The 97,487-nt window shown below is 71.7% G+C and carries 76 protein-coding genes, 2 tRNA genes and 4 pseudogenes (1 of these 82 running past the window's edge); 52 read left to right on the forward strand and 30 right to left on the reverse strand.

Going from position 1 to position 97,487, the window contains the following annotated elements; genetic code table 11:
* From AC3CH1_RS08765 to AC3CH1_RS08800, 8 genes are all read left to right on the forward strand, one after another.
* On the forward strand, nucleotides 1-128 hold the final stretch of the coding sequence (locus AC3CH1_RS08765) for an AfsR/SARP family transcriptional regulator (RefSeq protein WP_488462388.1). 481 nt of this gene lie to the left of the window's left edge; only the last 128 of its 609 coding nucleotides appear in the window; its start codon lies beyond the left edge, outside the window; the stop codon is at nucleotides 126-128.
* Nucleotides 129-308: 180 nt separating this feature from the next.
* Nucleotides 309-1,682 (forward strand): FAD-binding oxidoreductase, encoded by a 1,374-nt coding sequence (locus tag AC3CH1_RS08770; protein ID WP_488462389.1) that lies wholly within the window; start codon nucleotides 309-311, stop codon nucleotides 1,680-1,682.
* Between the two features lie 109 nt (nucleotides 1,683-1,791).
* Nucleotides 1,792-3,144: an MFS transporter gene (locus tag AC3CH1_RS08775; protein ID WP_488462390.1), complete on the forward strand. Its 1,353-nt coding sequence runs from the start codon at nucleotides 1,792-1,794 to the stop codon at nucleotides 3,142-3,144.
* A 183-nt stretch (nucleotides 3,145-3,327) separates the two neighbouring features.
* Nucleotides 3,328-4,386, forward strand: a complete 1,059-nt coding sequence (locus AC3CH1_RS08780; protein WP_488462391.1) for a phenazine biosynthesis protein — start codon at nucleotides 3,328-3,330, stop codon at nucleotides 4,384-4,386.
* Nucleotides 4,386-5,756 (forward strand): aldehyde dehydrogenase family protein, encoded by a 1,371-nt coding sequence (locus AC3CH1_RS08785; RefSeq protein WP_488462392.1) that lies wholly within the window; start codon nucleotides 4,386-4,388, stop codon nucleotides 5,754-5,756. Before AC3CH1_RS08780 ends, AC3CH1_RS08785 begins: the two co-directional genes overlap by 1 nt.
* Before the next feature lie 126 nt (nucleotides 5,757-5,882).
* On the forward strand, nucleotides 5,883-6,239 hold the full coding sequence (locus AC3CH1_RS08790; protein ID WP_488462393.1) for a tyrosinase family oxidase copper chaperone: 357 nt from the start codon (nucleotides 5,883-5,885) through the stop codon (nucleotides 6,237-6,239).
* Nucleotides 6,240-6,279: 40 nt separating this feature from the next.
* Nucleotides 6,280-7,200, forward strand: coding sequence for a grixazone synthase (gene griF, locus AC3CH1_RS08795; RefSeq protein ID WP_488462394.1), 921 nt, complete (start codon nucleotides 6,280-6,282; stop codon nucleotides 7,198-7,200).
* 155 nt (nucleotides 7,201-7,355) lie between these two features.
* Nucleotides 7,356-8,714: an MFS transporter gene (locus AC3CH1_RS08800; protein ID WP_488462395.1), complete on the forward strand. Its 1,359-nt coding sequence runs from the start codon at nucleotides 7,356-7,358 to the stop codon at nucleotides 8,712-8,714.
* Here the strand turns inward: AC3CH1_RS08800 and griH are convergent.
* The 4 genes from griH to AC3CH1_RS08820 form a co-directional block, all read right to left on the reverse strand.
* Nucleotides 8,689-9,837, reverse strand: a complete 1,149-nt coding sequence (gene griH / locus AC3CH1_RS08805; protein WP_488462396.1) for a 3-amino-4-hydroxybenzoic acid synthase — start codon at nucleotides 9,835-9,837, stop codon at nucleotides 8,689-8,691. The genes AC3CH1_RS08800 and griH overlap by 26 nt on opposite strands.
* Nucleotides 9,838-9,916: 79 nt before the next feature.
* Entirely contained in the window at nucleotides 9,917-10,741 is an 825-nt protein-coding gene (griI, locus tag AC3CH1_RS08810) for a 2-amino-4,5-dihydroxy-6-oxo-7-(phosphonooxy)heptanoate synthase (protein ID WP_488462397.1), read from the reverse strand.
* A 56-nt stretch (nucleotides 10,742-10,797) separates the two neighbouring features.
* A complete protein-coding gene (locus AC3CH1_RS08815; RefSeq protein ID WP_488462398.1) occupies nucleotides 10,798-12,081 on the reverse strand; it encodes an aspartate kinase in 1,284 nt (427 codons plus the stop codon).
* A 214-nt stretch (nucleotides 12,082-12,295) separates the two neighbouring features.
* Nucleotides 12,296-12,670 (reverse strand): MerR family transcriptional regulator, encoded by a 375-nt coding sequence (locus AC3CH1_RS08820; protein ID WP_488462399.1) that lies wholly within the window; start codon nucleotides 12,668-12,670, stop codon nucleotides 12,296-12,298.
* A gap of 59 nt (nucleotides 12,671-12,729) precedes the next feature.
* Here AC3CH1_RS08820 and AC3CH1_RS08825 point away from each other — a divergent pair, with 59 nt between their 5' ends.
* The 9 genes from AC3CH1_RS08825 (at nucleotide 12,730) to AC3CH1_RS08865 (ending at nucleotide 23,712) form a co-directional block, all read left to right on the forward strand.
* Nucleotides 12,730-13,527, forward strand: a complete 798-nt coding sequence (locus tag AC3CH1_RS08825) for an SDR family NAD(P)-dependent oxidoreductase (protein WP_488462400.1) — start codon at nucleotides 12,730-12,732, stop codon at nucleotides 13,525-13,527.
* 714 nt (nucleotides 13,528-14,241) lie between these two features.
* Nucleotides 14,242-16,653 carry a tetratricopeptide repeat protein gene (locus AC3CH1_RS08830; protein WP_488462401.1) on the forward strand — a complete coding sequence of 804 codons (2,412 nt, stop codon included), beginning with the start codon at nucleotides 14,242-14,244 and terminating at the stop codon, nucleotides 16,651-16,653.
* 10 nt (nucleotides 16,654-16,663) lie between these two features.
* Complete coding sequence (locus AC3CH1_RS08835; protein ID WP_488462402.1) at nucleotides 16,664-17,281, forward strand: hypothetical protein; 618 nt, start codon at nucleotides 16,664-16,666, stop codon at nucleotides 17,279-17,281.
* A gap of 255 nt (nucleotides 17,282-17,536) precedes the next feature.
* The gene (locus AC3CH1_RS08840) at nucleotides 17,537-18,799 is read left to right on the forward strand and encodes a hypothetical protein (protein ID WP_488462403.1); all 1,263 of its coding nucleotides are present in this window, start codon (nucleotides 17,537-17,539) and stop codon (nucleotides 18,797-18,799) included.
* Nucleotides 18,800-18,869: 70 nt separating this feature from the next.
* Nucleotides 18,870-20,135, forward strand: a complete 1,266-nt coding sequence (locus AC3CH1_RS08845; protein WP_488462404.1) for a DUF4145 domain-containing protein — start codon at nucleotides 18,870-18,872, stop codon at nucleotides 20,133-20,135.
* Nucleotides 20,132-20,989 carry a carbohydrate kinase family protein gene (locus AC3CH1_RS08850; RefSeq protein WP_488462405.1) on the forward strand — a complete coding sequence of 286 codons (858 nt, stop codon included), beginning with the start codon at nucleotides 20,132-20,134 and terminating at the stop codon, nucleotides 20,987-20,989. The genes AC3CH1_RS08845 and AC3CH1_RS08850 overlap by 4 nt, the downstream gene beginning before the upstream one ends.
* Nucleotides 20,986-21,612, forward strand: a complete 627-nt coding sequence (locus AC3CH1_RS08855) for a 2'-5' RNA ligase family protein (protein ID WP_488462406.1) — start codon at nucleotides 20,986-20,988, stop codon at nucleotides 21,610-21,612. The genes AC3CH1_RS08850 and AC3CH1_RS08855 overlap by 4 nt, the downstream gene beginning before the upstream one ends.
* A complete protein-coding gene (locus AC3CH1_RS08860) occupies nucleotides 21,609-22,397 on the forward strand; it encodes an inositol monophosphatase family protein (RefSeq protein ID WP_488462407.1) in 789 nt (262 codons plus the stop codon). The genes AC3CH1_RS08855 and AC3CH1_RS08860 overlap by 4 nt, the downstream gene beginning before the upstream one ends.
* 199 nt (nucleotides 22,398-22,596) lie before the next feature.
* Nucleotides 22,597-23,712, forward strand: a complete 1,116-nt coding sequence (locus tag AC3CH1_RS08865; protein ID WP_488462408.1) for an ADP-ribosylglycohydrolase family protein — start codon at nucleotides 22,597-22,599, stop codon at nucleotides 23,710-23,712.
* 17 nt (nucleotides 23,713-23,729) lie between these two features.
* Here the strand turns inward: AC3CH1_RS08865 and AC3CH1_RS08870 are convergent, their stop codons facing one another.
* Nucleotides 23,730-25,310 (reverse strand): sodium:solute symporter family protein, encoded by a 1,581-nt coding sequence (locus tag AC3CH1_RS08870; protein ID WP_488462409.1) that lies wholly within the window; start codon nucleotides 25,308-25,310, stop codon nucleotides 23,730-23,732.
* Nucleotides 25,311-25,801: 491 nt separating this feature from the next.
* On the opposite strand from AC3CH1_RS08870, the pseudogene AC3CH1_RS08875 reads away from it, so the two are divergent.
* Nucleotides 25,802-26,129 (forward strand): annotated as a pseudogene (locus tag AC3CH1_RS08875) (hypothetical protein); the annotation flags it as partial.
* A 118-nt stretch (nucleotides 26,130-26,247) separates the two neighbouring features.
* On the opposite strand, the gene AC3CH1_RS08880 reads toward AC3CH1_RS08875, so the two are convergent.
* The 3 genes from AC3CH1_RS08880 to AC3CH1_RS08890 form a co-directional block, all read right to left on the reverse strand.
* Nucleotides 26,248-26,454, reverse strand: coding sequence for a DUF397 domain-containing protein (locus AC3CH1_RS08880; protein ID WP_488462410.1), 207 nt, complete (start codon nucleotides 26,452-26,454; stop codon nucleotides 26,248-26,250).
* A gap of 216 nt (nucleotides 26,455-26,670) precedes the next feature.
* Nucleotides 26,671-27,528, reverse strand: a complete 858-nt coding sequence (locus AC3CH1_RS08885) for a helix-turn-helix domain-containing protein (protein WP_026291139.1) — start codon at nucleotides 27,526-27,528, stop codon at nucleotides 26,671-26,673.
* 255 nt (nucleotides 27,529-27,783) lie between these two features.
* Nucleotides 27,784-28,503: a GOLPH3/VPS74 family protein gene (locus tag AC3CH1_RS08890; protein ID WP_018961516.1), complete on the reverse strand. Its 720-nt coding sequence runs from the start codon at nucleotides 28,501-28,503 to the stop codon at nucleotides 27,784-27,786.
* Between the two features lie 192 nt (nucleotides 28,504-28,695).
* Here AC3CH1_RS08890 and AC3CH1_RS08895 point away from each other — a divergent pair.
* Together AC3CH1_RS08895 and AC3CH1_RS08900 are read left to right on the forward strand one after the other, a co-directional pair.
* Nucleotides 28,696-31,235: pseudogene (locus AC3CH1_RS08895) on the forward strand (serine hydrolase).
* 164 nt (nucleotides 31,236-31,399) lie between these two features.
* A complete protein-coding gene (locus AC3CH1_RS08900) occupies nucleotides 31,400-33,415 on the forward strand; it encodes an MFS transporter (protein WP_488462411.1) in 2,016 nt (671 codons plus the stop codon).
* A 104-nt stretch (nucleotides 33,416-33,519) separates the two neighbouring features.
* On the opposite strand, the gene AC3CH1_RS08905 is transcribed toward AC3CH1_RS08900, so the two are convergent.
* Nucleotides 33,520-34,407: an ATP-grasp domain-containing protein gene (locus AC3CH1_RS08905; protein ID WP_488462412.1), complete on the reverse strand. Its 888-nt coding sequence runs from the start codon at nucleotides 34,405-34,407 to the stop codon at nucleotides 33,520-33,522.
* Nucleotides 34,408-34,621: 214 nt separating this feature from the next.
* On the reverse strand, nucleotides 34,622-36,880 hold the full coding sequence (locus AC3CH1_RS08910) for an MMPL family transporter (protein ID WP_488462413.1): 2,259 nt from the start codon (nucleotides 36,878-36,880) through the stop codon (nucleotides 34,622-34,624).
* 314 nt (nucleotides 36,881-37,194) lie between these two features.
* On the opposite strand from AC3CH1_RS08910, the gene AC3CH1_RS08915 reads away from it, so the two are divergent.
* Entirely contained in the window at nucleotides 37,195-37,944 is a 750-nt protein-coding gene (locus tag AC3CH1_RS08915; protein WP_488462414.1) for a TetR/AcrR family transcriptional regulator, read from the forward strand.
* Between the two features lie 219 nt (nucleotides 37,945-38,163).
* Here the strand turns inward: AC3CH1_RS08915 and AC3CH1_RS08920 are convergent.
* Nucleotides 38,164-38,236 (reverse strand) — tRNA-Arg (locus AC3CH1_RS08920).
* A 166-nt stretch (nucleotides 38,237-38,402) separates the two neighbouring features.
* On the opposite strand from AC3CH1_RS08920, the gene AC3CH1_RS08925 reads away from it, so the two are divergent.
* Together AC3CH1_RS08925 and AC3CH1_RS08930 are read left to right on the forward strand one after the other, a co-directional pair.
* Nucleotides 38,403-39,482 (forward strand): CU044_5270 family protein, encoded by a 1,080-nt coding sequence (locus tag AC3CH1_RS08925; protein WP_488462415.1) that lies wholly within the window; start codon nucleotides 38,403-38,405, stop codon nucleotides 39,480-39,482.
* A 176-nt stretch (nucleotides 39,483-39,658) separates the two neighbouring features.
* Nucleotides 39,659-41,566: a class I adenylate-forming enzyme family protein gene (locus tag AC3CH1_RS08930; RefSeq protein WP_488462416.1), complete on the forward strand. Its 1,908-nt coding sequence runs from the start codon at nucleotides 39,659-39,661 to the stop codon at nucleotides 41,564-41,566.
* Here the strand turns inward: AC3CH1_RS08930 and AC3CH1_RS08935 are convergent.
* Entirely contained in the window at nucleotides 41,553-42,830 is a 1,278-nt protein-coding gene (locus AC3CH1_RS08935; protein WP_488462417.1) for a M6 family metalloprotease domain-containing protein, read from the reverse strand. The two genes, AC3CH1_RS08930 and AC3CH1_RS08935, sit on opposite strands and share 14 nt — an antisense overlap.
* A 303-nt stretch (nucleotides 42,831-43,133) precedes the next feature.
* Between AC3CH1_RS08935 and AC3CH1_RS08940 the strand changes: the two genes are divergently transcribed.
* Both AC3CH1_RS08940 and AC3CH1_RS08945 read left to right on the forward strand, forming a co-directional pair.
* Nucleotides 43,134-43,838 carry a TetR/AcrR family transcriptional regulator gene (locus AC3CH1_RS08940; RefSeq protein WP_488462418.1) on the forward strand — a complete coding sequence of 235 codons (705 nt, stop codon included), beginning with the start codon at nucleotides 43,134-43,136 and terminating at the stop codon, nucleotides 43,836-43,838.
* 231 nt (nucleotides 43,839-44,069) lie between these two features.
* On the forward strand, nucleotides 44,070-45,593 hold the full coding sequence (locus AC3CH1_RS08945) for an MFS transporter (protein WP_488462419.1): 1,524 nt from the start codon (nucleotides 44,070-44,072) through the stop codon (nucleotides 45,591-45,593).
* Nucleotides 45,594-45,713: 120 nt separating this feature from the next.
* Here the strand turns inward: AC3CH1_RS08945 and AC3CH1_RS08950 are convergent, their stop codons facing one another.
* Complete coding sequence (locus AC3CH1_RS08950; RefSeq protein WP_488462420.1) at nucleotides 45,714-46,226, reverse strand: MarR family winged helix-turn-helix transcriptional regulator; 513 nt, start codon at nucleotides 46,224-46,226, stop codon at nucleotides 45,714-45,716.
* 276 nt (nucleotides 46,227-46,502) lie between these two features.
* Between AC3CH1_RS08950 and AC3CH1_RS08955 the strand changes: the two are divergent.
* A pseudogene (locus AC3CH1_RS08955) lies at nucleotides 46,503-47,284 on the forward strand (dioxygenase family protein).
* A gap of 139 nt (nucleotides 47,285-47,423) precedes the next feature.
* Here the strand turns inward: AC3CH1_RS08955 and AC3CH1_RS08960 are convergent.
* Complete coding sequence (locus AC3CH1_RS08960) at nucleotides 47,424-48,686, reverse strand: questin oxidase family protein (protein WP_488462421.1); 1,263 nt, start codon at nucleotides 48,684-48,686, stop codon at nucleotides 47,424-47,426.
* 621 nt (nucleotides 48,687-49,307) lie between these two features.
* On the opposite strand from AC3CH1_RS08960, the gene AC3CH1_RS08965 reads away from it, so the two are divergent.
* Entirely contained in the window at nucleotides 49,308-50,309 is a 1,002-nt protein-coding gene (locus AC3CH1_RS08965; RefSeq protein WP_488462422.1) for a sigma-70 family RNA polymerase sigma factor, read from the forward strand.
* A 23-nt stretch (nucleotides 50,310-50,332) separates the two neighbouring features.
* Here the strand turns inward: AC3CH1_RS08965 and AC3CH1_RS08970 are convergent, their stop codons facing one another.
* Nucleotides 50,333-51,511 (reverse strand): helix-turn-helix transcriptional regulator, encoded by a 1,179-nt coding sequence (locus AC3CH1_RS08970; protein WP_488462423.1) that lies wholly within the window; start codon nucleotides 51,509-51,511, stop codon nucleotides 50,333-50,335.
* Between the two features lie 61 nt (nucleotides 51,512-51,572).
* On the opposite strand from AC3CH1_RS08970, the gene AC3CH1_RS08975 reads away from it, so the two are divergent.
* Nucleotides 51,573-53,186 carry an MFS transporter gene (locus AC3CH1_RS08975; protein ID WP_488462424.1) on the forward strand — a complete coding sequence of 538 codons (1,614 nt, stop codon included), beginning with the start codon at nucleotides 51,573-51,575 and terminating at the stop codon, nucleotides 53,184-53,186.
* Nucleotides 53,187-53,320: 134 nt separating this feature from the next.
* Here AC3CH1_RS08975 and AC3CH1_RS08980 read toward each other — a convergent pair whose 3' ends face one another.
* Both AC3CH1_RS08980 and AC3CH1_RS08985 read right to left on the reverse strand, forming a co-directional pair.
* Complete coding sequence (locus AC3CH1_RS08980) at nucleotides 53,321-54,076, reverse strand: DUF6227 family protein (RefSeq protein ID WP_488462425.1); 756 nt, start codon at nucleotides 54,074-54,076, stop codon at nucleotides 53,321-53,323.
* Between the two features lie 347 nt (nucleotides 54,077-54,423).
* Entirely contained in the window at nucleotides 54,424-55,533 is a 1,110-nt protein-coding gene (locus AC3CH1_RS08985; RefSeq protein WP_488462426.1) for a P1 family peptidase, read from the reverse strand.
* Nucleotides 55,534-55,730: 197 nt separating this feature from the next.
* On the opposite strand from AC3CH1_RS08985, the gene AC3CH1_RS08990 reads away from it, so the two are divergent.
* The 6 genes from AC3CH1_RS08990 (at nucleotide 55,731) to AC3CH1_RS09015 (ending at nucleotide 61,155) form a co-directional block, all read left to right on the forward strand.
* Nucleotides 55,731-56,840 carry an MFS transporter gene (locus tag AC3CH1_RS08990; RefSeq protein ID WP_488462427.1) on the forward strand — a complete coding sequence of 370 codons (1,110 nt, stop codon included), beginning with the start codon at nucleotides 55,731-55,733 and terminating at the stop codon, nucleotides 56,838-56,840.
* Nucleotides 56,837-59,164 (forward strand): molybdopterin oxidoreductase family protein, encoded by a 2,328-nt coding sequence (locus AC3CH1_RS08995; protein WP_488462428.1) that lies wholly within the window; start codon nucleotides 56,837-56,839, stop codon nucleotides 59,162-59,164. The genes AC3CH1_RS08990 and AC3CH1_RS08995 overlap by 4 nt, the downstream gene beginning before the upstream one ends.
* A 6-nt stretch (nucleotides 59,165-59,170) precedes the next feature.
* A complete protein-coding gene (locus AC3CH1_RS09000) occupies nucleotides 59,171-59,773 on the forward strand; it encodes a 4Fe-4S dicluster domain-containing protein (RefSeq protein WP_003968479.1) in 603 nt (200 codons plus the stop codon).
* Nucleotides 59,770-60,477, forward strand: a complete 708-nt coding sequence (locus AC3CH1_RS09005) for a QcrA and Rieske domain-containing protein (protein ID WP_488462429.1) — start codon at nucleotides 59,770-59,772, stop codon at nucleotides 60,475-60,477. Before AC3CH1_RS09000 ends, AC3CH1_RS09005 begins: the two co-directional genes overlap by 4 nt.
* Nucleotides 60,474-60,869, forward strand: a complete 396-nt coding sequence (locus AC3CH1_RS09010; protein WP_050358817.1) for a hypothetical protein — start codon at nucleotides 60,474-60,476, stop codon at nucleotides 60,867-60,869. The genes AC3CH1_RS09005 and AC3CH1_RS09010 overlap by 4 nt, the downstream gene beginning before the upstream one ends.
* Nucleotides 60,870-60,930: 61 nt before the next feature.
* Complete coding sequence (locus tag AC3CH1_RS09015) at nucleotides 60,931-61,155, forward strand: hypothetical protein (RefSeq protein ID WP_488462430.1); 225 nt, start codon at nucleotides 60,931-60,933, stop codon at nucleotides 61,153-61,155.
* 16 nt (nucleotides 61,156-61,171) lie between these two features.
* Here the strand turns inward: AC3CH1_RS09015 and AC3CH1_RS09020 are convergent, their stop codons facing one another.
* The 6 genes from AC3CH1_RS09020 to AC3CH1_RS09045 form a co-directional block, all read right to left on the reverse strand.
* Nucleotides 61,172-61,714, reverse strand: a complete 543-nt coding sequence (locus AC3CH1_RS09020) for an MscL family protein (protein WP_488462431.1) — start codon at nucleotides 61,712-61,714, stop codon at nucleotides 61,172-61,174.
* Between the two features lie 113 nt (nucleotides 61,715-61,827).
* Nucleotides 61,828-62,424: a hypothetical protein gene (locus AC3CH1_RS09025; protein WP_488462432.1), complete on the reverse strand. Its 597-nt coding sequence runs from the start codon at nucleotides 62,422-62,424 to the stop codon at nucleotides 61,828-61,830.
* A 381-nt stretch (nucleotides 62,425-62,805) separates the two neighbouring features.
* Nucleotides 62,806-63,690: an S-methyl-5'-thioadenosine phosphorylase gene (locus AC3CH1_RS09030; protein ID WP_488462433.1), complete on the reverse strand. Its 885-nt coding sequence runs from the start codon at nucleotides 63,688-63,690 to the stop codon at nucleotides 62,806-62,808.
* A 102-nt stretch (nucleotides 63,691-63,792) separates the two neighbouring features.
* The gene (locus tag AC3CH1_RS09035; protein ID WP_488462434.1) at nucleotides 63,793-64,146 is read right to left on the reverse strand and encodes an FmdB family zinc ribbon protein; all 354 of its coding nucleotides are present in this window, start codon (nucleotides 64,144-64,146) and stop codon (nucleotides 63,793-63,795) included.
* Nucleotides 64,147-64,212: 66 nt separating this feature from the next.
* Nucleotides 64,213-65,493 carry an MFS transporter gene (locus AC3CH1_RS09040; protein WP_488462435.1) on the reverse strand — a complete coding sequence of 427 codons (1,281 nt, stop codon included), beginning with the start codon at nucleotides 65,491-65,493 and terminating at the stop codon, nucleotides 64,213-64,215.
* A 377-nt stretch (nucleotides 65,494-65,870) separates the two neighbouring features.
* Nucleotides 65,871-67,478, reverse strand: coding sequence for a potassium/proton antiporter (locus AC3CH1_RS09045; RefSeq protein ID WP_488462436.1), 1,608 nt, complete (start codon nucleotides 67,476-67,478; stop codon nucleotides 65,871-65,873).
* A 277-nt stretch (nucleotides 67,479-67,755) separates the two neighbouring features.
* On the opposite strand from AC3CH1_RS09045, the gene AC3CH1_RS09050 reads away from it, so the two are divergent.
* Nucleotides 67,756-70,500 (forward strand): penicillin acylase family protein, encoded by a 2,745-nt coding sequence (locus tag AC3CH1_RS09050; protein ID WP_488462437.1) that lies wholly within the window; start codon nucleotides 67,756-67,758, stop codon nucleotides 70,498-70,500.
* 2 nt (nucleotides 70,501-70,502) lie between these two features.
* On the opposite strand, the gene AC3CH1_RS09055 is transcribed toward AC3CH1_RS09050, so the two are convergent.
* The gene (locus tag AC3CH1_RS09055) at nucleotides 70,503-71,114 is read right to left on the reverse strand and encodes a 5-formyltetrahydrofolate cyclo-ligase (RefSeq protein ID WP_488462438.1); all 612 of its coding nucleotides are present in this window, start codon (nucleotides 71,112-71,114) and stop codon (nucleotides 70,503-70,505) included.
* Nucleotides 71,115-71,207: 93 nt separating this feature from the next.
* Between AC3CH1_RS09055 and galU the strand changes: the two genes are divergently transcribed.
* The 7 genes from galU (at nucleotide 71,208) to AC3CH1_RS09090 (ending at nucleotide 76,885) form a co-directional block, all read left to right on the forward strand.
* On the forward strand, nucleotides 71,208-72,110 hold the full coding sequence (gene galU, locus AC3CH1_RS09060; protein ID WP_018961109.1) for a UTP--glucose-1-phosphate uridylyltransferase GalU: 903 nt from the start codon (nucleotides 71,208-71,210) through the stop codon (nucleotides 72,108-72,110).
* 4 nt (nucleotides 72,111-72,114) lie between these two features.
* Entirely contained in the window at nucleotides 72,115-73,425 is a 1,311-nt protein-coding gene (gene glp, locus AC3CH1_RS09065; RefSeq protein ID WP_488462439.1) for a molybdotransferase-like divisome protein Glp, read from the forward strand.
* Nucleotides 73,426-73,527: 102 nt separating this feature from the next.
* The gene (gene moaC, locus AC3CH1_RS09070; RefSeq protein WP_361879765.1) at nucleotides 73,528-74,028 is read left to right on the forward strand and encodes a cyclic pyranopterin monophosphate synthase MoaC; all 501 of its coding nucleotides are present in this window, start codon (nucleotides 73,528-73,530) and stop codon (nucleotides 74,026-74,028) included.
* 227 nt (nucleotides 74,029-74,255) lie between these two features.
* A complete protein-coding gene (locus AC3CH1_RS09075; RefSeq protein ID WP_488462470.1) occupies nucleotides 74,256-74,699 on the forward strand; it encodes a MogA/MoaB family molybdenum cofactor biosynthesis protein in 444 nt (147 codons plus the stop codon).
* A 17-nt stretch (nucleotides 74,700-74,716) separates the two neighbouring features.
* Nucleotides 74,717-75,307, forward strand: coding sequence for a GNAT family N-acetyltransferase (locus tag AC3CH1_RS09080; RefSeq protein ID WP_488462440.1), 591 nt, complete (start codon nucleotides 74,717-74,719; stop codon nucleotides 75,305-75,307).
* A 194-nt stretch (nucleotides 75,308-75,501) separates the two neighbouring features.
* A complete protein-coding gene (gene sepX / locus AC3CH1_RS09085; RefSeq protein ID WP_488462441.1) occupies nucleotides 75,502-76,713 on the forward strand; it encodes a divisome protein SepX/GlpR in 1,212 nt (403 codons plus the stop codon).
* Nucleotides 76,714-76,811: 98 nt separating this feature from the next.
* Nucleotides 76,812-76,885, forward strand: a tRNA-Ala gene (locus AC3CH1_RS09090).
* A gap of 961 nt (nucleotides 76,886-77,846) precedes the next feature.
* Here AC3CH1_RS09090 and AC3CH1_RS09095 read toward each other — a convergent pair.
* Complete coding sequence (locus AC3CH1_RS09095; RefSeq protein WP_488462442.1) at nucleotides 77,847-78,512, reverse strand: ChbG/HpnK family deacetylase; 666 nt, start codon at nucleotides 78,510-78,512, stop codon at nucleotides 77,847-77,849.
* Between the two features lie 564 nt (nucleotides 78,513-79,076).
* Here AC3CH1_RS09095 and AC3CH1_RS09100 point away from each other — a divergent pair.
* Complete coding sequence (locus tag AC3CH1_RS09100) at nucleotides 79,077-80,297, forward strand: S1 family peptidase (protein ID WP_488462443.1); 1,221 nt, start codon at nucleotides 79,077-79,079, stop codon at nucleotides 80,295-80,297.
* Between the two features lie 57 nt (nucleotides 80,298-80,354).
* Here AC3CH1_RS09100 and AC3CH1_RS09105 read toward each other — a convergent pair whose 3' ends face one another.
* A complete protein-coding gene (locus tag AC3CH1_RS09105; protein WP_488462444.1) occupies nucleotides 80,355-81,548 on the reverse strand; it encodes a helix-turn-helix domain-containing protein in 1,194 nt (397 codons plus the stop codon).
* Nucleotides 81,549-81,687: 139 nt separating this feature from the next.
* Here AC3CH1_RS09105 and AC3CH1_RS09110 point away from each other — a divergent pair.
* A pseudogene (locus tag AC3CH1_RS09110) lies at nucleotides 81,688-83,234 on the forward strand (sigma-70 family RNA polymerase sigma factor).
* A gap of 46 nt (nucleotides 83,235-83,280) precedes the next feature.
* Nucleotides 83,281-83,742, forward strand: coding sequence for a GNAT family N-acetyltransferase (locus tag AC3CH1_RS09115; protein WP_488462445.1), 462 nt, complete (start codon nucleotides 83,281-83,283; stop codon nucleotides 83,740-83,742).
* Nucleotides 83,743-83,792: 50 nt separating this feature from the next.
* On the opposite strand, the gene AC3CH1_RS09120 is transcribed toward AC3CH1_RS09115, so the two are convergent.
* Entirely contained in the window at nucleotides 83,793-84,284 is a 492-nt protein-coding gene (locus AC3CH1_RS09120; RefSeq protein ID WP_488462446.1) for a GNAT family N-acetyltransferase, read from the reverse strand.
* Nucleotides 84,285-84,334: 50 nt separating this feature from the next.
* Between AC3CH1_RS09120 and AC3CH1_RS09125 the strand changes: the two genes are divergently transcribed.
* Complete coding sequence (locus AC3CH1_RS09125; RefSeq protein ID WP_488462447.1) at nucleotides 84,335-85,150, forward strand: exodeoxyribonuclease III; 816 nt, start codon at nucleotides 84,335-84,337, stop codon at nucleotides 85,148-85,150.
* Between the two features lie 190 nt (nucleotides 85,151-85,340).
* Here AC3CH1_RS09125 and AC3CH1_RS09130 read toward each other — a convergent pair whose 3' ends face one another.
* Nucleotides 85,341-85,985, reverse strand: coding sequence for a MerR family transcriptional regulator (locus AC3CH1_RS09130; RefSeq protein ID WP_488462471.1), 645 nt, complete (start codon nucleotides 85,983-85,985; stop codon nucleotides 85,341-85,343).
* Nucleotides 85,986-86,153: 168 nt separating this feature from the next.
* On the opposite strand from AC3CH1_RS09130, the gene AC3CH1_RS09135 reads away from it, so the two are divergent.
* The 4 genes from AC3CH1_RS09135 to AC3CH1_RS09150 all read left to right on the forward strand — a co-directional run bounded on the left by AC3CH1_RS09135 (nucleotide 86,154) and on the right by AC3CH1_RS09150 (nucleotide 89,917).
* Nucleotides 86,154-87,782, forward strand: coding sequence for a flavin-containing monooxygenase (locus tag AC3CH1_RS09135; protein ID WP_488462448.1), 1,629 nt, complete (start codon nucleotides 86,154-86,156; stop codon nucleotides 87,780-87,782).
* The gene (locus AC3CH1_RS09140) at nucleotides 87,779-88,732 is read left to right on the forward strand and encodes an alpha/beta fold hydrolase (protein ID WP_488462449.1); all 954 of its coding nucleotides are present in this window, start codon (nucleotides 87,779-87,781) and stop codon (nucleotides 88,730-88,732) included. The genes AC3CH1_RS09135 and AC3CH1_RS09140 overlap by 4 nt, the downstream gene beginning before the upstream one ends.
* Nucleotides 88,729-89,622: an SDR family oxidoreductase gene (locus AC3CH1_RS09145; protein ID WP_488462450.1), complete on the forward strand. Its 894-nt coding sequence runs from the start codon at nucleotides 88,729-88,731 to the stop codon at nucleotides 89,620-89,622. Before AC3CH1_RS09140 ends, AC3CH1_RS09145 begins: the two co-directional genes overlap by 4 nt.
* Nucleotides 89,623-89,722: 100 nt before the next feature.
* Entirely contained in the window at nucleotides 89,723-89,917 is a 195-nt protein-coding gene (locus AC3CH1_RS09150; RefSeq protein ID WP_488462451.1) for a hypothetical protein, read from the forward strand.
* Nucleotides 89,918-90,433: 516 nt separating this feature from the next.
* Here the strand turns inward: AC3CH1_RS09150 and AC3CH1_RS09155 are convergent.
* Complete coding sequence (locus AC3CH1_RS09155) at nucleotides 90,434-93,847, reverse strand: S41 family peptidase (protein WP_488462452.1); 3,414 nt, start codon at nucleotides 93,845-93,847, stop codon at nucleotides 90,434-90,436.
* 183 nt (nucleotides 93,848-94,030) lie between these two features.
* Here AC3CH1_RS09155 and AC3CH1_RS09160 point away from each other — a divergent pair, with 183 nt between their 5' ends.
* Both AC3CH1_RS09160 and AC3CH1_RS09165 read left to right on the forward strand, forming a co-directional pair.
* Entirely contained in the window at nucleotides 94,031-94,603 is a 573-nt protein-coding gene (locus tag AC3CH1_RS09160) for a TetR/AcrR family transcriptional regulator (protein ID WP_488462453.1), read from the forward strand.
* Nucleotides 94,604-94,723: 120 nt separating this feature from the next.
* Nucleotides 94,724-96,958, forward strand: coding sequence for an MMPL family transporter (locus AC3CH1_RS09165; protein ID WP_488462454.1), 2,235 nt, complete (start codon nucleotides 94,724-94,726; stop codon nucleotides 96,956-96,958).
* Between the two features lie 241 nt (nucleotides 96,959-97,199).
* Here the strand turns inward: AC3CH1_RS09165 and AC3CH1_RS09170 are convergent.
* Nucleotides 97,200-97,487: ABC transporter permease (locus tag AC3CH1_RS09170; RefSeq protein WP_488462455.1), on the reverse strand; the 288-nt coding region annotated here is incomplete at its 5' end.

Genomic DNA, 97,487 nt, shown 5'->3' on the forward strand with positions numbered 1-97,487 from the left:
CGATGCCGCCGGTCCCCGTGCGCGCCGTCGCCACGGGGCCGCAGGACCGGATCGCCCTGCTGGAGCGGGAGATCGCGGACCTGCGCGACGCGAGCATGCTGCGTGACGCGAGCATGCGTCCCGGCTGATCGCCGTCCGCCACCGCGTGCTTCCCGTGTTCCCGGGGCCGGGGCCCCGATGAAGGGGCGGGCCCTCTCCCATCCCCCCTAAGCAGGGGATGGGAGAGGGCCCGCCCGACGAGAACACTGCTCCTCATCGCCGCCGCGCCATGCGGGACCGCCGCGCGGCACGGGAGGAAGGACACGATCGTGGCAGGACAGGCCGGACACGCCGATATCGCCGAGAGCGCCCTGGACGGGCTCGTCGCACGACTCAAGGGTGAGGTCTTCACTCCGCGGGACGCGGGGTACGAGAGGGAGCTCTCGGGGTTCAACCGGATCGGGCGCCACCGGCCCGACGTGATCGTCGCCGCCCAGTCGGCCGGGGACGTGTCCGCCGCGGTGTCCTTCGCCGCCCGGGAGGCGCTCCCGGTCGCCGTCCAGGCGACCGGCCACGGCATCGCGGCGTCCGCGCGCGGCGGTGTCCTCGTCTCCACCCGCCGGATGAACGCGGTCGCCGTCGACCCGCTGACCCGTACGGCGCACGTGGAGGCCGGAGCCCAGTGGCACCAGGTGATCGCCGCCGGCGCGCCGCACGGCCTGGCGCCGCTCAACGGGTCGTCGCCGCTGGTCGGCGTCGTGGGCTACACGCTGGGCGGCGGACTCGGTCCGCTGGGCCGCCAGTACGGGTACGCGGCGGACCACGTGACCTGTATCGAGGTCGTCATCGCCGACGGAAGCGTCCGGCGGGTCACCCGCGACCAGCACCCGGACCTGTTCTGGGCGCTGCGCGGCGGCAAGGGGAACTTCGGCATCGTCACCGGGCTGTGGTTCGGCCTGCTGCCGGTGCGCCGGCTCTACGGCGGCGGGCTCCACTTCCCCGGGGAGCAGGCGGCGCAGGCCCTGCACACCTGGCGGCAGTGGACCGCGACCGTCCCCGACGAGATGACCTCCTCCGTGTCCCTGCTGCGGCTGCCGGACGTGCCGGACGTGCCGGAGTTCCTCCGCGGGACGTTCGCCGCGCACGTGCGGATCGCGTTCACCGGCCGGGCCGAGGAGGGGGAGCGGCTCGTCCGTCCGCTGCGCGAGTGCGGTACGCCGCTGTCGGACACGGTCGCCGAGATGCCGTACACCGCCGTGGCCGACATCCATCAGGACCCGGTGCACCCCCTGGCGTACCACGAACGCAACATCGTGCTGCGGGAGTTGGGCTCCGAGGCCATGGAGGCGCTGCTGCGGGCGGCCGGAGCCGGTTCGTCGTGCGCCGATCTGATGGTCGAGGTGCGGCACCTCGGCGGCGCGCTCTCCCGGCCCGCCGAGGTGCCCAACGCGGTCGGCGTCCGCGAGGGCGCGTTCACGCTCGCGACGCTCTCTCCCCCGGACTCGCCGGACGTGGTCCTCGGGGCGATGGAGCCCTGGAGCACGGGCCGCCGCTATCTGAACTTCCTCGCGGGCGCGGACACGGCCGGCTCGGCGGCGGAGTGCTTCGACCCGGAGACCCTGGGCCGGCTGGCGCGCGTGAAGGCAGCGGTCGACCCCGACAACCTCTTCCGGCTCAACCACAACATCGCGCCTCTCCCGTAGGGCGGCAGTCGCACGCCCGCATCGCCGAGCGGGCCGCCCCGCTCCGGTGGAGCGGGGCGGCCGAGCCGTCGGCGATGCGGCAGGTTCTCGTCAATCCTTGGAGCCCATCATGACCACGCACGAGGCCGCGTCGACCGCGGCCGCAGGCACCGTCTCCTCCCCGGGAGCCCGCTCGGACGGGCTGCGCTACGGCGCCCTCTTCGGCCCGGTCGTCTTCGGCGTCACCGCCGCCGGCGTCGCCCTGCCCGACGTGGCGTCCTCGCTCGACGCCTCGTCCACCGCCACGGCCTGGGTCCTGACGGCCCACGCGCTCGCCCTCGGCGTCGGCACCGCGCTCTTCGGCCGCCTCGCCGACACCCGGGGCGTGCGCGCCGCCCTGCTGCTCGGCTCGCTGGCCCTCGTGGCCGGCGCCGTCATCTGCCTCGTCGCGCCCAACCTCGGCGTCCTGGTGGCCGGGCGCTTCGTCCAGGCCGCCGGCTCCGGCGCCATGGCGGCCTGTGCCATGGCGCTCACCGCCTCGGTGCCGCCGGACCGGCGGCCCCAGGTCTTCGCCGGATTCGGGGCGACGATGGCGATCTTCTCCGCCAGCGCCACCCTGGCGGGCGGTGTCTTCACCGAGTGGGTGACCTGGCGCATCGCCCTGGTCCTGCCCGCGCTCTCCCTGCTCATCGTTCCGCTCTGCCTGGCCGGGGCGCCGGCGCGCAAGAACTCCGGCCGCTCGATGGACCTGCCGGGCGCCGCTCTGCTGACGCTCACCGCCATGTCGTTCCTCGTGCTGATCCAGTCCTCCGCGCTCGCGCTGAGCACCCCGCTGGTGATCGCCACCGCCGCCGTGCTGGTCCTGTCGGCCGCCGGACTCACCTGGCGTACCCGCGGCAGCGACACCTCCTTCGTGCCGCGCGCGCTCGTCACCGACCGCGTCTTCCTGAAGGCCGCCGCCATCGGCATCGGCGTGTACGGGGGCCTGTTCGCCGCGATGTACGCCGTACCGCAGCTCCTCGTCCGCGACCACGGCTGGAGCGTCCTGTCCGTCGGCGTCTGGCTGCTGCCCGGCGCGGTCGTCGGCGCGGTGCTCTCCAGGCTGGCCGGCCGGCTCACCGCGGGCGACCACGGCAACCGGCTCCTCGCCGCGGTCTCGCTCGCCTTCGCCGCGGCCCTCGCCGGCGCGCTGACCGGCTCCGGCGTGCTGCTGCTGATCCTCGGCGCCTCGCTCGGCTTCTCCGCGTTCTCCGTCACCCAGGTCTTCACCACGGCGCTGATGTCGGGGCACATCGAACCGGCCCGGCGCGGCGGTGCGATGGGGCTGCTCAACCTCACGTTCTTCGTCGGCGGCGGCGTCGGCAGCGCCACGGCGGGCGCGCTGGCGAAGTCGATGTCGCTCTCCACGGCCCTCGGCGTGGTGGCGCTCTTCCCGCTGGTCGCGGCCCTGGTCGCCTTCACCCTGGGGCGCCGCACGGAGTAGCGCGCGCACGGCCCGCACAGCACAGCTCCGCCCGCACAGCACCGCCCGCACGGCACCGTCCCCACGGCGCCGTGCGGGCGGACGCGTTCCACGACACACAGGCGATACGTGGCCGATAGGCCTCGCCAGCACGATGGATGCCGTACCGCCCTTGCCCCGTGATCAGGAGAGCGGAAGACCGACATGAGCCTCATCGATGATCCCGAATTCGACAGTCACGTAGTGAAGTTGATGGAATGGCACTTCGGTGCGGAGACCGGCTCGCCGTTCTGGCTGGGCAAGCTGGACGGGCTCGGGTTCGATCCCGTCGCCGACGTCCAGGGCCTGGCCGACCTGACCCGCTTCCCCGACGTCAGCGCCGAACTCCGCTCCGTACCGGCCCAGGACCTGATCCCGCGAGGACTGTCCGAACGGCCCTTCAGGGTCTACGACTCGGGCGGCACCACCGGATCGCCCAAGCGCATCGTGGACAGCGCCTACCGGTCGCGGGTGACCGAGTGGGCGCGGGAACGCCTGATCGCGAACGGCGTCCCCGCGGACGGCAACTGGCTGCACCTGGGGCCCGGCGGCCCGCACGTCATCGGATTCGACACGGCCCGCTACGCCGCGCTCGGCGGGGGCGTCTTCTACACCGTCGACCTCGACCCGCGCTGGGTGAAGCGGCTCCTGGCCCAGGGGCGCGGCGAGGAGGCCGACGCGTACATCCAGCACCTCCTGGACCAGACGGAGACCATCCTGGAGAGCCAGGAGGTCGCGGTGCTCAACACCACCCCGCCGCTCCTGGAGGCGATCTGCGCCCGGCCGCGCCTGTACGAGCTGGTGCACGCCAAGGTCCGCGCGATCATCTGGGCCGGAACGTCCATCAGCCGGGAGAGCCTGAACCAGCTCGACGACGTCTTCTTCCCGGCGGCGAGCGTGGTCGGCGTCTACGGCAACAGCCTGATGGGCGTGGCCCCGCAGCGGCCGGCCCGGCCCGGCGACGCCCACCCGTGCGTCTTCGAGCCGTTCCCCGAGACCACGCGCCTCCACCTCGTCGACGAGGACGGCGAGCTGGTGGCCCACGGCGAACGCGGCCGGGTCCGCCTCCACCTGGTCTCGGAGGAGATGTTCCTGCCGAACGTCCTGGAACGGGACACCGCGATACGCGTCGAGCCGGCGGCCGGCTCCACCGTGGACGGCCTCGCCGATGTGCAGACCTACCGCAGCCTCGACGACGTGGCCATCATCGAAGGGGTCTACTGATGAGCACGGTCGCACCCCCCGCCGTCGTCCTCGATCCGCGCGTCTGCGGTCGCCGCGTCGCCAGCTCCGACCGCACCCGCCTGCCGAGCGTCCTCGGCGGCGACCTCGCCGACATCGGGACCGCGCCCCGGCTGCTCGCGGTCGCCGCGCTGAACGAGGTCCGCGCACACGCGGACGGCAGACCGCCCGCCTTCGCGGTGTTCACCGAAGCGGCCCGGCTCTTCGGCACCGCGACCCTGGACGGCGAGAGCCCGCAGGAGTACGCGAGACGCGTCTGCCACGCCACCGGCCTCACCGTCACCGCCGTCGAACAGGCCGTCGCCGACCTGACCGGCGAACTGCGCGCCCTCCCGGCGACCACCGCCGCCGAACTGCCGGCCACCGGCTTCGGCGACGGCTTCGACACCCGCTGGGTGCCGCGCGGAAGGGTCTTCGCCGCGGTGATGGCGAGCAACCACCCCGTGCCGAACATCTCCTGGGCGCAGGCGCTGTTCCACGGCTACAGCGTGCTCGTCAAGCCCGGCAGCCGGGACCCGTTCACCCCGGCCCGGCTGCTCGCCGCGCTGACCGAGGCGGGCCTGCCGCCCGCCAGGGCCGCGTTCCTGCCGTGCTCGCGCGAGGTCGGCGAGTACCTGCTGCGGGAGGCCGACCGGGGCATCATCTACGGCGGTGACAGCGCCGTCGCCACCTGGCACCAGCGGGAATCGGTGGCGGTCCGGGGCCCCGGCCGGACCAAGGCGCTCCTGGACCGGGCTCCGGACGACGACGTCATCGATCACCTGGCGCTCTCGGCCTCCTTCGACGGCGGCACCCGCTGCACCAACCTCTCGGCGGTCCTGACCACCGGACCGGTCGAGGAGGTCGCCGACCGGCTCGCGGCGCGGCTCGCGCGGCTCCCCTCGCTGCCGGCGACCGACGAGGCGGCGACGCTCCTGGTGGTGAACCGGGCCCGCGCCGAGGCGCTGCGCGAACAGGTCGCCGCCCTCCGGGCCTCGCTCACGGACCACAGCGCCCGCGCCGGGGAGCCGGAGACCGTCGTGGAGCTGGCCGACGGTTCGTTCCTGCTGCGGCCGGTCGTGCTCTCCGCCGACCGTTCCGACCACCCGGCGGTCGGAACGGAACTGCCGTTCCCGTTCGTCGTGGTGGCCCCGTGGACGGAGGCCGACGGGGTGGAGCCGCTCCGCGACTCCCTCGTCCTCAACCTCCTCACCGACCGCGAGGACCTGGTGGAGAGGGCGGTCCGGGAGCCGAGCGTCCGCAAGGTGACGCGCGGGCGGGTCCTGCCATGGACCGCGACGCCCGGAATCCCGCACGACGACAACTACACGCAGTTCCTCCTGGAGCCCAAGGGCGTCGTCGCCCGGAGCTGACGCCTCCCGCCGGCCCGCCCCCGAAACGCACGAGAAACCGCGGGAAACCGCCGCGAGAAGCCGCGAACACCGCGAGAAACCGCGAGAAAGGCAGTCCGCATGCCCATGAACAGGCGAGAAATGGTCATGGCCACCACCGGAGCGGCGCTCGTCGCCGCCGCGGCCGCCGTCCCCCTGCTGAGCGGCGGCGACGGCGAGAAGGCCACCGAGGCCGCCGCACCGGCGCAGGCCACCGCCCAGGAGCACACCGAGCGCTACCTCGGGCGGTCCATACGCGTCGCCACCCCGGCCGAAGGCGGCGGCGTCTTCATCGACGACCGGCCGCTCCACATCATGAAGTTCGCCGACGACGCCTACCTCAGCTCCATGTGCCACTACGAGATGGCCCCCACCCCGCTGCACGCCGCCCGGCGTGCCGTCGAGGAACTGCGCGGCGCCGCACTCCAGCCCTCCACCCACGGCGCCCACGTCACGCACCTCTGACACCTCCGGAACCGGCCCCCGCAGCGAAGGAAGCCCAGCGATGGTCCACGTACGCAAGAACCACCTCAACATGACGGCCGAGGAGAAGCGCCGGTTCGTCAACGCGGTCCTGGAGATCAAGCGACGCGGCATCTACGACCGGTTCGTCAAGCTCCACATACGGATCAACTCCACCGACTACCTCGACAAGGAGACCGGCAAGCGCCTCGGCCACGTCAACCCGGGGTTCCTGCCGTGGCACCGGCAGTACCTGCTGAAGTTCGAACAGGCCCTCCAGAAGGTCGACCCGCGCGTCACCCTGCCGTACTGGGACTGGACCACCGACCACGGCGAGGACTCGCCGCTCTGGTCCGGGGAGTTCATGGGCGGCAACGGCCGGCCCGGCGACCGCCGCGTCATGACCGGGCCCTTCGCCCGCCGCAACGGCTGGAAGCTCAACGTCAGCGTCATCCCGGAGGGCCCGGAGGACCCGGCCCTGAACGGCAACTACACGCACGACGACCGTGACTACCTCGTACGGGACTTCGGCACGCTCACCCCGGACCTGCCGACCCCGCAGGAGCTGGAGCAGACGCTCGACCTCACGGTCTACGACTGCCCGCCGTGGAACCACACCTCCGGCGGCACACCGCCGTACGAGAGCTTCCGCAACCACCTGGAGGGCTACACGAAGTTCGCCTGGGAGCCGAGGGTCGGCAAACTGCACGGCGCCGCGCACGTGTGGACCGGCGGCCACATGATGTACATCGGCTCGCCGAACGACCCGGTGTTCTTCCTCAACCACTGCATGATCGACCGCTGCTGGGCCCTGTGGCAGGCGCGCCACCCGGACGTGCCGCACTACCTGCCGACCGTGCCGACCCAGGACGTTCCGGACATCGACACTCCGCTCGGGCCCTGGCACACGAAGACCCCCGGGGACCTGCTCGACCACACGCGGTTCTACACCTACGACCAGTAGGGCACTCGCGCCCTGCACCCACACGCGGCGGCGCCGGACAGCGGATCACCGCTGCCCGGCGCCGCCGCGTTCTGCGTGCCTCCACCGAACGGCCCCTGTACCGCACACCCCTCCACCGCACCGCCCCTCCACCGCACCGAACCGGGAGAGACTCCGTGTACGTAGTACTCGCTCTGTGCTGGCTCGTCGTCTTCTTCGACGGACTGGACGTCACGGTCTACGGCGCCGTCATGCCGTACATGCTCGACGACACCGCCTTTGGGCTCGACACCGCGGCGGCCGGCCGGATCGGCAGCTGGACCACCTTCGGCATGCTCATCGGCGCGCTGACCGCCGGCAACCTCACCGACTGGATCGGCAGACGCTCCGTCCTGGTCTGGTGCGTGCTGCTGTTCTCCGCCGGATCGGGCGTCTGCGCGCTGGCCGGTGACCCGTTCCAGTTCGGCGCCGGCCGGTTCCTGGCCGGACTCGGCCTCGGCGGCCTGATGCCGATCTGCCTGACCGTGGTGGCGGAGTTCTCACCACCGCGGCGGATGGCCCTGGCCACCGGAGTGCTGATGACCGCCTACCACGCGGGCGGCATGGCGGCGACGGGCCTCGGCCTCGCGCTCGCTCCGGACCACGGCTGGCGGTGGCCCTTCGCGGCGGGCGTGCTGCCCGCGCTCGTCGCCGTACCGCTGCTGCTGCGCTATCTGCCCGAGTCGCCGGGCGTGCTGTACGCCCGCGGCCGGTTCGAGCAGGCGCGTGCGACCGCCGAACGGTACGGACTTCCCGAGCCCTCCGCCGCGGACGCGCCGGCCGCCGGAGCCTTGGGCCGGCTGCGCGCGGTCCGCGACCTCGTGGCGCCGGGCCGCGCCCTGGCGACGCTGCTGCTGTGGGCCGCCTCGTTCTGCGGGCTGCTGCTCGTGTACGGCATCTCCACCTGGCTGCCGCAGCTGATGCGCTCCGCCGGCTACGGCCTGTCCACCTCGGTCGGCCTGCTCATGGTCATCAACGCGGGCGGCATCGTCGGCATGCTGGTCGCCGGACGGGTGGCCGACCGGTTCGGCGCGGTCCCCGTCGCGACCTGCTGGTTCCTGCTGACGGCGGCCGGACTGGCCCTGCTGGCCACCGGCCCTTCGCTGGGCCTCACCTACGCGGTCGTCGCCTTCACCGGCGTCTGGCTCTTCAGCGCCAGCACCATGGTGTACGCGGTCGCCGGGCGCTTCTACCCCGCCGCCGACCGCGCCGCGGGCCTGGGCTGGGTCACCGGGGTGGGCCGGCTCGGCGCGGTCGTCAGCCCGATGCTCGGCGGAGCGCTGGTCGGCCGGGGGCTGGGGAGCGGCGGGTTCCTGGTCTTCGCCCTCGGCGGGGTCCTCGGAGCCGTCACCGTGTTCCTGGTGCCCGTCGTCGCGGCGGCCCGCACGCGCACGGACGCCGGCCGCGCCGCCGGGAGGGAACCGGGCGACGCGGCCGGGGCCGGGCGGGAGAAGGGCTCCCGGGTGGGGCCTACTTCTCCAGGCAGAACTCGTTGATCGGGTAGCCGACGTGACGGTCCTCGACGGGCAGGTAGCCGAGGACCGTGTCGCCGGGCTTCAACTCGGTGCTGTTGAGGACCGTGCCACCGGGGCCGAGGACCCGGACGTGCCAGTCGTCCTGGAGGATCAGGTTGACGCGCCGGCCGTCCGGGGCCTCGGCGTCGATGGAGATCAGCGGGCGGGTCTCGATCTTCACGCGGCCCACGGTCACCAGCCGCGTGTTGCCCTTGATGTCGACGGCGGTGAGCTTGCTGCCCGTCTTCAGCTCGCTGAGGTAGTTGGTGCGCTCGTCCTTGCCCAGCGTGTACGAGTGGATGGCGCCGGCGTTGACGCGGAAGGGCCGGGTCGGCATGTACGGCAGCGGGTGGGTCTCGCTGACGCAGAGGATCATGCCCTTGGAGTGCGAGCCGACCAGGATGCCCTCGTCCTCGCCGAAGTGCGTGGTGGTGTCCACGCAGGCCCGCTCGCCCATGCCGATGTGGCTGGTCTCCACGACGCGCAGCTCGGTGAGGTTGAGGTTGGGAATGCCGGCCTCGGCGATCCGCTTCAGCTCGGCTGCGTCGCCGACCGTCTTCGGGGCCATCATCACGCCGTCCGAGCCGTGCTCCAGCACTCCGAAGAGGATCTCCGCCTCCTCCAGGTCCTGCGCGATGGTCACCATCGAACCGGTGGCGCGCGCGGCGGCGGCGATCACGATCTCCAGCGGGATCTTGGTCGGGTCGCGGAACAACAGGACGGACCACTTCTCGGTCCGCGAGGACTCGCAGGCGTCCTCCAGCGTCGGAGCGTCGACGATCTCCACGAACCGCCCGAACTCGATCTCCGGGTGCTTGATGGCCAGTTCGGCGGGGGTCACGCCGTGCTTCGACGGGTCGACGACGACGACCGTCGCCTCGCCGAACTCCTCCGGGACCTGCTTCCCCAGGACGAGCAGGACCTTGGCCACGGTGGGCGGCAGGTCCGCGAGGTGGGCGGGGTCGTCGGCGACCAGCGCCTCCACCCGGTGGTGCAGAGCTTCCTGGACGATGGCGGCACGGGCCTCGCCCACGGAACGGATGTCGAGCCAGGTGAGTTTCGAGGACGTAGCCGAGGACGAGGCCGAAGCCGGAGACGAAGACATGAAAGAACTCCTCAGTAGCGGTGGGACGTGAACGGGGCGGGGACTAGTGGTGCGGAACCGGGTGCGGACGCCGGCCGGATCAAGCGGCTCCGGGCGCCGCGCCGGCCGGAGCCCGGGCCGCGTCCCTGTTGCCGCTGTTGTGGATGAGGTCGGAGAGCTTGTCCGCCATCGCGCCGGGATCCTGCGCCTGGAAGACGTTGCGGCCCATGGCGACACCGGCTGCGCCGCCGCGCAGCGCGTCGTCGACGTAGGCGAGGATCCGGCTCTCGTCGCTGTCGCGCGGTCCGCCGACCACGACGACCGGAACCGGCGAGGACGCGGTGATCTCGGCCATCGCCGCGACCGATCCGACGTACAGGGTCTTGACCAGGTCGGCGCCGAGATCGACGGCCACCTGGACGGCGTGGGCGACGAGCGCCGGATCGCGCGGATTGTCGATCTTGGGGCCGCGCGGATACATCATCGCCAGCAGCGGTACGTTCCAGCGGTCACAGGCCTCCGCGACCGCCGCCATGTCCGCGATCTGGTGGCGTTCCTCGTCGGAGCCGAGATTGACGTGGACGCTCACCGCGTCCGCGCCCATGCGCAGGCTCTCCTCGACGCTCGACACCAGGTACTTGGCGTTCGGGTCGGGTGCGTGCACGGTGCTGGCGCTGAGGTGCACGATCAGCGAGGTCCGCGTGAACCACTCCGGGTCCACATGGCGCAGCGAGCCCTTGTGCAGGACGATCCCGTCGACGTGGTGCGACGCCAGCTCGCCGACGAGCGCGTCGAGGCGGTGGGCGCGGGTCAGCGGGCCGTCGGTGATCGAGTGGTCGAGCGGGACGATGAACAGCCGCTCGGGGTCGTGGTGATGGAGCCGTTGGAGTCGCAGACTCCTGGCGAAGGGCGCGTTCGAGGCCATCGGTGCTCCTGTCGGGTGTCGCCGGAGAGCGTCGGCGGAGGGTTGTCCGGCCGGGATCAGGGCCGGGGGGTGAGGCTCGCGGGGACCGCGCCCGCTTCGGCGCCGAGACCGAACTCGCTGTGCAGCAGGCCCACCGCGCGGACCGCCTCGGAGCGGGGCACCGTCACCGAGACCCGCAGCTGGGACGCGGACAGCGATCGGGCGCTGATGCCGGAGCCGACGAGTGAGGCCAGCATCCGGGACGCGTACTCGGGTCGGCTGAGCAGTCCCTGGCCGACGATGGAGACCTTGGCGACCTGGTCCTCGACCTCGACTCCGTGCCGGTGCGGGGCCATGAGATCGCCGAACGACCGGCTGACGTCCGCCGCGTGCGAGCGGTGCACCGTGAGGCCGAGGGAGAAGCCGCCGCCGGGCGCGGAGGCGACCGTGGTCATGTCGGCGGGAATGGACTCCTGCGCCAGGAACCGGAAGACGGCGGCGGAGGGGTCGGGGGTGTCGTGCGTGCGCAGGGTGATCCTGGCGACGTCGGCGTCGTGGACGACGGCCATCACCGCGGTCCTGTCCTCAAGCATGTCGTTTCCGTCTCGTCGATGGATACGGGTGCCGGTCCGCGTGGCCGTCGATCGGCCCACGAGGATGTCGACGTCGTAGAGGGCGGCCAGTTCGACGGCCCGCGCGTGCATGACCCGGGCTCCGGCGAAGGCCATCTCGGTCATCACGTCGATGTCGACGTCGGGCATGAGCCGGGCGTCGGCGACGACCCGCGGGTCCGCGGTGAACACGCCGGGCACGTCGCTGTAGATCTCGCAGTGGCCGGACCGCAGTTCGGCCGCGACCGCGACGGCCGTGGTGTCCGATCCGCCGCGGCCGAGCGTGATGATGTCGCCGTCGGCGGTGACGCCCTGGAAGCCGGCGAGCACCACGGTCCGCCCGGCGTCCAGGAGCGTGCGCAGGTGGTCGGTGTCGACCGCGACGATGACTCCCGCGCCGTGCGGCCCGGTGGCGAGGACGCCGCTCCGGGAGCCGGACAGCGCCGTCGCTGCCAGGCCGTCCCGCTGGAGGGCCATCGCCATGAGCGCCGCCGAGGCGGTCTCGCCGGTGGCGAGCAACTGGTCGAGTTCGTGGCCCGCCGGGTGCGGGTTGACCGCGTCGGCCCGGCCGACCAGCTCGTCGGTGGTGTCGCCCTGTGCGGAGACCACGACGACGACGCGCCGTCCGGAGCGGGCGAGCGCGCCGACCCGGTCGGCGACCTGACGTACCTGGGACACGGTGGCGAGCGAACTGCCGCCGTACTTCTGGACCACCACGTCCCCCGTGGGACGGCTGCCTTGCGTAGTCACGCGCTGCTTCCCCCCGCCTTGTCGGGCCCGGCTTCCCGAGCACTGCGACGAGCTTCCAGGAGGGGGATATCGACGCCGTGTCTCCGTCGCACCGGCGGGCTATTGCGCGCGTATCAGGACAGTGCGGACGGGGCGGGCGGCTCAGGCGCGTCCACACTGTGCGGACGGAGCGGACGGAGCCGACGCAGCGGACGGGGCGGGCGGTGCGGGCGGCTCAGGCGCGTCGGCCGCCGGTGATCGCTTCGCCCGCGTGGATGATCGAGCCGAGCATGGAGTGGGCGGCCTGGAGCTGCTCGATGGAGCGGCCCATGCGCTCGCGTTCGTGTTTGAGGTCCTGGGCCATCTCCTCGCAGGTCGGAGCCAGGATGGCGCCCTCGTCGGCCATGCAGGGCAGCACCTCCCGGATCAGGTCGGTGTTCAGCCCGGCCGCGAGCAGGATCCGGATCCGGCGTACGGCGGCGACGTCGGGCTCGCTGAACTCGCGGTAGCCACTGGTCCGTCGCAGCGGGCGCAGCAACCCCTGCTGCTCGTAGTACCGAAGGCTCCGGGTGCTGACGCCGGTGCGCTTCGACAGCTCGCCGATGAACATGTGACTCCCGGCACAGAAGATTGACTCTGACGTCAATGTCAAGGTCTAGCTTCACCGGCATGACAACGAACCGCAAGACCCAGCACCGTCCCACCATCGACCCGCAGGCCCTGGCCGGCCGGAAGGCGGTCGTCACCGGCGGCACCATCGGCATGGGCCGGGCCATCGTCCGGGCGCTGACCGACCGCGGCGCCGAAGTGATGTACACCGGGCGCAGCGACCGGCGGCTCGCCGAGGCGCAGGCGGCGCTCGGCACCCCGCTGGCGCACCCGGTGCGCTCCGACGTCACCGACGCCGGGGCCATCGACGCACTCCGCGACCAGGTCGCCGACCGCCTCGGAGGCATCGACCTGCTGTTCGTGAATCAGGGCGTCGCCGAGTTCCAGACGCTCGAAGAGGTCACGGAGGAGTCGTGGGACCGCATCTTCGACGTGAACGCCAAGGGGGCCTTCTTCACCGTCCAGCGGCTGGCGCCGTTGATGGCCGAGGGCGGTTCGATCGTGTTCACCACCGTCTCCAACGACCAGATATTCCCCGGCCTCAGCGCCTACTCCGCGGCGAAGGAAGCCGTCGCCGCCTTCTCGAAGGTGCTCGCGGCCGAACTGCTCCCCCGGGGCATCCGCGTCAACGCGATCGCCCCCGGCTTCATCCTCACCCCCACCATGGGCGTCGCCGAACTGACCGAGGAGCAGCGCGCCGAGTTCGTCGAACAGGGCAACGCCTCCACGCCGATGGGCCGGGGAGGCACCGTGGAAGAGGTCGCCGCCGCCGCGCTGTACCTGGCGGTCGAGGCCACCTTCACCACCGGAGTGGAACTGACCGTGGACGGCGGGTTCGGCCAGGGCCTCGGCGTCTGACGGACCCGGGCTGACAGGCGCCCGGGTCCCGGGCGGCGGGTCCACGGCCGACAGAATTCCGGGCGGGGTTCATGGCCGACAGGGTTCCGGGCGGCGGGTCCATGGCCGCCCGGCTCCCGGCCGCCTGGACCCCGGACCCCGGACACCGGCTCAAGGTCGCCCGGCCCCCGGACCGCCGGCCCCCGCACGCCTGGCCCCCCCACACCTGGCCCCCGCACGGCAGGCCCCCCGCACGGCAGGCCCCCCGCACGGCAGGCCCCTGCACGGCAGGCCTCCCGGGCAGGCGACCCCCGGCCGCCCGGCTCCCGGACCGCCAGCTCCCGGCCCCCGGCTCAAGGTCGCCCGGCCCCCGGACCGCCGGCTCTTGGCCGCCTGGCCCCCGCACGCCTGGCCCCCGCACGCCTGGCCCCCGCACGCCTGGCCCCCGCACGCCTGGCCCCCGCACGCCTGGCCCCCGCACGCCTGGCCCCCGCACGCCTGGCCCCCGCACGCCTGGCCCCCGCACGCCTGGCCCCCGCACGCCTGGCCCCCGCACGCCTGGCCCCCGCACGCCTGGCCCCCGCGCGGCAGGCCCCCCGCGCGGCAGGCCCCCCGCGCGGCAGGCCTCCCGGGCAGGCGGCTCCCAGGCGGCGGCTCCCGGCCCGCAGGCTCCCGGCCCGCAGGCTCCCAGACCGCAGGCTCCCGGTCCGCCGGGTCCGCTGACAGACTGGACCCATGCCTCCGCCCAGCAGCCGCCGCCTCTCCCTCCAGCAGATCGTCGAAGAACAGCGCCGCGCCGCCTTCGTCGGACGACAGGCCGAACTAGACCTGTTCCGCGCCAATTTGGCGCTGCCGCCCGAGGACCCCCGGCACCGGTTCGTCTTCCATGTGCGGGGCAACGCCGGGGTCGGCAAGACCTCGCTCGTACGGGAATGGCGAGAGGTGGCAGGGGAGTTCGGGGCGGTCACCGCATCGGTCGACGAGAGCGCCGACTCCGTGCCCGACGTACTCGCCGACTTCGCCGCGCAGTTCGCCGAGCAGGGACACCCGCTCAAGGCGCTGGACCGGCTGCTGGCCACCTACCGTCGCGCGCGCCACGAGGCGGCCGGCCGGCTCGCGGCGGACAGCGGGACGCCGGGCGGGGCCCCATCCCCCGGGGCGCTCGCCGCCGCACAGGCCGGGCTGATCGCGGCCGGGACGATACCCGTCGTCGGGGCGCTCGCCGGAGGCATCGACCCGGCGGTCGTGGCGCGGGGCGCGGGCGGACTGCGGGCGGTCTTCGGGGGCCGGGGCCGGCAGCAGGAGGAGGCGCTGCTGCTCGCGGAACCGGTACGGGTCCTCACCCCGGTCTTCGTCGCCGAGCTGGACCGGGTGGCGGACACCGTGCCCTGGATCGCCCTCTTCCTGGACACCTACGAGTGCACCGCACCCCAACTGGACCGGTGGCTGGCGGACCTGCTGACCCCCGGCCGGTACGGCGACCTGCCGGCCAACCTCGTGCTCACCCTGGCCGGCCAGCGCCGCCTCGACCCCGTCCACTGGGGCGACCGGAGCCGGCTGATCGCCGACGTACCGCTCGGGCCGTTCACGCAGGCCGAGTCGCGCCGACTCCTGCACGAGCGCGGGGTGGTGACGGAGTCCGTCGTACGGGAGGTGCTGCGGCTCTCCGGCGGCCTGCCCGTCCTGGTCTCCACGCTCGCCGCCAACCCCGGGGCGGCCGGGGAGGCGAACGCCACCGCCGTCGAACGCTTCCTGGCGGGGGAGAGGGACCCGGCCCGCCGGGCGGCGGCGCTCGCCTGCGCGCTGCCGCGCCGGTTCGACGAGGACCTGGTCGCCGTCGCCGTGGCCGCACCCCGGAACGGGCCGCACGCCGTGCCCGATCTCTACGACTGGCTGCACGAGCTGCCGTTCGTCGCCGAGCGGCACTCCGGCCACTCCCGGTACCACGCCGTCGTCCGGGCCCCGATGCTCCGCCTCCAGCGCACCGGGTCGCCGCGACGGTGGAAGGCGGCGCACGACCGGCTGGCCGACGCCTTCGTCGCCCGGCGGGACGCGGCGGCCGAGGGCATCGACCCGGAGCGCCTCTGGGCCGAGCAGCCCTGGCGCCGGGCGGCCCTGGACGTGCTCTACCACCGGCTCTGCGCCCGCCCCCGCACCGCGCTGCCCGAGGCCCTGCGCGCCGGGATCGAGCTGTGCGGGCAGGCCCCGTCCCGCGCCCGCCACTGGGCCCGGACCCTCGCGGAGGCGGGCGAGGACGCCGACAGTGCCGTACTGCGCGACTGGGGCCGGGACCTGCTGGCCGCCATAACGGACCACGGGCCCCGGCCCACCGCCGCCCTCGGCCTCCTGCTGACCCGGGCCGAGCTGACCGACACGGACCGGGCCGCCGCCCTCGTGGTGCGCGCCTGGCACCGCTTCCGCGCCGGGGAGCTGGACGCCGCGCTGTCCGACCACGGGCGGGCGATCGCCGTGAACCCGCGCAGCGAACGCGCCCACCAGGGCCGGGCGGTGATCCTGCGCTCGCTCGGCCGCTACGAGGAGGCCCTCGCCGATCTGGACCGGGCCGAGGAGATCGCGCCCGCCTGGGCCTGGGCGGTGCGCGAGCGGGGGGAGACCTACCGGCGGATGGGCCGCCTGGAGGAGGCCCTGACCGTCCTGGACCGGGCGCACGCCCTCGACCCGTCCGACGCCGTGCCGCTGGGCAGCCGGGGCCTGGTCCGCCATGCGCTGGGCCGGCACGAGGAGGCGCTCGACGACTTCGACCGGGCGATCGCGCTGTGGCCGGAGTACGCCTGGGCGCTGGTGAGGCGGGCCCGGGTCCGCACCGCCCTCGGCGACCCGGTGGGCTCCCTCGCCGACCTGGACCGGGCCGAGGAGCTGTCCCCCGGTCTGGCCGGAACGGAGGGGGAGCGGGGCGAGGTGTACCGGGCGACGGGCCGGCCCGAGGAGGCCGTCGCCTGCTACGACCGGGCCTTGGCCCTGGACCCCGACTACGCCTGGGCGTACGGCAGCAGGGCCCTCGCGCTGGAGACCCTCGGCCGGACCCCGGAGGCGCTGGCGGACCTCGACCGGGCGCTGGAGCTGGACCCGGACTACGCGTGGGCGCGGGCGCAGCGGAAGCGGCTGGCGGCGGCGGCCGGGTCGTAGGGTCGGAGGCATGCGCGATGTGCGGGTGGTGCTGATCGGCGGGACCTCGAACACCGGGAAGTCGACCGTCGCCGAGGCGGTGGCGGACCGGCTCGGATTCGAGCACCGCTCCACGGACGGCCTGGCCCGGCACCCGGGACGGCCCTGGCGGACCCCGGAGCACGAGGTGCCGCCGCATGTCGCCGAGCACTACGGCACGCTGACCCCCGACGAACTCCTCGAATCCGTCCTCGACCACTACGAACGGCTCCGGCCGCGTATCGAGGAGCTGATCACCGACCGCGCGGGGACCGGGGCCCCCGGCCTGGTCCTGGAGGGCTCGGCGCTCTGGCCCCCGTGGGTAGCCCGGCTGACGGTTCCCCGTACGGCCGCCGTATGGCTCACCGCCGACGACACGGTCGTACGCGACCGGGTGCGGGCGGCGGGGCGCTACGAGGAGGCGACGGACGCCGAACGGCACCTCATGGACCGGTTCCTGGCCCGTACCGTCCGCTATCAGACGCGGATGCTGGACGCCGTGGAGGCACTGGGGCTGTCCCGGATCGACAGCGGCGACGGCCGGAAGGCGGCGCAACTGGCCGACGCCGTGCTCACCGCCGCGACGGCCCAGGCACGCCCCGGCCGCTGACCTCCGCACCGGGTCAAAAACGACCTGCAGGACGTCCGTCGTCATACCCGTACGTACCCGGGTCGCCCGGTCCGGGCGCCTCGTAGCTACCACGGCGAAGGGACGTGACGATGTCCGAGCGGCCACAGAATCCTCGGCACGGGCGGAGGGGAAACCGGTAACCTTTCCCTGCTTCGTACAGCGAACACTGAAGGCGGGGGCGTCGGTGCGCGAACACCGTAGGCACGGAGGTCGCACGTACCGGGCAGGGCACGGATGACCGCCGACATGGGTTCCGGCGTCGGCTTACGGCAGTCGGTCAGCCTCATCATTCCGGTCCGGCTGCACGCCGACCCCGACGTGTGGGCCGAGGGGCCCCTTCCCTTCGAGGCCGGCGGCCATCGGACGGATGTGGCCTCGCGCCAGACGTATTTCACCCCGGCCGCCGGACGCGCACTGTACGGGTCGCCGCAACGGCCGCGCCGCTGGCACCTGTTCGTCGACGTCGTCCACGGCCCACTCCATCTGCACGGCCTGGAGATCCTGCGCACCCCGACGGAGCTGCATCCCCACCACGCACAGGCCGTCCTGCACCTCAGCGTCCCCTCGGCGGGGTTGCTGGAAGTGCTCCGGGCGCTGGGAGGCCGGGCGGGCGCCGGGCCCGATCCGATGGACGGCCCGCTCGCTCCCGACGTCCTTCTCGCAGGCGTCGCCTCGCCGATGGCCCTGGGTGCCGCCACGCACCCGTACACCGTTGCCTTCCTGACCCCGGGGCCCGCCGAGACCGCCGCACTGCGCTCCGACGGTGTGCTTCCGGAGACGGCCGACCGCTGGCTCTGGGCCCTGGCCTCCCGCTCCAACGAGGCGGACTTTCCCACCGCCCCGGAGCAGTTGCCCGGCCAGACCGAGCGTGCCGTGCGGATCTCGGCCGACTGGAGTGCTCTCGTGCTGCGCCACGGTGCCGCGTTCCTCGGCCACCGGCCCGACGAGGGTGACGGAGACTTCTACGATTTCGCGGCCCTGCACGTCCGTTCCGTCTACCTGGACGCCCTCCTTCTCGGTATCGCGCAGCGCGATCACATCGACGAGCTGACCGACGGGCTCTCCGGGGTCTTCGACGGCCCCGGGCTCGCCCGCCGCGTCACCGAACTCGAACGGGACATCGCAGGGTTCCGGAGTACCTACTGGCGTCAACACCTGACCGCCCACGGCCCGGCCAACGAACTGTTGCTCGCCTACCACGAGCAGTACCGGCTGCCCGCCCGCTTCGAGGAGATCCTCGCGGAGGCCGCCGACTACTCCCGGCTCGTCCAGACGCAGGACGGACAACAGATCGCCGGTGCCCTCGGTGTGCTGACGATCCTCGGCCTGCCGCTCGGCACCGCACTGAGCATCCTGCAGGTGCTCGGCGACGAGGACCCACGCCACCTCCTGCTTGCCCTGGCCGTCGCTTTCGTCGCCACGGCAGCGGCCTTCACCACTCGGTACGGACGCCTCGTCCTCGCCTCGCTGCGCGGGAGCCGCACCTCCGACGACTGAGATCAACCGATGTGCCCGAGAGCCCAGTTGTTAGCATCAGGTACAAACTGCCGAACAGGACGCGGTCGACGTGACGGTCAACGAGGGCGAGTCGCTCCGGCTCTACAAGAAGGCCCTGCGCTATGCCGAATCGGATCCAGAGGTGTTTCTCAGTACGGCACGGCGTGCGGCGGAGGCGATCCTTCTGGACCTTGCCATGAGGGAGGCCATCGGATCCAAGCCGACGCTCGAATCCCTGCTCACGGTCCTCACGGCCAAAGGGGTCGTACCGGCCAAGATGGTGCTCGCCATCCGCACGATCCAGAACTACGGCAACTTCGGAAGCCACGCCCTCGACGGTTCGGGCGACGAGATCTCCGCCGAGGACGTGCAGCCCTGTCTCAACGCCCCGACGCAGCTGGCGGCCTGGTACGGACGGACCAGTTCGTCGTTCGCCGAGAGCGAGGGGCATGAGGCGCTGTCCGCCGTGCAGAACACGCCCGGCACGAGCCGCCTGGCCGACTCCACACTGATCGTGGTGAAGGCGCTGCTTCTGGGCTGTGGCTTCGACGAGGTGCTGGCCCGACGCAACCACCGCCTGGTGTGTGTACAGCTCCCGTGGTCGGACCAGTTGGTCAGGGAGGTCGCGGAGGGGCGACTGGACCTGGCGATCTACAACGAGCAACGGCTCCGGAGCATGATCGAGGAGGATGGGGAGCTGGCACACCGGGTGGCCTCCGTGGGCCGCCTCGGCCACTCGATGGGGGGACGGAACTTCTATCTTCTCGCTGCGCGAGGTGGACGCTGGGGCGGCGCGACGGCCGAGGAATTCCTTGCCGATCCGGCAGGCGCGGAGATCGCCGTACCCAGGTACAGCGACATGTTCGCCAATGTCCTCACCGCCCTCGCCACGGACGAGGCCGGGCTGCGGGAGAGGGGCGTACGGATTCTCGACGTGCCGCATCACCTCGGTCTCGAACTCTTCCATCTGAACCGGGACGTCCTGGCTGTCGGCGGACAGAACCTTCGGATGCACGCCCGGGACGAGGACGACTACTTCGAGCTGCTGAACTCCGACATGCTTCCGGCCCCGGCCCAGGCACGGTTACGGTCGGCGGCGGCCAACGTCCTCATCGCGAACCGCGCCTGGCTGTCGTCGATCGGTTTCCGGCCGAACGACCTCTTCCGTGAACTGATGCGCCGTTTCCACGACATGGGTACCGACGTGGACCGCTTGGAGGCCACCGTCGACGAGCTGATCGCCCATGCCTCGTTCCCTCTCCAGAGCACCCGGGACAGCCGGGAGCGACTGGTGCGCCACGTCCTGTTCGAGAGCTACCGCCTGGGGGACCCGTGACCGGCGAGAAACGCGTCCTGGTACTGGGCGGAACCAATTTCGACATCATCGTGCAGGCGGAGGACTTCCCTCAGGAGCACGAGAAGGTCCGGGGCGAGGCCTGTGCGGCGCGTCCCGGTGGGTCGGCGGCGAACACGGCCCTGGGTCTGGCCCGTCAGGGCTGCGAGGTCAGGCTCGTGTCGGCGGTGGGGGACGACGCGCTGGGCCGCCTGTGCCTGGACGATCTGCGGGACGGAGGAGTGGACACGGCGCTGATACGCGTGGACGCCTCCTTGCGGACAAGCATGGCCATCGTGATCTCGTCCGGGACCGGCAAACGGATGATGACGTTTGCCGGTGCCGACCGTGATCAGGCGTTCCGGGCAGTGACGGAGTCGGACGTGGTGGCCGTGGACCATGTCCACGTCGTCGGAGTGCCCACGCCGGAGCTCGGCCGTGTGGTGGGTCTCGCACGCCGGACCGGCCGTACCGTCTCGGTCGAATGGAACGGCCGGGACATGAGCGAACTGGCCAAGGGACCGGGGCTGAACCTGATGAATGCCGACGAGGCGGGTCGGCTCCCCCACGCCCTGCCGGGGGACGCCGCCGCTACCGCCCTGCGCTACGCGGAGCGGCTGTCGGGAGAGGTGATTCTGACGCAGGGCGCCGAGGGCGCCCTCTGGGCCGCACCGTCCGGTGCGCTGGTGCGCGAACCGACGACAGCCGTGGAGCCCGTGGACCGTACCGGGGGCGGTGACGCCTTCAACGCCGGGGTCATCGCCGGCTGGCTGTTCGACGAGCCGCCGTCCGGATGCATGCGCAGAGGGCTTGATGCCGCATTGCACGTGATCACGAAGATAGGAGCTCATCCATGACCAGGTGGCTCGGCGTCGCCCTGCTTCCCCGTGCGGACCACACACGCGCGGCCATCCAGCTGCAAGAGAGTCTGGGCGGTGACCGCCCGCTGCAACCGCCACTGAGCGAGGACGGCAACCTGCCCCATCTGACCGTTTTCCAGGGACCTTTCGAGGACGACCTGGACCCCGAGCGGGAACTGGCGAGGATCGGAGCGTCCGTGAGCCTGCCGGGGCAGCTGTCGCTCGCGTCCGTCGGCATCGTGTACCAACCGACCGGCTGGCTCTTCATGTCCGTCGAACGGCCCGCGCTGCTGGAGAAGGTCCAGGAAGTCGTCCTCGACGGCCTTGCGCCCCGCCTCGACCGGCAGGCGTTCGACACCTCGAAGGACACCTCCAGGTTCACGGAGGCCGAACGTGCCAGCTTCGCCCGGTACGGCTACCGCTACACCGGCGACGCCTACGCACCCCACATCACACTCGGGCGCACCGACGAGGCCACCGCACTCGAACTCGTACGGACCGCACCCGAGCGCACCCGCGTTCCAGACCAGTGGACCTTCGACCGGCTCAGCTTCTACGCGATGGGAGAGCACGGCGCCCACGCGGAGAAATTGGCAGAGCGACCGGTCGCCGCCGTATGAGTCCCCGGCACGCACTGTATGACGCGGCCTCCCTGCACCGCTTCGCCCGGGAGGCCGTGGACGCCGGGGTGGAGTGGCTGGCCGGGGAGGGGTCGGGGCCGCTCTGGACGCACAGGCGGTTCAAGCCTTCGGGGGAGGAGGTCACCGATGCCGACGTCGAGGTGGAGCGGCGGATGACCCGCGTTCTCGTGGATCGCACTCCGGAGATCCCCGTCGTCGGTGAGGAGGCGGCAGGCCCGGGTCCGGTTCCCGATACGTGTTGGCTGCTGGACCCCATCGACGGCACGATGAACTTCACCCGTGGAGCCCCCGGGTACGCCGTTTCGCTCGCCTGCGTGGTGGACGGGACGCCGGTGCTCGGTGTGGTGCACGCCCCCGCTCTCGGGCGGCGCTGGACTACGGGAGCCGGGGGAGCGAAGGCTGCGGGCGTGCAGGGCAGCCGCGGTCTCTCCGGGGCGGTGGTCGGCCTGACGGGAACGGGCTCCGGCCGTCCACGTTCCGCCCGGCTCATCGGCCGGCTGTACGACGTGGCCCACCGGATCAGACTGCAAGGTGCGATGAGCTTGGATCTGGTGGGAGTGGCGGAGGGATGGCTGGACGCCTGCGTCTGCCTCGGCCCAGCCCCCTGGGACGTGGCCGCGGGCGTCGCCCTGGTGCGGGAGAGCGGCGGGGCGGTGCTGGGAGCGGGCGGGGGCGCCTACACCTCGCAGTCCCCGATCCTGGCCGCGGGCGCCGATCCGGTCGCCCGTGAGCTCATCGCGCTCTGGGAGTCGCTCGACAACTGACGGCCCTTCCGCGGGCTGTGGAAGAGGTGAAGCGCGCGGTACCCGACCGGGTCAAAAACGACCTGCGGGACGTCCGTCGTCATACCCGTACGTACCCGGGTCGCCCCCTCTACCGCCCGTTCCCGTTCGATTACAGTGCTTGCGCGGTCGCCCGCAGGGGCCCGCGCGGGCGTGTACGTGGTGACGGGGAGGGTGCGGGGTGAGCACAGGGACCACGGCGGTCTGGGGCCGGGCCGAGCAGCAGGACTTCCGCAGCCGGGTCCGCGGGGCGCTGCTCGGCGGGGCCGTCGGGGACGCGCTCGGGGCCGGGGTCAGCGGGCTGGTGCTGGAGGAGATCCGCGCCGCCCACGGCGTCGAGGGGGTCGTCGACTACGTCCCCGCGCACGGCAGACGCGGCGCGGTCACCGCCCTCACCCAGCTCACCCTGTTCACCGTCGACGGGCTGATCCGCGCCCAGGTCCGCCGCGACACCGGGGCCTGGCACCCGCCCACGGATGTGCACCGGGCCCATCTGCGCTGGGCCGCCACCCAGCACGACTGGGGGCCCGACGAGCGGCGCGAGGACAACGGCTGGCTGGCCGCCGAGGAGTGGCTCTACGTCCGCCGCGCGCCGGCCCGGGAATGTCTGGGCGGCTTCGGCGACTCCGTCATGGGCACCCTCGACCGGCCGAAGAACCCCACCGCCCGGGACGCGGGCGCCCTCACCCGGTCCGCGCCGTTCGGGCTCCTCGTGGGCTGGGAGCCGGGGCTCGTGCTCCAGCTGGCCGTCGAGTGCGCGGCCCAGTCCCACGGCCACCCCGCCGCCCAGCTGTCCGCCGGAGCCTTCGCCCTCCTGGTGCACGGTCTCGCGCGCGGCGAGAGCCTGGACGGGTCCGTGCAGAACGTGCTGGCGCTGCTCGCCGAGCGCCCCGGCCACGAGCCGGTGACCGAGGCCCTGAGGCAGGCCCTCGGCTCCGTGCGGCAGGGCATTCCCGGCCCGGCCCTGATCGAGGCGCTGGGCGCGAGCGACGCCGCCGAGGAGGTCCTCGCCGTCGCCGTGTACTGCGCGCTGGTCAGCGAGGACGTCCGGCACGGGCTGCGGCTCGCGGTGAACCACAGCGGCCCCTCCCGTGCCACCGGGTCGGTCTGCGGGGCACTGCTCGGGACGCTGCACGGCGAGACCGCGCTGCCGCCGGCCTGGCTCGCGGAGCTGGAGGGGCGGGCCACGCTCCTCGAACTGGCCGACGACTTCGCGATGGAGATGACCCAGGGCCCCGCCCTGCACAGTCCGGCCGCCGTCGCCCCGGGCTGGCTGGCCCGCTACCCGCGCGGCTGAGGGGCGGGGCCTGCCGACTACCCGCGCGGCCGAGGGGCGGGGGCCGGGCCTCCGTCCTGGGCGGGGATCACGGCGGCCGTCGCCGTACCGTCCCCGTCGCCGTCCCCGTCCCCCTCGTTGATCCGGGTCAGCAGCGCGTCGCGCTCCGGGGTGTCCTCCGGCTTCAGGTAGCCGATCAGGATGTAGAGCACGAGCGAGACGGCGAGCGGCACGGACACCTGGTACTGGAGCGGCACCCCGCCCTCGACGGCCCAGTGGATCGGGTAGTTGACCAGCCAGAAGGCGAACAGGCCCGAGGCCCAGCTGACCAGCGCCGCCGTCGGCCCGGACTTCCGGAACGGGCGCAGCAGACCCAGCATGAACGGGATCGCGATCGGGCCCATCAGCCCGGCGACCCACTTGATCACGACGGTGATGATGTCCTTGAACGCGGGCGAGTTGATCTGCGTCGCGATGGCCATCGACAGCGCGAGGAAGGCCACGGTGGTCCAGCGGGCCGCGATCAGCCCGGCACGCTCGTTCCAGCCGCGTGCCGCCTTCGAGAGCGTCGGGGCGATGTCCCGGGTGAAGACGGCCGCGATGGCGTTGGCGTCGGACGAGCACATGGCCATCGTGTGGGAGAAGAAGCCGACGATGACCAGTCCCAACAGGCCGTGGGGCAGTAGCTGTTCGGTCATCAGGGCGTAGCTGTCGGAGGCGTCCGGCTTCTGTGCGTCGACCAGCAGCGGGGCGACCCACATCGGGAAGAACAGCACCAGCGGCCAGACGAACCACAGGATCGCCGACAGCCGGGCGGACCGGGTGGCGGAGGCGGCCGAGTCGGTCGCCATGTACCGCTGGGCCTGGTTCCACATCCCGCCGTTGTACTCGAACGTCTTGATGAACAGGAACGCCATCAGGAACGTCACCGTGTACGGGCCGGCGGTCGGGTCCGCGTGCCCTTCCGGAAGCTCGTCCCAGACCGTCCACAGGGTGGCGAAGCCGTCGAGCTCGCTCATCACGGCGAACAGCATCGCCAGCCCCGCGAACAACTGGATGATGAACTGGCCCAGTTCGGTGAGGGCGTCCGCCCACAACCCGCCGACGGTGCAGTAGATCCCGGTGACGACGCCGGTGATCAGGATGCCCTGGGTGATGGAGAGCCCGGTGAAGACGGACAGCAGGGTGGCGATGGCGGCCCACTTGGCGCCGACGTCCACGATCTTCAGCAGCAGCCCCGACCAGGCGAGCGCCTGCTGGGTCTGGATGTTGTAGCGGTTCTTGAGGTATTCCAGCGGCGAGGCGACGTGGAGGCGCGAACGCAGCCGGTTCAGCCGGGGCGCGAAGAGCTTCGCGCCGATGAAGATGCCGATGGCGATGGGCAGCGACCAGGTCACGAAGGACGTGATCCCGTACTGGTAGGCGATGCCGGCGTAACCGGTGAACATCACCGCGCTGTAGCCGGACATGTGGTGCGAGATCCCCGACAGCCACCACGGCATCTTGCCGCCTGCCGTGAAGAAGTCGCTGACGTTGTCCACGCGCTTGTGCGACCAGAGTCCGATCGCGACCATCACGCCGAAGTAGCCGATGAGTACAGCCCAGTCGAGACTGTTCATGTCCCCCTCCAGGGGTCCGCCTTGTGAACGGGAACGCACTTCGTCGGTACGGCCGTTCAGCGGCGTCCCCTCGCGGGAGCGGGGACTTCGGGGATTGAACCCCCTGTAAGGGCGCATGGTCAAGACTGCCAATGGTCATGTATGTGAATGTAGGTCAACAAGGCGAACGATTTTACTTGTTCTTGACCTCGCGGGGCGTTGTCGCGAACGTGACCGCAGCCACACGATGGGCGGGCACTTCGTCAGGCTGTGCAGAGAAGATCAGGGAGTACGCGGCAACGCGCGAAGGCCGCACGGGATGCGGGTCCCGTGCGGCCGAGAAGTCGAAAGGGAGAGTGCCTCGGGTGCGAGTGGTGCGAGTGGCGGGAGCGGCGCGAGGGGGGAGGTCGGGCGGCCGGGGGCGCCTGCGCGAGCCGGGTGGCGCGCGTCAGCGCATCAGCTCGCCCGCGTTGACCAGGAGTGACTGGCCGGTGATCGCCCGGGCCCGGTCGGTCTACCAGGACCGCACCCACGTGTTCACGGCCTTCCAGGACCACGAGGCCACCGTCTACCGCGACGGGGCCGCCGGCCCCCGGGACTTCCACGCGCTCGACCACCCGTACGCGGGTCTCGTCCTCCAGGTCGTCGACGCGGAGGGGCCCGAGCAGCGGGCGGAGCTGCGCGATCCGCAGGGCTGCAGGATCCGGGGGCTGCTGGGAGGAGCGCTTCACGGGCACGGACGCGGCGGTCGCGGAGACGGGTCTCGGGCGGGTCGAGCTGGTCGCGCCGTTCGTGCCGACCGTGCCGAGGGCGGACCGGTACGTCGACCGGCCGCGGTGACGCCGGGGAACAGCGCCGGATCGTGCCGAGCCCCCTCGGCCAGGACGGCGAACCGGTCGAGAGGGCTCCATCAGGTGGTGCGGTGTCGCGTGGTGCTGGGTGGTGCGGTCGTGCGAGGTCAGGCGTTGATCGTGCCCGTGGCTACGTCGCGCACGAACGCGTTCCACGCACCGGGGACGAAGGCGAGCGAGGGGCCCTCGGGGGCCTTCGAGTCACGTACGGCGATGGACAGCGCGACCGGGGACTTGACCTCGACGCACGCGCCGTTGCCCCCGGAGTACGACGACTTCGTCCACTTGTCCGTAGCACCCTGAAGAATTGCCATGTTCACTCCGGTTCAGAGAGTTGGGTGGGTCGCACCAACCTGATTCCGATTGGCGTGATCGACGCTACTCGCCAAGCCCCGTCCATGAGATGGCCGTTCACTCGACCGGATGGTCTTTCCCCGGTAGGCCTTCCGTGGCGAGCGGGCGGCGGTGTACCATCCCGCCGCCGACTCGCTTCTGGAAGGGCTCGTACCCGACGCGCCGGCTCCGGCGCGTCAACTCGTGTACGACTTGGCGATCTTGCTGATGAACTCCCGGGTCTGCTCCACGTTCAGCGCCTGCGCCCGCAGGTGTTCGTACATCACGCTGTAGCGCTGCACGTCGTTCGCCTTCTCCAGGTAGAGATCGCTCGTGACGCCCTCGATGTAGACGACGCTGGAGTCCGCGGCGTCCGGGAACTCCAGGATCGCGTACTGGCCGTTGATCCCCGGGTGCGCGCCCATGTCGAACGGCAGGACCTGCACGGTGACGTGCGGCAGGTGGGACTGCTCGACGAGGTGCTCCAGCTGCTCGATCATCACCTGCTTGTCGCCGACCACCCGGCGCAGAGCCGACTCGTCGATCACGGCCCACAGCCGCAGCGGGTTCTCCGGCGCGTTGACCCGGTCCTGCCGTCGCGACCGTACGTTGACCCGCTTCTCGATGTCCGACGGAGGGGCCTCGGGAAGCGCGCCGCTGATCAACGCCTCGGCGTACGCACGGGTCTGGAGCAGGCCCGGGACCATCTGGGGCTCGTAGACCCGCAGCGACTCCGCGTCGGTCTCCAGACCGATGTAGACGCTGTACGGGATGTCGCCGAAGGCGTGCCACCAGCCCTGCTGGCGGGAGTCCTTCGCCATCTGCATCAGCGAGTCCACGATGCGGTGGTCCTCGACCTCGTACACCCCGCAGAGGTCGCGTACGTCGCGCTGGCTGATGGACCGGCGGCCGTTCTCCAGGCGGCTGATCTTCGACTGCGAGACCAGCAGCCGCTCCGCCACTTCCTCGGCCGTCATGCCTTTGAGTTCGCGCAGGCGGCGCAATTCCTGGCCCAGCCTGCGTCGCCTGACAGTGGGATTGACGTTGGACGGCACGGAAACGGCACCTCCGGCTATGTAGCTGTGCGTATCTACTGCTCAGCAGATTGCCACCCCTTGCCCCGGCCGCGCTGGGAAACGGCCACACGCGGGGCGCGGGGGCGCACGCACCGGTGTGCGGGAGGGCGCGCAAGCGCACGGGGCAGCCGGTAGTGGTGACTACCGGCTGCCCCGTGCGTGGTGCGGCTCCCGGACCGGGTCCTGTGACGACGGACGACGGTACGGCGTTGTGCTGTTGTCAGGTCCGTGCGGTCAGCCGGCGGCGGTGTGCGCCATGCTGCCGCGACGGGCCTGTGCTTGCTGCTGCAACGGGAGACCCGCTGCCTGCTGCGTACGGCGTGGCTGGACGGCCACACCGTTCTGGACGTCCATCACGGCGTGCGCCACGAGTCCGCCCATCGGGTCGTGCCTGATCAGGTCCCGGAGCCGGGAGCGCGAAGAGCGCCCCTCGTTCCCGGGGTACAGATGCTTGCCGAGTCCGACCGCGTGGGCCAGTGCGGCGAGCGCCGCGGTCCGTGGGTCCGGCGGTACGCCGGTACGGATCGCGCTGTCCAGCCGGTTCCTTATGTCCCGGCTGATCGCCGTCTCCGTCGCTTGGTAGCGAGTCGTCGGCAGCACTCCGCACATCTGGCCCGCCACGGCATGAACCATGCCGCACCGCTCCAGATGAGCGAGATAGATCTGGCGCAGCCCCAGGCGGGGCCCGCCGATCCAGTGGACCGCCCGAACCGGGCTGCCACGACGGCGCAGCAGCTCCAGTGCGGAGTCCAGAGTCGGATCTCCTGTCGGCCGTGGCATCACCACGGCGATACGATCCCCGTCAGGGGCTATCCGTCCTGCCAGAGCCAGCTCCACTAGCTGTGCCCCGGCCAGGCCGAGGTCGAGCGACTGCGGCTGCGCTGTGGTACCCGTGGTCGGGTCCAGAGCGAGCAGCAAAAGCTCCTCCGGGATTGTTCTGCGGCTCCTGCCCATCCATGCCTCCCCGCGTGGATGTCTGACAGGGTGACCCCTCTCACATTGGTCTGTCGAGAGCGCCTGCCTGCTTTGCAAGGGAACCAGTAGGTATGTCGTTCTCGTCTAGCAGCTCGGCCAGGGGTTCACACAGGACACTGGTAGATGGTTCGGACAGCGCGGGGTGACCCCGCAGCGCACGAGGAGGCATCGGTGGCGGGCGAGTTCCCCGACAAAACGGAGCAGCAGAAGTCGTCGGGGACGGCTGCGGAGGAACGCGACCCGCGCTTCGCCGTGTTCCGTGACCCCGGCGCGGACCCGGACGCGGATGCGAGCGGGAACGCGGATACGGGCGTGGGTTCGGGCGCCACGTCCGACACGGCGACCGCTGTCTTCCGTCCCCGGCTTCCGGAGGACGCCGCCCGGCGCGAGCCCGGGGAGGAATCCCCTTCCGCGGCGCGTGAGCCGGAGGCCGAGCCCGAGGCCGCGTCCGAGCCGGACGTCGATTCCGAGGCCGGTTCCGGGGCCGAGGCCGACGCAGAGACCGCCGCCGAGCCGGAGAGCGCGCCTGTGGCGGCCTCCAGGGCCTCTGGGGAGGCCGACGCGCCTTCGGAGGGCACGGGAGCCGCTGAGGGCCACACGGGCCCGGACGCGGGCGCTGATACGCCCGACGTGGAGACGTCCGGCACGGAGGCGCCCGGCACGGAGACGGTGGCCGATGCCGATGCCGATGCCGATGCCGATGCCGGGGACGGTCGGCTGCGTGCCGCGGTGGCCGCCTGGGTTGATGCCGATGCGGAGGGTAAGCCGGCGGCGGACACCGAGGACGACGCGGACTCCGGTGCCGATTCCGCGTCCGACACCGAGGACGACACCGAGGCCGAACCCTCCGCGAAAGACGAGCCGGACGAGGAGCCCGAGGCGGGCGCGACGCAGAAGCCCGAGGCGGACGGGGACGCGGCGGACGCTGAGCCGGAGTCGAAGGGCGAGCCCGACGACAAGCCGAAGGCCGGCCCCACGCCCGAATCCACGCGCACCGACACGACCGACTCCACGCCCGAACCGAAGGCCGACGCCAAGGCGGACAGCGCGTCCAGCGCGTCCGACGCCTCCGACCTGCGAGGAGTCGATCAGCCCACGGCCATCTTCAAGGCGGTCAAGCCGGTCGGCGCGGCTGACCGGGTCGATCAGGCGACGACCGCGCTGAAGCTCCCGCCGGGCGAGGTCCCCCCCGGGGGCAAGAGCGAGACCAAGCCCGAGGACAAGCCCGGGAGCAAGCCCGAGAGCGAGGTGGAGCGCACGAGCACGTTCGTGCCGCTGCGCTCCGACGACGTACGGTCCGCCCCCGCGCCCCGCGACCAGGAGCCCGGGGCTGGACCAGAGGCACGTCCCGGGCGCCCGCCGCGCCGTCCGCCGCGCCGTCCTGGGCGGCGGCCGAGCGGACCCGGCAGCAGCCGCTGCCGCCGAGGCCGCCGCTCGACCTGCTCGCCGAGCTGACGAACACTCCGCCGCCCCGGGAGACCCCGGTCCGGACCGCCGTCCGGCGGGTCAAGATCTGGACCCCGCTGGTGCTCCTCCTGCTGATCGTCTTTGCGATCGTACAGGTGATGCGCCCGCTGCCGGAGCCCACGTTGGAGCTCACGGCGAAGCCGACGTACACCTTCGAGGGCGGCGAGACGAAGCTGTCCTGGCCGGGCCAGGGGCAGTCGGCCGTGATGGTCGACGGCGTCGGGGCGCTCGGTTCCGAGGGCGCGCAGAAGCCGGCCCCGATCGCCAGCGTCGCGAAGGTCATGACCGCCCACGTGATCCTCCAGGAGCACCCACTCAAGGGTGACGAGGAGGGCGAGGCGATCACCGTCGACCAGAAGGCCGAGGACGAGTCCAAGCGGCCCGACGAGTCGACGGCCCCGCTGACCAAGGGGCAGAAGCTCAGCCAGCGGCAGATGCTCCAACTGCTGATGATTCCCTCGGGGAACAACGCGGCGCGGCTGCTCGCCCGCTGGGACGCGGGTTCCGAGGACGCGTTCATCGACAAGATGAACGAGGCGGCCAAGGAGCTCGGCATGACCGGGTCGACGTACACGGACCCGAGCGGGCTGAAGAAGACCACGGTCTCCACCGCCACCGACCAGCTGAAACTGGCGCAGGCGGTCATGCGCAACGAGGTCTTCAGGAAGATCGTGGACATGCCTGAGATCGAGATCGAGGGCATAGACGGCAAGATCTACAACAACAACAACCTCCTGTTGCAGCCGGGCGTGAGCGGCATCAAGACGGGGTCCTCCACCCCGGCGGGCGGCAACCTGCTCTGGTCCGCGAACACCAAGGTCGACGGCAAGCTGCTGTGGATCTACGGAGCGGTCATGGGCCAGCAGGCCGGCACCGGCAGGGTCTACGACAGTCTGGAGCTGTCCCTCCAGAACAGCCTGAAGCTGATCAAGGACGCACAGGAGGCCCCGACCTCGGCGACGGTGGTGAAGAAGGGCGATGTCGTCGGGTACGTGGACAACGGATTCGGCGGACAGACCCCGGTGATCGCCACCAAGAACCTCAAGGCGGTCGGCTGGTCCGGCCTGGAGGTCGAGCTGGAGGTCACGGACAACGGCGAGGGCATCGACCACGCCGCGAAGGCCGGGAGCGAGGTCGGCATGGTGACCGTGGGGACCGGCCCCGGAAAGGTCACTGCCCCGGTGGTGCTGCAGAGCGATCTGACCGAGCCGGCCTTCGGCGACAAGCTGGCCAGGATCGGCTGAGACGCCGGAGCGGGGGAGGGGAGGGGCGACGCTGTGGGCCGCCCCTCCCCGTATATGACAGAGATACGTGCAGGGGGTACGTGTTAGCGTCCCCGGACAACTCAGGGACGCTGGGACGCGTCCTTGAACAGGTACGGGGCCGGCGGAGGACGGGGAGAGCCGTAATGACCACCGCGGAGCCGAAGCCCGGCCGCGAGGCGGACGAGACCACGGGGGCCGAGGGCGACGCCCTGCACGTTCGCGTGCCGTCCCCCCGTGTACCGGAGTCTCCGGAGTCGGAATCTCCGACTCCCCTTCAGTCCTCCGGTTCCTATGAGTCCTCTGGTTCCCTTGGTGCCTCTGGTTCCTCCGGTGCCTCTGGTTCTTCCGACCTCTCCACGGCTGCCGGTGACTCGTCCACGGCCGCCGTGGCTCCCGGGCCCGCGGGCCCCGCAGAGGGTCCCCCGGCCGCTGAGCCGTCGTCGGCCAGGGCCCGTCGCCTGCTGCGGCACCCCGTCACCATCGCGACGGCCGTCGCCGCCGTCGCCCACCTCCTCTGGTTCTTCTTCTTCGCCAACACGGGCGGCGACATCGCCGCGCAGGACGCCTGGGCCGAGTTCGTGGGCCGGCACCCCGGCACGGCGTACAACCTGGCCTGGTACGGGGGCATGCACCCCGTCTCGTACAGCGTGGTCTCGCCCTACCTGATGTCGCTGCTCGGCGTCCGTACGACGATGATGATCGTCGGCACGGTCTCCTCCGCGCTGACCGCGCTGATCCTCGTGCGGGTCCCGGCCGTCCGCAATCCGCTGGCCTGCTCGCTCGCCGGGGTCTTCGCGTTCCTGTGCAACGCGCTGTCGGGCCGGGTGACCTTCGGACTCGGGATGATGTTCGCCGTCGGCGCGGTGGCCGCGGTGTTCTGCTGGCCCCATCGCTGGCGGTACAAGCGGTGGGCCAAGGCCGGCGTCGCCGCCCCGCTCGCCGCGCTCGCCACCGCGTCCAGCCCCGTCGCCGGACTCTTCCTGGGCGTCGTCGCGGCAGCGCTGTTCCTCCACAAACGACGCCCCGGCGCGTACGCGATCGGGCTCGCCCCGGTGGCCGTGGTGGGGCTGTCCTCCTGGCTGTTCCCGTTCTCCGGTACGCAGCCGATGTCGCTCGGGACGCTGTCGCTGCCGTTCATCTTCGCGGTCCTCGTGTACGTCCTCGTACCGCGCGACTGGAGCACGGTCCGCACCGCCGCCGCCGTCTACGGGATCGGCACGCTGCTCACGTACGTCGTCGACTCGCAGATCGGGTCGAACGTCACGCGCATGGCGATGCTGTTCGCCGGGGTGGCGCTGCTCGCCGCCCTGCCGTACGCGGTGCCCCGCAGCCGCCGCTGGTACGCCCTGGTCCTGGCCTTCCTGGGCCTCAACTTCTGGATCGGGTTCAAGGGCGTCGACGACATCGTCCGGACCGCGCCCGCCGCGTCCTGGAACCGGGAACTGGCCCCGCTGCTCAACCAGCTCCAGCAGGTGGAGGCGGAGCGCGGCCGGGTCGAGGTGGTGCCCGCGAGCAGTCACCGCGAGTCATCGGCGCTCGCCCCGTACGTCAACCTGGCGCGCGGCTGGAACCGCCAGGCGGACATGAAGCGCAACCCGCTCTTCTACGACGACACGCTCGACCCGGTGAACTACCGGGAGTGGCTGGACCGCTGGGCCGTGCACTACGTGGTGCTGCCCAAGGACCGGCCGGACAACGGGGCGATCCAGGAGGCGGAGCTGGTCGAGCAGGGGCAGCCGTACCTGCGCCAGATCTGGGGCGACGCGAACTGGAAGCTCTTCCGGGTCCTGGACCCCGTGCCGCTCGCCGACCCGCCCGCGACGGTGGAGCGGGCGGGCGCGGACGAGCTGACGATCACCGTGAAGTCGGCGGGCCGGGTGCTGATCCGCATCCCGTACACGCGCTGGCTCGCCCTCGTCGACGAGGACGGCAAGAGCGTCGAGCGCCCGTTGGAGACCGAGGAGTCGAAGGCGCGGTCGGAGGCGGACGAGACCGCGCCGAAGACCTATCTCAACACCAACGGCTGCCTGAACAAGGTCGAGGAGGGCCCGTACGGCGACGAGTGGACCGAACTGCTCGCGCCGCGACCGGGCGTGTACCGGCTGGCGGCCCCGTACCAGCTCCAGCCGGGCACGCCCTGCCCCGAAGAACTGAGCTGACCCCCCTGGGTGTTCCGTTCGGTGTCCCGCCCGGTGTCCTGCCACGAACAGCCGACACCGCGGCGGCGGACGCCGGGACGCGCCGCACGGAAGGGGCTGCCCGGCTACCGCACGAAGCGGCGGTCGTGCGGCGACAGGCCCGTGGCGGGTCCGGCGGCGCGGAGGACCGTGTCGAGGGCGCGGTCCGGGTCGGCCGAATAACACCCGCTGGCCCAGGCGGCATTGGCTTCGATCACGGCCCATCGGCCCTCGTCGTCCCGGCCGACGTCGACGACGATCGCGGACGGCAGGGTCTCCCCGGCGCCCGCGAGGACCTCCCGCCCGAATGCGAGCGCGTCGCCGTCCGCCGGCCCGGGCCGGAGCCGGCCGGACTCGGCGTACTGGCCGGCCGCGTGGACGGCCCCGTCGAGCAAGTGGAGCCGGTACTCGACGGCGAACGTCATCACGTCGCTCACCAGCACGACGGTCGCCGGGTCCACGGCATCCGGTCCGGGCAGCCGGGACCCGTCCGCGTACACGAGCGCCGAAATGCTCTTGTCGTTGGGCGACTTGACGAAGGCGGGGCGTCGCAGCCGGTACGCCTCGCCGATCGGCATCGCCCGGATCTCCCGCCGGGTCAGCGCCCGGGGCAGCCGCGCGAGCCAGTCGGCGGGGGCCTCCAGGAGGGCGATCCCGAGCGCGGGGGCCACGACGTCGGCGAAGGAGGGCCCGGCGTGCAGATGGACGGCGTGCCCTTCGCCCCCATCGCGCCCAGCGCCGGCGGTGCCCCCAGTGCCGGCGCTGGGAGCGGTGGACGCGGGGGACGCGGCCGGCCCCGCACCCTCCGGCCCCTCAGGCCACTCCGCCCACCCGGGACCACCCAGCCCCTCCGGTACGGCGGAGGCCGTCGCCTCCACGATGCGCAGCCCGCGCCGCAGCGCGGCAGCACGCAGCGTCCGGGCGGAGGCGGTGAGCCGGGGCGGGAGGACGAGGGTGCGCGGCGGGCGGGTCATGGCCGCAGATCCTCCCGTACGGGGACGCCGCGCCGCACCGGCTTTTCTTCGGTACGGCGGGGGACCCGTGCCGCGCGCCGGGCGCTACTTGGTTCGATCGGCGCGTGATAGCCGAACCGTCGCTCGCTCGTACGCGGGCTGATCGCCGCCCGGTTCCCGCACCGGGCGGCGCTCGTGCTCGCCGAGATCCTCACCGAACACTCCCGGGCGCGGGTCAGGCCCCCGTCGAGTCCTTGACGCGCGGGACGCGCGGGGCGTTCACGGCCGGAGCCGGAGCCGAAGCCGGTGCCGGAGCCACCCCGGGCACGCCCTCACTGAGCCCGAACCGGTCGTGGAACCTCCGCAGGGGGCCGGGCGCGTACCAGGCCGATCGGCCGAGCAGACGCATCGCGGCGGGGACGAGCACACCGCGTACGGCCACGGCATCGATGAGGATGGCCAGCCCGCTGCCCAGGCCGAACATCTGCATGAAGCTGATCTCGGCCGTGCCGAAGGCGAAGAAGCTCACCGCGAGCAGGACCGCCGCCGCACTGACGATGCGCCCCGTGCGGCCGAGGCCGTGGGTGACGGCGGACTCGTTGTCCTCGCCGAGATCGTGGAGCTCCTTGATCCGGCTGGTGACGAACACCTCGTAGTCCATGGAGAGACCGAAGGCGATGCAGAACATCAGAACGGTCATCGACATCTCCATCGGCTGGGCCGTGAAGCCGAGCAGGGAGGAGAGGGCGCCGCCCTGGAAGATCCAGGTCATCACGCCGAGGGTCGCCGCGAGACTGACGACATTGAGGACCAGGGCCCGCAAAGGCTGCACGACGCTGCCGGTGAAGAGGAAGAGCAGGACGAAGGTGGTGACGACGATCAGGGCCACGGCGATGGGCAGCCGGTCGCCGATGGAGGTCCTGGAGTCGACCAGTTGGGCATCGGTACCGCCCACCAGCGGACTCGCCCCGGCGGGCGGATCGGTCGCACGCACCTCCATCACGAGGCTCTGGGCCGCGTCCGACTTCGCTTCCAGAGCGCTCACCACGGTGATCCGCTGCGCGTCGGGCCGGCCGAGGGCGGGGTTCCCGGGGCCGGTGGCGGTGGACTCTCCCCCGGCGTAGCTTCCCGAACCGGTCTCGACGCGTACGACGCCGTCGAGCCCGGACAGCCCGGCCGCGTACGACGCCAACGGGGCCTCGGCCACCGGCTGGTCGATGACGACGTGGAGGGCCGATTCCTCGCTGCCGTCGAAGTCCTCCCGCAGCGCCGTGGCCACCTGGCGGCTCTCGGCGCCCTCGGGCAGCACGCGCTCGTCCGGGGTGCCGAAGGCGATGCCGAGAAGCGGGCTCGCCGCGAGCAGCAGCACGGCGAGCACGGGCAGGGCGGTGATCGCGGGCCGACGCATGACGGTGCGGGCCAGCCGCCCCCACAGGGGGGTCCGGTCCTCGACGCGCCCCCGCTTCGCCCACGGCAGCCGGCCGCTGTTGACGCGGTGCCCCAGGACGACGAACAGGGCCGGTATCACGAACAGCGTGCTGACGGCGGCGACGGCGACGACACCGACTCCCGCGAAGCCGAACGAGCGGAGGAAGTACTGGGGGAACACCAGCAGTGACCCGAGGGCCGCCGCCACGGTCGCCGCCGAGAACGCGACGGTGCGGCCGGCGGTGCTCACCGTGGACCTGACGGCGTCGTCCACGCTCGCGCCGGCCGACAGCTGCTCGCGGAAGCGGCTGACCATCAACAGGGCGTAGTCGATGCCGAGTCCGAGGCCCAGGGCGGTGGTGAGGTTGGTCGCGGTGTTGGCGACATCGGTGACACTGCCGAGCAGGGAGAGCTGGGCGAACGAGCCGAGGATCGCGATGACGGCGATGACCAGCGGCAGCAGGGCCGCGACCACGCTGCCGAAGACGAACAGGAGCAGGACGAGGGTGAGCGGTATGGCGATGGCCTCGGCCAGGATCAGATCGTCGACCACCTGACTCGACAGATCGCTGCCCACGGCCGCACCGCCTCCGGCCCGGACCGTGAGGCCACCGTCCTGTTCGCCGGTGTAGACGTCGATGACCTGTTGGGCGTTCTCCTGCTGCCGCGTCTCGTCGCCCGTCACATGGGCGAGCATCATGGCTTCCCGGCCGTCCTCGGAACGGAGGTCCGCGCTGCCGGTGTCCCAGTACGAGACGACGTTGGTCAGCCCCTTCTCCTCCTTGAGGTCGGCGACCAGGCTCTGCCCGCTCCGTCGTACGGCGGGGGAGTCGACGGAGCCGTTGGCGGCACTGACCAGCAGCACCAGGTTCGTCTCTCCCCCGAACTTCTCGTCGATGACCACCGCGGCCCGGGAGGACGGGGACGACGGGTCGTCGAAGCCCCCGCCGAGCAACTTGCCGAACGCGCCCGCGCCGACCGCGCCCATGAGCACCAAGGCCACAGCGGCCACGACGAGTACCGACCGGGAACGGCGAATCGCCAGTTCGGCCAAGCGTTCAAACACGCCACATCTCCTTTGCCTCCAACGGTGAGGACGACGTGTGTCTGCCCGGTGCACAGGGGAGCCGGCGCAGTGCCCCGCAGAGCCCTTCTCCCCGTCGGGGAGGGGCGCGGTGTCGCACGCTTCGTCGCCGTGAACGACGTTAGTGAGCCGACGAGTTGTTGAGCAGTGCGAGATTTACCTGACACTGTCAGTTTTCTCGGGCGGTCGGCGGAATGCCCAGGCAGGCGGCAGGATTCTCGGGAAGGCACAGGTTTCCCGGGCAGGCGGTCGCCGAGGCCTCCCGGTGCGGCCGGGGCCGCCGTAGGCTCGGCCGCATGCCCGCAGACGAACACCCGTCGGCCCCGCCCTCCCTGCGCCAGCGACGCCGGGCCGTCGCCACCCAGGAAATCGTGAAAGCCGCCGAACTCCACATCACCGAACACGGCTCCGCCGCCCTGTCCCTGCGCGCGGTGGCCCGGAGCCTCGGCATGAGCGTGCAGGCGCTCTACCACTACTTCCCCGACCGGAACGCCCTGGTCACGGTGCTCATAGCCAAGGCGTACGAGGACCTGGCCACCGCCGTGCAGACCGCCGCCGACGCCACCCCGCCCGACCCGTCCGTACCGCGCTTCGTGATCGCGGCCGAGGGCTACCGCACGTGGGCCGTCTCCCACCCCGAACGGTTCCAACTCCTGTACGGGACACCCCTGCGGAGCTATGCGGCACCCGTCGGCGGCCCGACCACCCGGGCGATGCAGCAGATGAGCGCGGTCTTTCAACGCGTCCTGTTCGGCGACTTCACCCCGGAGCAACTGACCGCCGCGGACACGCCCACGCTGTCGCCCCCGTTCCGCGCCCATCTGGAACAGCTGTCACCGGACGGCCTGGCGGCGCTACCACCACAGGCGACCGCGCTCCTCCTCAGCGGATGGGGCCACATGCACGGCCTCGTCGTCCTGGAGGTGTTCGGGCACACCTCGTTCCTGGGCGACCACCAGGCCGAGATCTTCCACCTGGCGATGCGCGACCTGCTGACGGACATCCACCGCCGCATCCCGGCCGCGGACGCCAACGGCCCCGGCTGAGGGTGCCGGGAGGAGAGCCACTCACGGTGGCGGCCGGTGGAAGGGGCGGGCCGGAGTCACCCGCCGCAGCGGGGCGAGTACGTCGATCCACTCGGCCGGAGAGCCGCCGTCGCGGTGTGATCGGCGTCGCGTCGCGGGTCGTGGCGTGGTCCGAAGAGCTTGGACCGGGAGGGATGTCAAAGGCCACCTGGGAACGTTCCCAGGTGGCCTTCTCGCTTGTGCCCCCGGCAGGATTCGAACCTGCGACACCCGCTTTAGGAGAGCGGTGCTCTATCCCCTGAGCTACGAAGGCCGGGATGTGCTGGAGGCCCCGCCGTGAGGACTGGGCCACCGCCGACAGTGTAGCGGGTGGGGTGAGCTCCGTTCCTCGGGTTGGGCGGTCGGGACCCGTCGGCGACCCCGTGCTTTTTGTGGCTTCTCGCGATGCCTCGGGCGGGTCCCGCTGTGATGAGCACCTGATGACCGAGATCCGGAACCGGACGCCCGACACCGCGCCCGACCCCTTGCCCGGGGCTTCGGCCGGCGCCCCGCCTGCCGGTCCGTACGCGGGGGACCACGCCTCCCGGCCTGCCCGCCGCTCCGGCCGTCGCCCGGTCCTGGTCGGCGTTGCCGCCGCTCTGGCCCTGGCCGCTGCCGGGGTCGCCGGACTCGCGGGCAGCCCGGGCGGCTCCGGCGGTTCGGAGAGCCCCGGCCGTGCGGTCGCCCCGCCCGCCGGGGCCGTTCCCGCCCCGGTCGTCCAGGTGGCCCGGGGCAGTACCGCCGGGCTGGCGGGCGCGGTGGCCGACATCTCCGGGGCGGCGGCCAGGGTGGAGCTGCCCGAGCCGGGGCCGGGGCAGTTCCTGTACGTCCGGAGCGAGGTCTCCTGGCTGGTCTCCTGGGAGGGCGCCGACGGGAAGAACAGGAGCTACGTCGACAAGATCCATCCCCGCGAGGTCTGGATGTCGCCGGACGGCAACAAGGGCTGGCTGATGGAGCCCGACAAGGAGACCATCGGCCGCGACGGCGTCACGCTGGACGACCCCGAAGGCGGGAAGCGCACGCTCAACTCGCCCAGCTACCACTACCTGAGGACCCTGCCCACCGACCCTGGCCTCCTGCTGAACAAGATCTACGACGAGACCCGGGGCATGGGCAACGGTCCTGACCAGCAGGCCTTCAGCACCATCGGCCACCTGCTGGGGGAGCAGATGGTTCCGCCGAAGCTGGCCGCCGGCCTCTACCGTGCCGCGGCCCGGATTCCCGGGGTGGTCCTCGTCGGCGACTCCGTCGACGCGGCCGGCCGGCACGGGGTCGCCATCGCCCGTACCGACGAGGCGGACGGCTCGCGCACCGAGTGGATCTTCGACCGCGAGACGTACACGTATCTGGGCGAGCGGACCGTACAGACGCGCGATGTGGAGGGCATCAAGGCGGGCACGGTCAGGGGTCATACCGCGGTGACGGACCGGGCCGTCGTCGATGCCGTCAAGCAGCGCCCGGCCGGATCGGCTCCGGACGGGCGGTCCGCCGCCCCGGCCACCCCTTCCGCCGGCACCTGACCTCTCCTCCCGCGCCCCGGCCACCCGCTCCGCCGGGGCCGGGGCCGGGGCCGGGACCTGACCCTTCTCCCGTCCGCGTCCCTGCGCGCCGCTCGTCCGGCCTTGGCGCCGCGCCCCCTTCCGCATAGCGTCTCGCGTAGCAGTCAGCGTCAGCGTCAGCGCGAGAGAGGCCGTCCGTGCCGCACACTCACCCGTTCCTGTCCCCGCCCCCCGAAGACGCCGGGGCCCCCGCGGAACGCGCCCGGCGCGCCGCGCGTATCGAGGCCTCCCTCACCGCGCCCGGCGCGCCCTTCGCCGTGGTCAGAGGCGAACAGGGGACGCCGGAGTACGCGGACGGGCCCCGTACGCTCCGGGAGTTCGTGGAGACCACCTGGGCCTACCGGGACACGCCGTTCCTCGTCGCCGGCGAACAGCGGTACTCCTACGCCGAGTTCTTCGCCGCCGCCTCCGCCCTCGCCGTACGCCTGCGGGAGCGGTACGGGCTCCGTTCCGGCGACCGGGCCGTGATCGCGATGCGGAACCATCCCGAGTGGCAGATCGCCTTCTGGGCCGCCCAGTTGGCCGGTCTCGTCGCCGTACCGCTCAACGCCTGGTGGACCGAGGGCGAGTTCGTGTACGCCCTGGAGGACTGCGAACCCGGGGTGCTCCTCGTGGACGGGGAGCGGCTGGGGCGGGTCTCCGGCTGGGCCCGGCGGACCGGGACGCGCGTCGTCCTCTTCCACGGGGACCACGGAGAGGTGAACGAAAGCGGGCTGCGCGTCGAGCGGTACGAGGAGTTCCCCGCGCCCGACCCGCTGGCCGCGCCGCCCGACGTGGAGCCCCGGCCCGAGGACGACGCCACGATCCTGTACACCTCCGGCACCACCGGTCGCCCCAAGGGCGCGGTGGCCACCCATCTCGCCCAGGCCGGGGCCGCGCTCAACCCCCGCTACCACGCGGCGGCCTCCGCGCTGGCGCGCGGTGTCATCCCGGGGCAGGGGCCCGCCCCGGTCTCCCTGATGACGTTCCCGTTCTTCCACGTCGCCGCGTTCACCGGCTTCTACGGGGCGATGGCGGCCGGCGGCACCCTCGTCCTGATGCACAAGTGGGACGCGGACGAGGCGCTGCGGCTGATCCGGGCGCACCGCGTCACGCACTTCGCCGGGGTGCCCACCACCGGGCTCCAACTGCTGGAGGCCGCGGAGCGGACCGGGGACGGGCTGGAGAGCCTCACGCTGTTCAGCACCGGGGGAGCCCCCGCCCCGCCCGCCCTGGTCGCCCGCCTCACCGCCCGGTGCGGCGAACGCGTCGAGCCCCGCAACGGCTACGGCCTCACCGAGACCAGCGGCGGGGTCCTTGCGCACTTCGGGGACGCTTACCGGGCGGAGCCGGGCGGCGCGGGACGGCCCACCCCGGTCACGGAGGTGAGGGTCGCCGGGCCGGCGGGGGAGGAGCTGCTCGACGGGGAGACGGGGGAGCTGTGGCTGCGCGGCCAGTCGCTGTTCCGCGGCTACTGGCGCGACGCGGCGGCGACCGAGGAGGCCTTCGGCGAGGGCGGCTGGTTCCGTACGGGGGACCTCGCCGTACGCCGCGAGGGGCGGGTCTCCATCGTGGACCGGCTCAAGGACGTGGTGATCCGGGGCGGCGAGAACGTGTACTGCGTCGAGGTCGAGGGCGTCCTGCACGACCACCCCGACGTGGCCGACGCCGCCGTCCTCGGCATCCCGCACCCGGTGCTGGGGGAGGAAGTGGCGGCCGTCGTCCGGCCGCGCCCCGGGGCCGGGGTCACCGCCGGGGGCCTGCGCGAGCACGTCGGCGCCAGGCTCGCCGCCTTCAAGGTGCCCGCCCGGGTGCTGTTCACCGACGAGGAGCTTCCGCGCAACGCCACCGGGAAGCTCCTCAAGCACCGCCTCCGCGCGTTCGTGGAGGGCACAGCGGAGGGCGGCACCGAGGAGGGCTCAGTGGAGGGCGGCACCGAGGGGGGTGCCCCGGAGGGCACCCGGAGGAGCGCCGCGGAGGGCACCGAGAGGAGCGGCGAGAAGGACGCCCCAGCGTGTGGTCCGTCGTGCGCCGCGGAGGCCGAGCCCCCGCTCACGGGCGCGTGACCCGCACCCGGTAGTTGCCGTCGTCGTCCTCGTCCAGCACGGATATCCGTACGCCGTTGGCCCGGTCGACGAAGGTCTGGCCGGGGCGGAACGGAGCGTCGGACAGTTCCGCGTGCACGTTGGGGCGCCGGGTGCAGCCGCCGCTGTCCTCGGTGGCGTCGGCGACGGAGACCGGGCCCTGGCCGGTGTCCACGTCGGAGCTGACCTTGTAGATCAGGACCCCCGGCCGGCAGACCGCCTCGTCGTTGCCCGCCGCCGTACGGACCTCCACCGCGTAGCCGGACCGGTCGCTCAGCGGGACGAAGGCGAGCTTGGTGCCGCCCTCGGCGGCCAGCGGGCCGAGGGTGTGCTCGCTGACGCCGGTCCGCGACGCGCAGCTGATCTGCTCGTTGTCGAGCCAGCCGAGCTTCCACTTGTGCCAGGCCAGGAAGTCGTTGTTGGCGCCCCAGTCCTCGGACATGATGTCCCAGTGCCCGACCGAGCCGCCGCCCTCCATCGTGTAGAGGTCGGGCAGCCCGAAGACGTGGCCGTTCTCGTGCGGCAGGACGCGGTAGCCGGTCTCGGCGTACGACCCCGATCCGTCGTCCTGCCGGCTGTAGACGAACGACGTGTTGGAGAGCGGGACGCCGTCCGCCGTCGGGGCCTCGTCGTTGCCGGAGAAGGTCACCGAGAGCACGGTGTCCAGCGCGGAGGGGCCGGCGTTCGGGCTGACCAGGACGTTGACCAGGTCGTACGCGGAGAAGTCGACCCGGGGGTCGGCGGCGGCGACGATGTCCTTGACCAGCTGGCGGTAGCCCGGCTCGAAGGGGGAGCCGCGCTCTATCCCGTACTCCGTGAAGGGCATCGGCATCCGCAGCCAGTCCTTGACGGGGGCCTCGGGCCGGTAGACGAGCCGGCCGTAGGAGCTGGCCCTGAACCACTCGGAGGTCTGCGGGAAGAACTCCGCGTACCGGTCCGCCGCGGGTTCCGTTCCCTCCGCGTCCGGGAAGTCGATCATCAGGTTGAGCGCCTTGACCTCGCCGGTCGACCGCGCGTAGCCAGGCGGGGTCGGCAGCCCCTCGGACATCTGTACGCCCATGGTGGCGGAGATCCGGCACGGGGCGAGGGCGGAGTCCTGGCTGGTGGCCGACGGTCCCGCCGAGGCGCGGCCGGCGCTCGGCAGGGTGGTGCTGGCCGAGGCCACGGCCGCTATGACCAGCGCGGTCGCTCCGGCCAGGGCGGCCGGGCGGCGGTGTCTGCGTATCCGGTGGCGGGGCTGCTGCATAGAGGCGCCTTCGGGGTCCGCGGCAGTCGGCCGACCCCTGACTGCGCTCTGGCGATCAGCCTGTGCCGGGTGGTCCGGGGCCGCTCGCTGGGTGCGCCGATCGGAGGGTTTTCTCGCTGAAGTCATGTGACGCAGGTCACATGAGGGTGGGAAATAAGCGGGGATCCTCTCCCCGTTTGCATACGTGTCCCCGCTAAACGGGGAAGTGGTCCCCGGTTACCGAGGGGGGCCGACCGGCTACACAGAGACCGGCCGCACAGAGACCGGCCGCACAGAGGGAAGAAGAAGGGGAGGAGCGTCGTCGTGGAGACCACCGCCGGGGCCACCGGGACCGCCGCGAGGAGCACCGCACCGGCAGCCGCCGGCGGCACCGCACCCGCGGCACCGTGCCGGGCGCCGCGCCCGCGGGCCGACGCGCTGCGCAACCGCGAGCGGATCATCGCCGCCGCGCGCGAGCTGTTCGTCGAGTTCGGGCCGGACGTGGCACTGGACGACGTCGCACGGCGAGCGGCCGTGGGCAACGCCACGCTCTACCGGAACTTCCCCGACCGGGCCGCCCTCACCCATGAGGTCGTCCTCGCGGTCACCTCCCGTACCACGCTCCGGGCCGAAGAGGCCGCCGCGGCGGAGTCCGACCCCTTCGCCGCGCTCAGCCGCTTCGTGCACGCGGCCGCCGACGAGCGGATCGGCGCCCTGTGCCCGATGCTCTCCGGCGTCTTCGACAAGGACCACCCCGAACTGCTCGCCGAGCGCCGACGCCTGGAAGAGGCCGTCGAAGGGCTCGTGGCGCGCGCCATGTCCGCGGGGCGGCTGCGCACCGACATCGCCGTCGGTGACGTACTCGTCGCCCTCTCCCAGCTCACCCGGCCGCTCCCCGGCATCGCCTGCCAGCGCATCGACCGGTTCACCCACCGTCACCTGCAGTTGTTCCTGGACGGACTGGAGTCCCCGGCCCGCTCCGAACTGCCCGGATCGGCGGCGACCTTGGAGGACCTGCGGCGCCCCTAGGACCTGGTGTCGAACCGCCCTGGCCCCGCACCTACCTGAACCTTCCGGCCGTGCCCCGAGGGACCCGGCCCACCGCCCCACATCAGCAGACTCACCCGCCTCACATCAGCAGACTCGCCCGCCTCATCCCACTCGCCTCACCGCACCCTGTCGCGCGTACACGAGCACGTACCGCCGACGCCCACTGCGCGACGCCTCGGCGCCCTCGCACGTCCTTAGGTGGATACACCCATGCCAAAAACGGCTGACACAGCCCTTCCCGATCCGAGTCGCTGGAAGGCCCTGGCCTTCATCGCGCTCGCCCAGCTGATGGTCGTCCTCGACGCGACCATCGTGAACATCGCCCTGCCCTCCGCCCAGACCGACCTCGGCATATCCGACGGCAACAAGCAGTGGGTCATCACCGCCTACGCCCTCGCCTTCGGCGGGCTCCTCCTCTTCGGCGGCCGGATCGCCGACCTCTGGGGACGCAAGCGCACCTTCGTCGTCGGGCTGATCGGCTTCGCGCTGGCCTCCGCGCTCGGCGGGGCCGCGCAGAACGAGGCGATGATGTTCGGCTCCCGGGCCCTCCAGGGTGTCTTCGGCGCCCTGCTCGCCCCGGCCGCCCTCTCCCTGCTCGCCGTGATGTTCACCGACGCCAAGGAGCGCGCCAAGGCCTTCGGCATCTACGGGGCCATCGCCGGTGGCGGTGGCGCGGTCGGGCTGATCCTCGGCGGCTTGCTCACCGAGTACCTGAACTGGCGCTGGACGTTCTACGTCAACATCCCGTTCGCCATCGTCGCCGCCGCCGGCGCGTACTTCGTGATCCGCGAGCCCTCCGGCGCCCGCAACCGCGCACCGCTGGACATCCCCGGCGTCGTGCTCTCCACGCTCGGCCTGGTCGCCCTGGTGTACGGCTTCACCCGCGCCGAGTCGGCCGGCTGGTCGGACACGCTGACCGTCTCGATGTTCGTCGCCGCCGTCGTGCTGCTGGTGGCCTTCGTCGTGACCGAGGCGCGTGTGAAGTCGCCGTTGCTGCCGCTGCGCGTCCTCACCGAGCGCAACCGCGGCGGGGTCTACCTCTCGCTGGGGCTCGCCATCATCGCGATGTTCGGGCTGTTCCTCTTCCTGACCTACTACCTCCAGGTCGTGAAGGGCTACTCCCCGGTGAAGACCGGCTTCGCGTTCATGCCCATGATCGTCGGCATGATCACCGGCTCCACCCAGATCGGCACCCGGCTGATGACCCGGGTCCCGCCGCGCCTGCTGATGGGCCCCGGCTTCCTGGTCGCCGCGGTCGGCATGCTGTTCCTGACCCAGCTGGACCTGAACACCAGCTACGCGGCCGTCATCCTGCCCGGCATGCTGCTGCTCGGCCTCGGTATGGGTACGGCGTTCATGCCGGCGATGTCCCTGGCCACGCACGGCATCGAGCCGCGTGACGCGGGCGTCGCCTCCGCGATGGTCAACACCTCGCAGCAGGTCGGCGGCGCCATCGGCACCGCGCTGCTGAACACCATCGCCGCGAGCGCCACCACCGCGTACGTCGCCGATCACGCGGCCCGCGCCACGGACCCGCGGCTCCTGGAGCTCCAGGCCATGGTCAGCGGTTTCGCCGCCGCGATCTGGTGGGCCGTCGGCATCCTCGTCGCCGCCGCCGCCATCGCGATCGCCCTCATCAACACCGGCCGCCCCGGAACGGGGTCCGGTGGGACGGTCGGCGGGTCCGACGCGGACGCCGAGGAGGAGTTCAGGATTCCGGTCGTCGCCCACTGACGACGGGGGTTCCTGCCCCGCCCCGGTAGCGTCCCTGCCCGTGCCTCCCCTGCCCGCGGCTCTTCTGCCCGCGGCTTCCCCGCCCGTGGCTTCCCTGCCCTGGTTCCGCTCAGCGATCGCTCAGCGGAGCCAGGGCAGATCCGCGTCCGTGCCCTCCGGCTCCAGGCCGGTCGCGAGCACCCGCATGATCTCCCCGAGGCTGGTCACCTGCTCGGGCGTGAGCCGGTCGAACATTGCCTGCCGTACGGCCTCGACGTGACCCGGGGCGGAGCGCCGGAGCATCGCGTAACCGTCGTCCGTGAGCACCGCGTTCTGGCCGCGCTTGTCGGAGGGGCAGTCCTCACGGCGCACCCAGCCGTTCTTCTCCAGCCGGGCGATGGCGTGCGAGAGGCGGGAACGGGTGATCTTCGCGTTCCGGGCCAGCTCCGTCATCCGCATCCGGCGGCGGGGCGCCTGCGAGAGCTGCACGAGCAGTCCGTAATAGGTGTGCGGCATGCCGGCATCGCGCTGCAACTGGCGATCGAGGTGATCCTCCAGCAGCGTGGTGGCGTGCAGATAGGCGCGCCAGGCGTGCTGCTCCTCGTCGGTGAGCCAGCGCGGCGCGCTGGTGGATGCCGTGGTCATGTACTCCACTGTACGACCTTTTCTTGAAAGTTTAACTAGATAGGGCTAAGGTCTCCGGAGGTAGGAACTTGAAGTTTCAAAGAGCCTGCCCCGAGAGATCCCCGCAGGGGATCCGAAGGAGTTTCGCAGGGCCCCTGAACAACGATCCCCCGGATGAGCTCGGGGAACTCCTGCTCGGACGAGTTCGTGACCGGATCCCGCGTCCGTGTCCGGGTGCCCCGTGCGGCACCCGTCTCCCTGGGGCCGTGTCCAGTTGATGGGAGTGCCATGACTGATGGGAGTGCCATGACAGCCACCGCAGAGCGGATGCCCGCCCTCTACCTCTCGCACGGCGCACCGCCGCTGGCCGACGATCCCCTCTGGCCCGGCGAACTCGCCGCCTGGTCCGCGGGGCTGCCCCGCCCCCGCGCGATCCTGATGGTCTCCGCCCACTGGGAGGAGGCCCCGCTCGCGCTGGGCGCCACCGAGACCGTGCCGCTCGTGTACGACTTCTGGGGCTTCCCCGAGCACTACTACGGGGTGCGTTACGGAGCCCCGGGCGCGCCCGAGCTCGCCGACAGCGTCCGCAAGCTGCTGCGCGGCGCCGGGCGCCGGTCCAGGACATCCCGGACCGCGGCCTCGACCACGGGGCGTACGTACCGCTGGTGGAGATGTTCCCGGACGCCGACGTCCCCGTACTCCAGATCTCCCTGCCGACCCTCGACCCGCGGAAGCTGATGGACATCGGGCGCAAACTCGCCCCCCTGCGCGACGAGGGCGTGCTCATCGTCGGCAGCGGCTTCTTCACCCACAACCTGGCCGCTCTGCGCCACCCGGGCGGCGGGGTTCCCGGCTGGTCGGCGGAGTTCGACGACTGGGGCGACCGCGCGCTGCGGGCCCAGGACATCGACGCGCTGATCGACTTCGAGCACACCTCCCCGGCCGGGAAGCTGGCGCACCCGCGCACCGAGCACTTCGCGCCGCTGTTCGTGACGCTGGGCGCGGCGGCGGACGAGCTGGACCGGGGGCGCAGCGTCATCGACGGCTTCTGGATGGGGCTGGCGAAGCGCTCGGTGCAGTTCGGCTGAGGGGCTCGGGCGCTCAGGGTTCGGCTGAGGGGATCGGGGCGTTCGCGGGTTCGGCTGCGGGGCTCGGGTGCTTCCGGTTCGGCTGAGGGCTTCGGGGGCAAAAGCCCGCCCGAGCCCTTGGAGGCCGCTCCCGAACGCTCTAGAAGGCCGGCGGGTTCAGCTCGATCGCGCGCCGGGCGGCGGAGAACGCGAGCGCGTCGCCCACGTCCAGCGCCGTGTCGGTGAACTTGATGGTGTGATCGTCGCCGTGCGCCGCCGCCCGGGCGAACAGCTCCCCGGCGTCCGGGGCGCCGGACGCGGACGCCGGAACCGGGGCCGCGTCGCGCGGCGCGTAGGCGGCGGTGACCGCCGCGCTCGCCGCCCAGGCGGCCCGCAGACTCGGCGCCCACAGCTCGCCGGGCAGGGCCGGCAGGGTGCGCAGGACCGCGTTGGGCGCGGTCGCCGCGTGGACCAGCATGATGGGCTCGCCGTGCGCGTGGGTCGCGTACCGGTGGGTCGAGGCCCGCACCAGCTCCTGGAGCGCGGCCCGTGCCTCCTCCGGCCCTGCGGCCCCCGGCCCCGGGGTGGCGCCCTGTTCGCGTTCCGGGCCGACGCCCTGTTCACGTTCCGGGTCGGAGCCCGGCCACCGACCCGGGCCGACGTCCTGTTCCCGACCCGGGCCGGAGCCCGGCCCCCACCCCCGACCGGAGCCCGGCCCCCACCACCGACCGGAGCCCGGCCCCCACCACCGACCGGAGCCCGGCCCCCACCACCGACCGGAGCCCGGTTCCCGCCCCCGACCGGTGTCCTGTTCCGGCCCCGGCCAGTCCGGGAACCCGGTCAGTTGCGCGAACCGGTCCCGGATGCCACCGCTCCGGTCGGGCACCAGCGGGACCCGGTCCAGTGCCGCCGCGGCACTCGGGGCCGGGCCGAGTGGTGCCAGAGCGGGCAGGAGCTGGTGCCGGGCGGCCCAGTAGCCGAGGGCGTGGGCCAGCTCCCGGACGCGCGGGGCGCTTTCCTCGCCCGCCAGCAGGGTCCGTACGGAGTGGCCCACCCGGATCGCCGGATGCGTCGCGCCCGCGGCGATGCCCGGCAGCAGCCGGGGCCACCATGCGGCGAGCACGTCGCGCCAGGGGATCTCGGCCATCTCCCGCTCGAAGTACGCCGTCCAGTCGGCGACGCGGCGCGGGTCGCCCAGCGCCTCGTGCCAGTTCCGCGCGGTCACGGGGGAGCCGGCGTCCGGCATCTCCTCCAGCTTCGGGCCGTACCGGTCCAGCCAGCGGTGCACGGCCGACGCCTGGCCGTGCCGCACGAGGGCCTCCACGGCCATCGGCGCGTGATTGCTGAGCCAGCCGTCGCGCTCCGGCCCCGAGAGGTGGATGCGCTCCAGCGCCTCGTCGAGGGTGCCTGTGGTGTCGTCCATGCCGATCACGCTAGGCACGTGCGGGCCGGAGCGGATCGGGCCGCGGTCCCGGTCGGTCTCGGACCGGGGTCCCGGGCACTCCGGGCCTTGGTTACCCGCCGGATCGGTCGGCGGACGTACGTCCCGCGGTCCGGGCCCTTCCGGTCCGGCGCGTCGCGGGCACCCTGAGCGACCGGTCCGGCGCGTCGCGGGCACCCTGAGCGACCGGTCCGGCGCGTCGCGGGCACCCTGAGCGACCGGTCCGGCGCCACGTGGGCACCCTGAGCAACCCGAACGCCGCCCGATCCGTCCTTCGGGGTGGGGGCGCGGCTCCCCGGGCGCCGGGCGGCGGCCGGGCGAGGGGCCGTGGGACGTGGGTGTGAGTGCGGTCTCATGCACGCGCCGATTCCGGGTACCCGACCGGAGAGCCGCAAAGGGGCCTGCCCGGCCCGCCACCGGCTCTGACCTGCGCGTCCGGTGGAAGCCGGAAGCGGAATCCAGCGGTCGGCGCCGGACAGGGTACTGCATGATCGCGAAAGTGAGTGTGCGGCATGGGAATTCTGTCCGGATTCCAGTCGTTGTTTCCATCGGATGCAGGGCACCTCGAAAGGGTGTCGCGACCTACTCAGCAAGGGAGCACGCATGGCAACCCGTGCCGTCGCCCGTCGTACGTCCACCACCTCCGGTGGATCCGGCCGGGCAGGCAGTGTTCGCGCCGTGGGCGGGGAAATCGCCGATCGCGACCTGGTCGGCATGTACCTGGACGAGATCGCCCGCACACCGCTGCTCGACGCCGCCAAGGAAGTCGACCTCTCCCAGACCATCGAGGCGGGCGTCTTCGCCCAGCAGATCCTCGACGGCGGGGTGGAGAGCGCCGCAGGTGACGCGAAGCGTGAGGAGCTGGAGGCGCTGGTCGCCGAGGGCGAGCGCGCCAAGGACATATTCATCCGTTCCAACCTCCGGCTCGTCGTCGCCGTGGCCCGCCGCTACCCGCGCGCGGGGCTCCCTCTGCTCGACCTGATCCAGGAGGGCAACGCGGGCCTGGTGCGCGCGGTCGAGAAGTTCGACTACGCCAAGGGCTTCAAGTTCTCCACGTACGCCACCTGGTGGATCCGGCAGGCCATCACCCGGTCCATCGCCGACCAGTCCCGCACGATCCGGCTCCCCGTCCACCTGGTGGAGGAGCTCGGCCGGATCCGCCGGGTCCAGCGCGAGTTCAACCGCGAGCACGGGCGCGACCCGGAGCACGCGGAGATCGCCGCCGAGCTCGACTCCAACACCGAGCGCGTCGGCAACGTCCTGGACTGGGCCCGCGACCCGGTCAGCCTCAACATGTCCGTGGACGACGACGGCGACACGCAGTTCGGCGACCTGCTGGAGGACACCTCCGCCGTCTCGCCCGAGCAGTCCGTGATGACCCTGCTCCGCAGCGAGGAGCTGGAGGACCTGATCGGCAAGCTCGACAACCGGACCGCCTCGATCATCAAGATGCGGTACGGCATCGAGGACGGCCGGGAGCGCACGCTGACCGAAGTGGGCAAGCAGCACGGCCTCACGCGGGAGCGGATCCGCCAGATAGAGAAGCACGCACTGCTCGAATTGAAGCGAATGGCTCACGACACGGGCTTTGACGCTGCGGCGTGAGCCAATAACCCGTAATCTCCCCATCAAGCCGGTTCGCACCGGCTGACCGACCGGGTCATTCCGGTCACCGACCGGTTTTTGCCGGTCCCTGAGCTGAGCCCCGGCGCCCACCCCCCCCCGGCGTCGGGGCTCATCCCTGTTCCTCCCGGGGGCCCGGCCGGGCTCCGGCCCCGGGCGGCGCGGGTCAGCCGGGCGCCGAGGCCCTCCAGGTACTCCACCAGCTGCGGCGGCCCCTGCGCGGAGAACTCGCAGTCCACCAACGCCAGCCGCAGCGCCACCCACTCCAGCGAGTCGGTGCACGAGGCCCGCAGCCGGCAACCGCCCTCCCCGTCCGGCTCCGGCGCCCCGAGATGCGCGGGCAGCCGCGCCGCCACGAACTCCGCCGGCGCCCCGAACCACACATCGAGGCACAACTCCGGCTTCATCCGCCGCATCGACCGGGAGAGGTACTTCGCCGCGTCCCCGCTCTCCGCGTCACTCCGCGCGTCGCTGCCCGCCTCGCCGCCCGCTTGGCCGCCCGCGTCGCCCCCCGCGCCGTCGACGGGCAGCGGCCTCGGCGCGAACCGCGCCCCCGTCGCGTACGGCTCGCCGACCCGGTCCACCCGGAACGTACGCCAGTCCTCCCGGTCGAGGTCGTACGCCACCAGGTACCAGCGCTGCCCGGTGCTCACCAGCCGGTACGGCTCGACCTGCCGCTTCGTCCGGGTGCCGTCGCCGCTGCGGTACGCGAACCTCAGCCGCTCCCGCCCGGTGGCCGCCGAGGCCAGGGTCGTCAGGGTCCGCGGCTCGATGGTGGCGCCGTCGCCGCGGGTCAGCGGCACCGTGGCGTTCTGGAGCGCGGAGACCCGGTGCCGCAGCCGGGAGGGGAGCACCTGCTCCAGCTTGGCCAGCGCCCGTACGGAGGCCTCGTCGACGCCCTCGATCGCGTGCCCCGCCCCGGCCCGCAGCCCCACCGCGATGGCCACCGCCTCCTCGTCGTCCAGCAGGAGGGGCGGCATGGCGGCGCCCGCCACCAGGCGATAGCCGCCGACGGAGCCGCGGGAGGCCTCGACCGGGTAACCCAGGTCGCGCAGCCGGTCGACGTCGCGGCGGATCGTGCGCGGACTGACGGCGAGCCGCTCGGCCAGCTCGCCGCCGGGCCACTCGCGCGGGGTCTGGAGGAGCGACAGCAGTTTCAGCAGTCGTGCTGGAGTGTCGGACATGGCTTCAGGATGGCGGACCATCAGGTCATGATCTGACCTAATGGATGCCTAGGTTCTTCCCATGCCTTCTTCCGTACCCCCGTCGCCCACGGCGCCGCACCTCGCTCCGCCCACTCCGCCCACGCCGCCCGCACCGGTGAAGACAGCGTTGGCGTCCACGCCCGCCCCGGCCGACCGGCGGCGCTGGTTCGCGCTGGCCATCGTGATGACCGCCGCCTTCATGGACCTGGTCGACGTCACGATCGTCAACATCGCGATCCCCAGCATCCAGCGCGAGACCGGGGCTTCGGTCTCCGCGATCCAGTGGATCACCGCCGGCTACGCCCTCGCGTTCGCGGCCGGACTGATCACGGGCGGCCGCCTCGGCGACATCTACGGGCGCAAGAGGCTCTTCCTCGTCGGCATCGGCGGATTCACGCTCGCCTCAGCCCTGTGCGGCCTCGCGGGCAGCCCCGAGATACTGGTCGCGGCCCGGATCCTCCAGGGTGCGACGGCGGCCCTGATGGTGCCCCAGGTCCTCTCGATCGTGCACGCCACCTTCCCGGCCCATGAGCGCGGCAAGGTCTTCGGCCTCTTCGGCGCGATCGTCGGGCTCGGCGCGGTCTCCGGTCCGCTGCTGGGCGCCCTGCTCACGGAGTGGGACCTCTTCGGGCTCGGCTGGCGGCCGATCTTCCTGATCAACCTGCCCGTCGGGATCGCCGGACTGATCCTCGGCGCGAAGTTCATCACCGAGTCGAAGGCCCCCAGGGCGGTCCGTCTCGATCTTCCCGGCGTCGCCCTGATCACCCTGGCGATGCTGATGCTCATCTACCCGCTCACCCGGGGACACGAGCTGGGCTGGCCGCTCTGGGGCCATCTCTCGATGGTGGGCAGCCTGTTCGTGCTCTGGGCGCTGGTCGCCTACCAACGGCAGAAGGCGCTGCGCGACGGCTCGCCGCTGATCGAGCTGTCCCTGTTCCGGGTCAAGAGCTTCGCCGCCGGCATCGCCGTGCAGCTGACCTTCGGCGTCGGCCTCGGCATCTTCTTCTTGGTCTGGACGGTGTACATGCAGACGGGTCTCGGCTGGAGCGTGCTGCGCGCCGGCACGACGGGCATCCCGTTCTCCGTCGCCGTCTCGGTGGCCGCCGGGATCTCCGTGCAGAAGCTGGTGCCCCGCTTCGGCCGCAAGGTCCTCCAGGCCGGTGCGCTCCTCATGATCGCCGGACTGCTGATCTACCTCTGGGAGAGCGAGCGGTACGGGATGGGCATCACGTCCTTGCAGATGGCCGTCCCGCTGGTGGTCATGGGTGTGGGGATGGGGCTGATCGTGGCTCCGCTGACCGACGCGGTGCTCTCCGAAGTGCCCAAGGAGCACGCCGGTTCGGCGTCCGGGCTGATCAACACCGTGCAGCAGATGGGGACGGCGCTCGGTCTCGGCCTGGTGTCCGTCGTCTTCTTCGGGGCGATCGGCGACCGACTGACCCCCGATGAGGTCGGCCCGGCGTTCGTCGACGCGTTCCAGCAGTCGCTGTGGTGGGTGGCCGGGGTGCTCTCGGTGATCTTCCTGGTGATGTTCGCGCTGCCCGCCCGACCGCGCGCCCACGTCGAGGACGAGGCCCGCGTGGGGGTCGTCGCGAGCGCGGAGGGTGCCGCGAACCTGGAGGGCGGCGCGAACCTGGAGGGCGGCGCGCGCTGATCCGTGTGGGCTGCGCGCCCCGGCCCCGCGTCCGTGGCGCGGCCGGCCCGGCTCTGACCGACCGTCCAGTGACCGCCCCCCCAGCGACCGGCCTCGGCGGCGAACCCGCCTCGGCCGGTCACCGGCGGTTCGGGTCAGCAGATCCGGGTGCGGCTCTCCATCGCCGCACGGGCGGTGTGCTCGTTCTCGTACACCTCGCACATGTGGCGGCCGTCGGGCGTCGCCGTGTGCTCGACCTCCCACAGGCTCGTCTCGCTGCCGTCCAGCAGCAGGAACGCGTGCTCGTAGAGCGTGAAGCCGGCCGGGCGGCCGTCGACCCGGCACTGACGTCCGAAGATCTGGGTGATGTGGTGGGCGAACGCCGACCGGAGCAGTCGTGTCTTCTGCTCGCCCGGCCGGTCGGCGTTCTCCGCGCGGCGCAGCACCCGGCGGGCGTGGTCCGCGGAGTTGTCGGGGGCGTACGTCCGGGGGAGCGGGACCGGCGGGGCGGACATCAGGACCGTCAGCATCTCCAGATCGCCCTGCCCCTCCTGCACCCCCTCGTCGCCGAAGGCCGGGGAGTCGGAGAAGCTTCCCGCGAGCCGGGACGCGGCGACGCGGGCGTCGCCCTCGTCGTCGTACAGCTCGTGGCTACGCGGTATCCGCACGTCCCGGCCTCCGCTGTGCACCAGCTCCCACAGAGTGAGGGCGGAGCCGTCGGCGAGGAGATACGTGTGACGGTAGGTCTCGCGGTGCAGCACGGAACTGTGGTGCGACGAGTGCAGCGAACTGCTGTGGGCGAGCGCGGTGCCGAGTCGGTCGACCGTGCTGTCGGGAAGGTCGAAGGAGTTGAGGGCGCGTCGCAGGAGTCGGTCGAGGTGGTGCTCGGTTGTCTCGTACGGATCGCTCAAGGTGGTGTCTCCAGGCCGTCGCCGCGTGTTACTTGGTGCGTGCTTAACGTAGTCCCTGGGTCCGACATCGTGACCGGGGTTCGTGAAAACGTAGGGCGCACGCAGAAAGTTCCCCGCGTATTCCGGGCGCATTTCGGGCGCTTGGGGTGAACTCCCTTACGCAGATGGCGAGTCGGTCGCCCGCACGCCCTTCGCTCACGCCGCACGCCCCTCGCTCACGCCGCGCGCCACAGGTTCCGCCGACCGGATCGGCCACCGGCCACCGGCCACCGGCCACCGGCCATCGACCATCGACCATCGGCCACCGGTCACCGGTCACCGACCGCCGTGCGAGTGCGTGCCGCTAGCTAGCCGCCGTACAGCTCCGTGTACGAGAGGAGCCTGCCGCCCGGCCCCTCGGTGCTCCGGGCCGCCCGCACGGCCTTGACGATGGCGCGCGCCAGGACGTCGGCGCCCGCCACCAGGATCTCGTTGACGGCCGCCGGGTCCCCGGGTGGCACCCGCACCTGCCCGGTGGCCAGGGTGAACACGGTGTCCCCGTCGGTCAGCAGATGGACCGGGCGCACCGCGCGGGCCAACCCGTCGTGTGCGGTGCCCGCCAGCTTCTGGGCCTGCGCCCGGGTCAGGTCCGCGTCCGTGGCGACGACCGCGATCGTCGTGTTGAACGGCGGGGCCGCCCCGTCCCCGGCCGCCTCCGTCGCCTCCCGCTCCCGTGCGAGACGCCGCCCCGCCGCGGCGTGGACCTCGGCCGAAGGGTGGGCCGGCGGCTCGCCGGCCCCGTACTCCCCGAACAACACCCCGGTCCGGGGGTCGACCACCGAGCCCGCCGCGTTCACCGCGACGAGGGCGGCCACCGTGACCCCGGAGCCGAGGCGGGTGCTCGCCGTGCCGATGCCGCCCTTGAGCTGCCCGGCCACCGCGCCGGTGCCCGCGCCCACGCCGCCCTCGGCCACGGGCTCCCCGGCCCGGGTGGCAGCCGCGGCCTCCACCGCGGCGCGGCCGGTCGACGCGTCGGGGCGGGCCCGCCAGTCGCCGCCCCGGCCGAGGTCGAAGAGGGCGGCGGCCGGAACGACCGGTACCACCTGGGTGGGTCCGGCGCCGACCCGGACGCCCCGGCCCCGCTCCTCCAGCCAGGCCATCACGCCGGACGCGGCGTCGAGCCCGTACGCGCTGCCGCCCGTGAGGACGACGGCGTCGACCCGCTGCACCAGATTGCGCGGGTCCAACGCGTCCGTCTCCCGGGTGCCCGGCCCGCCGCCCCGTACGTCCACGGCGGCCACGGCCCCGCCCTCGGGCGCCAGGACGACGGTCGTTCCGCTCAACGCGCCCGCCCCGGCGACCTCGGCGTGGCCGACGCGGATTCCGGCCACATCGGTCAGCGCGTCCAGCGGAATCGGGTGCTCAGTGGGCCCGGTCCCGGGGCCCTCGGCGTCGTCCTCGCGGTTCACGGGGATCATCGTGCGACTCCTCCGGTCGGGGTCGGGGCCCGCGGGGGTGCGAGCCGATGTGCTGCGAACGTACCGGTGAGCGGGGCGCGGTGAGCCCGAAGCGCCCCACCCGGGCAAGGAGACCCTTGCGACTGTCCGGGCGACCCGCTCACCCTCCCACCCCCCAAAATAGGTTCAATCAGCCCAAACAGTCCTACGGTGGCCGGGTGACCGAGCCCTCAGAAGCCACCGCAGCAGCCGAGCCCGACGTCCCTGACGGCCCTGCGGCCACGCCTCCCTCCGCTACCGGCCCCCGGTCCGTCACCACCCGGGCGACGCTCGTCGGCGTGGCTGTCTCCGCCCTGCTGATCCTCGCGATCGTGCTCGGCAGCCGTATGCTCCGCAACTTCGACTCGGCCCTCCTCCCCTACGCCGTGGCCACGGTCTTCCTCGCCTTCGGCGTCGCCTACCGGTACACCGTCTGGATCTCCGCCCCCGGGGCCCGGCGCCTCTTCAAGCAGGGCTGGCGCAGCCTCTTCTCCCTGGACAACTTCCGCGGGGCCCCCACCGCCCTGCCGAAGATGATCGCCACCTATCTGGGCTTCCAGAAGTTCCTCGGTGCCCGCTCCCACGCCCGCTGGGCCGCCCACCAGCTGATCTTCTGGGGCTGCATCCTCGCCGCCCTGATCACCTTCCCGCTCACCTGGGGCTGGTTCACCTTCACGTCCGGCAGTGGATCGGGACCCGGCTACGAGATGCGGATCTGGGGCTTCAAGATCCTCGGATTCGACTCGCTCAACGTCCTCGGCTGGCTGATGTTCCACGGCCTGGACATCGCCGCCGTCCTCGTCATCCCCGGCGCCTCGTACTTTCTGTGGCGTCGCATGAAGGACCGCGGCGCCGCCACCGGCCAGCGCTTCGCCTACGACCTGGTGCCGCTGATCGCGCTCATCGTCATCTCCGTCACGGGGCTGCTGCTCACCTTCTCCTCGATCTTCCTGCACGGCGGCGGCTACCAGTTCCTCGCGATCCTGCACATGGTGTCGGTCGTCTTCACCCTCATCTACATCCCGTTCGGCAAGTTCTTCCACATCGTCCAGCGACCGGCCGCGGTCGGCATGCAGCTGTTCAAGTACACCGGCCGCAAGGACGACGAGGTGTTCGCCTGCCGCCGCTGCGAGGAGCCCATCGACACCGGCCCCTACGTCGAGAACCTGCGCGGCACCATGCGCGACCTCCGGCTCGACTTCGACTCCTGGGCCGAGTACTGCCCGCGCTGCAAGCGGGTGCTTCGCGGCAGCGCCTATCTCTCCCATGTGAAGAAGGGCTTCAAATGACCGCGGATCCGCGAGCTGCCTCCGACCGCCGTACGTTCATCCCCCTGGACCCCTCCCTCACCCCTCCCGGCACCCGCGCCTTCCGGGACGCGGGCGGCATCCCGGCCGACAAGTGGCACGCCGACCAGAACGGCGAGACGCTCGTGCCGACCCACTGCTGTTTCTGCGGTGTCCAGTGCGGGATGTATCTGCGGGTGGACCGCGGCGGCAAGGTCTTCGGTGTCGAACCCCGCAACCACGACATCAACCGGATGCGGCTCTGCCCCAAGGGCATCAACGCCTACCAGCAGGTCAACCACCCCGACCGGCTGACCGCCCCGCTGATGCGCCGCTCCCGCGACGAGGAGTTCCGCGAGGTCTCCTGGGAGGAGGCGCTCGACTTCACCGTCTCCGAGATCAAGCGCATCCAGCGGACCCACGGCAACGACGCCTTCGGGCTCCTCGGCGGGGCCAGCCTGTTCTCCGAGAAGACCTATCTGGTGGGCAAGTTCGCCCGGGTCGCGCTCAAGACCCGGCACGTGGACTACAACGGGCGCCTCTGCATGGTCAGCGCCGCGGGCGCCAACAAGCTCGCGTTCGGCATCGACCGGGCCGGCAACCCTTTCTCCGACATCCTGCTCACCGACTGCCTGCTCATCGCGGGCTCCAACGTCGGCGAGTGCTTCCCCGTGATGACCCAGTACGTCTGGGGGGCCCGGGACCGCGGGGCCAGCCTCATCGTCATCGACCCGCGCGAGACCGCCGTCGCCCGGACCGCCGACATCCACGTCGCCCTCAAGCCCGGCACCGACTCCGCCTTCTTCACCTCCGTCCTGCACGTCGTCATCGAGGAAGGGCTCACCGACGAGAACTACCTCGCCGCCCACGCCACCGGCTGGGAGGAGGTCAAGGCCAAGGCCGCCGAGTACCCGCCCTCCCGTGCCGCCGCGATCTGCGGGATCCCCGCCGAGCAGATCGTCCAGGTCGCCCGGACCTTCGCCCGCGCACCCAAGGCCATGGCCTGGCACGCCCGGGGCATCGAGCACCACTCGCAGGGCGTCGAGAACTGCCTCACCGTGATCAACCTCTGCACCGCCACCGGCCACATCGGCAAACCCGGCGCCGGCTACGGCACGATCACCGGCCAGGGCAACGGGCAGGGCGGCCGCGAGCACGGCCAGAAGTCCGACCTCCTCCCCGGCGGACGCTCCATCATGAACGAGGAGCACCGCCGCCAGATCTGCGAGATCTGGGGCATCGAGGAGTCCGACCTCCCGCCCGCCGGGACCTCCATGATGGAAATGGTCTGGCAGATGCAGCGCCGCGAGATCCGCGGCCTCATCGGCATCTGCAACAACCCCTTCGTCTCCCTGCCCAACTACCGGGTGGTCAAGGAGGGGTACGACACCACCGAGTTCCACGCGCAATTCGACTTCTTCCTCTCCGAGACCGCGGCCAACGCCCACGTGGTCTTCCCCGTCACCACCTGGGCCGAGGACGAAGGGGTGATGGCCAACGCGGAAGCCCGCGTGGTCAAGCACAACAAGGCCCAGGACCCGCCGCCCGGCGTCCGCACCGACACCTGGGCGATGTGCGAACTCGCCCGACGGCTCGGCGTCGGCGACAAATTCGACTTCCCCGACTCCCGGTCGGTCTTCGACGAGTTGCGCGTCGCCTCCGCCGGCACCGTCAACGACTACTACGGCATCACCTACGAACGCCTGGAGGAGACCGGCGGCATCGCCTGGCCCTGCCCGACCACCGACCACCCCGGCACCCCACGCCTCTTCGAGGACGGGAAGACCTACCACCCCGACGGCAAGATCCACCTCCAGGCCGTCGAATGGCACCCGCCGATGGACCCGTACGACGACGAGCACCCCATGTCGCTCACCACCGGCCGTACCGTCGCCCACTTCCTCTCCGGCAACCAGACCCGCAGGCTCGGCGCCCTCGTCGAACAGACCCCGCGACCCTGGGCCGAGGTCCACCCCTCGCACGGCTTCCGCAACGGAGAGCCCGTCCGCGTCGTCACCCGGCGCGGCAGCGAGGTCTTCCCCGCCCTGGTCACCGAGGCGATCCGCCCCGACACGGTGTTCATCCCCTACCACTGGCCCGTCCCCACCGCGGCCAACGCCCTCACCATCGACGCCCTCGATCCCCGGTCCAAGATCCCCGAGTACAAGGTGTGCGCCTGCCGCATCGAGCACGCCGAGCGGATCGACGAGGTCCCCGCCCCGCCGGTCGCTCCCGGCCACGTCGCCTACCCGGAGACCCAGGTCTCCCGTACCGACCCGCTGCCTCCCACGGCCCCCCAGGGCCGTGGGACCTCGGAGAGGAGCTGAAGCCCCATGATGGGCAGAACGATCTTCATCGACCCGGGGCGCTGCATCGGCTGCCAGGCCTGTGTCTCCGCCTGCCGCGAGTGCGACTCGCACCGCGGCACATCGATGATCCACCTCGACTACACCGACGAGGGCCACTCCGTCGCCTCCCTCCCCACCGTCTGCATGCACTGCGAGGACCCGGTCGCCCCGTGTGCCGAGGTCTGTCCCGCCGACGCGATCCTGGTGACCGCGGACGGCGTGGTGCAGCAGGCCGACACCACCCGCTGCATCGGCTGCTCCAACTGCGTCAACGCCTGCCCCTTCGGCGTACCGAAGATCGACCTCCAGGCGAAGCTGCAGATGAAGTGCAACCTCTGCTACGACCGCACCGCCTACGGTCTCGCCCCGATGTGCGCCACCGTCTGCCCGACCGGAGCTCTCTTCTACGGAACCGTCGAGGAGCTCCAGGCGGAGCGCCCCGGCGTCCAGGTCGCCGACACCTTCGTCTTCGGCGAGACCGAGGTCCGCACCGGTGTGGCCATGGTCGTCCCCGCCGAACGGGTCCAGTGGCCGGTACCCGGCGGGCTTCCCGTCGTCGAGATCAACGGGAAGGACGTCCGCCGATGAGCGTCACCGATCAGCAGCCGGGTGGAGAACACCCGAGCGGGGGAGACCCGCGCGAGGCCCTCCAGGACCGGATCGCCGCCGACTCCCTCACCACCCGACGCGACTACCTACGGATCGTCACCACCGTCTCCGGCGGTCTCGCCGTCGGCGGCATCGGGGTGGCCGCGGGCATGCTCCACCGTCACGGCGACGGAGAGGAGGGCAAGGCCCCCGAGGCGAGGCGCATCGCCGGGCGACTCCTGCCCGGCGAGTCGATCGCCTTCCGCTACCCGGGCGAGGAGGACCGGGCCGTCGCCGTCCGCCTCGACGACGGTACCCTCGTCGGCTACTCCGCCGTCTGCACCCACCTCGCCTGCGCCGTGCTCTGGCGCAAGGACCGGGGGAGCGAGGGCGAGCTGTACTGCCCGTGCCACGAAGGAGTCTTCGACGCCAGGTCCGGAGAGGTCACGGCGGGGCCGCCACCACGCGGTCTGCCCAAGGTCGCGGTCATCGAGCAGGACGACGGCAGCATCTGGGCCGTGGGGACCACTCGCTCCGGCGAGAGCATCGAGGGAGGCCTCTGCCGCCAGCTCGGTGGCGACCGCCCCGACCTCGCCTCCCGCATCGGCTGCCCCGACATCGGCGGCGGAACCGAATCCCCGCCCCGGGCCGCCGGCGCGCGAGAGCCCTCCGCCACCGCTGAGAACCCGGGCAGGCGGGCATGAGCGACACCCCGCACCCCGAACAGCCGCTGCCGCCCCCCGGCAGCCACTACCCCACGTACCACCCCGGCAGCGCCGATCCCGAACTGAACAGGCCCGTCCACGAGCGGTATCCGCAGATCCGCCCCACCAGCGGATACGGGGACCCCCGCGTCCGGCACACCGGCCCCGGGCCCGGAGCGGGCACCGACCAGGACCCCGAGCGCTCCTCGAAGCTGACCGCCCGGCTCACCCTCGCCATGACCGTCGTCATCGGCCAGCTCTGGGGACTGACGGTCCTGATCGACGAGTGGATGGAGGGCAACACCGGTACGGCCTGGTGGGGGGCCGGCTTCCTCTGCCTGTCGTTCCTCGTCGTGCTCGGGCTGTGGCTCATCGACCCGAAGGACCGCTGACACCCGCCGCCCGGCTCCACGGCGGCTCACACCTCGTGGTGAGCCGCCGTACCCTGGAGACATGAGCGCCGCCCCCGCCCCCAGCCCGCGCGATGCGAAGCAGCAGCAGCCACAGGAGCAGCCGCACGAGGAACCGAAGCCCAAGCCGGTTCTGGACTTCGACGATCCGCTGGACCGGCAGTCCGCGGACGATACGGACCAGGGATGGGGCGAGCGGCCTCTCTCCGCCGGTAGCGCAGCCGACCTCGCGCGCTTCCTGGACGAGAAGCCGCCCCACCACATCTGAGCGATGGCCCGGAGGACTACCGGTCCTCGCGCGGGCCCGCGGCTGCCCCGCCCCAGCCGCCCAGCCCTTCGCCCGAGTCCGGCCCCGGGGAGCCGGGCGCGCCACCGGTGCGCTGCGCCACGAGGGCGTCGCGGATCTCCTTCAGCACCTCCAGCTCGCTCACCTCCATCGTCTCCTGCCCGCCTTCCTTGGCGGCCTGCATCGCCGCCCGCCTGGCCAGGTACTTGGCCATCGGCAGCACCATCAGGAAGTACACGACGGCAGCGGTGATCAGGAAGCTGAGGGCGGCGCTGAGCACCGAGCCCCACAGGATCTCGATCCCGTCCATCTCTCCGGTCTTCGGGTCCGTGGTGCAGGGGCCCTGGAGGCAGGAGCTGTAGCTGTCCAGGTCCTGGGTGCCGAACGCACCGACCAGGGGGTTGATGACGCCCTTGACGACAGCGTTCACGATGTTGGTGAACGCGGCACCGATGACGACAGCCACCGCGAGGTCGATCACGTTGCCGCGCGTCAGGAAGACCTTGAAGCCCTCCAGCAGACTGACCTTCTTCTCGCTCACAGGTGAGCCTTCCTTCGCATGGGCGGTAAGGGGAGCAAACTGCTCCACCACCCAAGGCGGGAGAGGGCAGCCCTGTCCAACCCACTGGCTCTCCCGGGTGACGTGAGAAGGCGTCAGTTCGCATCGGACACCGCCACGGCCAGCCGACCCGAAACGCCCGCGCCCAGCAGCGCCGTGGCAGTCGACCGCTCCACGGACAACACCACCAGCGCCCCGGCCTCCGCCCCGGCGCCGGAAACGTCCGCCGCTGGCCCCCCGGATCCTGCGGCCGCGTGCGGCACCTTCGCCACGCGCACCCCGCGCGCCACCACGCGCGCTTCGTCGCCGGTATCACCGACCGCGATCACATCGACCCGGTCCCCGGGGCGCAGCAGCCGTACGGTCTCCGGGTCCGCGATCCTGACCGGCGCGGAGACCAGCCGCACGGACGACCTGCCGGCCCCCGGCGGGGCCTCCGGTGGGCGGGCCTCTCCGTCGGCACCGCTCAGACCGGTGGTGGCCAGCGCGGCACCCGCCAGCGCGAGCCCCGCAGCCGCCGCCCGCCGCTGTCGGCGCAGCATCCGGCGCAGCCGGTCCGCCCCACCGCCCCGCACGCGCACGGGCCCGAACGGCCCCACCCCGCACGGCGCGGGCACCGGCGCAGGAGGCGGCGACGGACACCGGGACGGGGACCGAGACGGCGAAGGGAACCGAGACGGGAAAGGAGGCATGGACGCGGAAGCCGGAGCCGGAGCCGGAGCCGGAGCGGGAGCGGATACGGACGTGAGCGTGGACGAGTGCGGGGAAAGCGAAGGGGACGTGGACGTGGACAGGAACGTGGACGGGGGCGGGGACGTGGACAGGAACGGGGATGGGGACGCGGACGTGGACAGGAACGGGGACGTGGACATGGCACCACCTCGATTCGGGCGGACGAGGGCAAGGGGAAGGAACGCGAAAGGGGAGTCCGGACCGGTCGATCCGGCCGAACTCCCCTCACTCTCCCCCGCCCACGCAGATCCCGCTGAGGCCTGTGGACAGTCCTCGCGCTGGGGATAACTCCGTCACCCGTTCCGGCGCGGTCCGCCCTGTCCGAGCGGCGGCGATGGCCGTTACGGCAGAGCGATCCCCGTGTCGATCCCGTCCAGGGCGTGGGCGCACGTGCAGTTGCGGCTCTCGCTCTTCGGCAGCCCGGCCACCGCGTCGAACAGCACCGAGCGCAGCCGGTCCACGTTGGCCGCGAACACCTGGAGCACCTCCTCGTGCGAGACGCCCTCGCCCGCCTCGGCCCCCGCGTCCAGGTCGGTCACCAGGGTCATCGTCGTGTAGCAGAGGCCCAGCTCACGGGCGAGGACCGCTTCGGGGTGTCCGGTCATGCCCACGACCGACCAGCCCATCGCCGCGTGCCAGCGCGATTCCGCACGGGTCGAGAAGCGGGGGCCCTCGACGACCACCAGGGTGCCGCCGTCCACCGGCTCCCAGTCGCGTCCGCGAGCCGCGGTGAGTGCGGCCCTGCGCCCCTCGGGGCAGTACGGGTCGGCGAAGCCCAGGTGGACGACGTTCGGCACGGTGCCGTCGGTCCGGGTCTCACCGTCGTAAAAGGTCTGCACGCGGGCCTTGGTGCGGTCCACCAGCTGGTCGGGGACGAGCAGGGTGCCCGGCCCGTACTCCGGCCGCAGCCCGCCCACCGCGCACGGGCCGAGCACCTGCCGGACCCCGACGGAGCGCAGCGCCCACAGGTTGGCCCGGTAGTTGATGCGGTGCGGCGGCAGGTGGTGGCCGCGTCCGTGGCGGGGCAGGAAGGCCACCCGCCGGCCGCCCAGCTCGCCGAGGAAGACCGAGTCGCTCGGCTTCCCGTAAGGGGTGTCCACGGAGACCTCGGTGACGTCCTCCAGGAAGGAGTAGAAGCCCGAGCCGCCGATGACACCGATCTCCGCGGAACTCCCGGTACCCGCCGTACCCGTACCGGAGCCCGATTCGTCAAGTGCGTTCGCCATGCGGTCACCGTATCCGCAGGCGCGATTCCCGGGACGAACGCCCGGACCCCGCCGAGTGGCCTCGGCGGGGTCCGGTGAAAAGCAGATGGGGCGTACGCGGGCTCAGGCGGCCGACGTACCGCTCGACGAGGCCGGCGCGGAGGCCGACGACGAGGAGGAGCCGGACGAAGAGGACGACGACGTTGTCGCGCTCGCCTTCGTCTCGGAACCCGACGACGAGGACGACGCGGAGTCGGACGACTTCGAGGCCGCCGTCGCCGGCGTGCTGCTCGACGAGGAGCCGCGGCTGTCGTTCCGGTAGAAACCGGAACCCTTGAAGACGATGCCGACCGCGGAGAACACCTTCTTGAGGCGTCCGTCGCAGCTCGGGCACACGGTCAGGGCATCATCGGTGAACTTCTGCACCGCCTCGAGGCCCTCGCCGCACTCGGTGCACTGGTACTGATAGGTCGGCACTTGCTCCTCCTGGCACTCTCACTCAATGAGTGCTAACGACGCTCCATACTGACGTATTCCGTTGAATCAGTCCACCGTGACCGGCTCGCGGTGACCGATCGCACGTGCGACGGTGCGCCCCGAGGGCTTCGGAGTCAGCCGCGAACGCAGGGCCAGCAGGGTCATCAGCGCCAGCACGGTTCCGGCCAGAGGCACCAGGAAACCGGTGCTCGCGCCATGGGCGTCGGCGAGTTGCCCCGCCACGGTCACGGCCGCGGCCTGTCCGAGCGCCACGGCGCCCGTCAGCCAGGTGAAGGCCTCGGTGCGGGCGGTGGCGGGCACCAGCGCGTCGACCAGGGTGTAGCCACTGATCAGCGCCGGAGCGATGCAGAGGCCGACCAGCAGGCCGAGCCCGGCCAGCAGCGGCACCGAGTGCACGGCCCACAGGCCGGACGCGGTGAGGGTCAGCGCCACGTACCCGATGATCAGCCGTCGACGCGGGCTGCTCTTCCAGGCGATGGCGCCGCAGGCGATGCCGGCCAGCATGTTGCCCGCCGCGAAGACCCCGTAGAGGACGCCGTTCACCCCGGGGTGGCCGATCTCCTCGGAGAACGCGGTCAGGGAGACCTGCATCCCGCCGAAGACCGCGCCGATGCCCAGGAAGGCGACGGCCAGGACGCGCACACCCGGCACGGAGAGCGCCGAGGCGTGCGGCTCGGCCGCGGTGGCCGCGTTGCGAGGGGCGGGCTGGGTGGCGCGCTGCGCGGCGAAGAACAGGCCGCCGACCAGGGTCAGGGCGGCTTCCGTGATCAGACCGGCCGCCGGGTGCACGCCGGTGCAGAGCGCGGTGGCGATCACCGGGCCGAGTACGAACGTGAACTCGTCCGTCACCGACTCGAACGCCGCCGCGGTGGACATCAGCGGAGAGGCGGGCCGGTCGGGGGTCGCCCCCAGCATCGCCGCCCAGCGGGCCCGCACCATGGGGCCGATCTGCGGGATGGAGGCGCCGGTCGGCACGGCGGCGACGAACAGCGCCCACAGGGGGGCGTCCGCCAGCGCCAGTACGGTCAGGGCGCTCACGGAGACGGTGTGGAGGAGCACTCCGGGCAGCAGGACGGCACGCTGACCGAAGCGGTCGGCGAGCTTGCCGCTCTGCGGGGCGAACAGCGCCATGGAGACGCCGGAGACCGCCGCGACGGCACCGGCGCTGCCGTACGAGCCGGTCGTGTGCTGCACGAGGAGGACGATGCCGATGGTGAGCATCGCGAAGGGCTGCCGTGCGGCGAAGCCCGGGAGGAGGAAGGTCCACGCACCGGGGGTGCGCAGGAGTTGCCCGTATCCGGGGCGGTCGGAGACCGTGGTCGCCACGGTCCTTGCCTTTCTGCCGCCTGGTGGCCCTGCTTCCCGGCGCCCTTGTGGGGCGGGCCGGACGGAAGCGGCCGAGAGCTGTCCTCTTCGCGCGGAACTGCGGTAGATGCCGGGCGACTCGCTGCAATCGGCGAAGAAACGCCGGGCGAAGAGACACCACGACCGCCATACGGTCGCGCCAGCTCTGCTTCAGACAGAGTTGGTCGATCAGGTTCGCCCTTAATCGTACAGGTAGGAAGCCCTGTGCGCCTGTGATTGCGTACAGGGCTTCCGTATCAACCTGTGATCTGCGACGCGTGTGCTGCCGATTCCCTGAGTCGTCGCCTCAGGGGGCATCAGGGGCATCAGGGGCCTCAAGAGGACTTCAGGGAGCAGCCTCAGGGACTGGTCCTCGTGCCGTTGCCGTTGCTGCTGCCGTTCACGCTTCCCCGTCCACTGCCACTGCCGTTGGCATGGGCGCCGGCACCGCCGAGCTTCTTGGCCAGCTTCATCGCCTGGGGGATGGCCGCACCGCCATGGGGCCCCGCCATGCCGGGCGCGCCGGAGGCGGGGGATCTGCCCGTGCCCAGCCAGCCGGCCAGTTTGCCGCCCTCGCCGACCGCCCGCAGCCGTTCCTCCGCCCTGTCGCGCACCGGATCGGTGGCCACCACCAGCAGCTCGTCCCCGCGCCGCAGCACCGTCGCCGGGGACGGCACGAAGCTCTTGCCCTCGCGGACCACCAGCGTGACCGCGGCGCCCGCGGGGAGCCGGAGCTCGCCGACCTCGACGCCGTGCATCTTGGACTTCGTGGGGATGGCGACCGACAGCAGGTGGCCGCGCAGCCGCTCCAGCGGGGCCGACTCGATGCCCAGGTCGGCGGCCTCGGCCGGATCGTCGGCGATGTTCAGCTTGTTCGCGACCCAGGGCAGCGTCGGGCCCTGGATCAGGGTGTAGACGATGACCAGGACGAACACGATGTTGAAGATTCTCGTACTGCCCTCCACCCCGGACACCATCGGAATGGTCGCCAGGACGATGGGCACCGCCCCGCGCAGCCCGGCCCAGGACATCAGGACCTTCTCGCGGGCCGGCAGCCGGAACGGCGCGAGGCTCAGGAAGACCGACAACGGCCGCGCCACCATGGTCAGCACCAGGCCCACGACGATGGCGGGCCAGAAGTCGTCGACCAGGTCGTGCGGGGTGACGAGCAGGCCGAGCAGCACGAACATGCCGATCTGGGCCAGCCAGCCGAGCCCGTCCGCGAAGCCCCGGGTGGCGGGCCAGTGCGGCAGCTTGGAGTTGCCGAGGATCATCGCGGCCAGGTAGACGGCGAGGAACCCGCTGCCGTGGGCCATGGCGCCGGCCGCGTACGCGGAGACGGCGATGGCCATCACGGCGATCGGGTAGAGGCCGGAGGCGGGCAGCGCCACGTGCCGCAGCCCCAGGGACCCCAGCCAGCCCACCGCGATGCCGATCGCGGCGCCGATGGCCAGCTCCATGGCGATCTCGGCGAGCAGGACGTACCAGTGCTCGACCGGGCCGACCGCGGAGAACGCGACGACCAGGATGACGACGGGAGCGTCGTTGAAGCCGGACTCCGCCTCCAGGACGCCGGTGATCCGGGGCGGCAGGGGAACCCTGCGCAGCACGGAGAAGACGGCGGCCGCGTCGGTCGAGGAGACGACCGCGCCGATGATGAGGGCCTGGCGCCAGTCCAGGCCGACCAGGTAGTGCGCGGCGGCGGCGGTGACGCCCACGCTGATGCCGACGCCGACGGTCGAGATCACCGCGGCCGCGGGCAGGACGGGTCTGACCTCTTTCCACTTCGCCCCGAGTCCGCCCTCGGCCAGGATGACGACCAGGGCGGCGTAGCCGAAGACCTGCGTCAGCTCGGCGTTGTCGAACTTGACGTCGAAGATGCCGTCCTGCCCCAGGGCGATCCCGATGCCGAGATACAGGAGCAGGCTGGGGAGCCCGCTGCGCGAGGAGACCCGTACCGCCACCACGGCGACCAGCAGGACGAGCGAGCAGACGAGCAGGAGTTCGTTGAGCGCGTGGACAGTCAGGGTCCGTTCCTTCCCTGCGTGCGCCTGCCGGATCGTCCTCCGGCAGCCAGTTACTTCGTTACCTTACCTAATCTTTAACGATTCCTTGACGGGTTCGAGTGTTCGTACGAGGAAGACGCAAATGGATGCATCCCTATACCGCGTCCGAGTGGCTTCTCCGCTGCGCCTATGGTTGCTCCTGCACTCCCAGGACCACCCTGCCCCTCGAAGGACAGCGATGCCCGCCAACACAACCGCCTCTTCCGGCCCTTCCGACGCGAAGAAGCCCGGCAGGAAGAAGGGGCGACGCGCCCGCCTGCTCGTGCTCGTCCTGGTGCTGGCGCTCGTCGCGGGTGTCGGATACGGGGCGTACTGGTCCGTATCCACCGTGCGGGCCTCGTACCCGCAGACCACCGGTTCGCTGACTCTCGACGGCCTTTCCGGCGACGTCGAGGTCAAACGTGACTCCTACGGAATCCCGCAGATCTACGCGGACTCCGACGCCGACCTCTTCCGCGCCCAGGGCTTCGTCCAGGCCCAGGACCGCTTCTGGGAGATGGACGTCCGGCGGCACATGACGTCCGGCCGGCTCTCCGAGATGTTCGGCTCCGGACAGGTGGAGACCGATTCCTTCCTGCGGACGCTCGGCTGGCGCAAGGTGGCGCAGAAGGAGTACGACGAGGTCCTGGACGAGAGCACCAAGAAGAACCTCCAGTCCTACGCGGAGGGCGTCAACGCTTATCTGAAGGGCAAGGAAGGCCGGGACATCTCGGTCGAGTACGCGGCTCTGGGACTGACCAACGACTACAAGCCCGGCGAGTGGACCCCGGTCGACTCGGTGGCCTGGCTGAAGGCGATGGCCTGGGACCTGCGCGGCAACATGCAGGACGAGATCGACCGTTCGCTGCTGACCAGCCGCCTCGACAAGGACCAGATCGAGGACCTGTACCCCGGCTACCCGTACAAGCGGAACAAGCCGATCGTCGAGAACGGCGCGATCTCCTCCGCCACCGGGAAGTTCGACCCCGAGGCGAACCCGTCGGACACCACCGGGTCGTCGACCGCAGAAGGGGCCACCGAGGGCCTCGGCACCCAGATGGCCGCCCTCTCGGACACCCTCGACGAGATCCCGGCGCTGCTCGGCCCGAACGGCAACGGCATCGGCTCGAACTCCTGGGTCGTCGACGGCGAGCACACGACGTCCGGCAAGGCGCTGCTCGCGAACGACCCGCACCTCGCGCCGATGCTGCCCTCCCTCTGGTACCAGATGGGCCTGCACTGCCGGGAGCTCTCCAAGACCTGCCAGTACGACACGGCCGGCTACACCTTCTCCGGCATGCCCGGTGTGATCATCGGTCACAACCAGGACATCGCCTGGGGCCTCACCAATCTGGGCGCCGACGTCACCGACCTCTTCCTGGAGAAGGTCTCCGACGACGGCTACCTGTACGACGGCGAGACCAAGTCCTTCAAGACCCGCGAGGAGACCATCAAGGTCGCCGGCGGCAGGGACCGGACGATCACCGTCCGCGAGACGAACAACGGCCCCCTGGTCTCCGACCGCAGCAAGGAGCTGGACAAGGTCGGCCAGAAGGCCCCCGTCAGCAACGCGGCCCCGGACCGGGCCGACGGCTACGCGGTGGCGCTGAAGTGGACCGCGCTGGAGCCCGGGAAGTCCATGGACGCCGTCTTCGCGCTCAACCGGGCCAAGGACTTCACCACCTTCCGGAAGGCCGCCGAGAACTTCGAGGTCCCCTCGCAGAACCTCATCTACGCCGACACCCGGGGCAACATCGGCTACCAGGCCCCCGGCAAGATCCCGGTCCGCTCCGAGGGCTACGACGGCACGGCGCCCGCGCCGGGCTGGGACCCGAAGTACGCGTGGGAGGGGTACATCCCCTTCGAGGAGCTGCCGTACGAGTACAACCCGGACCGCGGCTTCATCGTCACCGCCAACCAGGCCGTCATCGACGAGAAGAAGTACCCCCACCTCCTGACCAAGGACTGGGGCTACGGCGCCCGCAGTCAGCGGATCAACGACCTCCTGACCCAGAAGATCAAGGGCGGCGAGAAGGTCTCGACCGATGACATGCAGAAGATGCAGATGGACAACTTCAGCGAGATCGCCGCGCTGCTGGTGCCCGAGCTGAAGAAGATCAACATCTCTGATCCGAGCGTCCGCGAGGCACAGAAGCTGCTGGAGGGCTGGGACTACACCCAGGAGCCCGACTCGGCCGCCGCCGCGTACTTCAACGGCGTCTGGCGCAACATCCTGAAACTCGCCTTCGGCAACAAGCTGCCCAAGGAGATGCGGGTCGAGGGCGACTGCCTCAACGTGCCGCCGGCTAAGAACAGCGGCCCGGCCGACCAGCAGAAGAAGCTCGTCCGCGAGTGCGGCCAGCGCGACGGCGACACCGCGCAGCCGGACGGCGGCGACCGCTGGTTCCAGGTGGTCCGCGACATCGTGGACGACCAGGACAACGAGTGGTGGAAGGCTCCCGCCCGGGGCCGCGAGGACGCCCTGGAGAGCCGGGACGACCTGTTCGCCCGGGCGATGGAGGACGCCCGCTGGGAGCTGACCTCCAAGCTCGGCAAGAACATCTCCACCTGGAGCTGGGGCCGCCTGCACCGGCTGACGCTGAAGAACCAGACCCTCGGCACCGAAGGCCCCGGCCTGCTCCAGCGGGCGCTCAACCGTGGCCCCTGGAACCTCGGCGGCGGCGAGGCGGCGGTCAACGCGACCGGCTGGAACGCGGCGAGCGGCTACGAGGTCGTCTGGGTGCCGTCGATGCGGATGGTCGTCAACGTGGGGGACTGGGACAAGTCCCGCTGGATCAACCTCAGTGGCGCCTCCGGCCACGCGTTCAGCGCGCACTACACCGATCAGACCGACAAGTGGGTCGACGGTGAACTGCTCGACTGGTCCTTCGGGGCGGACGCGGTCGACGCGTCCACCGTCGACACGCTGACGCTGAAACCGTAGGTCTATCGAGGGTTCACGAAGCGCCGCGCTCCGGCCGGCGTGACCACCGCGTCCACGGGGTGGTCGTGCGGTTCCGAGGGGACCCGCGCGACCACCTCGTCGTCGTACAGGAGCACGACGAGCGAAGGGTGCGCCCCGGCGGCCGTCAGCCGGGCCAGCACCCGGTCGTAGCTGCCGCCGCCCCGCCCCAGCCGCATCCCGGCCCCGTCCACCGCCAGGCCGGGCAGCAGCACCGCCTCGGCTTCCAGGACGGCGGCCGGGCCCAGGCGCGGGCCGTCCGGCTCGAGGAGCCCCCGCCCGGCCGGGAGCAGGTGCTCCGGGCCCTCGTAGGCCGCCCAGTCCAGGTCGTTGTCGGCCAGGAGGACCGGCAGCAGCACCCGGACGCCACGCCCGCGCAGCGCTTCCAGGAGGGCGCGGGTGCCCGGTTCACGCCCCACGGAGACGTACGCGGCGACCGTACGGGCGTCGGCCAGTTCGGGCAGGCTCAGGGCCGCCTCGGCAAGAACCGCGGCTGTCCGGACGGCGTCCTCCTTCGTCAGGAGGGCCCGCGCGGCGAGCAGTTCGCGCCGCAGGGAGCTCTTCACGGCCGGCTTTCCGGACTTGTCGGTGTTCAAGGGTGACTCGCACGATTCTCGTATGGGCATATTTACGGACGAAGTTAACCGGAATATCAGCTTCCGGCCGTGTGCAACCGTTAAGGTCTGCACATGACTCAGTCGCACCCCAGGATCAGCAAGGCCGTCATTCCGGCAGCAGGTCTCGGCACCCGGTTCCTGCCCGCCACGAAGGCCACTCCCAAAGAGATGCTGCCTGTCGTCGACAAGCCGGCCATTCAGTATGTCGTCGAAGAAGCCGTGGCAGCGGGCCTCTCCGACGTGCTGATGATCACCGGCCGCAACAAGCGTCCCCTCGAGGACCACTTCGACCGCAACTACGAGCTGGAATCCGCGCTCACCCGCAAGGGCGACGCCGAACGCCTCGCCAAGGTCCAGGAGTCCAGCGACCTGGCCACCATGCACTACGTGCGACAGGGCGACCCCCGCGGCCTCGGGCACGCCGTGCTCTGCGCCGCCCCGCACGTCGGCGACCAACCCTTCGCGGTGCTCCTCGGCGACGACCTGATCGACCCGCGCGACGCGCTGCTGGCCCGGATGGTCGAGGTCCAGGAGCGTGAGGGCGGCAGTGTCATCGCGCTGATGGAGGTCGAGCCCTCGCAGGTCCACCTCTACGGCTGCGCCGCCGCGGACGCCACCGTCGACGGCGACGTGGTCCGCGTCACCGACCTGGTCGAGAAGCCGGACCCGGCCGACGCCCCCAGCAACCTCGCCATCATCGGCCGGTACGTCCTGGACCCCGCGGTCTTCGACATACTGCGACACACCGAGCCGGGCCGCGGCGGCGAGATCCAGCTCACCGACGCGCTCCAGCTGCTCGCCGCGGACGAGAAGATCGGCGGCCCCGTGCACGGCGTCGTCTTCAAGGGCCGCCGCTATGACACCGGCGACCGCAGCGACTATCTTCGCGCCATTGTCAGACTGGCGTGCGAACGTGAAGACCTGGGGCCGGACTTCCGGACCTGGCTGCGCAAGTACGTCGCTGAGGAGATGTAACCCCGTGAGCAGCACGATCTGGTCGGTGGACGAGCACCTGGACGACATCCTCGCGACGGTGAGGCCGCTGGAGCCCATCGAGTTGCAGCTGCCGGACGCGCAGGGCTGCGTCCTCGTCAAGGACGTCGTCGTGGAGGTGGCCCTGCCGCCGTTCGACAACAGCTCCATGGACGGTTACGCGGTCCGGATCGCCGATGTCGAGGGCGCCAGCGAGGAGTTCCCCGCGGTCCTCACCGTCATCGGCGACGTCGCCGCGGGCAGTGCGGGGCTCGCCGACGACCAGGTCGTGGGACCGGGACAGGCCGCCCGCATCATGACGGGCGCGCCGCTGCCCGCGGGTGCGGAGGCCGTGGTCCCGGTGGAGTGGACCGACGGCGGTACGGGCGAGGGCCCGGCCGCCGCCATGCGCGCCCACAGCGACGCGCCCGAGGGCGCCACCGGCGAGGTCAGGGTGCACCGGCCCGTCGTGGCCGGCGCCCACGTGCGCGAGCGCGGCAGCGACGTCAAGCCGGGCGACCTGGCCCTGGCCGCCGGGTCGATCGTCGGCCCCCCGCAGATCGGGCTGCTCGCGGCGATCGGCTGCGCCACCGTGGTCGTACGGCCCCGCCCCCGCGTGGTCGTCCTGTCCACCGGCAGCGAACTGGTCCAGCCCGGCGAGCAGCTGACCGGCGGCCAGATCTACGACTCCAACAGCTTCGCGCTGACGGCCGCCGCCCGGGACGCCGGAGCCATCGCCTACCGGGTCGGCGCGGTGACCGACGACGCCGAGACACTGCGCGCCACGATCGAGGACCAGCTGATCCGCGCGGACGTCGTCGTCACCACGGGCGGTGTCAGCGTCGGCGCGTACGACGTGGTCAAGGAGGCGCTGTCCTCCGTCGGGGACGAGGACGAGCCGGGCAGCGGGGTCGAGTTCCGCAAGCTCGCCATGCAGCCCGGCAAGCCGCAGGGCTTCGGCTCGATCGGCCCGGACCACACCCCGCTGCTGGCCCTGCCGGGCAACCCGGTCTCCGCCTACGTCTCCTTCGAGTTGTTCGTCCGCCCCGCCATCCGTGCCCTGATGGGCCTCACCGACGTGCACCGCCCGACGGCCCGCGCCCGGCTGAGTGCCGACAAGGCGCTCACGTCGCCGGACGGCCGCCGCCAGTTCCTGCGCGGCCGTCACGACGCCGAGGCGGGGACGGTCACTCCGGTCGGCGGTTCCGGTTCGCATCTGATCGCCGCGCTCGCGCAGGCGGACGTGCTGATCGTGGTGCCGGAGGACGTCACCTCGGTCGAGCCCGGCACGGAGACGGACGTGATCCTGCTCGGCTGACCGCCGCCCGGTGGCGGTACGGTATCTGCCGCCGTGCCTTCCGGGGGACCCCCTCCGGTTCCCCGAGGCGTAACCGGCGCCCCTACCGCTAGGCGGAGTGAGTTGAGTACGCAGAACAGGCTGACGCACATCGACGAGGCGGGCGCGGCCCGCATGGTCGACGTGTCGGAGAAGGACGTCACCACCCGCGTCGCCCGCGCCGCCGGCCGGGTGCTCGTCTCCCCGCGCGTGATCGAGCTGCTGCGCGGCGAGGGAGTCCCCAAGGGCGACGCCCTCGCCACCGCCCGGATCGCCGGGATCATGGGGGCCAAGCGCACCCCGGACCTGATCCCGCTCTGCCATCCACTGGCCGTTTCCGGCGTGAAGGTCGATCTGAGCGTGGCCGACGACGCGGTGGAGATCACGGCCACCGTGAAGACGACGGACCGCACGGGCGTCGAGATGGAGGCCCTCACCGCGGTCTCGGTGGCGGCGCTCACGGTGATCGACATGATCAAGGCCGTCGACAAGAGCGCGGTCATCACCGACGTACGGGTCGAGGCGAAGTCGGGCGGCAAGTCCGGCGACTACCGGCGCACCGCGCCGCAAGGACCGGACGCGTGATGCCGCCCGCGCCCGGAGCCTCCGGCCACGAGCAGCGGACGCCGGGGACGGGAGCCTCCGGCCACGAGCAGCGGACGGCCGCGCAGGGGGCCCCCGGCCACGAGCGGCGGACGGCCGGGACGGGTGCCTCCGACCACGAGCGACGGACGGCCGAGCCTGCCCGCGTCGAGCCGCCCTCCCCGCTCACCGCTCTCGTCGTCACCGCCTCCAACCGGGCATCCGCCGGGGTGTACGCGGACCGGGGCGGCCCGCTGATCGCCGAAGCGCTGACGAGCCTCGGCTTCATGGTCGACGGCCCGCAGGTCGTCCCCGACGGCGATCCGGTCGAGGCGGCCCTGCGCGCGGGCGTCGCCGCCGGGTACCACGTGATCGTCACCACCGGCGGTACGGGCATCTCGCCCACCGACGCCACGCCCGAGGCCACCCGTCGCGTCCTCGACCACGAGATCCCCGGCATCCCGGAGGCGATCCGGGCCGAGGGACTGGCCAAGGTCCCGACCGCCGCCCTCTCCCGGGGCCTCGCGGGTGTGGCCTCCCGCACCCTGATCGTCAACCTCCCCGGCTCCACCGGAGGGGTGAAGGACGGGCTGGCGGTCCTCGGCCGGCTCCTGGTGCACGCCGTCGATCAGCTCGGCGGCGGCGACCATCCCCGACCGGGGAGCCCGAGCTGAACATCGCGACCTGGCCGGTGACGCTGACCGACGGCGAGATCGTCCTGCGCCCGATAAGGATGCGCGACCAGCGGATGTGGCGCGAGGTCAACCGGCGCAACCGTGACTGGCTGCGCCCCTGGGAGGCGACGGTCCCGCCGCCGGCCCCCGGCGGTCCGATGGCGCAGCGCCCCACGTACCGGCAGATGGTCCGCCACCTGCGTGCCGAGGCCAACGCTGGGCGGATGTTGCCGTTCGCCATCGAGTACGAGGGCCGGCTGGTCGGCCAGCTCACGGTCGCGGGGATCACCTGGGGCTCGATGTGTTCCGGCCACGTCGGTTACTGGGTCGATCAGAGCGTCGCCGGGCGCGGGGTCATGCCGACGGCCGTGGCCCTCGCCGTGGACCACTGCTTCCGCGCCGTGGGCCTGCACCGCATCGAGGTCTGCATTCGCCCGGAGAACGGTCCCAGCCGCAGGGTGGTGGAGAAACTCGGATTCCGTTCGGAGGGCGTGCGCCCGCGCTATCTCCACATCGACGGCGCCTGGCGTGACCATCTGATCTTCGCCCTCACCGCGGAGGAAGTGCCCGAGGGGATGCTCCGACGCTGGCGCCGGTCGCGCCCGTGACGCCGAAAGGCCCGGACCGACCGGATAAATAAAACAAATGTTCGAATGCGATCGCTCGGTGACCGCATTGGGTCGGGCTATCGGCGGCTGTTGATCCGAACAATCACAAAAAAAGTCCGGGATATCGGCCGGATCGCGCGACACACCGAGCCAATTGGCGGATCCTTCCGTGCAAACCCCTCTACGGTGTGATCGTGAGCAGCAGCGGCCTCATCTACGCAGTCATCGTCGGGGCCTGGGCCGCCTACTTGGTACCGATGTGGCTCCGCAGGCAGGACGAGCTCAACGAGGCCCGTCCGACGGAACGCTTCAGCACCGCCATCCGGCTGCTGTCCGGACGGGCGGCGATGGAGCGCCGGTATGCCAAGGAGCTGCGGGAGCGCACCGCCGAGGAGGCGACGCCCGACGTCGACCCGGACCGGGAAACGGATCGTATGGAATCCGTGGACGTCCGGGCCTTTGCCGCGCCTCCGGCGCACACGGAAGCCAGGCTGACCGACCCGGCGCACGCTTCCGAGCGTGCCCCGGACCACCAGACCTCCGACCGCCCGGCGCACGACCGACGGGCGGCGCATCAGCCGTCGGGCCGCCAGGCGCAGGAGCACCGGTCCGACGAGCGCCCCACGGGCCACGTGCCCCTCGCCCGGCGACGCCCCCGCTCCGGCGCGGCCGACGCCGAGCGGGCCCGGCGTGCCCAGCGCTCCCAGGTCCTGGCGCGGCGCAGGCGGACCACCGTCGTCCTCTTCCTGGCCTTCACCCTCGGGGCGGTCGTCGCGGCGGTCGGCGGCCTCGGCTTCCTGTGGGCGCCCGCCGTGCCTGCCGTTCTGCTGAGCACGTACATCGTGCATCTGCGCTCCCAGGAGCGCCGAAGGTTCGCCTTCACCATGGACCGCCGCCGGGCCGAGGTCGCGGCACAGCGGCTGCGCGAGAACCGCCCCCGCAGGCACCAGCCCACGGCACCCGCCCCCGCCGAGCCCGACGACGACTCCGAGGCCCACCACCGGGAGCCGGAGCCGAAGCCCACGGTCTCCCCCCAGGAGGCCGGCCGTCGCGCCCTCGTCGAGCAGACGGATCACGCGGAGTGGGTGGACCAGCAGCGCGAGCGCGGTCGCGTCCAGGGCGACAGCTGGGAGCCCGTTCCCGTACCGCTGCCCACCTATGTCACCGCGCCCGTCGCCCCCCGGGCCACGGGTGGCGTGGAGGTCAACGACCCGGAGACCTGGAGCGCGGCCCGCTCCAGCACCGCCGAGCCCACCCAGACGGGCACGTCGCACCCGACGGCCCCCGCGGTCGACCCGGCCCCGCGTCAGCGCGCGAACCCGTCCCGCCGCAACCGCGACCGGGGCCGGACGCCGCTCTTCGACCAGTACGACGACGAGGACCGGCCGCGTGCGGCCAACGAGTGAGGCGGCGGGTGGAGCTCGGAAATCCCGGCACCGCTGACCAGCGGAGGAACGGATTTCCAAGCACCCCTGCGGGGGTGCTAGAGTTTCACACGTCGCAAGGGCCTGTGGCGCAGTCTGGTAGCGCACCTCGTTCGCATCGAGGGGGTCTGGGGTTCAAATCCCCACAGGTCCACAAGACAAGCCGTTCACGGTTCATCCCGGAGCGGTTCAGGAGATCCCGGTCAGACGGTCACCGTCTGGCCGGGATTTTCTTGTTTGGGCTTCGCGTCGTGTGAAGGTCGGCTGAAGGTCGGCCTGGAAGCGCGGCGGCCCGGGTCGGAACGGGCCGGGGGCCGGGATGCCGGCTTGCCTCGTCACCGCAGGCGGGGAGACGACAGGCTTCAGCTGTCCGCTGCCACAGCTTTCGTACGTCAACGGTGAGGCCTGGGACGTCTACTGGTACGCCGTCAAGGACGCCGTACCCAGGGTTGAGGGACCTCAAGGACGGCGTCGGCATGGACCGACGTCAAGAGGCTCGTCAAGGGCGCGAAGGAGCCGTCAGGGGCGCCGCCCAGACGGTGCGGGCATCGTCCTCAACATCGACACCGCGGAACTGAACGCGATCTCTTTCCGCAACGTGGACCGGATCGAGAAGTGGACCGAGCGGGTGCAACAGCGGGAAAGGAATAGCCCCCGCGTGGGCCCGAACGACTGCGGGAGACCCTCGCCGCTGACCCGCACCTTTCCGGACGCCACCGGGTGCACCGTCGAATGTGCCGACTAGCGTGCGCACGGAATGGCGCGACCGCGAGTGAGGTGCGACTAATTGCACGCACCGGCCGGTCTGATCAGGGTGGCCGAGCAGTAGCCGGATACCGGATTCGCTGATCTGCCCCTGGCGGACTGGGAGGCGGCAGCGCGCTTTCCGGAGCTTCGCGGGTTCGGCGCCAACTGGATCTATGACGGCGATTACCCACCGCCGGCCGATTCGATCGCAGCTTTCATCGACGCGGAGCATCCCTTCTGCAGCGAGAAGTTCTCCCGACTGGTAGCCGATGCCCAAGCGGTACTCGTGATCTTTCCGCAGTCCGATGCGCTGTCCGCCAATGTGGCGCGTTGGATTCCCTGGGTTTCGCAGGACGCGCTACGGGAGGTCATCCGGAGAATCGACGGCCATATGCGGACCGAGCATTCCGGTTCCTGAACGGGGGGCGGATCCAGGACGAACTCCGCGAGCGGAGCGGACTTTCCGGCCCAGGCAGGGGTCGGCCGACGCCAGTAGTTCTTTTCGGCCACGCGGCGGCGCTACCACAGCACCGGGGGTACTTGCCAGGGGAGGCATGGAAGTCCAGATGGGTCGGCGTGAGCCCAGCGTCGGCGACGGCGTCGATCTGGGCGCGGAACTCAAGTTCGATCTCATCGAGCCGAGCCTGGCCGAGCAAGGCCGCCCGGCCGACAGGTGTCGGCGAGAACAGCGCGCCCGCAGGGTCCAGCAGTGAGGAAACGCGTTCTTTGGCGTTCAGCGGCCCCCATGGGATGTCGGGCATCTCGCATACCAGAGTGAGGTGAATCCCGAACGGTATCCGCGGCCGACGACTGAGCAGTTTCATGGCCTGCGGTGCCCCAGGACACGGGACCATCAGGCTGCACGAACTGGCGATGCCCTCTTCGACCGACTCGACCACCGCAGCGTTGATCGCCGGATACATCCCGAAGTCATCGCAGTTGACGATCAGCAACCGAGCATCAGGCGGATACCCCAGCAACGCACTCGACTGCTGCGAAGACACGACGGCCGCGGGAACGCTGACTTCATCCATGCCCGCAGTGTGAGACCTGGACCGGGCCTCCGCACGGCGATTTGCCGCCGCGGAGCGAGAGCGCCGTCATTTCCCGTGAACATCTACGAGCCTGCTGATCACCTACTGCTGCCGCAACCGGTGAACGAACCTGCTGCTGGACTTGAACGAAGCAACGAACGCTGCTGCTGGACGTGACCGAAGCCAGGACGCCGCCCATCCGGTCGCCGAGACCTGCACGTCGCCCACAGCAGTACGGCTTGTCAGCCCGTGTTCACGGTCGAGTGCCCCTCATGGGCAGTGGTGTTGTTCGGGAGGCTCGGGTGTGGGGGTGTTTTCCCGGCGCAAAGGTCTGCACCTGGGCTTCCCGTCGATCTCTCTACAGTTCTCGTCCAGTTCTGTAGAAAAGAGCCCCATCTCCGCTTCTTGTCGCGGCAGTTCCGGCTGGGCCAGAGTTCGGGGCGCGGCGACAGGAACATGTCATCGCCGCCGGGCAGTGTCCATGGAACACATCGTGCTTCCCCAGGCGCGGTGTGGCCACCCCCCCATTGTCTGGACGCTCGCCTGCGTAGCGGAAGGAATCGCGTGAAGCACAGTCGGAAGAAGAACGCGCGCAGATACATCGTCGCCGCCTCGATCGGCGCCCTTCTGTCGGCCGGAGTCGCCACAGGGGCCTACGCCGGGGCGCCGACGGAGCCCTCGGCCCCCTCGGCTCCGGCGTACCAGCCGGAGATGGTCAAGGCGCTCGCCACCACCCTTGGTGTCAGCGAGAAGGCCGCCGTGCGGCGGCTGGACCGCGAGGCCGACCAGCAGGGCCGGTTCGCGGAGCTGCGGAAGGACCGGGTCGACACGCTCGGGGCCTTCTTCGCCGAGGACGGTTCGCTGATCGTCAACGCCGCCGACGCCGAAGCGGCGAAGGACGTACGGGCCGCGGGGCTCAAGGCCCGCGTCCCCGAGCGCGGCGAGAGCGAGCTGGACCGGATCAAGGCACAGCTCGACGCCAAGGCGCTCAAGAGCGCCCCGGCCGGGGTGTCCGCGTGGTCCGTCGACCTCGCGTCGGACACCGTGACCGTCGAGGTCAACGGCGACTCGGACGCCGCGACCCGCAGCTTCCTCAAGGCGGCGAAGAGCAACGGTGACGCCGTACGCGTCGTGAAGGGCCAGGATAAGCTGGAGACCCAGGCCGTCGTTCCGCCCGGCAGCCGGATGACCTTCAACGGCTACCTGTGCTCCGTCGGTTACGGTGCCAAGGACCGTAACGGCAGGCAGGTGCTCGTGACCGCCGGGCACTGCATCGAGGACCTGCCGGCCCTGGCCTACAACGGCACCCGGTTCGCCAAGGGCACCCACACCCGGTTCGCGCTGGGCACCCGCAGCGTGGACATGGGCATCGCGACCGTCGACGCCGGCCACTCGATCGGCCTCGACGTCACCACGTACGGCCGGGCCGGCACCGTCCCGGTCAAGGGCAGCAAGCGGGCCCCCTCGGGTGCGGCGCTCTGCAAGTCCGGACAGACCACCCAGTGGACCTGCGGCCGGGTCGGCTCGTACAACGTCAGCGTCACCTACACCGACCGGAACGGCGGTCCGGACACCGTCGTGACCGGCCTGGCGAGCTCCAGCGTCTGCACCCAGGGAGGGGACAGCGGAGGCGCGTACATCTCCGGTGACCAGGCCCAGGGCATGACGTCCGGCGGTCCCAGCAACCAGCGCTGCAACGGTCAGGTCAACTCGCCCGGTTCCTCCTACTTCCAGCCGCTCGACGACGCCCTCGCGTACTACGGGCTGACCCTCAACACCAAGTAGCCGCACCACAGATTCGGACCGGCCAAGGCCACCCCCCAGACGCGGGAGGCCGTCCACTCATCCTGGGCGGTCTCCCGTTCCACTTGTTCCCGTCCCGTAGTCCCACGCCACCCCGTGGACGCCGGGCCTGCACCGGGAGGTGAGGACATGGACGTCGTGCGATTCGCTCAGCGGGATACGCCGGCGGGCGCGGGGCGGGGCGCCGACCTTCTCCCGGACGTAGCGGTGGCAGTCCGACGGCAGGGCGCCGGGGTGGAAGAAGACTTGCTGGAGGTATTCGTGGAGGTTCGTCCGCGACCAGCGCTCGTAGTGGGTGGCAGGCATCTCGGACGGGCTCACCTCGACCGCGTAACTCACCACCGTGGTGTCCAGTTTGGCCAGCTCCCGGCCGAAGTGGATCTCCAGCACCAGGGATTTGAGCCCCTTCAGATACGTGGCCTCGGCGAGGCGTCCGCAGCTGACCTTGATATCGAGCGGCTCGGCAGCCTCGTCGTCGAAGCTGAGCACGAAGATGGCCCGGTCGGCCCCCGCCCGGCTGGCCCGCAGCACGTTCGTGGTGGAGATCGCGCTCAGTGTGCCGCTCTCTCCCATCCTCACGATGTCGTGGACCATCAGGGAGCTGGTCTCCTGGTTGAAGTGGCGGAAGCGGGCGCCGAGGGCCTTCTCGACCACCGAGTCCTCCCCGAGGATCTGGAGCGCCGCCCCCTCCGCGCCGGGCGGGGTGATCCGGCCGCGCGGGCGGCGCGGTCCGAGCAGCGAGCGCAGGGCTCCGGCGGGCAGTTCCAGGATCTCCTCCAGCACCTCCACCGCGCGCAGGGACCGGGCCCGTTCGGGCTGGCTTCGGCCGCGCTGCCAGCTGCTGAGGGTGGCCTGGCTGATGGTGATGCCGCGCACCCTGAGCCGTTCGCTCACCCGCTCCAGGGACAGCCCGCGGCGGTTCAGCGCCTCCCGCAGCGCCCCGGGGAAGGTGTCGGCGCCGGTCGCCGCCGCGTGCAGGGCCGAGGTGGTGATGGCCTCGCCCGTCCGCGCCGCGGTGGCGTGCGCCTCGGTGACCGGTGCTTCGGTGGCGTGCGCCTCGGTGGCCTGTGCTTCGGTGGCCTGTGCTTCGGTGACCCGTGTTTCGGTGACCCGTGCTTCGGCGACCTGCGTTTCGGTGACCGGTGCTTCGGTGGTGTCCGGACCGGTGGAGTCGTTCGCTCCGCCGGCCGTGGCCTCCGGCAGCGTGACGTCGGTGTCCGTATCGCTCGACATGTTCCTCCCGTTCCCGGCACTCTCTCGGCGGGACGGCCTACGGGCCCCCGCATACTGGTTGACCACCGGGCGGCGGACGGATAACAAAACCCTCAGGGGTGACCTGTCCCACATCCTGGTGGCGAACCGAACGAAGGGCGTGAACGGCGTGGACAGCACCGCTCTGGTCATCGCGGCGAGGAACGGCGACCGTGCCGCCGGGGAACGGCTGGCCTCCCAGTACCTCCCGCTGGTCTACAACGTCGTCGGGCGCGCCCTCAACGGCCATCCGGACGTGGACGACGTGGTGCAGGAGACCATGCTCCGGGCGCTGTCCGGACTGCCCTCGCTGCGCGATCCGGCCCGCTTCCGCTCCTGGCTCGTCGCCATCGCCATGAACCAGGTCCGCACCCGCTGGTCCGGTCTCGGCCACCGCCCGGCCCCGCTGGAGGCGACCGATGAGCCGGCCGACCCCGCCGCCGACTTCGTCGACCTGACGATCCTGCGCCTCGAACTCTCCGGCCAGCGGCGCGAGACGGCCGAGGCCACCCGCTGGCTGGACGGATCCGAGCGCGACGTGCTGTCCCTGTGGTGGCTGGAGACGACCGGCGACCTCACCCGGTCCGAACTCGCCGAGGCGCTCGGGCTTTCCCCGCAGCACGCCGCCGTACGCGTCCAGCGGGTGAAGAACCAGCTCGACGTCGGCCGCGCGGTCGTCCGGGCCCTGGCGTCCGACCCCCGCTGCCCGGCCCTGGAGGACCTGCTGGGGGACTGGGACGGTACGCCGACGCCGCTGTGGCGCAAGCGGATCGCCCGCCACGTACGTGGCTGCGCCTCCTGCTCCGACGGCAGTGCGGGGCTGGTTCCGCCGGAGGGCCTGCTCTCCGGGCTCGCCCTGGTGGTGCCGCTCTACGACGGCGGGCAGCAGGCGGCGGTGGCCTTCGCCTCATCGGCGGCACCGGCCGCCGCGTCCGCGTCCGCCCCTGCCGCCTCCGCGCCGCTCGCCTCGGCCCCTTCCGCCTCCGGCGCGTTCTCGGCCGGGAAGGCGGTGGGGCTCATGGCCGGCGCGGCCGCCGTAACCGCCCTCGCCGTGCTGATCTGGCCCTCCGCCTCCGCTCCGCCCGCATCACGGGGCGGGGGCGTCATGTACAGCCCGTCGCCCTCGCCTCCGCCGCCCGCGGCGCCCCCGCCGAGCCGCTTCCGGCGCCCTCCACGGCCTCGCCCTCGCCCTCGCCCTCGCCGACGCCGAGCCGTACCGCCGTCGCCCGGCCGCTCACCGTCGCCCCGTCGCCCGCCGCCCCGCCCGAGCCCGCCGAGCCGCGCCCCCGCCCGGAAGCGGGCGTGGTCACCCGGGTCAACACCCTGCGCGCCGCAAACGGCTGCCCGGAGCTGGCGACCGACCCCCGGCTGACCGAGGTGGCCCAGCGGCACTCCGAGGACATGGCCGCGCACGACTACTTCGACCACACGGACTCCTCGGGCCGGGGCGCGGGCGACCGCGTCGACGCCACGGGCTACGACTGGTCGGCCGTCGGGGAGACCATCGCGACCGGCATGAGCGATCCGGCGGCGGTCGTCGAGGAATGGCGCAACAGCCCGGGCCGCGACGGCGACATCTTCAACTGCGATTTCGTCCATGTGGGCGTGGGCATCGCCGACTCCCCGCGTGGCCCCTACTGGACCCAGGTGCTGGCCACCCCGCGCTGAGCGGCCCCCGGCCGATTGTCAGTGGCGGGTGCCAGACTCGGTCGGCATGGACAACAGCGTGCTTCTCAGGGATGTGGAACCAGCGGACCTGGAGTTCTTCCTCGCGTACGAGCACGACCCGGAGGCGGTGCGGAGATCGCGTTTCCCGCCGCGCGAGCGGGAGGCGTTCATGGCGCACTGGACGTCGAAGGTGCTGGGGGACCCCGCCAACCTCGTGCGGACGGTCGTCGTGGACGGTGAAACGGCCGGGAGCATCGTGGCCTGGTGGGACGGTGAGCGGCGCTACGTCGGCTATTGGTTCGGCCGCTCGTACTGGGGCCGGGGCGTCGGCACCCGGGCGTTGACCGCGTTCCTGGAGCGGGAGACGGTACGCCCGTTGTACGCGGACCCCGCCGCCGGGAACACCGGCTCCATACGGCTGCTGGAGAAGTGCGGGTTCACGGCGACCGGCACGGTGCGGTACGGGGAGGACGAGCACGTGGTCCTGGTGCTCGGCGGGGGTGCCTGAGCGACCCGCCGCGCCGGGCGGGCCGGCTCTCCGGCACCCGGGGAGCCGGGTCAGGCTCCGGGCCTCTGGAGCGGCTTCGCCATGCAGATGCTGCTCTCGTACTCCCGGTAGTGGCCGAACTTCTCGCAGACCGTGTAGCCGCTCGACGCGTAGAGCGCGATGGCCTCGGGCTGCTGGTCGCCGGTCTCCAGGACCATCCGGATCCGTCCGGCGGCGCGTGCGTCCTCCTCCAGGGCGGCCAGCATCCGCCGCGCCAGGCCCTTGCCGCGCCCCTCGGGTATCACGAACATCCGCTTGATCTCGGCGTCGCCGTCCCAGTAGCCCTCGGCGTTGCGGTCCTGGGTCCGCCAGCCGCCGGTCGCCACCGGGCGGTCCAGCTCGTCGTAGGTGAGCAGGTACAGGCCGCGCGGCGGAAGGAACATCGAGGGGTCGAGCACTGTGAGATCGCCCCCATCGCCGTAGCGCTCGCCGTATTCGAGCTGCACCTGGTCGTTGAGTTTGACGGCGTCGGGGTGGTCGAAAGGCCGTGTCTGAATAATCATGCTAAATATCGTACAACTATGCTTAGAGGGGGAGTGGGTACTGTTTCGGGATGCTCACCGTTACCAGCGTAAATGTTAATGGGCTCCGCGCCGCCGCCAAGAAGGGCTTCGTCGAGTGGCTGGCGGGGACCGACGCCGACGTGGTCTGCCTCCAGGAAGTGCGGGCCGAGCTCGCCCAGCTGCCCGAAGGTGTGGGCGCTCCCGAAGGGTGGCACACCGTCCACGCGCCCGCCGCCGCAAAGGGGCGCGCCGGCGTCTCGCTCTACTCGCGGCAGGCACCCGAGCGGGTTCAGATCGGCTTCGGCGGCTTCGAGGTCCCCGGGGCCGAGGAGTTCGACGCGAGCGGCCGGTATGCGGAGATCGACCTCCCCGGTGTCACCGTCGCGAGCCTGTATCTGCCCTCCGGCGAGGTCGGCACCGAGCGTCAGGACGAGAAGGAGCGCTTCATGGCCGCCTTCCTGCCCTACCTCCAGGGTCTGAAAGGGCGGGCCGCGGCGGCCGGCCGCGAGGTCGTGGTCTGCGGCGACTGGAACATCGCCCACCAGGAGGCGGACCTGAAGAACTGGAAGGCCAACCGCAAGAGCTCCGGCTTCCTTCCCGAGGAGCGTGCCTGGCTGACCCGGGTCCTGGAGGAGGCGGCTTACGTGGACGTCGTGCGGGCGATGCACCCGGAGGTCGAGGGGCCGTACAGCTGGTGGTCGTACCGGGGGCGGGCCTTCGACAACGACAGCGGCTGGCGCATCGACTACCAGATGGCGACCCCGGGGCTGGCCGGACGCGCGGTGAAGGCCTGGGTGGAGCGGGCGGCCACGCACGGCGAGCGCTGGAGCGACCACGCGCCGGTGACGGTCGTCTACGAGCGGTAGTCCCGGTCGGCACTCGGGGGGCCGGCCGACACACCGGGGGTCCGGCCCATGCCCCGGGGGCCCGGCCGACACCCTGGAGGTCCGGCCCATACCCCCGGGTGCCGGCTGACACTCCCGGGGACCCGGCCCACACCCCGGGTACCGGCCGACACCCCGGGGGGCCCGGCCCGCGCCCCGGGTGAGGCGGGCGTCAGTCGGACTTCGGGGGCTGTGTGCCGTCCTCGCGGCGCAGCCTCCGGTCGAGGGCCATGGACAGCTCGGCGTCCACCACCGCGCGGGCCAGTGGCCGGAGTTGGGCCGGTTCGGTCTCCGCGGTGTGGGCATGCAGTACGCGTACGAAGATCTCGGCGAGCGCGTCCGCGTGCTCGCGGACGCGGCGGCCCGAGGAGAGCACCGTGGACAGCGGCACCCCTTCCCGTACGAGCTCGGCCGACACCTCCAGGAGGCGGCGGCTGATGTGCACGATCTCGTCCCCGTCCGTGGCGAGATAGCCCAGGTCCAGTGCGGTGGCGAGGTTCTCCGGTGTGACCTCGCCCTCGAAGTAGTCCGCGAGCTGCTCCGGGGTGAGGCGGACCGGGGTCTCCTCGGTCGGTTCGCCCAGACCCAGCACCTCGGCGACATCGCGGCCGCTCTCGAAGGTGGCCGCCAGGTCGGCGATGCCGTTGAGGGTGTGGCCGCGCTCCAGCAGGCCCGTGATGGTCCGCAGCCGGGCCAGGTGGTGGTCGTCGTACCAGGCGATGCGGCCCTCGCGGCGGGGCGGCGGGATCAGCCCGCGCTCCCGGTAGAAGCGCAGGGTCCGCACGGTGATTCCGGCCTCCTCGGCCAGCTCCTCCATGCGGTATTCGCGGTGCTCGCGTCTTTCGGCCACAGAGGCACCCTATGTTGTACCGCCGGTAACTTTCCTCGGCCCGCCCCCTACCCATCAGTACGGTCCTGCTCTACCCTCCGAACAATGCCAGTGATTGCTGGCAGAGTCGTGTGGCGTACCGCGGGAGGCGGCAGCATGGCCCAGCAGGAACACGTACGTGTGGCGGTGATCGGAACCGGATTCGGGGGCCTGGGGGCCGCCGTACGGCTGCGCCGCGAAGGCATCACCGATTTCGTCGTCCTGGAGCGGGCCGACTCGGTGGGCGGCACCTGGCGCGACAACAGCTATCCCGGCTGCGCCTGCGACGTACCGTCCCACCTCTATTCCTTCTCGTTCGCCCCCAACCCCGACTGGCCGCGCACCTTCTCCGGGCAGGAGCACATCCGGGCCTACCTGGAGCGCGTCGCCGACACCTTCGGGCTCCGCCCGCACATCAGGCTGAACCACGAGGTGAAACTGATGACCTGGGACAGGGAGAACCTGTACTGGGTGATCGAGTCCGCCGACGGGGCCGTGCTCCACTCGGATGTCGTCGTCTCCGCCACCGGGCCGCTCTCCGACCCCAGGACGCCCGACATACCCGGGCTCGACTCCTTCCCCGGCAAGGTCTTCCACTCCGCGCGCTGGGACCACGACTACGACCTGGCCGGCAAGCGCGTCGCGATGGTCGGAACGGGCGCGTCCGCGATCCAGATCGTCCCGGCGATCCAGCCGATGACCGCGAAGCTCACGCTCTTCCAGCGCACCCCGCCCTGGGTCATGCCGCGCATGGACCGCGCGATAAGCAAGGCCGAACGGGCACTGCACCGGGCCGTCCCCGTCACCGGCACGGCGCGTCGCGGACTGCTGTGGGGCATCAGGGAGTTGCAGGTCAGCGCCTTCACCAAGCACCCCGACCAGCTGGGCCTGGTGGAGAAGATAGCCAAGTCCAACATGGCGCGGGCGATCAAGGACCCGGCCCTGCGGGCCAAGCTGACCCCCGACTACCGCATCGGCTGCAAGCGGATCCTGCTCTCCAGCACCTACTATCCGGCCCTCGCCCAGCCCAATGTGGACGTCGTCGCCGCCGGGCTCGGCGAGATACGCGGCTCCACGGTGGTCGCCGCCGACGGGAGCGAGGCGGAGGTCGACGCGATCATCTTCGGCACCGGCTTCCATGTGACGGACATGCCGATCGCTGAGCGGGTCGTCGGCGAGGAGGGCATCACGCTCGCCGAGTCCTGGAAGGACGGGATGAACTCGCTGCGGGGCGCGACCGCCGCCGGGTTCCCCAACTGGATGACGATCATCGGACCCAACACCGGGCTCGGCAACTCCTCCATGATCCTGATGATCGAGTCCCAGCTGAACTACATGGCCGACTACCTGCGGCAGTTGAACGTGCTGGGCGGACGCGCCGCACTCGGAGCCCGCTCCGCCGCCGTCACCGCGTGGAACGACCGGGTCCAGCAGCGGATGAAGCGCACGGTGTGGAACACCGGCGGCTGCACCAGCTGGTACCTGGACGAGGCGGGCCGCAACACCACCGTCTGGCCCGGCACCACGGGTGAGTTCCGGCGGCAGACGCGTTCGGTGGACCTCGCGGAGTACGACGTCGTACGGGTCGGCGCGGCGGGCGGGACGGGGCGGGCCGCCGGGAGCGGACGCGTACCGGAGCAGCCGGGCCGCACCGATCGCGAGACCGTGACCGCCGCCTCCGACACGGCTTCCGGCGTCGGCCCCGGCTCCGGTGCCGGTGCGGTCGCCGAGGAGGCCGCGCGATGAGCCGCCTCCTGCACCGCGACACCGTACCGCCGGTCCCCGCGGCCGAGCTGACCGCCCGCTCCGCCGACGGGACCCGGATCCACGTCGAACTGCACGGCCCCGAGGACGCCCCGGCGGTGGTCCTGGCGCACGGCTGGACCTGCAACACCCGTTTCTGGGACGCCCAGATACGCGACCTGGCCGCCGACCACCGGGTCATCGCCTACGACCAGCGCGGCCACGGGCTCACCCCCGAACCCGGCCCGGGCGGCTACAGCACGGACGCGCTGGCCGACGATCTCGAAGCGGTCCTCGCCGCGACGCTCGCCCCGGGCCGCAGGGCGGTGCTCGCCGGGCACTCGATGGGCGGGATGACGGTGATGGCCGCCGCCGCGCGCCCCGGACTCCGCGAGCACGCCGCCGCCGTGCTGCTCTGTTCCACCGGCAGTACGCGGCTGGCCGCCGAGGCCCGCGTCCTGCCGCTGCGCGCGGGTGCGCTGCGGACCCGGCTCACCACCGCCGTACTGGGCGCGAAAGCACCGCTCGGGCCGGTCAATCCGGTCTCCAGGAAGGTCCTCAAGTACGCGACGATGGGGGCCGGTTCGGCTCCGGACCGGGTCGACGCCTGCGCCCGCATCGTGCACGCCTGCCCGCGCCGGGCGCGCGTGGGGTGGGGCCAGGTGCTCGGCGAGCTGGACCTCGCGGCGGGCGTGCGCGAGCTGCGGGTGCCGACCGCGGTGATCGCCGGCACGGACGACCGGCTGACCCCGCCGGCCCACGCGCGGTCCCTCGCGGCCGCGCTGCCGGTCGGGCTGGGGCTGACCGAGCTGGCGGGCATGGGGCACATGACGCCGGTGGAGGCCCCGGAGGCCGTCACGGCGAAGATCAGGGAGCTGGTCACCCGGTACGTCGCCACGGGGGCAGTCGCCGAGCGGAAAGCCGCCACGGCGGAGAAGGAGGATGTCGCATGAGCGGCAAGCGGAGTCTTCAGGGTCAGGTCGTCGTCGTCACCGGTGCGGCCCGGGGGGTGGGAGAGCTGCTGGCCCGCAAGCTGTCGGCACGCGGGGCGACGCTGGCGCTCGTCGGCCTGGAGCGGGACGAGCTGAAGAAGGTCTCCGAGCGGCTGCACGGCGAGAGCGACCACTGGTTCGCCGATGTCACCGACCACGAGGCGATGGGCCGGGTGGCGCGCGAGGTGAAGGACCGCTTCGGCAAGGTCGACGTCGTCGTCGCCAACGCGGGCGTCGCCTCGGGCGGCCCGTTCGCCGCATCCGACCCGGACGCCTGGCGGCGGGTCATAGAGGTGAATCTCATCGGCGGCGCGATCACCGGGCGGGCCTTCCTGCCGGTGTTGATGGAGAGCCGCGGCTACTTCCTCCAGATAGCGTCGCTGGCCGCGATCACCCCGGCTCCGATGATGACGGCGTACTGCGCGTCCAAGTCGGGCGTCGAGGCCTTCGCGCACAGCCTGCGCGCCGAGGTCGGCTACAAGGGCGTCAAGGTCGGCGTCGGCTACCTCTCCTGGACCGACACCGACATGGTGCGGGGGGCGGACCGGGACGACGTGATGCGCGAGCTGCGCCGGCGGCTGCCGTGGCCGATGAACCGTACGTACCCGCTCGGCCCGGCCGTCGACCGGATCGTGGACGGCATCGCGCGGCGCTCCCCGCATGTGTACGCCCAGTGGTGGCTGCGCGGGATGCAGTCGGTCCGCGGTTACCTGCCGTCCGTCATCGCGATCGGCGGGCAGCGCGAGATGCGGCGGTTCGAGCCGCGGCTCCACACCGTGTCGAAGGGGCTGGTGGGGGCCGGGGGAGCGGCGGACCAGGACGCGCGTGCGGAGCGCGCTGACCGTACGTAGCGGTACGAAATGCGAGGGATGTCGGGCCGTGCAACGCTGGGCGAGGCCCCGCAGGGGGCCGTCCCCCACGTACCCCACGCATCCCACAGGAGTGAACAGCATGGGTATTTCTGACCAGTTCAAGGACAAGGCGCAGGAGCTCGCCGACCAGGCCAAGCAGAAGGCGGGTCAGGGCAAGGGCGAGGCCAAGGACCGGGCCGCCCAGGGCCGTGACCAGGAGTCGGACTCCTCCTCGGGCATGAAGGACCGTGCCCAGGACGCGAAGGACCAGGCGCGCGAGCGTTTTGACCGTTGACGGTCGTTGAGGTGTGACGCGTGCGTGCTGCGGGTTCGCGCGTGCGTGCGCGTCGCTCCAGGAGGCGCATCCGGGTGACCGGGTGCGCCTCCTTCTTGGCGTGAGGCGCCGCGCTTCCCCGGTGCGGGCTCGAAAGATGTCCTCAATCGCCGGACGGGCTGGAACTGATGCCCTCAATCGCCGGGCGGGCTGGGGGTGGCCGGGGTGGGTTGGAAAGGATGCGCTCGATCGTTGGGCTGGGGTGGAACTGATGCCCCCAATCGCCGGACGGGCTGGGGTGGGTGGCCGAGGGGGGCGTTTTCAAGCCCCTCCGGCGATTGAGGAGCGGGGTCCGGGGCGGAGCCCCGAAAGGCGCCCGGGGTGCGGGCTGGAAAAGATGTCCTCAATCGCCGGACGGGCTGGAACTGATGCCCTCAATCGCCGGGCGGGCTGGGGGTGGCCGGGGTGCGGGCTGGAAAGGACGCCCTCAATCGCCGGGCGGGCTGGGGGTGGCCGGACAGGCTGGAAAGGATGTCCTCAATCGCCGGACGGGTTTGCATGCCTCGGTGGCAGCGGTGGCCTCCGCAGGTTCGGGGCCGTTTCGTACGAGGGTGGGGTCGCCGCCGGGTGCGCGGCCAGCAGTTCCAGGGCCAGGCGGACCGCGTCGTCGAGGACGGCGTACCGGCCCTCCGCCCAGTCCAACGGCGTGCGCAGGGCCTCCACGTCCGGTTCCACGCCGTGGTTCTCCACCGACCAGCCGTACGTGTCGAACCAGGCCGCGTTCATCGGCACGGTGATCACCGTGCCGTCGCCCAGGCGGTGGCGGCCGGTCATCCCGACCACGCCGCCCCAGGTGCGCTGGCCCACCACCGGGCCCAGCTTCAGCAGCCGGAACGCGGCGGTGATCATGTCGCCGTCGGAGGAGGTCGCCTCATCGGCCAGGGCGACCACCGGACCGCGCGGCGCGTTGGAGGCGTAGCTCACCGCCTGGGCGTTGCGGGTCAGGTCCCAGCCGAGGATCCTGCGGGTGAGGTTCTCCACGACCAGCTCGCTGATGTGGCCGCCCGCGTTGCCCCGTACGTCCACGATCAGGGCGGGGCGGGAGACTTCCAGCCGCAGGTCGCGGTTGAACTGCGCCCAGCCCGAGCCGCCCATGTCCGGGATGTGCAGGTAGCCGCATTTGCCGCCGCTCAACTCCCGTACGACGTCACGGCGTTTGGCCACCCAGTCCTGGTAGCGCAGCGGGCGTTCGTCGACCAGGGGCATGATCGCCACCCGGCGGGACGGGCCGCCGCCCGCCGGGGAGAAGGTCAGCTCCACCGTCGTGCCGCCCGCCGCCGTCAGCAGGGGGTACGGGCCGGCGACCGGGTCCACCGGGCGGCCGTCGACATGGGTGAGGACCGCGCCCTCCCTGATCCCCGTACCCGCCAGCGGCGAACGGGCCTTGGAGTCCGAGGAGTCGCCGGGCAGGATGCGCTGGACCGTCCAGGCGCCGTCCCGGCAGACCAGGTTGGCGCCGAGGAGGCCGATCGCGCGCTGGTAGTGCGGCGGGCCCTCGTTGCGGCGGGCGGGGGAGACGTACGCGTGCGAGGTGCCCAGCTCGCCCAGCACCTCGCGCAGCAGATCCGCGAACTCGTCCGGTGACGCGACCCGTTCGACCAGGGGACGGTACTGGTCCAGCACCCCGTCCCAGTCGATGCCGCACATGTTCGGCTCCCAGAAGTAGGAGCGGATGAGCCGCCCCGCCTCGCCGTACGCCTGCCGCCACTCCGCCCCCGGGTCGACCTCGTGCAGGATGCGGCGCAGGTCCAGGAAGACCGTGGAGTCGGTGTCGCCGGGCTCGGTGGCCGGTACGGCGCGGAGTTCGCCGTCGTCCATCACGACCAGGCGGGACGCGTCGCCGCTGACCGAGAACCAGTCGAGGTGGTCGACCAGTTCGGTCCTGCGGGCCTTCGCGATGGTGAAGTGCTCCAGGGTCGGCCGCCCCGACATGTCGGCCGGGTTGGCGAACGTCTCGCCCAGCGCCCCCGAGATCGGCCAGCGCAGCCAGACCAGCCCGCCGCCGCTCACCGGGGCCAGCGCCGAGTACTTGGAGGCGGAGACCGGGAACGGCGTCACCCGGCTCTCCAGCCCCTCGAACTCGACCATGACCGTGGACCCCTCCGGCGTACCGCCTTCCGGCACGTCCACCGGGTCCAGGCCGCCCGCCGCCGGACGGCCGTCGGGCGAGAGGGCGAAGGGGGACGGGGTCGCCGAGGAGAGCGGGACCAGGTACGGGCGGCAGCCGAGCGGGAAGGACAGGTCGCCGGTGTGGACGTCGTACACCGGGTCGAAGCCGCGCCAGGAGAGGAAGGCGAGGTAGCGGCCGTCGTCCGTGAAGACCGGGTTCTCGTCCTCGAAGCGGCCGTTGGTGACGTCGACGACCACCGGGGCGCCGGGGCCGGAGATCCGGGCCAGCTTGATCTGCCGCAGCGAGCGGCCGATGCCCGGGTGCGACCAGGTCAGCCAGTCGCCGTCGGGGGAGAAGGCGAGGTCGCGCACGGGCCCGTTGACCGAGCGGATCAGCTCGGTGAGGCCGGGGTGCTCGTCGACCGGCGCGGCGCTGTCCGGGGCCGCCGCGCCGGTGGCGGCGTGGAGGTCGGCGCGGGTCGAGCCGCTGGGGGCCTTCTCCTCCGCCACGGTTCCCAGGGGCTCCACCTCGGGCTCTCCCGTGTCCAGGAGCAGCAGGCGGCCGTCGTTCGACGCGATGGCGAGGCGTTCCCCCTCCGGGTCGGAGGTCATCTCCTGGACCCGGCCCAGCAGCCCGGAGGCCAGCCTGCGCGGCGGGCGGTCGCCGCTGGCGCGCGGCAGGTAGGCGATCTCGACGGCGTCGGGACCGTCCGCGTCGGTGACGTACGCGACCTGACCGCCGCTGCCGAGCATCTCCGGCAGCCGCACCCGGACGCCGGGGGTGTCGGCGATGGTGCGGGCGGGGCCGTCGCGGTGGGTGAGCCAGTAGAGGCTGCCGCGTACGGTGACGGCGCTGGCCCGGCCCGTCTCGTCGACGGAGAGCGAGTCGACGTTGCTGGCGGCGGGCACCTGGTGGACGCGTCGGCCGGTGCGCGGGCCGCCGAGGCGCACCTCCAGCTTGCGCGGGGTGGCGTCGGGCGACTCCAGGTCCTCGACCAGCCACAGATCGCCCGCGCACTGGTAGATCACCCGGTGGCCGTCGCTGGAGGCGTTGCGGGCGTAGAAGGCGTCGTGGTCGGTGTGCCGGCGCAGGCCGGTGCCGTCCATCAGGCAGGAGTAGAGGTTGCCGACGCCCTCGTGGTCGGAGAGGAACGCGATGCGGCGGCCGACGAACATCGGGTTGGCGAGGTGGCCGTCGATGTCCGGGAGCAGGCGTTCGCCGTGCAGCCACAGGCGGCCCATGGCCCCGCCCCGGTAGCGCTTCCAGGCGGCCGGTTCGTGCGGGGGCGTGCCGGTGAGCAGCAGGGTGCGGCGCTCGCCGTCGACGTCGGCGACCGCGATGTCGGAGACCGGGCCCCAGGGGAGCCTGCCGCCGGGCCCGCCGTCGGTGGGGACGCTGTAAGCCCAGGAGAAGTACGAGAACGGCTGGTTGTGCGAGGAGACGGCGAGGATCTGACAGGCCTCGCCCGGATCGGGGCTCCAGCCGCAGACCCGGGCGTCGGTCGAGCCCCAGTGGGTGAGCCGGCGGGCCGGGCCGCCGTCCACCGGGGTCAGGTGGATCTCGGGGTCCAGGGTGCGCCAGGTCGTGTAGGCGATGGAGGAGCCGTCGGGCGAGAAGCGTGGATGGCTGACCCGGGTCCGGTCGACGGTCACCCGCCAGGCCCGTCCGGGGCGGTGCCCGGCGGCGGCGAGGGGGGCGACCCAGAGGTCGTCCTCGGCCGCGAAGCACAGCAAGTCCTGGTGAAGGTGCGGGAAACGGAGATACGCGACGTCGTCACTCACCCCCCAATGTTTTCGGTGCGCGGGGTCCGGGGCAACTTGTGGTGCAGAACACAAGCGAAACGATTTCGTTTCGCTGGGCGGTGCGGGTACGGTTCAGGTGTACGAAACAGTTTCGTTCGATGCTGAGCGGGACTGACTGACAATGAGCGGGACACCGGGCAGTGAAGCGAAGGAGGTCGGCACATGGCACGCACCAGGCTGACCCCCGAGCGTGAGGGCGAGCTGTACGAGGCCGTCCTCGACCTGCTCCGGGAGGTCGGTTACGACGCCCTGACCATGGACGCCGTCGCCGCCCGTACCCGGTCGAGCAAGGCCACCCTCTACCGCCAGTGGGGCTCCAAGCCCGAGCTGGTCGCGAAGGCGCTGCGGCACAACAAGCCGGGGAACCTCGCGGACATCGACACCGGTTCGCTGCGCGGGGACTTCCATGCCGCGCTGAGCCGGACCGACGACTGCCAGATGGAGAAGGACGCCGCGCTGATGCGGGGCCTGAGCCATGCCGTCCATGAGTACCCCGAGCTGCTCCAGGCCCTGCGCGAGCTGCTGATCGAACCGGAGATGACCGGCTTCGACCAGATGCTGCAACGGGCGCGGGACCGGGGTGAACTGCGGCCGGACAATCCGGCGCTGAAGTACATCCCGCACATGCTGGTCGGCGCGCTGGCCGCCCGGCAACTGATCGAGGACCGCCCTGTCGACCAGGAGTTCCTCATCGACTACGTGGATTCCGTGGTTCTCCCCGCCCTCGGTGTCTGACGTCCCCGCCCCACCCGTACGGCCCTCTCCCCGACGCTCCACCTGACACGCCGCTCTCGTCGTCGGGCTGGTTCCTCATGCCCAATTCCACTCATACGACCTGACCGGGAGTACGCCCTCGTGGCCACTTTCCTCTACAAGCTCGGACGGCTCACCTTCCGCCGCCGCCGCTTCGTCGCCCTGATCTGGGTGGCGCTGCTGGCGGTCGCCGGAATCGGTGCGGCCACCGCGCCCGCCGCCACCTCCAGTTCCTTCTCCATTCCTGGTACGGAGGCGCAGCGCGCCTTCGACCTGCTGGAACAGCGCAACCCCGGCACCAGTGCCGACGGTGCCACCGCCCGTGTCGTCTTCAAGGCGCCCGAGGGCGAGAAGGTGACTGATTCCGCCAACAAGAGCGAGATCACCGGCATCGTCAAGGAGCTGCGTTCCGGCTCGAAGCAGATCGCCTCGGTCGCCGACCCGTTCGAGACGCAGGCTGTGAGCCAGAACGGTTCGACGGCGTACATCTCGGTCTCCTACAAGGCCAACTCCATGGAGCTGACCGACGCGACCCGGGACTCCCTGGAGGACGCGGGCAAGGACGCGCAGAAGAGCGGCATGAAGGTGGAGATAGGCGGCGACGCCCTCCAGGTCATGCCGCACACCGGGACCGCCGAGATCATCGGTGTCGTCATCGCCGCCATCGTCCTGGTCATCACCTTCGGATCGCTGGTCGCCGCCGGACTTCCGCTCGTTACCGCGCTCATCGGGGTCGGCATCGGGGTCTCGACGATCACCGCGCTGGCCAGTGTGCTGGATCTGGGCTCCACCACCTCGATCCTCGCCATGATGATCGGCCTCGCCGTCGGCATCGACTACGCGCTCTTCATCGTCTCCCGCTACCGCGCCGAACTGGCCGAGGGCAGGGAGCACGAGGAGGCCGCCGGACGGGCCGTGGGAACGGCCGGATCCGCGGTCGTCTTCGCCGGGCTGACCGTGGTCATCGCCTTGGTGGGCCTCGCCGTCGTCAACATCCCGATGCTGACGAAGATGGGCTTCGCCGCCGCCGGAACGGTGGCCATCGCCGTCCTCATCGCCCTCACCCTCGTCCCGGCCGCCCTCGGCTTCGCGGGCAAGCGGGTCATGGGCCGCAAGGCGCGCAAGGCCGCGGAGAAGGAGAAGGACACCGAGGCCAAGCCGAACATGGGCACCCGCTGGGCACGGTTCGTGCTGCGGAAGCCGGTCTGGGTCATGCTCGTCGGCGTCCTCGGCCTCGGCGTCATCGCCGTACCGGCGGCCTCGCTGGAGATGGGCCTGCCCGACGACGGCGCCCAGCCGAAGTCGACCACGCAGCGTCAGGCGTACGACATGCTCTCGGACGGCTTCGGCCCCGGGTTCAACGGTCCGCTGCTGGTCGTCGTCGACACGAAGAACAGCTCCGACGGCAAGGCCGCCGCGGATCGGGTCTCCGAGGAGATCGAGTCCATCGGCGTCGGCGCCGTCATCCCGCCCGCCTTCAACAAGGCCGGCGACACCGCGACGATCACGGTCATTCCGAAGGACCGCCCGTCCTCCCACGCCACGGAGGAGGTCGTCCATTCCATCCGCGACGCGGGTGCGGACGTGAAGTCGGACACCGGCGCGGAGGTCCTGGTCACCGGCGCCACCGCGATGAACATCGACTTCTCGCAGAAGATGAACGACGCGCTGCTGCCCTACCTGGCGCTCGTCGTCGGTCTCGCGTTCCTGCTGCTGATGCTGGTCTTCCGCTCGATCCTCGTCCCGCTGAAGGCGGCCCTGGGCTTCCTGCTCTCGGTGGTCGCGGCCCTCGGTGCGGTCGTCGCGGTCTTCCAGTGGGGCTGGCTCGGCTCGCTCTTCGGCGTCGAGCAGACCGGCCCGATCATGAGCATGATGCCGATCTTCATGGTCGGCGTGGTCTTCGGTCTCGCGATGGACTACGAGGTCTTCCTCGTCACGCGGATGCGCGAGGCGTACGTCCACGGCGAGAGCCCGGACCAGGCCATCGTGACCGGCTTCAAGCACGGCGCACGGGTGGTCACGGCCGCAGCGGTGATCATGATGGCGGTCTTCTCCGGCTTCATCGGCTCCAGCGAGCAGATGATCAAGATGATCGGCTTCTCGCTCGCCATCGCCGTGTTCTTCGACGCCTTCGTGGTGCGGATGGCGATCGTGCCCGCCGTCCTGGCCCTGCTCGGCAAGCGGGCCTGGTGGCTGCCGCGCTGGCTGGACCGGGCGCTGCCCAACGTGGACGTGGAGGGCGAGAAGCTGCAGAAGCAGCTGACCGACGATCCCGGCTCCTCGCAGGGGCCCGGGGACGGCGGCGGCGAGGGTGAGCGCGAGCTCACCCGCGTCTGACCCGTCCGTCCCGACGACGCTCTCCCAGCTCCGGGGCCGCGTCTGAGCGGAGCGTGACCCCGGAAGCCCCGGTTACCTGTGGGGACGGGGACCGGGGCACAGCGAAAGCCCCCGTGCGCACTGCACGGGGGCTTTCCTCCTGCGGCTTTCCTCCTGCGGCGTTCCTCCTGCGGCGTTCCTCCGGTGGAGGACGGGCGAGTCGTCGAGGGCGGGCGAGGCGCGGGCCGGGCGCCGCACGCGGTCAGCGCGCCGCCGGGTCGCGGAGGAACAGCGACTTCGACCACAGGTAGCCGAGCACCACCAGGCCGAGACTCCAGCCGACGGCCAGCCAGCCGTTGTGGCCGATCTCGGTGCCGAGGAGCAGGCCGCGCAGGGTCTCGATGACGGGGGTGAAGGGCTGGTACTCGGCGATCGGCCGGAACCAGCCCGGCATGGTGTCGGCCGGGATGAAGGCGCTGGAGATGAGCGGGAGGAGGATCAGCGGCTGTGCGCTGTTGGCGGCGGCCTCCGCGTTCGGGCTGGCCATGCC

The sequence above is a fragment of the Streptomyces sp. MGP-P1 genome, from assembly GCF_057766565.1.

Excerpts from the sequence above, each read along its gene's own strand:
- AC3CH1_RS08775 (WP_488462390.1), top strand. The coding sequence starts at position 1,792 with ATGACCACGCACGAGGCCGCGTCGACCGCGGCCGCAGGCACCGTCTCC.
- AC3CH1_RS08780 (WP_488462391.1), top strand. The coding sequence starts at position 3,328 with ATGAGCCTCATCGATGATCCCGAATTCGACAGTCACGTAGTGAAGTTG.
- AC3CH1_RS08785 (WP_488462392.1), top strand. The coding sequence starts at position 4,386 with ATGAGCACGGTCGCACCCCCCGCCGTCGTCCTCGATCCGCGCGTCTGC.
- AC3CH1_RS08790 (WP_488462393.1), top strand. The coding sequence starts at position 5,883 with ATGGCCACCACCGGAGCGGCGCTCGTCGCCGCCGCGGCCGCCGTCCCC.
- griF (WP_488462394.1), top strand. The coding sequence starts at position 6,280 with ATGGTCCACGTACGCAAGAACCACCTCAACATGACGGCCGAGGAGAAG.
- griH (WP_488462396.1), bottom strand. The coding sequence starts at position 9,837 with ATGTCTTCGTCTCCGGCTTCGGCCTCGTCCTCGGCTACGTCCTCGAAA.
- griI (WP_488462397.1), bottom strand. The coding sequence starts at position 10,741 with ATGGCCTCGAACGCGCCCTTCGCCAGGAGTCTGCGACTCCAACGGCTC.
- AC3CH1_RS08820 (WP_488462399.1), bottom strand. The coding sequence starts at position 12,670 with ATGTTCATCGGCGAGCTGTCGAAGCGCACCGGCGTCAGCACCCGGAGC.
- AC3CH1_RS08825 (WP_488462400.1), top strand. The coding sequence starts at position 12,730 with ATGACAACGAACCGCAAGACCCAGCACCGTCCCACCATCGACCCGCAG.
- AC3CH1_RS08830 (WP_488462401.1), top strand. The coding sequence starts at position 14,242 with ATGCCTCCGCCCAGCAGCCGCCGCCTCTCCCTCCAGCAGATCGTCGAA.
- AC3CH1_RS08835 (WP_488462402.1), top strand. The coding sequence starts at position 16,664 with ATGCGCGATGTGCGGGTGGTGCTGATCGGCGGGACCTCGAACACCGGG.
- AC3CH1_RS08840 (WP_488462403.1), top strand. The coding sequence starts at position 17,537 with ATGACCGCCGACATGGGTTCCGGCGTCGGCTTACGGCAGTCGGTCAGC.
- AC3CH1_RS08855 (WP_488462406.1), top strand. The coding sequence starts at position 20,986 with ATGACCAGGTGGCTCGGCGTCGCCCTGCTTCCCCGTGCGGACCACACA.
- AC3CH1_RS08860 (WP_488462407.1), top strand. The coding sequence starts at position 21,609 with ATGAGTCCCCGGCACGCACTGTATGACGCGGCCTCCCTGCACCGCTTC.
- AC3CH1_RS08870 (WP_488462409.1), bottom strand. The coding sequence starts at position 25,310 with ATGAACAGTCTCGACTGGGCTGTACTCATCGGCTACTTCGGCGTGATG.
- AC3CH1_RS08880 (WP_488462410.1), bottom strand. The coding sequence starts at position 26,454 with ATGGCAATTCTTCAGGGTGCTACGGACAAGTGGACGAAGTCGTCGTAC.
- AC3CH1_RS08890 (WP_018961516.1), bottom strand. The coding sequence starts at position 28,503 with ATGGGCAGGAGCCGCAGAACAATCCCGGAGGAGCTTTTGCTGCTCGCT.
- AC3CH1_RS08900 (WP_488462411.1), top strand. The coding sequence starts at position 31,400 with ATGACCACCGCGGAGCCGAAGCCCGGCCGCGAGGCGGACGAGACCACG.
- AC3CH1_RS08905 (WP_488462412.1), bottom strand. The coding sequence starts at position 34,407 with ATGACCCGCCCGCCGCGCACCCTCGTCCTCCCGCCCCGGCTCACCGCC.
- AC3CH1_RS08915 (WP_488462414.1), top strand. The coding sequence starts at position 37,195 with ATGCCCGCAGACGAACACCCGTCGGCCCCGCCCTCCCTGCGCCAGCGA.
- AC3CH1_RS08925 (WP_488462415.1), top strand. The coding sequence starts at position 38,403 with ATGACCGAGATCCGGAACCGGACGCCCGACACCGCGCCCGACCCCTTG.
- AC3CH1_RS08935 (WP_488462417.1), bottom strand. The coding sequence starts at position 42,830 with ATGCAGCAGCCCCGCCACCGGATACGCAGACACCGCCGCCCGGCCGCC.
- AC3CH1_RS08945 (WP_488462419.1), top strand. The coding sequence starts at position 44,070 with ATGCCAAAAACGGCTGACACAGCCCTTCCCGATCCGAGTCGCTGGAAG.
- AC3CH1_RS08960 (WP_488462421.1), bottom strand. The coding sequence starts at position 48,686 with ATGGACGACACCACAGGCACCCTCGACGAGGCGCTGGAGCGCATCCAC.
- AC3CH1_RS08965 (WP_488462422.1), top strand. The coding sequence starts at position 49,308 with ATGGCAACCCGTGCCGTCGCCCGTCGTACGTCCACCACCTCCGGTGGA.
- AC3CH1_RS08970 (WP_488462423.1), bottom strand. The coding sequence starts at position 51,511 with ATGTCCGACACTCCAGCACGACTGCTGAAACTGCTGTCGCTCCTCCAG.
- AC3CH1_RS08975 (WP_488462424.1), top strand. The coding sequence starts at position 51,573 with ATGCCTTCTTCCGTACCCCCGTCGCCCACGGCGCCGCACCTCGCTCCG.
- AC3CH1_RS08985 (WP_488462426.1), bottom strand. The coding sequence starts at position 55,533 with ATGATCCCCGTGAACCGCGAGGACGACGCCGAGGGCCCCGGGACCGGG.
- AC3CH1_RS08995 (WP_488462428.1), top strand. The coding sequence starts at position 56,837 with ATGACCGCGGATCCGCGAGCTGCCTCCGACCGCCGTACGTTCATCCCC.
- AC3CH1_RS09000 (WP_003968479.1), top strand. The coding sequence starts at position 59,171 with ATGATGGGCAGAACGATCTTCATCGACCCGGGGCGCTGCATCGGCTGC.
- AC3CH1_RS09005 (WP_488462429.1), top strand. The coding sequence starts at position 59,770 with ATGAGCGTCACCGATCAGCAGCCGGGTGGAGAACACCCGAGCGGGGGA.
- AC3CH1_RS09010 (WP_050358817.1), top strand. The coding sequence starts at position 60,474 with ATGAGCGACACCCCGCACCCCGAACAGCCGCTGCCGCCCCCCGGCAGC.
- AC3CH1_RS09015 (WP_488462430.1), top strand. The coding sequence starts at position 60,931 with ATGAGCGCCGCCCCCGCCCCCAGCCCGCGCGATGCGAAGCAGCAGCAG.
- AC3CH1_RS09025 (WP_488462432.1), bottom strand. The coding sequence starts at position 62,424 with ATGCCTCCTTTCCCGTCTCGGTTCCCTTCGCCGTCTCGGTCCCCGTCC.
- AC3CH1_RS09030 (WP_488462433.1), bottom strand. The coding sequence starts at position 63,690 with ATGGCGAACGCACTTGACGAATCGGGCTCCGGTACGGGTACGGCGGGT.
- AC3CH1_RS09050 (WP_488462437.1), top strand. The coding sequence starts at position 67,756 with ATGCCCGCCAACACAACCGCCTCTTCCGGCCCTTCCGACGCGAAGAAG.
- galU (WP_018961109.1), top strand. The coding sequence starts at position 71,208 with ATGACTCAGTCGCACCCCAGGATCAGCAAGGCCGTCATTCCGGCAGCA.
- AC3CH1_RS09095 (WP_488462442.1), bottom strand. The coding sequence starts at position 78,512 with ATGGATGAAGTCAGCGTTCCCGCGGCCGTCGTGTCTTCGCAGCAGTCG.
- AC3CH1_RS09105 (WP_488462444.1), bottom strand. The coding sequence starts at position 81,548 with ATGTCGAGCGATACGGACACCGACGTCACGCTGCCGGAGGCCACGGCC.
- AC3CH1_RS09115 (WP_488462445.1), top strand. The coding sequence starts at position 83,281 with ATGGACAACAGCGTGCTTCTCAGGGATGTGGAACCAGCGGACCTGGAG.
- AC3CH1_RS09120 (WP_488462446.1), bottom strand. The coding sequence starts at position 84,284 with ATGATTATTCAGACACGGCCTTTCGACCACCCCGACGCCGTCAAACTC.
- AC3CH1_RS09125 (WP_488462447.1), top strand. The coding sequence starts at position 84,335 with ATGCTCACCGTTACCAGCGTAAATGTTAATGGGCTCCGCGCCGCCGCC.
- AC3CH1_RS09130 (WP_488462471.1), bottom strand. The coding sequence starts at position 85,985 with ATGGAGGAGCTGGCCGAGGAGGCCGGAATCACCGTGCGGACCCTGCGC.
- AC3CH1_RS09135 (WP_488462448.1), top strand. The coding sequence starts at position 86,154 with ATGGCCCAGCAGGAACACGTACGTGTGGCGGTGATCGGAACCGGATTC.
- AC3CH1_RS09140 (WP_488462449.1), top strand. The coding sequence starts at position 87,779 with ATGAGCCGCCTCCTGCACCGCGACACCGTACCGCCGGTCCCCGCGGCC.
- AC3CH1_RS09145 (WP_488462450.1), top strand. The coding sequence starts at position 88,729 with ATGAGCGGCAAGCGGAGTCTTCAGGGTCAGGTCGTCGTCGTCACCGGT.
- AC3CH1_RS09150 (WP_488462451.1), top strand. The coding sequence starts at position 89,723 with ATGGGTATTTCTGACCAGTTCAAGGACAAGGCGCAGGAGCTCGCCGAC.
- AC3CH1_RS09160 (WP_488462453.1), top strand. The coding sequence starts at position 94,031 with ATGGCACGCACCAGGCTGACCCCCGAGCGTGAGGGCGAGCTGTACGAG.